At 57.3% G+C, this 115,343-nt stretch carries 101 protein-coding genes, 1 other RNA gene and 2 pseudogenes; 39 read left to right on the forward strand and 65 right to left on the reverse strand.

Annotation, left to right across the window (positions count from 1 at the left end; genetic code table 11):
- Positions 1–350: 350 nt before the first annotated feature.
- Complete coding sequence (locus tag MHM85_RS14680; RefSeq protein ID WP_269202179.1) at positions 351–1,169, reverse strand: MFS transporter; 819 nt, start codon at positions 1,167–1,169, stop codon at positions 351–353.
- 159 nt (positions 1,170–1,328) lie between these two features.
- On the opposite strand from MHM85_RS14680, the gene cls reads away from it, so the two are divergent.
- The gene (gene cls, locus MHM85_RS14685) at positions 1,329–2,807 is read left to right on the forward strand and encodes a cardiolipin synthase (RefSeq protein ID WP_050980320.1); all 1,479 of its coding nucleotides are present in this window, start codon (positions 1,329–1,331) and stop codon (positions 2,805–2,807) included.
- A gap of 550 nt (positions 2,808–3,357) precedes the next feature.
- Here cls and nadS read toward each other — a convergent pair.
- The 3 genes from nadS to MHM85_RS14700 all read right to left on the reverse strand — a co-directional run bounded on the left by nadS (position 3,358) and on the right by MHM85_RS14700 (position 6,902).
- On the reverse strand, positions 3,358–3,642 hold the full coding sequence (gene nadS, locus MHM85_RS14690) for a NadS family protein (protein ID WP_039181156.1): 285 nt from the start codon (positions 3,640–3,642) through the stop codon (positions 3,358–3,360).
- Positions 3,643–5,072: 1,430 nt separating this feature from the next.
- Positions 5,073–5,273 (reverse strand): AlpA family transcriptional regulator, encoded by a 201-nt coding sequence (locus MHM85_RS14695; protein WP_153843651.1) that lies wholly within the window; start codon positions 5,271–5,273, stop codon positions 5,073–5,075.
- A 78-nt stretch (positions 5,274–5,351) separates the two neighbouring features.
- Entirely contained in the window at positions 5,352–6,902 is a 1,551-nt protein-coding gene (locus MHM85_RS14700) for a helix-turn-helix domain-containing protein (RefSeq protein WP_219862300.1), read from the reverse strand.
- Between the two features lie 320 nt (positions 6,903–7,222).
- Here MHM85_RS14700 and MHM85_RS14705 point away from each other — a divergent pair, with 320 nt between their 5' ends.
- The 3 genes and pseudogenes from MHM85_RS14705 to MHM85_RS14715 form a co-directional block, all read left to right on the forward strand.
- Positions 7,223–7,918: a hypothetical protein gene (locus tag MHM85_RS14705; RefSeq protein ID WP_153843649.1), complete on the forward strand. Its 696-nt coding sequence runs from the start codon at positions 7,223–7,225 to the stop codon at positions 7,916–7,918.
- A gap of 1,190 nt (positions 7,919–9,108) precedes the next feature.
- Positions 9,109–9,166: pseudogene (locus MHM85_RS18515) on the forward strand (hypothetical protein); the annotation flags it as partial.
- Positions 9,161–9,250 (forward strand): annotated as a pseudogene (locus MHM85_RS14715) (integrase core domain-containing protein); the annotation flags it as partial. The pseudogenes MHM85_RS18515 and MHM85_RS14715, both read left to right, overlap by 6 nt.
- Here MHM85_RS14715 and MHM85_RS14720 read toward each other — a convergent pair.
- Positions 9,214–10,482, reverse strand: coding sequence for a site-specific integrase (locus MHM85_RS14720; protein WP_153843648.1), 1,269 nt, complete (start codon positions 10,480–10,482; stop codon positions 9,214–9,216). The pseudogene MHM85_RS14715 and the gene MHM85_RS14720 overlap by 37 nt on opposite strands.
- 249 nt (positions 10,483–10,731) lie before the next feature.
- A complete protein-coding gene (locus tag MHM85_RS14725) occupies positions 10,732–11,610 on the reverse strand; it encodes a YicC/YloC family endoribonuclease (RefSeq protein ID WP_139526140.1) in 879 nt (292 codons plus the stop codon).
- 116 nt (positions 11,611–11,726) lie between these two features.
- Here MHM85_RS14725 and rph point away from each other — a divergent pair, with 116 nt between their 5' ends.
- A complete protein-coding gene (gene rph, locus MHM85_RS14730) occupies positions 11,727–12,464 on the forward strand; it encodes a ribonuclease PH (RefSeq protein WP_139526141.1) in 738 nt (245 codons plus the stop codon).
- Between the two features lie 69 nt (positions 12,465–12,533).
- Here rph and MHM85_RS14735 read toward each other — a convergent pair whose 3' ends face one another.
- Positions 12,534–13,301: an exodeoxyribonuclease III gene (locus MHM85_RS14735; RefSeq protein WP_139526142.1), complete on the reverse strand. Its 768-nt coding sequence runs from the start codon at positions 13,299–13,301 to the stop codon at positions 12,534–12,536.
- A 151-nt stretch (positions 13,302–13,452) separates the two neighbouring features.
- Here MHM85_RS14735 and pyrE point away from each other — a divergent pair, with 151 nt between their 5' ends.
- A complete protein-coding gene (pyrE, locus tag MHM85_RS14740; protein WP_139526257.1) occupies positions 13,453–14,118 on the forward strand; it encodes an orotate phosphoribosyltransferase in 666 nt (221 codons plus the stop codon).
- Here pyrE and MHM85_RS14745 read toward each other — a convergent pair.
- Positions 14,115–14,597: a tRNA (cytidine(34)-2'-O)-methyltransferase gene (locus MHM85_RS14745; RefSeq protein ID WP_139526143.1), complete on the reverse strand. Its 483-nt coding sequence runs from the start codon at positions 14,595–14,597 to the stop codon at positions 14,115–14,117. The genes pyrE and MHM85_RS14745 overlap by 4 nt on opposite strands.
- Before the next feature lie 108 nt (positions 14,598–14,705).
- Here MHM85_RS14745 and rep point away from each other — a divergent pair, with 108 nt between their 5' ends.
- A complete protein-coding gene (gene rep, locus MHM85_RS14750) occupies positions 14,706–16,775 on the forward strand; it encodes a DNA helicase Rep (protein WP_139526144.1) in 2,070 nt (689 codons plus the stop codon).
- 113 nt (positions 16,776–16,888) lie between these two features.
- On the opposite strand, the gene MHM85_RS14755 is transcribed toward rep, so the two are convergent.
- Together MHM85_RS14755 and MHM85_RS14760 are read right to left on the reverse strand one after the other, a co-directional pair.
- Positions 16,889–17,716, reverse strand: coding sequence for a c-type cytochrome (locus tag MHM85_RS14755; RefSeq protein WP_139526145.1), 828 nt, complete (start codon positions 17,714–17,716; stop codon positions 16,889–16,891).
- Positions 17,717–17,993: 277 nt separating this feature from the next.
- Entirely contained in the window at positions 17,994–18,881 is an 888-nt protein-coding gene (locus MHM85_RS14760; protein ID WP_219862302.1) for a GNAT family N-acetyltransferase, read from the reverse strand.
- A 59-nt stretch (positions 18,882–18,940) separates the two neighbouring features.
- Here MHM85_RS14760 and MHM85_RS14765 point away from each other — a divergent pair, with 59 nt between their 5' ends.
- The 3 genes from MHM85_RS14765 to MHM85_RS14775 all read left to right on the forward strand — a co-directional run bounded on the left by MHM85_RS14765 (position 18,941) and on the right by MHM85_RS14775 (position 21,750).
- The gene (locus MHM85_RS14765; protein ID WP_172515142.1) at positions 18,941–19,615 is read left to right on the forward strand and encodes a response regulator transcription factor; all 675 of its coding nucleotides are present in this window, start codon (positions 18,941–18,943) and stop codon (positions 19,613–19,615) included.
- Entirely contained in the window at positions 19,612–21,012 is a 1,401-nt protein-coding gene (locus tag MHM85_RS14770; protein WP_219862304.1) for an ATP-binding protein, read from the forward strand. The genes MHM85_RS14765 and MHM85_RS14770 overlap by 4 nt, the downstream gene beginning before the upstream one ends.
- A gap of 132 nt (positions 21,013–21,144) precedes the next feature.
- Complete coding sequence (locus tag MHM85_RS14775) at positions 21,145–21,750, forward strand: CBS domain-containing protein (protein ID WP_231125631.1); 606 nt, start codon at positions 21,145–21,147, stop codon at positions 21,748–21,750.
- A gap of 137 nt (positions 21,751–21,887) precedes the next feature.
- Here the strand turns inward: MHM85_RS14775 and nhaD are convergent, their stop codons facing one another.
- The 5 genes from nhaD to MHM85_RS14800 form a co-directional block, all read right to left on the reverse strand.
- Positions 21,888–23,354 carry a sodium:proton antiporter NhaD gene (gene nhaD / locus MHM85_RS14780; protein ID WP_058577343.1) on the reverse strand — a complete coding sequence of 489 codons (1,467 nt, stop codon included), beginning with the start codon at positions 23,352–23,354 and terminating at the stop codon, positions 21,888–21,890.
- Between the two features lie 155 nt (positions 23,355–23,509).
- On the reverse strand, positions 23,510–25,336 hold the full coding sequence (gene glmS / locus MHM85_RS14785) for a glutamine--fructose-6-phosphate transaminase (isomerizing) (RefSeq protein WP_219862307.1): 1,827 nt from the start codon (positions 25,334–25,336) through the stop codon (positions 23,510–23,512).
- Positions 25,337–25,389: 53 nt separating this feature from the next.
- Positions 25,390–26,757: a bifunctional UDP-N-acetylglucosamine diphosphorylase/glucosamine-1-phosphate N-acetyltransferase GlmU gene (gene glmU, locus MHM85_RS14790; RefSeq protein ID WP_219862309.1), complete on the reverse strand. Its 1,368-nt coding sequence runs from the start codon at positions 26,755–26,757 to the stop codon at positions 25,390–25,392.
- A gap of 1 nt (position 26,758) precedes the next feature.
- Entirely contained in the window at positions 26,759–27,877 is a 1,119-nt protein-coding gene (locus tag MHM85_RS14795; protein ID WP_139526151.1) for an FAD:protein FMN transferase, read from the reverse strand.
- 26 nt (positions 27,878–27,903) lie between these two features.
- Positions 27,904–28,704, reverse strand: a complete 801-nt coding sequence (locus MHM85_RS14800; protein ID WP_058577339.1) for an undecaprenyl-diphosphate phosphatase — start codon at positions 28,702–28,704, stop codon at positions 27,904–27,906.
- 193 nt (positions 28,705–28,897) lie between these two features.
- Here MHM85_RS14800 and MHM85_RS14805 point away from each other — a divergent pair, with 193 nt between their 5' ends.
- Positions 28,898–30,091, forward strand: a complete 1,194-nt coding sequence (locus MHM85_RS14805; RefSeq protein ID WP_058577338.1) for a cation diffusion facilitator family transporter — start codon at positions 28,898–28,900, stop codon at positions 30,089–30,091.
- A 16-nt stretch (positions 30,092–30,107) separates the two neighbouring features.
- Here the strand turns inward: MHM85_RS14805 and mgtE are convergent, their stop codons facing one another.
- The 19 genes from mgtE to argC all read right to left on the reverse strand — a co-directional run bounded on the left by mgtE (position 30,108) and on the right by argC (position 47,830).
- Positions 30,108–31,490 (reverse strand): magnesium transporter, encoded by a 1,383-nt coding sequence (mgtE, locus tag MHM85_RS14810; protein ID WP_239286358.1) that lies wholly within the window; start codon positions 31,488–31,490, stop codon positions 30,108–30,110.
- A 118-nt stretch (positions 31,491–31,608) separates the two neighbouring features.
- Positions 31,609–32,037 (reverse strand): F0F1 ATP synthase subunit epsilon, encoded by a 429-nt coding sequence (locus tag MHM85_RS14815; RefSeq protein ID WP_044628606.1) that lies wholly within the window; start codon positions 32,035–32,037, stop codon positions 31,609–31,611.
- 24 nt (positions 32,038–32,061) lie between these two features.
- The gene (gene atpD, locus MHM85_RS14820) at positions 32,062–33,441 is read right to left on the reverse strand and encodes a F0F1 ATP synthase subunit beta (RefSeq protein WP_058577336.1); all 1,380 of its coding nucleotides are present in this window, start codon (positions 33,439–33,441) and stop codon (positions 32,062–32,064) included.
- Positions 33,442–33,517: 76 nt separating this feature from the next.
- On the reverse strand, positions 33,518–34,405 hold the full coding sequence (atpG, locus tag MHM85_RS14825) for a F0F1 ATP synthase subunit gamma (protein WP_058577335.1): 888 nt from the start codon (positions 34,403–34,405) through the stop codon (positions 33,518–33,520).
- Between the two features lie 65 nt (positions 34,406–34,470).
- Positions 34,471–36,015 carry a F0F1 ATP synthase subunit alpha gene (gene atpA / locus MHM85_RS14830; protein WP_058577334.1) on the reverse strand — a complete coding sequence of 515 codons (1,545 nt, stop codon included), beginning with the start codon at positions 36,013–36,015 and terminating at the stop codon, positions 34,471–34,473.
- A 16-nt stretch (positions 36,016–36,031) separates the two neighbouring features.
- Positions 36,032–36,565 carry a F0F1 ATP synthase subunit delta gene (locus tag MHM85_RS14835; protein WP_153843636.1) on the reverse strand — a complete coding sequence of 178 codons (534 nt, stop codon included), beginning with the start codon at positions 36,563–36,565 and terminating at the stop codon, positions 36,032–36,034.
- A gap of 11 nt (positions 36,566–36,576) precedes the next feature.
- Entirely contained in the window at positions 36,577–37,047 is a 471-nt protein-coding gene (locus tag MHM85_RS14840) for a F0F1 ATP synthase subunit B (RefSeq protein ID WP_044628601.1), read from the reverse strand.
- Positions 37,048–37,123: 76 nt separating this feature from the next.
- On the reverse strand, positions 37,124–37,351 hold the full coding sequence (atpE, locus tag MHM85_RS14845; protein ID WP_007112217.1) for a F0F1 ATP synthase subunit C: 228 nt from the start codon (positions 37,349–37,351) through the stop codon (positions 37,124–37,126).
- 65 nt (positions 37,352–37,416) lie between these two features.
- Positions 37,417–38,244 (reverse strand): F0F1 ATP synthase subunit A, encoded by an 828-nt coding sequence (atpB, locus tag MHM85_RS14850; protein ID WP_058577370.1) that lies wholly within the window; start codon positions 38,242–38,244, stop codon positions 37,417–37,419.
- A 16-nt stretch (positions 38,245–38,260) separates the two neighbouring features.
- On the reverse strand, positions 38,261–38,653 hold the full coding sequence (locus MHM85_RS14855; RefSeq protein ID WP_153843635.1) for an ATP synthase subunit I: 393 nt from the start codon (positions 38,651–38,653) through the stop codon (positions 38,261–38,263).
- Positions 38,654–38,871: 218 nt separating this feature from the next.
- Positions 38,872–39,798 (reverse strand): ParB/RepB/Spo0J family partition protein, encoded by a 927-nt coding sequence (locus tag MHM85_RS14860; RefSeq protein ID WP_153843634.1) that lies wholly within the window; start codon positions 39,796–39,798, stop codon positions 38,872–38,874.
- A gap of 55 nt (positions 39,799–39,853) precedes the next feature.
- Positions 39,854–40,621: a ParA family protein gene (locus MHM85_RS14865; protein WP_058577330.1), complete on the reverse strand. Its 768-nt coding sequence runs from the start codon at positions 40,619–40,621 to the stop codon at positions 39,854–39,856.
- Positions 40,621–41,286: a 16S rRNA (guanine(527)-N(7))-methyltransferase RsmG gene (rsmG, locus tag MHM85_RS14870; protein ID WP_058577329.1), complete on the reverse strand. Its 666-nt coding sequence runs from the start codon at positions 41,284–41,286 to the stop codon at positions 40,621–40,623. Before rsmG ends, MHM85_RS14865 begins: the two co-directional genes overlap by 1 nt.
- On the reverse strand, positions 41,283–43,187 hold the full coding sequence (gene mnmG / locus MHM85_RS14875; RefSeq protein ID WP_219862314.1) for a tRNA uridine-5-carboxymethylaminomethyl(34) synthesis enzyme MnmG: 1,905 nt from the start codon (positions 43,185–43,187) through the stop codon (positions 41,283–41,285). The genes rsmG and mnmG overlap by 4 nt, the downstream gene beginning before the upstream one ends.
- Positions 43,188–43,763: 576 nt before the next feature.
- Complete coding sequence (locus MHM85_RS14880; RefSeq protein ID WP_058577327.1) at positions 43,764–44,522, reverse strand: amino acid ABC transporter ATP-binding protein; 759 nt, start codon at positions 44,520–44,522, stop codon at positions 43,764–43,766.
- 10 nt (positions 44,523–44,532) lie between these two features.
- Positions 44,533–45,204 (reverse strand): amino acid ABC transporter permease, encoded by a 672-nt coding sequence (locus tag MHM85_RS14885; RefSeq protein WP_058577326.1) that lies wholly within the window; start codon positions 45,202–45,204, stop codon positions 44,533–44,535.
- A 106-nt stretch (positions 45,205–45,310) separates the two neighbouring features.
- A complete protein-coding gene (locus MHM85_RS14890) occupies positions 45,311–46,078 on the reverse strand; it encodes a transporter substrate-binding domain-containing protein (protein ID WP_239286357.1) in 768 nt (255 codons plus the stop codon).
- A 148-nt stretch (positions 46,079–46,226) separates the two neighbouring features.
- Positions 46,227–46,580, reverse strand: coding sequence for an iron-sulfur cluster insertion protein ErpA (erpA, locus tag MHM85_RS14895; RefSeq protein WP_058577324.1), 354 nt, complete (start codon positions 46,578–46,580; stop codon positions 46,227–46,229).
- Positions 46,581–46,795: 215 nt separating this feature from the next.
- Positions 46,796–47,830 (reverse strand): N-acetyl-gamma-glutamyl-phosphate reductase, encoded by a 1,035-nt coding sequence (gene argC, locus MHM85_RS14900; RefSeq protein ID WP_219862316.1) that lies wholly within the window; start codon positions 47,828–47,830, stop codon positions 46,796–46,798.
- 170 nt (positions 47,831–48,000) lie between these two features.
- Between argC and MHM85_RS14905 the strand changes: the two genes are divergently transcribed.
- The 5 genes from MHM85_RS14905 (at position 48,001) to MHM85_RS14925 (ending at position 52,850) form a co-directional block, all read left to right on the forward strand.
- Positions 48,001–49,800, forward strand: a complete 1,800-nt coding sequence (locus tag MHM85_RS14905; protein WP_139526156.1) for a chloride channel protein — start codon at positions 48,001–48,003, stop codon at positions 49,798–49,800.
- Positions 49,801–49,828: 28 nt separating this feature from the next.
- The gene (gene hemJ / locus MHM85_RS14910; protein ID WP_058577321.1) at positions 49,829–50,260 is read left to right on the forward strand and encodes a protoporphyrinogen oxidase HemJ; all 432 of its coding nucleotides are present in this window, start codon (positions 49,829–49,831) and stop codon (positions 50,258–50,260) included.
- Positions 50,260–51,069, forward strand: coding sequence for a hydroxymethylpyrimidine/phosphomethylpyrimidine kinase (locus tag MHM85_RS14915; protein WP_139526157.1), 810 nt, complete (start codon positions 50,260–50,262; stop codon positions 51,067–51,069). Before hemJ ends, MHM85_RS14915 begins: the two co-directional genes overlap by 1 nt.
- Before the next feature lie 36 nt (positions 51,070–51,105).
- Positions 51,106–52,386 carry a glutamate-1-semialdehyde 2,1-aminomutase gene (gene hemL / locus MHM85_RS14920; protein WP_058577319.1) on the forward strand — a complete coding sequence of 427 codons (1,281 nt, stop codon included), beginning with the start codon at positions 51,106–51,108 and terminating at the stop codon, positions 52,384–52,386.
- Positions 52,387–52,580: 194 nt separating this feature from the next.
- Positions 52,581–52,850 (forward strand): hypothetical protein, encoded by a 270-nt coding sequence (locus MHM85_RS14925; protein WP_231125630.1) that lies wholly within the window; start codon positions 52,581–52,583, stop codon positions 52,848–52,850.
- A 57-nt stretch (positions 52,851–52,907) separates the two neighbouring features.
- Here the strand turns inward: MHM85_RS14925 and MHM85_RS14930 are convergent, their stop codons facing one another.
- The 6 genes from MHM85_RS14930 to MHM85_RS14955 form a co-directional block, all read right to left on the reverse strand.
- Positions 52,908–53,690 carry a curlin subunit CsgB gene (locus MHM85_RS14930; protein ID WP_139526159.1) on the reverse strand — a complete coding sequence of 261 codons (783 nt, stop codon included), beginning with the start codon at positions 53,688–53,690 and terminating at the stop codon, positions 52,908–52,910.
- Between the two features lie 58 nt (positions 53,691–53,748).
- Positions 53,749–54,270, reverse strand: a complete 522-nt coding sequence (locus tag MHM85_RS14935; RefSeq protein WP_139526160.1) for a hypothetical protein — start codon at positions 54,268–54,270, stop codon at positions 53,749–53,751.
- 237 nt (positions 54,271–54,507) lie between these two features.
- Positions 54,508–55,338 (reverse strand): CsgG/HfaB family protein, encoded by an 831-nt coding sequence (locus tag MHM85_RS14940; protein WP_139526161.1) that lies wholly within the window; start codon positions 55,336–55,338, stop codon positions 54,508–54,510.
- Positions 55,339–55,417: 79 nt separating this feature from the next.
- Entirely contained in the window at positions 55,418–55,846 is a 429-nt protein-coding gene (locus MHM85_RS14945) for a curli assembly protein CsgF (protein ID WP_139526162.1), read from the reverse strand.
- The gene (locus MHM85_RS14950) at positions 55,846–56,355 is read right to left on the reverse strand and encodes a CsgE family curli-type amyloid fiber assembly protein (RefSeq protein WP_139526163.1); all 510 of its coding nucleotides are present in this window, start codon (positions 56,353–56,355) and stop codon (positions 55,846–55,848) included. Before MHM85_RS14950 ends, MHM85_RS14945 begins: the two co-directional genes overlap by 1 nt.
- Positions 56,356–56,374: 19 nt before the next feature.
- Complete coding sequence (locus MHM85_RS14955; RefSeq protein WP_139526164.1) at positions 56,375–57,067, reverse strand: LuxR C-terminal-related transcriptional regulator; 693 nt, start codon at positions 57,065–57,067, stop codon at positions 56,375–56,377.
- Positions 57,068–57,352: 285 nt separating this feature from the next.
- Between MHM85_RS14955 and rdgB the strand changes: the two genes are divergently transcribed.
- From rdgB to rlmJ, 4 genes are all read left to right on the forward strand, one after another.
- Positions 57,353–57,961: an RdgB/HAM1 family non-canonical purine NTP pyrophosphatase gene (gene rdgB / locus MHM85_RS14960; RefSeq protein WP_139526165.1), complete on the forward strand. Its 609-nt coding sequence runs from the start codon at positions 57,353–57,355 to the stop codon at positions 57,959–57,961.
- Positions 57,954–59,129, forward strand: coding sequence for a radical SAM family heme chaperone HemW (hemW, locus tag MHM85_RS14965; RefSeq protein ID WP_139526166.1), 1,176 nt, complete (start codon positions 57,954–57,956; stop codon positions 59,127–59,129). The genes rdgB and hemW overlap by 8 nt, the downstream gene beginning before the upstream one ends.
- Before the next feature lie 46 nt (positions 59,130–59,175).
- On the forward strand, positions 59,176–59,847 hold the full coding sequence (locus MHM85_RS14970; RefSeq protein WP_139526167.1) for an OmpA family protein: 672 nt from the start codon (positions 59,176–59,178) through the stop codon (positions 59,845–59,847).
- 83 nt (positions 59,848–59,930) lie between these two features.
- Positions 59,931–60,776, forward strand: coding sequence for a 23S rRNA (adenine(2030)-N(6))-methyltransferase RlmJ (rlmJ, locus tag MHM85_RS14975; protein ID WP_139526168.1), 846 nt, complete (start codon positions 59,931–59,933; stop codon positions 60,774–60,776).
- Between the two features lie 20 nt (positions 60,777–60,796).
- Here rlmJ and mnmE read toward each other — a convergent pair whose 3' ends face one another.
- The 4 genes from mnmE to rpmH form a co-directional block, all read right to left on the reverse strand.
- Positions 60,797–62,167, reverse strand: a complete 1,371-nt coding sequence (gene mnmE, locus MHM85_RS14980) for a tRNA uridine-5-carboxymethylaminomethyl(34) synthesis GTPase MnmE (RefSeq protein WP_139526258.1) — start codon at positions 62,165–62,167, stop codon at positions 60,797–60,799.
- A gap of 123 nt (positions 62,168–62,290) precedes the next feature.
- Positions 62,291–63,973 (reverse strand): membrane protein insertase YidC, encoded by a 1,683-nt coding sequence (yidC, locus tag MHM85_RS14985; protein ID WP_139526169.1) that lies wholly within the window; start codon positions 63,971–63,973, stop codon positions 62,291–62,293.
- A gap of 115 nt (positions 63,974–64,088) precedes the next feature.
- A complete protein-coding gene (rnpA, locus tag MHM85_RS14990) occupies positions 64,089–64,490 on the reverse strand; it encodes a ribonuclease P protein component (protein ID WP_176558221.1) in 402 nt (133 codons plus the stop codon).
- A gap of 13 nt (positions 64,491–64,503) precedes the next feature.
- Positions 64,504–64,638, reverse strand: a complete 135-nt coding sequence (gene rpmH / locus MHM85_RS14995) for a 50S ribosomal protein L34 (RefSeq protein ID WP_009723348.1) — start codon at positions 64,636–64,638, stop codon at positions 64,504–64,506.
- 534 nt (positions 64,639–65,172) lie between these two features.
- Here rpmH and dnaA point away from each other — a divergent pair.
- The 4 genes from dnaA to gyrB all read left to right on the forward strand — a co-directional run bounded on the left by dnaA (position 65,173) and on the right by gyrB (position 71,472).
- Positions 65,173–66,642 (forward strand): chromosomal replication initiator protein DnaA, encoded by a 1,470-nt coding sequence (dnaA, locus tag MHM85_RS15000; RefSeq protein ID WP_139526171.1) that lies wholly within the window; start codon positions 65,173–65,175, stop codon positions 66,640–66,642.
- 60 nt (positions 66,643–66,702) lie between these two features.
- Entirely contained in the window at positions 66,703–67,806 is a 1,104-nt protein-coding gene (gene dnaN / locus MHM85_RS15005; protein ID WP_139526172.1) for a DNA polymerase III subunit beta, read from the forward strand.
- A 102-nt stretch (positions 67,807–67,908) separates the two neighbouring features.
- Complete coding sequence (gene recF, locus MHM85_RS15010) at positions 67,909–69,012, forward strand: DNA replication/repair protein RecF (RefSeq protein ID WP_139526173.1); 1,104 nt, start codon at positions 67,909–67,911, stop codon at positions 69,010–69,012.
- A gap of 39 nt (positions 69,013–69,051) precedes the next feature.
- Positions 69,052–71,472, forward strand: coding sequence for a DNA topoisomerase (ATP-hydrolyzing) subunit B (gyrB, locus tag MHM85_RS15015; protein ID WP_239286356.1), 2,421 nt, complete (start codon positions 69,052–69,054; stop codon positions 71,470–71,472).
- A 114-nt stretch (positions 71,473–71,586) separates the two neighbouring features.
- Here gyrB and gmhB read toward each other — a convergent pair whose 3' ends face one another.
- The 3 genes from gmhB to glyQ all read right to left on the reverse strand — a co-directional run bounded on the left by gmhB (position 71,587) and on the right by glyQ (position 75,351).
- Entirely contained in the window at positions 71,587–72,147 is a 561-nt protein-coding gene (gene gmhB / locus MHM85_RS15020) for a D-glycero-beta-D-manno-heptose 1,7-bisphosphate 7-phosphatase (protein ID WP_139526175.1), read from the reverse strand.
- A gap of 166 nt (positions 72,148–72,313) precedes the next feature.
- Positions 72,314–74,380, reverse strand: coding sequence for a glycine--tRNA ligase subunit beta (gene glyS / locus MHM85_RS15025; protein ID WP_139526176.1), 2,067 nt, complete (start codon positions 74,378–74,380; stop codon positions 72,314–72,316).
- Positions 74,380–75,351, reverse strand: a complete 972-nt coding sequence (glyQ, locus tag MHM85_RS15030) for a glycine--tRNA ligase subunit alpha (RefSeq protein WP_139526177.1) — start codon at positions 75,349–75,351, stop codon at positions 74,380–74,382. The genes glyS and glyQ overlap by 1 nt, the downstream gene beginning before the upstream one ends.
- Before the next feature lie 109 nt (positions 75,352–75,460).
- On the opposite strand from glyQ, the gene rfaD reads away from it, so the two are divergent.
- Positions 75,461–76,417: an ADP-glyceromanno-heptose 6-epimerase gene (gene rfaD / locus MHM85_RS15035; protein WP_239286355.1), complete on the forward strand. Its 957-nt coding sequence runs from the start codon at positions 75,461–75,463 to the stop codon at positions 76,415–76,417.
- Positions 76,410–77,420, forward strand: a complete 1,011-nt coding sequence (waaF, locus tag MHM85_RS15040) for a lipopolysaccharide heptosyltransferase II (protein WP_139526179.1) — start codon at positions 76,410–76,412, stop codon at positions 77,418–77,420. The genes rfaD and waaF overlap by 8 nt, the downstream gene beginning before the upstream one ends.
- Here waaF and MHM85_RS15045 read toward each other — a convergent pair.
- A complete protein-coding gene (locus tag MHM85_RS15045; RefSeq protein WP_139526180.1) occupies positions 77,417–79,069 on the reverse strand; it encodes a sulfatase-like hydrolase/transferase in 1,653 nt (550 codons plus the stop codon). The two genes, waaF and MHM85_RS15045, sit on opposite strands and share 4 nt — an antisense overlap.
- 142 nt (positions 79,070–79,211) lie before the next feature.
- Here MHM85_RS15045 and MHM85_RS15050 point away from each other — a divergent pair, with 142 nt between their 5' ends.
- Positions 79,212–79,973: a glycosyltransferase family 2 protein gene (locus MHM85_RS15050; protein ID WP_139526181.1), complete on the forward strand. Its 762-nt coding sequence runs from the start codon at positions 79,212–79,214 to the stop codon at positions 79,971–79,973.
- Here the strand turns inward: MHM85_RS15050 and MHM85_RS15055 are convergent.
- The gene (locus MHM85_RS15055; RefSeq protein ID WP_139526182.1) at positions 79,884–80,978 is read right to left on the reverse strand and encodes a glycosyltransferase family 9 protein; all 1,095 of its coding nucleotides are present in this window, start codon (positions 80,976–80,978) and stop codon (positions 79,884–79,886) included. The two genes, MHM85_RS15050 and MHM85_RS15055, sit on opposite strands and share 90 nt — an antisense overlap.
- A gap of 84 nt (positions 80,979–81,062) precedes the next feature.
- Between MHM85_RS15055 and MHM85_RS15060 the strand changes: the two genes are divergently transcribed.
- Positions 81,063–82,181 carry a glycosyltransferase family 4 protein gene (locus MHM85_RS15060; protein WP_239286354.1) on the forward strand — a complete coding sequence of 373 codons (1,119 nt, stop codon included), beginning with the start codon at positions 81,063–81,065 and terminating at the stop codon, positions 82,179–82,181.
- Here the strand turns inward: MHM85_RS15060 and MHM85_RS15065 are convergent.
- Positions 82,163–82,906: a 3-deoxy-D-manno-octulosonic acid kinase gene (locus MHM85_RS15065; protein WP_139526184.1), complete on the reverse strand. Its 744-nt coding sequence runs from the start codon at positions 82,904–82,906 to the stop codon at positions 82,163–82,165. The two genes, MHM85_RS15060 and MHM85_RS15065, sit on opposite strands and share 19 nt — an antisense overlap.
- On the opposite strand from MHM85_RS15065, the gene MHM85_RS15070 reads away from it, so the two are divergent.
- The 3 genes from MHM85_RS15070 to waaA are packed head-to-tail and all read left to right on the forward strand — an operon-like array spanning position 82,905 to position 86,714.
- Entirely contained in the window at positions 82,905–84,002 is a 1,098-nt protein-coding gene (locus MHM85_RS15070; RefSeq protein ID WP_219862319.1) for a glycosyltransferase family 9 protein, read from the forward strand. The genes MHM85_RS15065 and MHM85_RS15070 overlap by 2 nt on opposite strands.
- A complete protein-coding gene (gene hldE, locus MHM85_RS15075; RefSeq protein ID WP_139526186.1) occupies positions 83,992–85,422 on the forward strand; it encodes a bifunctional D-glycero-beta-D-manno-heptose-7-phosphate kinase/D-glycero-beta-D-manno-heptose 1-phosphate adenylyltransferase HldE in 1,431 nt (476 codons plus the stop codon). Before MHM85_RS15070 ends, hldE begins: the two co-directional genes overlap by 11 nt.
- Entirely contained in the window at positions 85,422–86,714 is a 1,293-nt protein-coding gene (gene waaA / locus MHM85_RS15080) for a lipid IV(A) 3-deoxy-D-manno-octulosonic acid transferase (RefSeq protein WP_139526187.1), read from the forward strand. The genes hldE and waaA overlap by 1 nt, the downstream gene beginning before the upstream one ends.
- A gap of 34 nt (positions 86,715–86,748) precedes the next feature.
- On the opposite strand, the gene pelG is transcribed toward waaA, so the two are convergent.
- From pelG to rpiA, 9 genes are all read right to left on the reverse strand, one after another.
- Entirely contained in the window at positions 86,749–88,131 is a 1,383-nt protein-coding gene (pelG, locus tag MHM85_RS15085) for an exopolysaccharide Pel transporter PelG (RefSeq protein WP_239286353.1), read from the reverse strand.
- 21 nt (positions 88,132–88,152) lie between these two features.
- Positions 88,153–89,727 (reverse strand): GT4 family glycosyltransferase PelF, encoded by a 1,575-nt coding sequence (gene pelF / locus MHM85_RS15090; protein ID WP_139526189.1) that lies wholly within the window; start codon positions 89,725–89,727, stop codon positions 88,153–88,155.
- Positions 89,724–90,779: a HEAT repeat domain-containing protein gene (locus MHM85_RS15095; protein WP_139526190.1), complete on the reverse strand. Its 1,056-nt coding sequence runs from the start codon at positions 90,777–90,779 to the stop codon at positions 89,724–89,726. Before MHM85_RS15095 ends, pelF begins: the two co-directional genes overlap by 4 nt.
- Entirely contained in the window at positions 90,766–92,127 is a 1,362-nt protein-coding gene (locus MHM85_RS15100; protein WP_139526191.1) for a PelD GGDEF domain-containing protein, read from the reverse strand. The genes MHM85_RS15095 and MHM85_RS15100 overlap by 14 nt, the downstream gene beginning before the upstream one ends.
- 11 nt (positions 92,128–92,138) lie before the next feature.
- A complete protein-coding gene (locus MHM85_RS15105) occupies positions 92,139–92,750 on the reverse strand; it encodes a hypothetical protein (RefSeq protein WP_231125629.1) in 612 nt (203 codons plus the stop codon).
- 2 nt (positions 92,751–92,752) lie between these two features.
- The gene (locus tag MHM85_RS15110) at positions 92,753–96,442 is read right to left on the reverse strand and encodes a tetratricopeptide repeat protein (protein WP_176558222.1); all 3,690 of its coding nucleotides are present in this window, start codon (positions 96,440–96,442) and stop codon (positions 92,753–92,755) included.
- The gene (locus tag MHM85_RS15115) at positions 96,429–99,239 is read right to left on the reverse strand and encodes a bifunctional glycoside hydrolase 114/ polysaccharide deacetylase family protein (protein ID WP_239286352.1); all 2,811 of its coding nucleotides are present in this window, start codon (positions 99,237–99,239) and stop codon (positions 96,429–96,431) included. The genes MHM85_RS15110 and MHM85_RS15115 overlap by 14 nt, the downstream gene beginning before the upstream one ends.
- Before the next feature lie 39 nt (positions 99,240–99,278).
- A complete protein-coding gene (locus MHM85_RS15120; RefSeq protein ID WP_139526193.1) occupies positions 99,279–100,250 on the reverse strand; it encodes an NAD-dependent epimerase/dehydratase family protein in 972 nt (323 codons plus the stop codon).
- Positions 100,251–100,489: 239 nt separating this feature from the next.
- Positions 100,490–101,164 carry a ribose-5-phosphate isomerase RpiA gene (gene rpiA / locus MHM85_RS15125; protein WP_139526194.1) on the reverse strand — a complete coding sequence of 225 codons (675 nt, stop codon included), beginning with the start codon at positions 101,162–101,164 and terminating at the stop codon, positions 100,490–100,492.
- Between the two features lie 158 nt (positions 101,165–101,322).
- On the opposite strand from rpiA, the gene ilvA reads away from it, so the two are divergent.
- Positions 101,323–102,837 carry a threonine ammonia-lyase, biosynthetic gene (gene ilvA, locus MHM85_RS15130; RefSeq protein ID WP_139526195.1) on the forward strand — a complete coding sequence of 505 codons (1,515 nt, stop codon included), beginning with the start codon at positions 101,323–101,325 and terminating at the stop codon, positions 102,835–102,837.
- Between the two features lie 410 nt (positions 102,838–103,247).
- Here ilvA and MHM85_RS15135 read toward each other — a convergent pair whose 3' ends face one another.
- The 3 genes from MHM85_RS15135 to MHM85_RS15145 all read right to left on the reverse strand — a co-directional run bounded on the left by MHM85_RS15135 (position 103,248) and on the right by MHM85_RS15145 (position 104,436).
- Positions 103,248–103,883, reverse strand: a complete 636-nt coding sequence (locus MHM85_RS15135) for a 5-formyltetrahydrofolate cyclo-ligase (protein ID WP_231125627.1) — start codon at positions 103,881–103,883, stop codon at positions 103,248–103,250.
- A gap of 6 nt (positions 103,884–103,889) precedes the next feature.
- Positions 103,890–104,072, reverse strand: a non-coding RNA gene (gene ssrS, locus MHM85_RS15140) — 6S RNA.
- 58 nt (positions 104,073–104,130) lie between these two features.
- Positions 104,131–104,436: a cell division protein ZapA gene (locus MHM85_RS15145; protein WP_139526197.1), complete on the reverse strand. Its 306-nt coding sequence runs from the start codon at positions 104,434–104,436 to the stop codon at positions 104,131–104,133.
- A 167-nt stretch (positions 104,437–104,603) separates the two neighbouring features.
- Between MHM85_RS15145 and MHM85_RS15150 the strand changes: the two genes are divergently transcribed.
- From MHM85_RS15150 to MHM85_RS15165, 4 genes are all read left to right on the forward strand, one after another.
- Complete coding sequence (locus MHM85_RS15150) at positions 104,604–105,182, forward strand: YecA family protein (RefSeq protein ID WP_139526198.1); 579 nt, start codon at positions 104,604–104,606, stop codon at positions 105,180–105,182.
- A gap of 23 nt (positions 105,183–105,205) precedes the next feature.
- On the forward strand, positions 105,206–106,543 hold the full coding sequence (pepP, locus tag MHM85_RS15155) for a Xaa-Pro aminopeptidase (RefSeq protein ID WP_139526199.1): 1,338 nt from the start codon (positions 105,206–105,208) through the stop codon (positions 106,541–106,543).
- A gap of 90 nt (positions 106,544–106,633) precedes the next feature.
- A complete protein-coding gene (gene ubiH, locus MHM85_RS15160) occupies positions 106,634–107,872 on the forward strand; it encodes a 2-octaprenyl-6-methoxyphenyl hydroxylase (RefSeq protein ID WP_139526200.1) in 1,239 nt (412 codons plus the stop codon).
- Between the two features lie 63 nt (positions 107,873–107,935).
- Positions 107,936–109,192, forward strand: a complete 1,257-nt coding sequence (locus MHM85_RS15165) for a UbiH/UbiF/VisC/COQ6 family ubiquinone biosynthesis hydroxylase (RefSeq protein ID WP_139526201.1) — start codon at positions 107,936–107,938, stop codon at positions 109,190–109,192.
- On the opposite strand, the gene MHM85_RS15170 is transcribed toward MHM85_RS15165, so the two are convergent.
- From MHM85_RS15170 to gpmI, 3 genes are all read right to left on the reverse strand, one after another.
- The gene (locus MHM85_RS15170; protein WP_139526202.1) at positions 109,189–110,490 is read right to left on the reverse strand and encodes a S41 family peptidase; all 1,302 of its coding nucleotides are present in this window, start codon (positions 110,488–110,490) and stop codon (positions 109,189–109,191) included. The genes MHM85_RS15165 and MHM85_RS15170 overlap by 4 nt on opposite strands.
- Positions 110,491–110,607: 117 nt before the next feature.
- Entirely contained in the window at positions 110,608–111,750 is a 1,143-nt protein-coding gene (locus tag MHM85_RS15175) for a peptidoglycan DD-metalloendopeptidase family protein (RefSeq protein WP_139526203.1), read from the reverse strand.
- Entirely contained in the window at positions 111,750–113,312 is a 1,563-nt protein-coding gene (gene gpmI, locus MHM85_RS15180) for a 2,3-bisphosphoglycerate-independent phosphoglycerate mutase (RefSeq protein WP_139526204.1), read from the reverse strand. The genes MHM85_RS15175 and gpmI overlap by 1 nt, the downstream gene beginning before the upstream one ends.
- Positions 113,313–113,566: 254 nt before the next feature.
- Between gpmI and MHM85_RS15185 the strand changes: the two genes are divergently transcribed.
- From MHM85_RS15185 to MHM85_RS15195, 3 genes are all read left to right on the forward strand, one after another.
- Positions 113,567–113,989, forward strand: coding sequence for a rhodanese-like domain-containing protein (locus MHM85_RS15185; protein ID WP_139526205.1), 423 nt, complete (start codon positions 113,567–113,569; stop codon positions 113,987–113,989).
- A gap of 63 nt (positions 113,990–114,052) precedes the next feature.
- Positions 114,053–114,562, forward strand: a complete 510-nt coding sequence (gene secB, locus MHM85_RS15190; RefSeq protein ID WP_139526206.1) for a protein-export chaperone SecB — start codon at positions 114,053–114,055, stop codon at positions 114,560–114,562.
- A gap of 3 nt (positions 114,563–114,565) precedes the next feature.
- Complete coding sequence (locus MHM85_RS15195) at positions 114,566–115,333, forward strand: 16S rRNA (uracil(1498)-N(3))-methyltransferase (RefSeq protein WP_139526207.1); 768 nt, start codon at positions 114,566–114,568, stop codon at positions 115,331–115,333.
- Positions 115,334–115,343: the final 10 nt, after the last annotated feature.

Raw genomic sequence — 115,343 nt, forward strand, 5'->3', positions numbered from 1 at the left:
GCGAGAAGGTCAGCTTTTCAGGTACCATTTTGGAAGCGGCTGTTGGTGCTTGATGGATTGGTTAGGTTCTTGAAATCATAGCACTTTCAGCCGCTTTCTTTTATACCCTGTGAGAAATCCGGGCTAGTGCGTTACGGGTCGATTCGTTACGGTAAGCTAAAAATAAGATTGCGTCGTTTTCTTTACACCTACACATTGCCACACTAGCAAGCCTGTTAAAGCTTACTTTGCGCAAAAACCTCCTATTAATATTACGCCTTAATAAAAGGTGAGCATGTTGTATACCCGCGTTAGTAAGATTGGCAGTTCGCATCCCACGTTTATTTCCCAAGCCCGCGTCCTTACTCGTTTTACGATGGCCAATGGGAATGGTGGTCATCGATAACAAAGACGTGCCCATGTGAGCCTGGGGAATGATGGTGGGAATGGCGATGAGGTTCCGGCCCCTCCCATCCCTCATGTTCGTGCTGATGATGTTCATCGTGGTAGTGCAGGTGGGTGTGACTTTGGGCAGCGTGCTCGTGCTCAAGAGCCATCGGGTCATGTGCGTGCCAGATAAGGGCCGCGAGCCCCGTTGCCGCCAGGGCCACCGTTCCCAGCAAAGCGAACGTACCCGTCAGTCCCAGGTTCACTCCCAGCCAGCCTGCCAACGGATAGGTGACTAGCCAACAGCTGTGTGACAACGAGAACTGGGCAGCAAACAGCGCTGGACGCTCCTCCGGCTGGCATGAACGTTTGAGCAGGCGCCCGGTGGGGGTCATGACCAACGAGGCCCCAGCGCCCAGCAGTAACCATAGCCCGACAAGCCCCGCAAACGATGGGCCCAGCCAGCCCAGGTAGAGGCTGAGTGCCATCATAACGCCACCCAGCAGCATGACTGGCCGCTCGGACACCCGTTCCAGCACCTTGGGCAGCAGTAAGGCTATTAGCATGGAGCCCCCGCCTGCGGCGGCAAAGGCCAGTGCGACTTCTTTCTCGCCCAAATTCAACACCGAGCGTACGAGTACCACCGTGTTGACGATCTGCATGGTCCCGGCGGCTGAAACAGCCAGGTTCAACGCCAGTAGCCCGCGCAACCGGGGCGTCTTCAGGTAAATCCGCATACCATGAGTAACGCGACGCCAGACGCCGGGGGCTTCCTCTAGGGGGTGAGACGCAGGCAGGATCACCGATATAACCAGGGCGGCAGAGATTTTCCAGAGTGGGGTGTCTGGGCCCAATTGGTTTCGGTTCTGGTTTGTAGGGCTCGTGAGTATTGTCTTTACCGTTCAGGTTGCGGCAATGATAAAACTGATTTTACAGCGAAGAAAAGGTGGTTTAGGGGGAGCATGAGCGATGAAAGGGAAAAGCCGGGGGCAGTAACGCTGCCCTCCAGGCGACGTCGATTCTGGCGTCGTTTACTGCTCGTGGTGGGAGTTGCTCATCTGGTTGGGTTTGTGTCGTCACTGGATGCGATGATGTCGAGCCGTACCTCTCAGGGAGCTGTGGCCTGGATCGTTTCACTAAACACATTGCCCTATGTGGCGGTGCCAGCCTACTGGGTGTTCGGCCGCACGAAATTCCAGGGCTATGTCTCTGCACGACGCGACGAGAACTCGGTGTTGGGGCAGGCGCTTGCTGAAAAACTGGCCGAGCTGCGGGCTCATGGGGTTTCGGATGAACACGCTGACAAGCATCTGGTGGGTGTCGAACAGCTGGCCAAGCTGCCGTTTCTAGGTGGCAACCGGGTGGAACTGCTGATCGACGGTGAGCAGACCTTCGAGAGCTTGTTTGCCGGTATTGATGCTGCTGAGCGCTATCTGCTTGTGCAGTTTTATATCGTTCGGGCTGATGCAGTGGGATTGGCGCTGCAGGCACGGCTGATTGAGAAGGCTAGGCAGGGCGTGGAGGTCTTCTTTCTATACGATGAAATTGGAAGTTATGCGTTGCCGAGCCACTATCTCCAGACGCTGGAAGAGGCGGGTGTTCGAGTACATCGCTTTCATTCTACGCGGGGGACAGGTAATCGCTTCCAGCTCAACTTTCGCAACCATCGCAAGATAATGGTGGCCGATGGGGAAAGAGCTTGGGTCGGTGGATTCAATGTTGGCGATGAATACTTGGAAGGCCACCCACGAATTGGCCCGTGGCGTGATACCCACCTAATGATTGAGGGGCCTGCGGCCTTGGCGCTGCAGCTGGTGTTTCTTGAAGATTGGCACTGGGCGACTGAGGAAATCCCCGAGCTTCCCTGGTCACCGCTAATTCCAAGCGGCCATGGTACACCGGTGCTCATTCTTCCGAGTGGGCCCGCAGACCGATTTGAGACGGCTAGTCTGATGATTCAACAGGCAATTCACGCCGCGCAAGAGCGTATCTGGATATCCAGTCCCTACTTTGTGCCAGATGAGGGGGTGCTGGCGATGCTTAAACTAGCCTCGTTAAGCGGAGTAGAGGTGAAAATCCTGATTCCCGAACGTCCAGATAACCTTCTAACCTACTTTGCGGCCTATGCCTTTCTCGATTCGCTTCTCGAGGCGGGGGTCGAGGTCTATCGCTACGAGGGGGGCTTCTTACATGGCAAAGCCTTTTTGGTTGACGAAATCGGTGCGGCAGTGGGTACCGTTAACCTCGACAACCGCTCCTTTCGACTCAACTTCGAGGTGACGGCGATGGTGATGGACGCCGACTTTGCCGCCGAGGTTGATGCGATGTTCAAGGCGGATTTCGCGCGGGCACGGCAGATGCAGCCAGAAGAGATCAGCGATAAGCCGCTTTGGCATCGGGTGGCGGCTCGAGCGGCCTATTTGTTTGCGCCGGTCTTATGAGTGTGCTTGATCACTCTATTGCCCGCTGGCCTGTGATTTTGCATTCAAGTCTTCGCTTTGGAGTTTCAGGCCATGATGAAAGCCCCTCGTGCAATACTCAATCCAGATAGTAAACTTCAGGCAACCTCTCGGTTTTAAGCTGAAATAAAATGAACAGTTGAAGAAAAGGTAATGCGATTCACCGAGTTGGCTCGGGCTGGTGTGGTAACTGTACGCCATTAAACTCGTTAGGGTCTGGTACAACCGTAACGAGATCTGTGCAACGGCTGTTGACTCTGTGACGAGCAGGCTATTGGACGCCTCCGATTCGTTGACTGCGCAGATTCCCTAGGAGAGGGTCTTAGTTAATGAAGAAGATATTGTTGCGCAGACCAAGACAACCTTACGGTGGTTGACAGTAGTATGTAGCTGGCTGAACAAGGCCATTGTATTCGCATGCGGATTCAAGGGCTTCAGGTGATGGCGCAATTTTTCCGGGAGTGCGCGTCTAAGAATGCGCTTTTCACACTCACGTCAAATTACCATTATTCTTATGTCAGGAAAGTAGGTGTTAGTGTGAAGCAATTTCATTGAAAAAGTCTGGGTTATTCCGAATCGTCGCCAGTACCTTAGCGGCTAGCCCCGTAGGATTATTACGTTTGCCTTCCCAGCTTTTGATCGTATCCACGCTGGTTCCCATTGCGCTGGCAAATTCCGCCTGAGAAACATTGAGCTTGGTACGAATGGCTTTTACATCGGCTACTTCATGGCGTGCTGTGCGGCTAGCCTCAGTGTTGCCCTGATTAATCTCAACGGCTTCCTGCAGCGATGTTTGGAGTTCGTCAAAAATGCTCATCCAGAAACTTCCTCCTTTAATTGGTGGGTCAGTGTTTTCAATGCGGCCTTTTCAGCAAGTGTTATGTTGTCCTTCATGTTCTTAGGGTAGGCCAATATCACAGATATATGGTCGCCGCCTGGTTGTCATCTGGCTGCTAACAGGATGAAAGACATGTGAGTAATGTAATCCCTGGAAAAGATAACGTATTGATAATTCTTGGTTTCCGCATTGCAGGCGCGATCCCAAAGTTTGTTTGGTTGCACTCATAATCCCTTGCTCACAGGTTAAAGTCCTACTGGGGTTTCCAGCTGTTGCAGCGTAACGGTGTGGCTCATTGATGATTCCATGTATGGCAGTAACCGTGGGCATGGCTGATACATCGCCCCAACAAAATAGTGAACCGAGTTTAGCGGTGTGGGGGCATGGGGGCAAAGCGCTGCTTAGCAGCCTTGCTCAATGATCGTAACGAGGCTTTCAGTGGCGACTGGTGCCAAACGCTCGTACACCTAGCCCATACTGCTTTGTATTCGCTTTGCAGAGATACGAAGCGCGTGTGAAAGCCTGCTCAAAGCTAGTCAGGTCACCTCGGTCGATCCAGTAGTACGGGTTATCAGGTATGTGTACCCATGGCTCTTGAGGGTTCCAAGTGATTCCCAGCGCGCTGTACCAAGCACGTGACACACGGCTGATAAGGTTCTCGTTTTGAGAGCCTGCCTTACCTGGCATGTGATACGCGTCACGATTCAGTAGGAAGAAGAAGTGATAGTGCGGCTTGCCGTTAAGGCCAATCTCCCGACACCACACGTAGCGCACCTTAGTGTCAGGCACCCAGCCAGCTTGGCGTTTACTCTCACGATCATGTTTGATAATCGCTTTAAAGGAAGCGATGAACCTTGCGATAAGGCCTTTGTGATCCTCCGGCCTCATCCGGTCACTTATCGTTGTAGGAATGACAGGATCGACTCTGAAGGCTAGCACGCGAGGGTAGTCAGCGAGAGCCTTGTGCATTGTATTGTAAAGGGCCTGAAGGTATTCATCGGCCATTGGGAGGTGTTTCACTTGGAGAGCAAGCCCGTTGAAGGTAGGAGCAGCGTTCAAGCACAAATTAGCGTTTGATGGGTGTCGTTGAAGCATTTTAATTACCTCGATAGTGAGATCGACCCATGCCTTCGGAGGCATGAGCATGTATGTCAGGCACGACGAAGCCTCCAGCGGAGGCTGGATTCATTGAGACGGATACGTGTGGATGGCTACCTTTACGCTCGCTACTCAGGTACGGGGCTTGATGCCCCTTCCATTACCCTTTGATTTAACTAATTGATTTAAATAATAATAATTAAACAAGGTTCTTGGGAATGGGTAGTGACCGATAGGTACTGATGGTTGCTGGTGGGAGTGAGTCGCCGTTAGCGAATAATCACTCTTCAATTAAATGAGGAAAGGTTGAGTTACTTCAGCACTACTTGATCTCTGCGCTCGATGCTTTCGCAGATCCAGGCTTCCACCTCGCGCTCGACCCAGGCAACAGCCCGAGTGCCCAGCTTGATGGGCTGAGGGAACTGCCCAAGGTTGATGTACTTGTAGACCGTCGATCTAGCCAGCCCGGTGCGATCCATGACGTCTTTGATGCGGATGAGTCGGTTGCTCATGACGAACTCCTGTTATTCGTTCATGAGATGAGGCTGGTGAGTATTTTTTAATTGGAGAGTGACTTTGGCTACTGGTGGTCATGCGTCGCTCGGCTCTTGAGCGTCAGACTCTGTGCCATCATCTGGCTCATCATTGATAGCTGAAAGGCAATCCTGATGATGTGTTTGCCAATAGGTTTTTAGATCCTCGCTGACAGGGCTGCGGGATATAGTGGTCGTTGGCTCTTTACCGGCATCTTCGGAACGCAGGCCATAGCTACGTAGTTGAAACGCGGGTAAGGTCGAGCCGTTAGGTGAATTGGGAAAAACAGGCACAAGCATGTAGGTCATTGCTTCGTCGTCTCCGTGTCCATTACGGATGATGTCACGCTGAAGCTGTTTGGCTAGGTGATGTGACAGGGCATAAAACAGTAGCGCCAAGGGGTGATAAGAGAATTGTTCTGTTATTGGTTCTACTGTGGGAGGCTTATCGTCCAAGGCCTTTGTATAGTTGTCTGCTTTTTCAGACGCCCATTCTGACTCCTGCTCAGGTTTCGTTTCGATCACATATTCAGGCGTTATGCCTAAACGACGAGCAGTCGCCACTATAACGTCATGTTGTGGCTGTTCAGGCCCGGAACAACCTTCTTTCAATTCATTCCAGGAGGAAGTTAGCAGACGACAAGTATCGATATGAACACTGGTAAGTAACCAGTTTGCATCCTCCACATCGTAGCGCTTAAGAAGTTCTTCAACGCCACCTTCTAGATAACGTGTGCTTGGCAGCATTGATAGCGCCAGGTCAAAAACCATTTTGATTTCGTTGTATCTCTCTTGGTATTTTTTAGCCTCGCGATAAGGATCATGCTCTCGTTTTGATTCATCCTTAGTATCGTCTGACACGGTACTATCAGAACCCTTGTTGGCATTGTACTCCTTCAACAATGCTTCGATTTGCAAGCTGCATACCCCTGCAGTCATCACTGCATCCACTATTCCACCGACTAACTCCGTTCTTTTTATTTCACCTTTTGTTGATTCCGTTACCTCGGGTTTGGTGCTTGAAGGCGGCGACACAATTGTAATGGGCGTTCTTGTGTGTTTTCCAAATGAGGGGTGGGCTAAATCAAGCAGATAAATAGAGGTTTTGCGTTTTTTAGCTTGGTGTGAGTATCGCCCTGGCTCATGGTGAGCAACGATACCTAAATCGACCAATTTCTTCAGTTGCCTATCTATGCGGGAGCGTGACATCCCAGTGAGGTGACGTATTGTTGATATTCCAAGGCTGGTTATTACACCTGGCGTATCAGCATGAGCTAGCAACACCATTAATAGCCACCGGTTAGGCAAGGTCAACCTTGAACGGCGGCGACGTCCATCTCTTACCAGATCCTTATTTTTATTTTCAGCAGATAGTAGGGTCGTTTTGGTAAGTGTGGCTATTTCTTCTACGTGGTGCGTAGAAGACAACGGATACTTCTGTAGTTCTTTCACAAACTTTGCTGATAAACGATAACGTGCCGCTGGCCGTCCTGGTCCTTTAATAGGTAGGCGCTCAATCTCAATAAACTGGTTTTGCCTTTCTCCGTGTTTTTTTATGAGACAACCCCAGGCTCGACGGCCTTGCGCATACGTCATGCCTAGGCTCATGAAGAGATCCTTCAAAGTGCCATCAAAGCTCTGGTCAGCGCCTATCACAGACGCCCACTGCATCAGTAGCCATCGTTCTTCGGGCGTTAGGCGAGCGTTCTTGTAGGTCAGAATGGATGTGTGCATAGCATGCAGCTTACGGCATTCTACAAAAAATAAAAATCCGATTTCACGGACTTTTATCGATTCATTTTTTTACGTTGTTCTATTACATTGTAATTAACCGTTGAAACCGTACATTGCATGTGTACAATGTATTTGACATGTGACAGCCGACTCAAAAAAATTAGATATATCTAATTCACTAGTGGAAATTGTTCATGACTCAACCTTTCGATTGGATCGTAACTCGTGATCCTGCTCAGCTGGAGTGGATAGCTAGTTACTTGGCGCGTAAGATTTTCAAAGGTTCTACGGCGTTCATTTCGGTAAAACCGCCTGCTGAGTACGGTTATGTTGAGATGGCTAAAAGCTTGAAGAAGCTTCCTGATGAAGCTGAATATCGAGAAGCCAGCAGGCAAATGAAAGGAGCCTGGAATACGTACCAATACCGTAAGAAGAATGGCAACCCAGTCTCTCTTCAAATCCCAGAGAAAAAAATAAAGCAACTAAAGCTTTTAGCGAAAAAGCGTAAACAGTCTCAAGCACAAACACTCAGCGATCTTATTAACGAGGCGCTGGGAAAAAAGAATTTTATAGCTAAAGAAACCAGCAATTTAAGCGATTCGTTTTTAGATATAGCACAACAATATATACATCAAAGTGACGTGGATAGTTTGATCGATGAATTGATGAACGAAATCAACCACCGCTGTAGCCTTGAAGTACTGAAGAACGGAGGAGATCCATCTAAAGACTTTAACCTACGCACCATTTATTTTAAATTAGTCAGAGAACGCGTTACAGAGCTAGCAACTACAATCTCTATCATGCAGTCTCCTGACGGCTCTATAAACCCTGAAACACTTGAAAAAGCCTTAGAAAAAGGTTGTAAATATGGCTTTTACTACTACTAAAAAACGCCAATCATTAAAACTTTAAGATGGCAACCTGAAATTCAGCAATATCGTCACACTTAACACTTACATCAACCTAAACATAAAGACTGCCTATTTCGTGAAATTCCACAGAGCAAACACAGTTCGGCTTATTACAACTTGATTAACGGAGGGCTCTTATTAACGTGATGAGCACGTACCAGACAAGGCAAAATTAACAAAAATCGCAGTTCAAGAAGTGTAAATAAAAGTTTTAATTCTATTTTAACGAATCATGGTCAAACTCAATATTTAGCTAGAGGTTTCAGAGAAAAAACCAAGCTCTTTAACCTCTATGGAGAATACAAAAGCCCTTACTAAGACCACCTTATCGCTCACTTTAAAAATGCAAACACACGCTCCTGGTGGTATCAAAAATAACACTAAAGTCCGCACGATGGCCTAGAACGTCATTGGCGATTCACAATTAATTCGATTTCCTATTTAGCGTTGGTTGAGGCTATTGGCTGGGTTAGTGATAATCCACTGCTGAGTCCCATGAAAACCATAGCAATCAAAGCAATAACATCAATACTGTGAAAAAGGTGAAGCCATTAAATTCCAAAAGTATTTTAGATTACCCTTGAACTATTGAAGTGCCCCTTCGTAGCTGCACAGGTTATAGTGCAGCCATCAGGAGGACGTTATAAACCAACCCAGCTTGATCAATACTGAGCTGGTCAGCCAAGTAAAACTAGCCTTGGAGCACTCTCCTACATACGGCTATCGCCGTCTGGAGTGTGAACCGCAAGCCTATACAGCACATCTTTCGACTGAAGGTTTGGCAGGTACGCAAGCGGCCTCAAGACTTTCGGTCTTGAGCCAGGAGCCTACCGTCAGCTTCCTCAAGGACGGATGAGCGTTGGGCAACCGACTTGTCACACTATGGTGTAGTAAGGATAGGTAGCCTAACGGTCATCATTGACTGCTGTACACGTGAGATCCTCGGCTGGCGGTTATCGGTCAACGGCAGTAGCAAGACGGCTGAGGCGGCGTTGGAAGAAGCGCTGATCTATCGTCTGGGAGCGCTGGGGCGTGTTCACTCATCTCTGGCACTGCGCTCTGACAACGGTCTGGTGTTCAGCAATCGGCACTACACGAGCACCGTCAGGGCCTATGGACTGAATCAGGAGTATACAACGCCCTACACACCAGAGCAGAACGGCCTAGTGGAAGGCTTCTTTCGCTCCTTGAAAGAGGAGTGTATTTGGGTACACCGATTTGAATCGCTGGGTCCAGTATTACAACGAAGAACGGCCACATCAGTCATTAGGCTATGTGGCACCCAGAGCACACCCAGCATTAGCAGCGTAGGGTGTGCAGGAACTTGGTAGCATTACAGAATTAACTAAATTTGCTACTTTTATCAAAGCACGCTTTCGTTCCTCATAATAATCATACCGATCATAGACGCCTTCAACACCTTTCAGCTTATGATTCAAACAGCGCTCAGCCACATGGCTAGGTACGCCGGTCTCAGCCAACAGACTGCGGCAAGTGCGCCTAAGGTCATGCACCGTAAACTCGGGTAAATCACCCATTCTATTTTCAGGTTGCTGCTTCTTGCCTGGTTCTTTACCAAATAGCTTAGCAATGGCGCGATTGAGTGTATCCCTGCCCATATGGGGCTGCTTACTGCTACGACGGCTAGGAAATACGTAAGGTGAACCACAAGCACGGATGTGAAGCTCCTCTAACCACTCGACTGCTTGTGGTGGCAAAGGAATCGCCATTCCCACACCCGATTTGCTGCGCTCTCCGGGTAAGTTCCATTTCGCATTGTTCAAGTCAAATTCTGACCACGTGGCTTCAGTGAGCTCTGTTTTACGCACTCCAAGCACAACAAGCAGTGCGCATGCGAGATAGTTGTCACGCGTAAAGCTAGTGCGATTTTCTCTGAAAACCTCAAAGGCAAACCTGAGCTCTTCAACACTAAGTGCTCTATCACGGCTTTTCTCGACCCCGCCCGCATCGTTGACGTTGAAAGCAGACGCAGGGTTATAGGTCAAAAACCCTAGCTTGATGCCATGGTTAAATAGCTGTTTTAAGTACATCAAGGCGTCATTTGCAACGGTTGGGCGACCGCTGTTAGTTACCCTTCTGATAATGGTACGCACATCCATAGGGGTAACGCTAGCCAGCGTTAGCGAACCGATGGCAGGAGCAATATCCTTTTCAAAGACGCGTTTAGGGATGTTGGGATGCTTGAGTCGCTTCTCGAGCTCCTGATACCAATCGTCAAACAGATCCTGCACCGTGCTAATGGTTATTTTTTCTTCACGTACGCGCTCTACAAGAGGGTCTGTACCGCTACGAATGGCTTTCTGAGTCTCAACCACTTGCTCACGAGCTTCGAGCAAGGAGAGTTCAGAGCATTTACCCAGTGTCATACCGCGACGCTTACCCGCGAAGGTGTAGCGGCACATCCAATAGGCCGCTCCTGACTTCGGAATCATCAAGTACAAACCGTTGCCATCACCGTAGCGCCCAGGCTTGGCTTCTCTGATCAATGATTGAATTTTCTTGGCAGTAAAACTCCCCATCGCTCTTCTCCCCCCCTCCGCCAACGTCTAAAACCATATATTTATTTATATTTCAAATACTTATATTAATATTGGGTAGCAAAACCTCAGAAATACGCCCATCTGGTGGATAGCATGGCATTTTACTACCCACTTTACTACCCACTTGGCGGTGGATTAAGCGGGATTTCGGTGGACGAGCATAGACACTAATTTTATTAAAAATATATAAAACAGTATTTTATAGAATTAAAAAAACGACCATAGGCATCACTCAATATTCTGGATCTGCTCCCGCATCTGCTCGATCAACACCTTCAGCTCCACCGCGCAGCGGGTGGTCTCTGCCACCACGGATTTCGATGAGAGCGTATTCGCTTCGCGGTTGAGCTCCTGCATCAGGAAGTCCAAGCGGCGGCCTTTGGGGCCTTTTTGGGCGAGCTGGTGGCGCACTTCGTCGATGTGCGCGGTGAGGCGGTCCAGCTCTTCGTCCACGTCGGCTTTTTGGGCCACCAGTACCAGCTCGGCTTCCAGACGCTGGGGGTCGAGTTCGGTTTTGGCGATGTCTAAACGCTCTAGCAGTTGGGCGCGTTGGCGCTCCAGAATCTGCGGCAGCAGGCTGCGTACGGTGGCCACTTGCTCGCTGACCGCCTCCAGGCGGGTGGTGATCATCTCGGCGAGCTTGTCGCCTTCGCGGGCGCGGGCGTCGATCAGCTCGTCCAGGGCTTGGTCAAACAGCGCGTTGGCGGCGGCTTTGATGGCGTCTTGGTCGAGGTGTTGGGTTTCCATCACGCCGGGCTGGTTGAGCAGTGCTAGCGTGGTGGGCGGCACGGCGCCGGGCACCTGCTGCTGAATGGCGACCAGGGCATCGGCTATCTCTTTTAGTCGCTGGGCGTTCACGGCCGGTGCTTGGGCGGTATCAGCGCTCTCAAAGCGTACGCTGCACTCCACCTTGCCACGCGCCAGGCGCGTGCGCAGCGCTTCGCGCAGCACCGGCTCTAGATCCCGCAGGCTTTCGTGTAGGCGAAAGTGCGGCTCTAGGTAGCGCTGGTTCACCGAGCGAATCTCGACCTGCAGGGTGCCAAACGGGGCGGCCTGCTCGGTGCGGGCGAAAGCGGTCATGCTATGTACGTGGCGGGAAGCGGCCATAAGTGAGCATCCTATCCATCAATGTGATTCCGGACAGTCTAACCGATAGGCCCATCCACGCACGCTCAGACGTGTACAATAGAGGGCTTTCCACTTTTAACATGATGTGAGGTGCTATGCGTCCTGATGTTGTTCGCCCCAGCGGTCGCGAGGCCGACCAGCTCCGTGAGATTCGCTTGACCCGTGACTACACCCGCCATGCGGAAGGCTCCGTGCTGGTGGAGTTTGGCGATACCAAGGTGCTGTGCAACGCGAGCGTGGAAGCGGGCGTGCCGCGCTGGCTGCGCGGTAAGAATCAGGGCTGGATTACCGCCGAGTACGGCATGCTACCCCGCGCCACCCACTCCCGCAGCGGCCGCGAAGCGACCCGCGGCAAACAGGGTGGCCGCACGCTGGAGATTCAACGGCTGATTGGCCGCAGCCTGCGCGCGGCGGTGAATTTGAAGAAACTGGGCGAATTCACCATTACCGTGGATTGCGATGTCATCCAAGCCGATGGTGGCACGCGTACAGCGGCGATTACCGGTGGCTGCGTGGCGCTGGTGGACGCGATTCGCTATCTGCAGCGGGAGAAGAAGATCAAAGGCGACCCCTTCAAGCAGCTGGTCAGCGCGATCTCGGTGGGTATTTACAAGGGCGTGCCGGTGCTGGACCTGGACTATCCCGAAGACAGCAAGGCCGACACCGACCTGAACGTGGTGATGACTGAAGACGCTGAGCTGATCGAAGTGCAAGGCACGGCGGAAGCGGGCGCGTTCAGCCGTAAAGAGCTGAATGCCATGCTGGACCTAGCCGAAAAAGCCGGTAATGAGCTGCGCGAGAAGCAGCGTGAAGCACTGGGCATTCGACCTTGAGCGAGCCAAACGCAACAGGCCAGCGGTAAGCTGGCCTGTTGGCGGTGCGACGCGGGAAGTAGCTAACGCTTAAAGCGCTAGATCGTACTCGACGATCAGCGGTGCGAACTCGGAGAAGGTCGCATCGTAATCGATCCACGCGTCGACCACGTGACGACGGAAGTTGGGGCCGACCAGCTGATAGTCGATCCGCCAGCCCTCTTGGCGATCACGGGGCACGTCTTGGTCAAGCTTTGGCCACCAGGTGTATTCGCCAGCGTCGCGATTGATTTCGCGGAAGGTGTCGATAAAGCCGGTGGGGCCAAGCACCTGGTCCATCCAGGCACGCTCTTCCGGGCGGAAGCCGGAGGTGAGCTGATTGTCCGACCAGTTGGCCAGGTCGACGGTCTTGTGGGCAATGTGCCAGGTACCGCAGATGATGTATTCGCGGCGCTTGCGCGACATCTTCGTCAGGTACTCCTGGTACTGCTCCATGAACGCCTGCTTGGCTTTCTGGTCACTTCCGTCGGGCATCAGGAAAGTGGCAATGCTGAAACGGTCATAGTCCGCCTGCAGAAAGCGCCCTTCGTGATCGCACTGAGGAAACCCCAGGCCGTACATGATGGCCTTGGGGATTTTGCGGCAATAGAGCGCCACACCGGCGAAACCATCCTCCTCGGCATCCAGGAAATAGCCTTCGTAGCCTTCCGGATAGAGAATATGGTCACCCAGTTCAAAACTTTTTGCCTTGATGTTCTGCACGCAGACCACGTCGGCATCCTGCTGAGCCAGCCAGTCCAGGAAGCCACGGTCGACGGCATCACGAATACCATTGACATTGATGCTGGCAATTTTCATAAATCGTCCCTTTTGCGTCGCTGCTGTATGATACCCGACGTTTAGACGTTTGGGTAAATAGACAAACCAATTCTTGCTATTTAGCCCCGTTTTATTGTTGCGTTTGACTTACATTCCTATCGACCACACCTACCGACAAGAGAACACCGCCGTGGCCACCACTCTACAACCCTACCAACGCGATTTCATTGCCTTCGCTATTGAGCAGGGCGTGCTCAAGTTTGGCGAGTTCACGCTGAAGTCGGGGCGAGTAAGCCCTTACTTTTTCAACGCGGGCCTGTTCCAGACGGGCCGAGCGCTGGCCAAGCTGGGGCGTTTCTATGCCCAGGCGATTGTCGATAGCGGCCTGCAGGCCGATGTGCTGTTCGGCCCTGCCTACAAGGGCATTCCCCTGGCGGCGGTCACCGCGGCGGCCCTGGCCGACCACCACGACCGCGACATGCCCTACGCCTTCAATCGCAAGGAAGCCAAGACCCATGGTGAAGGCGGTAACATCGTGGGGGCTGAGCTGGCGGGTGATATCTTGATCATCGATGATGTGATCACGGCGGGCACGGCCATCCGCGAAGTCATGACCCTGATCGAGCAGAGCGGCGCTCGGGCGGGCGGCGTGATCATTGCTCTGGACCGCCAGGAGCGTGGCCAGGGCGAGCAGAGCGCCATCCAGGAAGTGCAGTCCCAGTATGGCATGCCGGTGGTCAGCATCGTGTCGCTTGAGCAAGTGCTCACCTACCTGGAAGAGCAGTCAGGTAGCGACCTCAGCAGCTATGCCGAGGCCGTGCGTGCGTACCGCGACCACTACGGTATCGCCGGTTAGGTTGCGTCACCCATGGGCAGTGCGCCAGCGTAGTCTTGTTGGCGCCACGCTTCGTAACTGACCACCGCCACGGCGTTGGAGAGGTTCAGACTGCGGTTGTTGGGCTGCATGGGAATGCGCAGTTTTTGCTCTGCGGGCAGCATGGCGTGCACCTCGGGGGAGAGCCCGGCGGTTTCCGAGCCGAACAGCAGCACATCCCCCGGCTTGAAGGCGGCATCGCTGTGGGCGCGGGTGCCTTTGGTGGTAATCGCCCAGATGGTGCGCCCCTGCATGGCGGTGTAAAACGCCGTAAAATCCGCGTGTCGGGTCACGTTGGCGAGGTCGCGGTAGTCTAATCCCGCGCGGCGCAGCTTTTTCTCTTCGAGATCGAAGCCTAGCGGCTCGATCAAATGGAGTCGGCAGCCGTTGTTCGCCACCAGGCGCATAATGTTGCCCGTATTGGGAGCCATCCGCGGCTCGAATAGCGCTACTTCAAACATCACCACCTGCCTATGAGTTACCTGCTGTATTTGCCCGCTGCGCCTTCGTCAGCGCCGCTGATTGTAATGGAAATCGCTCCGAAACACTTGTAGAGGTCACCCTTCGCCATGACGCCCCAACCGCCAAAGAGCATTCTTAGCCGTATCAAAGGGCTCAACCCACGCCAGCAAGAGGCGGTGCGCTACATCGATGGCCCCTGCCTGGTGTTGGCGGGCGCGGGGTCGGGCAAAACCAGCGTGATCACCACCAAGATTGCCTACCTCGTGCAAGAGTGCGGCATGAGCGCCCGCCGGATCGCCGCGGTGACCTTTACCAACAAGGCCGCCCGAGAGATGAAAGAGCGGGTGGGCCAGATGCTGAAGGGCAAGGAGGGCCACGGGCTGACGGTTTCGACCTTCCACAACCTGGGGCTCAACATCATTCGCGGCGAGCTGAAGACCTTGGGCTACAAGCCGGGGTTTTCGCTGTTCGACCCGGAAGACGCCAAGGCGCTGCTGCGGGACTTGATGAACAAGGACGCTCAGGTGGATGCCGAGCAGATCAACGCCGTTCAGGCGAAGATTTCCCAGTGGAAGAACGACCTGGTGCTGCCCGGGGATGCGCTTTCGTTTGCTGCCGATGACGACGAGCATTTCGCGGCACGGGTGTACGAAGCCTACGTTCGCCACCTGAAAGCCTATAACGCGGTGGATTTCGACGACCTGATTCTGCTGCCCGTGGTGCTCTTGCAGCGTGACCCGGAAGCACTGGCCCGCTGGCGGCGCAAAATCCACTACATGCTGGTGGATGAGTACCAGGACACCAACGTTTCCCAGTACCTGCTGGTGAAGCTGCTGATGGCCGAACGCGCCACCTTTACCGTGGTCGGCGACGACGACCAGTCGATTTACGCCTGGCGGGGCGCTCGGCCGGAAAACCTGGTCACCCTGGGGGAGGATTTCCCGCGATTGAAGGTCATCAAGCTGGAGCAGAACTACCGCTCTACCGGCACGATACTGCGCGCCGCCAACACGCTGATTGCCAATAACCCCCACGTCTACGACAAAACCCTGTGGTCGGAGATGGGCGACGGCGCGCCGATTCGCGTGGTGGTGAACCGCCATGAGGAGGCCGAAGCCGAGCGAGTGGCCAGCGAGATGCTCACTCGGCGCATCAAGGAAAAAGCCGAGTGGCGCGATTTCGCGGTGCTTTACCGAGGCAACTTTCAGGCGCGGCTGCTGGAGCTGAAGCTGCAGCACTACCAGATTCCGTACAAGCTCTCCGGCGGCACGTCGTTTTTCTCGCGTAACGAGATCAAGGACGCCATGGCGTACCTGCGGCTTTTGATCAACCCCGCCGATGACAACGCCTTTTTGCGCATCGTCAACGTGCCCCGGCGTGAAATTGGCCCCGGTACGCTGGAAAAGCTTGCCAACTACGCCACCGAGCGCTCCATTTCGCTGTTTTCCGCCTGCCACGAGCTGGGCCTGGAACAAACGCTGCCCACCCGCGCCGTGGAGCGGCTGTCGCGCTTTACGCACTTCATCGATGGCGTGCGCAAGCGGATGGACCAGGGCGATGCCATTGCCGCGATACGCGACATGCTGCGGGATATGGATTACGAGGCGTGGCTGTACCAGAACGCCAGCGCCCCGACCATTGCCGAGCGCCGCATGGCCAACGTGTGGATCCTGATCGACCAGCTGGAAAAGTCGCTGAACCGCGACCCGGAAGAGAGTACCGCCAGCACCGAGACGGAAACCGACAGCGTCGAGGCCGCTATCTCGCGGCTGGTGTTGCGCGACATTCTGGAGCAGCAGGCCGAAGAGGACGATTCGGATCGCGTGCAGCTTCTCACCATGCACGCTTCCAAGGGGCTGGAGTTTCCCCACGTTTACCTGATGGGCTGGGAAGAGGATCTGCTGCCCCACCGTAACGCCATCGAGATGGGCACCGTGGAGGAGGAGCGCCGCCTGGCCTACGTGGGCATTACCCGCGCACGGCGCACGCTCACGCTGACGCTGGCCCGTCAGCGCAAGGCCTACGGCGAGCTGATGGACTGCCAGCCCAGCCGCTTTTTGGATGAGCTGCCCGCGGATGATTTGGAGTGGGAGGGCCGCGCCGATAAAGAGGACCCGGAGAAGAAGCAGGCGCGCGGCAAAGACGCCATTGCCGGGCTGCGTTCGCTGCTGGGATGAGCGTACGAAGCAAAGGGCGCACATAAAAATATCCACAGGGGGTTTGGTACACCCGCCTGTGGATATTTTATAGGACTGACGGCCTCACCCTACGGTTAGGGTGAGGTATCCACTTACTGTACTTGCGAGACCATGTAGTCGACGACGGCCATGATCTCTTCATCGGACGCGCTGCTGCCACCGCGCGGCGGCATCACGCCTTTACCGTTGAAGACGCTTTGGTAGAGTGCGTCGGTACCCTGCTCAATGCGCGGGCCCCAGGCTTCCGCATCACCGATGGCGGGGGCACCCGCCACACCAGCGGCGTGACACGCTGCGCAGCCAATGCTAGCGTAGAGGGCTTCACCGTCTAAGCCGCTATCACCACCGGCTGCCTCGGCATCACTGGCGGCAGTGGCTTCCTCAGCGGGCGCTTCAGTGGCTGCTTCGTTAGCCGCCATGTCGTCGCTCGCGCCTTCGTCGGCGGCTTCTGCTGTTGCTTCTTCACCGCCACCCAGTTCAGGTACTTCCATCACGGGAGAGACCAAGTGAGCAACAGCGGCTTCCATCTCTTCATCAGAGAGGTTGGGGTTACCGCCACGAGCAGGCATTGCGCCAATACCATTAATGGCGTGGTCTAGCAGGGTGTCAAAGCCTTGCTCGGTGCGCTCGGCCCAGGCCGCTTCGTCACCGCGCACCGGTGCTCCAGCGGCACCCGTTTCGTGGCACGCCATACAGACATTGTTGTAAATACCGGCACCGTCAATTTCACCACCACCGCCACTGCTGGCCGCGGCCGGAGCTGCCGCCGTGCCGCAATCTTGGCCTTGAAGGCAGAGTTGTCCTACCGGCGCTAGGCGCTCAGCGATTGCGTCACGCGCTGCATCTTGGGCATAAGCACCGGATGTGCCTGCCATGACGCCGAGGGCCGCCAGCCCGCTCATGATCAGCTTAGATTTCACTCTCACCACCTCTTGAGTTTTATGTAATAAACGCGTTGCGTTTCAAAACGAGTGCGTCCGTTTTTGCTTATGCTGACTACCTAGCGCTTGGAGACACCGCTCTTGCCGAAGTGCGGCCATGCCACTATCGATGAACGCTGCCACCGGGGCACCGAAACGCCAAGACATACGTATAGAGTTAGTATACCGAGAACATAAAGGGTAAGAAAATGCTACTAAGCGCGGCAATTCAACCCACGGTAATGGTACTCATTCGTTGCGACCGCTGAAGACGACTTCAATACCACCCTAACAGGCGCTCGCGCCCCCGTAGTTCGAAGCCTGTGTGGTCATATACACGCCGTGCGGGTGTGTTTTGCGCATCGACCGTTAAGCTCAGGCTCTGCGCCCCAGCCTGGGCGGCCAACGTTTGCGCATGGCCGATGATGGCTCTCCCCAACCCCTGGCCCCGCCATTCGGGCACCAGCCCCATCAGTTGCAGGCTCCAGTGCGAAGAAGAGGTGCCCAGTAACAATACCCCCACCTCTCGCTGCTGGTACGTCAATCCAAACCAATGCGATGGTTGAGACGCCCCCGCCTGAGCCTGGAACCCCGCCAGCAAAGTCGTCACGGGCAGTGCATCGCGCAGCGCTGGGCAATCCAACGACGCTTCCCCCACCCGCGCCAACAGCGCATGCTGTTCAGCCAGAGGAAACATCGTGAACGGACGTAACCCCAGCGATGGCTGGGGAGCAACGGAAGTTTGGCATGTCCATACCCGATGCTCCAGCGTGGCCATGGCCCGCATTCCGCCATGAACCAGCGTTCTTTCCCATGCGTCCCACGGCGCGGGTAGTACCACGTGGCACAACGCGATGGGCTCGCGCCTTATCCACTCTCGTAGGGCGTTTAACAAGGGCAGCGCGGCATCGACGTGCCTGGGCAACCATAGCTGCGCCGTTTGGCTCAACAGCGGCTGCACCCAAGCAGCCGCGAGAATATGCTCGCCCGCCATGGCCACCCATAGGCCTCGCCAATCGGCCGAGCTGGCCGTGGTCAGGGCGTGCTGCAAATCCGCCTGCTGGGTAGCGTCTTGAACGGCTGCCAAATGCAGCAGCGCCTCGCGCCGACGGTGGTCGGAGCAGGGTCGAACAACAAGGTGGCTGAGTGGCGAACGACGTGTCATGTTAGATAACCGGGTAATATGAAATAGCCCCTATGAGTCAAGGAGGGTCCCCCTACGTTATGCGCCTGTTATTAGTAGAAGACGACCCCAGCTTAGCATCGGGAATTCGCATCGCCCTAAAACCCGAACACTATACGGTGGATCATCTTACCGATGGAGAGAGTGCGCTCAACGCACTCCAAAGCGAACCCTTTGATGCCGTCATACTGGATCTCGGTTTACCCAACGTGGATGGTATAGAGGTATTACGGACGATTAGACGTCACGGCAATCACGTGCCCATTTTAGTACTCACTGCCCGTGATGCCGTGGATCATCGCATTGAAGGACTCGATTCAGGCGCCGATGACTATCTCACCAAGCCATTTGAGGTGGATGAACTCAAGGCACGTTTACGCGCCCTGCTACGTCGTAGCCAAGGCCACACGAATGACGTGTTGAGATTTCGCGGCATTAGCTTGGATCCTCAATCGTTGATCGTGACCTATCAACATCAGACGGTTCCCCTGTCACGTCGTGAACTCGCGTTGCTTCAAGAGTTTATGAGTCATCCAGGACGTGTTTTCACCCGCGATACGCTCACTCGATTGATTTATGGGTGGGAAGAGGAGGTAGAGAGCAACGCCATTGAAGTTCATATCCATCATTTAAGGCGCAAGCTATTTCCCGATGTGGTGCGAACGGTACGAGGGATTGGTTATGTCATGGATAAACCCGAGCAGGTAGCTCCATGACCTCCATCCGCCGTCGCACGTTAGGCCTCGTCCTACTCGTCTTTGGCATTAGCATGCTGATCATTGGCTATATCAGCTATCGCTATGCCGCTCGCGAAATTGAGGCGTTGCACGATAGGAGCTTGGCGCAAAATGCCGTGTTGCTAGAAGGACTACTTCAAGCCCCTTTGCCCGAATACGAACAGTCATTGCTGATTAGTAGCCTAGAAAAAGCCCTATCGGCCCCCCACCAACGTGTTACCTCTGCGACAGCTGACACCCTGCGTGAACTCGCCTTTCAATTGTGGGAAGAGGACCGTCTGCTTCTACGCTCTGCCAGCGGACCGAGCACGCCGCTGGTTCAGCAACCGGCTGGCTACTCGACGATCACGGTGGACGAGTACGAGTGGCGCGTGTACGTCCTGGATGTTCCTAACAGCCCCAAACGCGTGGTGGTCAGCGAGCGCGAGGACGTGCGCGGCGAGCTAATCAGCGCCGTGGCGCTTCGCACGCTGCTGCCCGACCTCATCGGGCTGCCCTTCCTGACGCTGCTGCTATGGTGGTCCATTGGCTGGGGATTGGCACCTTTGTCTCGCCTGGCAGAGCAGATTCGTAGTCGAGATCCGCACAATCTCAAACCATTACCGCTCTATCCGATGCCACAGGAGTTGGGCACCATCGCTGGCGCACTGAACAGGCTGTTAGAGCGGCTGCGTCAACTGCGAATACGCGAAAAACGGTTTATTGCCGACGCCGCCCACGAACTGCGCACCCCTTTGGCCGTGCTGGATCTTCACGCCCAGAATGCGCTAGCGGCCGATAACGCCGAAGATCGTGAAGCGTCGCTGCACTACTTGCGTAGCGGTGTCGCTCGCTCGACGCGTCTAGTGTCCCAGTTACTCACCCTGGCGCGCCTCGACCCCGAAGAGGAGCCGCTGCCAGAAATACGCTTCGCCAACGTGCTGCAGGAAACTCAGGAAACCCTGGCAAAGCTCTCGCCACTGGCCGCCGAACGCCAACAGCAGCTGCTGCTCAATGCCGATCAGCATGCCGACTGGCAGATGGAAGAGGAGCCTGGCGCCATCGAAACACTCATACAGAATTTGGTCGGCAATGCCATGCAACACTCCCCGGCTCAGAGCATCGTGACGGTGACGCTCGAAGCCGCTTCCCAGGGCATCACGATCATGGTCGATGACCAAGGTCCCGGCATCCCTGTCCAAGCACGCAGTCGGGTCATCGAACGCTTCCAGCGTGCAGGCCCGGGAGCAGGCGTGGGACTTGGGCTTTCCATCGTCGAGCGTGTGGTCAAACGCCACGAAGGCTTGTTGCGGTTGGAGGATGCCCCAAACGGCGGCCTAAGGGTGAGAGCGGTCGTGGCAAGAGATGCGCTGACGCAGCGCCAGACAAAAGAATGAGAAAAAATGTAACACGGGGGATGTCTTAAGATTGTGATAAGAATTCCGTGCAAATGTGAAGGTACAAAGCAGGCGCGTGGTGAATGACCTGCTTCTTCACAACCACGGAGGTACCCCTCGATGAACCAACTCATGCACTCACATAAGCCGCTCGTTCAGTTTGGTGCGACTCCGTTGCTCACGACGCCGACGCCCAAGCAGTTGACGCCCGATAGCCCGGCCATGTCGGTACTCACCGACTTTACTCATGTCATGCCGCAATCGATCGCAGGCGACACGCCCATCGATGACGCTCATCTGAAAATGCGCCATGGCGGTATTCGTTTACTATTCGTGATGGACAAACAGTCCCACTGCGTGGGCGTGCTCACCGCCAAAGAGGTCATCGGTACCCGGCGCATCAATCTGGCCATGCAGCAGCGTAACCTAGAGCGCTCCGAAGTGACCGCCGCCATGATCATGACACCCTGGGAGAAACTCAGCGCCATGCCGCTGGAGCAGCTCGCGTCGCTCACCATCGAAGACCTCGTCCTCTCCATGGAAAGCTTTACCGAGCAGCATCTGTTGATTACCGAGCGCAAGCCAAACCAGGAGCTCAGCGTAAGAGGCATCATTTCTGCCACTGATATCCAGTCGGCCATGGGCAGCCGTTTGAATACCCAACCACCCACGACGGTGGTTCCCATGGCGCGCAGCTTCGCCGATATCTGCCAAGTCATTACCGGCCACGACTTATAAGCCACCAAGGCGCGTGGTCTTAAGTGCCACGCCGCCTGTCGACATATAGGCTTCTAACGAAACGCCCCTTATCCAACGATAAGGGGCGTTTTTATTGGCCTGCCTAACCAAGCGGCTAGGCAGGATAGCTAACCGCCTTAGAAAAGACTGGCGTTGATCAGCAGGTGTGCCACGATACTGGCTACGTAACCTAACAAAATAGCGGGCACCCAGCGCAAATGCACCGCAAACGTGTAGATACCACGGGCTTGCCCCATCAGCGCTACCCCGGCAGCCGATCCCATGGAGAGCAGGCTGCCCCCCACACCGGCCGTCAGAGTGATCAGCAGCCAGTTGCCTTCCGACATATCCGGCGCCATGGAGAGCACGGCGAACATCACTGGAATGTTATCCACCACCGCTGAGATCAGCCCCAGCACGACGTTGGCCCACACCGGGTCCCAGCCGCCGTAAAGCGTTTCCGAAAGCAGGCTGAGATAGCCCATGAACCCCAGGCCACCCACACACATCACCACCCCGTAGAAGAACAGCAGCGTGTCCCACTCGGAACGGGCAATACGGCTGAAGATATCGAACGGCACCACGCTGCCTAGCTGCTCCAGCTTTTTCCAATCTCCGCGGCGGGAGTAACGCTCACGTTTGCGCTCCAGCGAACGGGGCAAACTGCGACGCAGGTAATAGCCAAAGAATTGCAGCAGGCCTAGACCAAACATCATGCCCATAGCGGGCGGCAGGTACAGAATCGAGTGGCACAGCACCGAGATCGCCACGGTGATCAAGAACAGTACGATGATGCGCCGGGCGCCCCGCTTCAACCACACGTTTTCGGTGAGCGCAGCGGGCTGACGATTGACGATGAAAAAGTTCATGATCACCGCAGGCACCATGAAATTCACGATGGCAGGTACCAACAGTGCAAAGAAGCCTTCGAAAGGCACCTGACCGGCTTGCCACACCATCAGTGTGGTGATATCGCCAAACGGGCTGAACGCTCCACCGGCGTTGGAGGCCACCACCACGTTGACACAGCAGAGGCTGATAAACTTGTTATCCCCCTCGGCGACCTTTAGCACCACCGCACACATCAGCATGGCAGTCGTCATGTTGTTGGCGATGGACGAAATACCGAACGCCAAACAGCCGGTAATCCAGAATAGGCTCCGGTAGCTAAACCCCTTGCGCACCAGCCACGCACGCAGTGCATCGAACACACGACGCTCTTCCATGGCGTTGATGTACGTCATCGCCACCAGGAGGAACAGCAGCAGCTCGGTATACTCGAGCAGCGTCTCTTTGAAGGCGCTCTCTGCCTCATGGGGCATACCCGCTTGTACGTAGACCCACGCGACCATGGCCCAGATCAGGCCAGCGGCCACCAGAACCGGTTTGGATTTACGCATGTGGATGATTTCTTCACTCATGACCAGGGCATAGGCCAGAATGAAAATGGTCACGGAGGCAATACCGGCAAGCGAGGTGGTGAGATCGAGGGGGCCAGCAGCAGCAAAAGCAAGAGAGGGAAAAGCGAAGAGGCAGAGTGCGGTCAACAACCAAGCAACGCGGCAAGCGGGATGCCGAGTTGCAAGGACGTTAGGTGGTTTCATAGCAGCGTGATCCTGGCAGGGTTAGAGAGTACCGCCACGATCATAAGCACACTAACTATGTGCTGCAACGCAGCGATGGCGCATAAGATGCGGCCATTTGCCGCATCTTGTAAAGCGCTTTATTCATTCGATTGCAATTAATTGTGACGCTTCGATCATTCAACGGTCACGCTCTTGGCAAGGTTACGCGGTTGATCCACATCGGTGCCTTTCAGGACCGCCACATGATAGCTCAGAAGTTGCAGTGGCAAGGTATAGAGTAGCGGTGCCAGCGCTTCGTGAACATTCGGTAGCTCCAAAACGTGAATATCGTCTTGGGAGTTAATCCCTACCTTTTGATCGGCAAATACGAATAGCTTTCCCCCACGGGCGCGTACTTCTTGGAGATTGGATTTTAGCTTTTCCAGCAGGTCATCGTTGGGGGCTACCGAGATGACCGGCATCTCGCTATCCACCAGCGCCAGCGGGCCGTGTTTGAGCTCGCCGGCCGGATAGGCTTCCGCGTGGATATAGGAAATCTCCTTGAGCTTCAGCGCGCCTTCTAAAGCAATGGGGTAGTGCGCCCCACGACCCAGGAAGAGCGCGTGATGCTTCTCTGCAAATGCCTGAGAAAGCACTTCGATCTGCCGATCGAGACCCAACACCTGCTGACAGAGCGCGGGCAGTGCCTGCAGGGCGCCAATGATCTCTGGCTGCGCTGGCTGGCCCTTTGCTTTACTGACCGATAGCGTCAGCAGCATCAGCGCAATCAACTGAGTGGTAAACGCTTTGGTCGAGGCGACGCCAATTTCTGGGCCCGCGCGGGTCATCAGAGACATGTCGGACTCCCGCACCAGGGAGCTTCCGGGCACGTTGCAGATCGCCAGCGAGCCGACATAGCTCAGCGTCTTGGCAAAGCGCAGCGCCGCCAGCGTATCGGCGGTTTCTCCAGATTGGGAGAGCGTGACGAACAGTGTCCCTTCCGGCACGACTGGGTGACGGTAGCGATACTCGGAGGCCACTTCGACCTGTACCGGCACCCCGGCGTAGCGCTCCAACCAGTAACGCGCCACCAAGCCTGCATGATAGCTGGTGCCGCAGGCAATGATATGCACCTGCCGGGCTTTCTGGAACAACGCCTGGGCCTCTGGCCCAAAACTTTCGACCAGTACGCTGCTGGCGCTCAGCCGACCTTCCAGAGCGGCTTCGATAACCTTGGGCTGCTCGAAAATTTCCTTGAGCATGTAGTGACGATACTCGCCCTTGCTGGCCGCGCCGTCGCCATGCTCGAAGGTATGCACCGGGCGCTCGGCCGTATCGCCTTGCCGATCGACGATGCGAAGGGCACCGCCCTCACGCAGCTCGACTACATCGCCCTCTTCCAGATAGATAAAGCGATCGGTCACCTGTAAAAGCGCCAGCGGGTCAGAGGCTAAAAAGGCTTCGTCGATCCCGACACCCACGACTAGCGGGCTTCCTTGGCGCGCGCCCACCACCACATTGGGTTCGGTCACGCTCATCACGCCCAGTGCGTAAGCACCGCCAAGACCATGCACGATCTCCTGCGTCGCCTCGAACAGCGTTTTGCCCGCAGCGAGTGTTTCCGCCAGCAGGTGGGCGATCACTTCGGTATCGGTTTCCGAAGTGAACGTGTAACCGCTGCCTTGCAGCGTCTCTTTAATCTGCTCGTAGTTTTCGATGATGCCGTTATGAACCACGGCAACGGTATCGCTGCTGTGATGCGGATGCGCATTGGCCTCGGAGGGTTTACCGTGCGTGGCCCAGCGAGTGTGCGCAATACCGCTACTGCCCGGTAACGCCGCAATATCCAATCGTTCGGCCAGTGCCGAGACCTTACCCAAGGCACGGTGCCGCGTTAAGGCACCGTCGTTCAGCACCGTCATGCCAGAGGAGTCATAACCGCGATACTCCAGACGTTTGAGTCCTTCCAGCAAAATTCCCTGCACATTGCGCTGTGCAACCGCTGCGACGATGCCACACATAACTCTTTCTCCTAGGGCGTTTGCACGCCGTATTATTCAACGTGTCGATGCACTTATTTAGTCGTTTTCACCGGGCGCGGCCAGTCGGGCTTCTCTAGCTGTCGGCTGCGGGTCACGGCCAGGGCGTGCTCGGCGACGTCTTTGGCAATCGTGGATCCCGCGCCGACGGTGGCCCCTTTGCCCACCGTGACGGGTGCCACCAGCGCGGTATTGGAACCGATGAAGGCATTATCGCCAATCTCGGTGCGGTGCTTGTTTACGCCGTCGTAATTGCAGGTGATGGTGCCCGCGCCCACGTTCACATCGCGCCCCAGACGAGCATCCCCCACATAACTCAAATGATTGATTTTGCTTCCTTCACCCACGTCAGCGTTTTTGGTTTCGACAAAATTACCGACCTTGGCTTTGACCGCCAAGCGGGTTCCGGGGCGCAGCCGCGCGTAGGGTCCCACCTGATTAAGGCCCGCCGCCACGGTCGTATCGACCACGCTGTGGCTGTGAATCTCGCTTTCCGCGCCGATGGTGCTGTTCTTGATGACGCAGTAGGGCCCAACCCGCACGCCTTCGCCAAGTTCGACGTTCCCTTCGAACACGCAGCCTACGTCGATGAAGACATCGTGGCCGCAGGTGAGCTTACCGCGCACGTCGATGCGTGCGGGGTCGGCCAAGGCAACGCCTTGAGCCATCAGCGTCTCCGCCGTTTGCTGCTGGTAGGCACGCTCTAGACGGGCCATTTGCACGCGATTATTGACCCCTTCCACCTCTGTGGCAGCGTGTGGCTGTGCGGTGGCGACCTTGATGCCCTCACTGGCCGCCATGGCGATCACGTCGGTCAGGTAGTACTCTCCCTGGGCATTCTCTGCCGAGAGTTGGGGCAGCCAACGCTTCAGTTGAGCGCTGGTCATGGCCATGATGCCGGTGTTGCACTCGTTAATCGCCAGCTGCTCCTCATTGGCATCTTTCTGCTCGACGATCGCCACGGCGTGGCCCTCGACATCGCGCACGATACGCCCATAGCCACTGGGGTCTTCCAGCGTGACGGTGAGCAGGCCCATGTGCTGCTCATCCACCTTAGCCAGCAGGTCGGCCAACGTATCGCGACGAATCAGCGGTACGTCGCCATACAGTACCAACACGATACCGCTGCCCAACTGAGGCTGCGCCTGAGCCACCGCATGTCCGGTGCCTTTTTGCTCTTCCTGCAGTGCAAACGAGACATCATACTCCGCCAACGCGTCGCGAAGTTGGTCAGCACCATGGCCAATCACCACGTGGGTACGACTCGGATTCAGGCCACTGGCCGTTGCCAGTACGTGCTCTACCATGGGCTTACCCGCTAGCGTGTGCAGTACTTTGGGCAACTGAGAGCGCATCCGTGTGCCTTTACCTGCGGCTAAGATGACGATATCGAGGTCGTGCATGTCATTCACCTGTTTGCATTTGGCGATTCGCTGAGGAGGCCGTCCAGGGCTCGATGCCCAGTTCATCGATCAGCGCATCACCGAAATAGTTGACGAAGGCGGGGCTCGCCAAGCTACGCCAACGCTCCCCCTCACGTACTAACATCAAAATATTGAGGTTGTTTTCGACGGCCAGCTGCATACCCTGCTCGCTCCCCACGACGGTGAGCGCCGTGGCCCAAGCATCGGCCCAGGCATTGGAGGGGTGGAACACCGATACCGACGCTAGCTGATGCTTGATGGGCTGACCGGTTCGCGGATCCAGAAGATGAGAGAAGCGCTCGCCATCGACTTCAAAGTAGTTGCGATAATCGCCCGACGTGGCCACTGACATCCCCTCCAGCGCCAACACGTGCTGCGCTTCCGGCACGCCGCTTTGCGGCACTTCAATGCCGACACGCCAAGGCGTTTGATCTTCGATGTCCCGGTAACCGCGGGCAATCAGCCCGCCACCGATATTGACCAGGTAATTATCGATGCCCTGCTGATCCAGATACGCCGCCACGCGGTCGGTGGCGTGGCCTTTGGCGACGCCGGAGAGATCGGCAAAGACATCACGCAGGCGACGTGCTTGCATGCGCTGGGTATCGACTTCCACCGCATCGAAACCAATGGTGGCCATACGCTCGCTGAGTTCGGCATCGCTGGGCACCTCTTCGGGACGTGCCTCGGGCCCAAAGCTCCATAGATTCACCACATCGCCAATGGTGATATCGAAGGCCCCTTCGCTTGCTTCCGACACCGAACGGCTAATCGCCAGCACTTCGATCAGCTCGTTGGAGAGCGGCTGCCACTCCCCAAGCGGCGCTTCGTTAAAAGCGACCAGCTCGGAGTCGTCGCGGTAGGTCGACATGGCGTGGTCCACGTCTTCCATCTCGGCTAGGATGCCCTCTTCCAATGCGTTCGCGTCGCCCTGGGTGAGTGGGTCGACCAGAGTCATTTGATAATACGTACCAAAAATACCGCCCTCGAAGCGCACCGGAGACTCCAGTGGCCGATCACTTTCCGAACAGCCTGCCAATAGCGTGCCGAGCAGTGCCACGACGCCCAGTCGCCTACACGCGGTTTGATAGCCCTTCATCCGATGTCCTTCATTGAACGCGCGGGTTAGAAATGAAAAAACCAGAGTAGCCAGGCACCAAACAGCACGCGGTATACCACGAACGGCTGCATCCCCAGCTTTTTGATTACGACGAGAAAGTAGTGAATACACACGAAGGCGCTGATACCCGATAAAAGCGCCCCTATTAGCATAGCGGGTACGTCGATCGAGTGAGGCGCTTTGAAGAGATTCACCGCTTCGAGGCCACCGGCGAGCACGATGACGGGAATCGAGAGCAAGAACGAGAAGCGCGCGGCGCCTTCTCGATTCATGCCAACCATCAGCGCCGCGGTCATCGTGATCCCCGAGCGCGACGTACCGGGGATCAGCGCTAATACCTGAGCGCCGCCGATGATCAGCACGTCTTTTAGCGTCAACTGATACTCGCTGCGGATACCACGCTTTTTCCAGTCGGCGTAGCCTAGCAGTAAGCCAAAGCCGATCAGGCTAAGGCCGATGATCAGCGTCGAGCGCATGTAGCCTGCGATCAGGTCATGGAGAAGAAAGCCGACGATGCACACCGGCAAGGTGGCCACGACCACCCAAAACGCCAGACGCGCATCCTCATTGACGCCTTTGCCTCTTACCGCCGTGAGGCTGCTAGCGATCATTTGCCAAATTTCCTGGCGAAAATAGAGGACGACGGCGCTCAAGCTACCCAAGTGGAGTGCCACATCGAACGCGAGACCTTGGTCTTCCCAGGTGGTGAGCACCGGCACCAAAATCAGATGAGCGGAGCTGGAAATCGGAAGAAATTCAGTGAGCCCCTGCACCACCGCCAATACTACCACTTGGAGCCAATCCATAGGTCGTCCTGTCTATGTTCTGTGTTGCGTTATGAAATGAGGTCGTCTCACCTGCAGCGGCGCTTAGGATACACATCCCAACTTTCATTGTCCGCACCGGTAACGCCTGAGAATGCACAAGAGGGTATAGAGCTTGCCCGGCGGTAAGCTACAATGGGCATCTAATGGAAGTGTGCGTCCCTGCAGGTACCTCATGACTCAGACCGTAGAAACGCCAGTGGTTCCCAACCACGAGCTAGATAGCCAAGAAGCCAAGCGCGTGACCTATATCGGCGCTTGGCTAGACGGTTTCCTGAGCGTCATTAAAGTCGCTGTGGGCTTTTTGGTCGGTTCGGCAGCCCTCATTGCCGATGGTATCCATTCGCTCTCCGACCTCGTGACCGATGGGTTCGTGCTGGCAGCCATTCACTATGGCCGCCAAGAGCCCGATAACGACCACCACTACGGCCATGGCCGGATCGAAACCCTGACCACGCTGCTGCTCGGTAGCGTGCTGATTTTCGTGGCCGGGGGTATTGCCTGGTCGAGCCTGGATCGCCTGTTCAGCGGCACGGAGGTCAATGCCCCTGGCCTGATCGCCATTGCCATTACCGTTTTGGCCCTGCTTAGCAAAGAGTGGATCTTCCGCTACACCATGCGAGTAGCAAAGCGGGTGAAATCCAAATTGCTGGAAGCCAACGCTTGGCACTCGCGCAGCGATGCCCTGTCGACCGCCGTGGTACTGGTGGCACTGGTAGGCGCTCAGTTTGGTCTGGGTTGGCTAGACGCCATCGCCGCGATCATCGTCGGGCTGCTGGTGGGTAAGGTGGGCTGGGATTTATTGTGGGAGTCCGCACGCGAGCTGGTGGATACCGCGCTGCCCGAAGATATTCAGCAGCAGATGCACGACGTCGCCTGCAGCGTGCCGGGGGTGGATAGTGTTCACGACCTGCGCACTCGCCAGTCTGCCGGGTGGGTGATGGTGGATCTGCACGTGGTGGTCGGGCCGAAGATCACCGTGTCGGAAGCCCATGAAATCGGCAACGAAGTGAGCCGTCGCCTGCGCCATGAATTCCCACTGCTGACCGACGTCATCTTCCACGTCGACCCAGAAGATGACGCTGGTGAAGGCGACCCGAGCCGCCTACCCGGCCTGCCGCTGCGTCCAGAAGTGGAAGCGGCGCTGAACGAGCGATGGTACCGCCACCCGGTGTGGCGCACGCTGAATGACCTACAGCTTCACTACTTGGACGATAAGGTCTCGGTGTCGCTGATCATTGGCGACGCCGTTCACCAGCCGCCTCAGTGTTTGGCGAGCCAGCTCAAGGCGCTCGCCAGCGACATCGAGTGGCTGGGTCATGTGGAGGTCATGTTCATCACCCGGGCGGCCAGCAGCGCCATGCGCTAGGCTACCCTAACCCAGATCAGACGCCGGCAAGTATGGCCGTTGCAATACTGAAGTAAATCAGTACGCCGGTGGCGTCGATCAGCGTGGTCACCAGCGGAGCCGAGGCCGTCGCGGGGTCTACTTTGAAGCGCTCCAAAACGAACGGCAAGCACATGTCGATCAAGCTGCCAAACAGCACGATGGTCACCATGCTGAGCGCCACGATGATGGCCACCGCTTCCCCGCCACGAAAAATCCCAATGGGGGCGACGGCAATGGCCATGGTCAAACCCAATGAACCGGCCACCAACAGCTCACGCCCAAGCATCTTGCTCCAATCCTTCACACCTACGTCGCCGGTGGCCATGCCGCGCACCATCAGCGTGGCGGCCTGCGCACCGGCATTACCGCCGCTACCGATCAGCAGCGGTAAGAAAAATACCAGCGCCACCTGAGCAGCAATGGTCTCCTCGAAATAAGCGATGCCCGCCCCCGAAAAAAGGTTGGCAAAGACCAGCAAGACCAGCCAAAACACGCGTTTGCGGTAAAGACTCCACAGCGGTACCCGGCTCACGCCATCCTCTAGCTGACCGATGGACATCCCTTTGTGGATATCTTCGGTGGCTTCCGACTCAGCGACGTCCATGGCATCGTCGTGGGTGACGATCCCTACCATACGCCCATCGGCATCGATCACCGGCAGCGCCAGCAAATCGTAGCGGGCCACGATACGCGCCACCTCCTCCTGCGCTTTGTCCACGGGCGTGTTGATGACGTCTTTAATCATGATGTCGTCGACCACTGCCCCAGGACGCGCGACCATGAGTTGACGCAGCGACATGGTGCCGATCAGATGGCCGTCGCTGTCCAACACATAGAGCTGGTAGACCGTTTCCGCATCGGGCGCGGTTTGGCGCACGCGCATCATTGCTTGTGACACCGTCATGCCACTGGCTATGGCAACATAGTCAGAGGTCATGATGGCGCCGGCAGTGCCCTCTTCATAGCTCGCCAAGCGCTTGAGATCCTCGCGCTCCTGGTGCGCCATACGACGCAACAGCGCTTCGCGACGGTCTTCCCCAAGCCGGTTGAACAAATCCGCCCGCTCATCGGAGCCCATCTCTTCGAGCAGCTTGAGCACCTGGGTATCGGACAGTTCACCTACGACCTCGAGCTGGCTCTCTTTGGGTAGATAGCCCAACACATTGGCGGCTCGTTCGGTGGAGAGAATGTCCAACACCGTCAAAGCGGCGCTTAACTCTTCATCTTCTTCGATAAGCTCTTCGAGCACTTCGCCGATGTCAGCCGAGCGGATTTCGGCGAGGCGTTCCGCCAATTGCGACTTACTGGGATCTTCCTTGACCAGCTCATCGAGCAGCTCGGTCTTCAACGCCTGTAAGGCTTCTTCGTTTAGCGCCATCGCTCGCTCCTGAGACGTTCAACTCTGGGATGACTCACCCGCATATTAACAGACAAAAAAAACGCCCCTTAAACCCTGAATCGGGTTTAAGGGGCGTTTGATTACGCAGAGCGTCTAACTAGCCTTTACCCGCCTTTTTACGCAGCTGCTGAATCGTTCGCAGCTGAGCAACGGCTTCGGCAAGTTCAGCGGCAGCACGGGTATAATCCAGCTCCGCTGACTTCTCGTTAAAGGCTTTCAGCGCCTGCTGACGCGCTTCCTCGGCAGCGGCCTCGTCGAGGTCGCTGGCACGCGCCGCAGCGTCTGCCAGGATCGTCACGACATCTGGCTGGACTTCCATGAAGCCGCCAGAGACAAAGAAGTTTTCTTCCTTGCCATCATCGTGGATCACGCGGATCGGGCCCGGCTGAAGCTCGGTCAGCAGCGGGGCGTGCCCCGGCAAAATGCCGAGGTCACCCATAATCCCGGAAGCAATCACCTGCTCAACCTTACCTGAGAAGATGGATGCTTCTGCGCTGACGATATTGCAAGTGAAGCTATTCGCCATAGCGAATCCCCCTAATGGACGGGATTACTTCTTCATCTGGTTGGCTTTTTCGACAGCTTCGTCGATGGAGCCGACCATGTAGAAGGCCTGTTCCGGCAGATCGTCGTAGTCACCCGCGAGGATGCCCTGGAAGCCACGAATGGTGTCTTTCAGCGACACGTACTTACCGGGCGAGCCCGTGAAGACCTCGGCCACGAAGAACGGCTGCGACAGGAAGCGCTGGATCTTACGCGCACGGGCAACGGCCAGCTTGTCTTCGTCAGACAGCTCGTCCATACCCAGAATCGCGATGATGTCCTTCAGTTCCTTGTAACGCTGCAGAACGTTCTGAACGCCACGTGCTACGTCGTAGTGCTCTTCACCGACAACCAGCGGATCCAGCTGACGCGAGGTGGAGTCCAGCGGGTCGATCGCGGGGTAGATACCCAGCTCAGCGATGGAACGCGCCAGTACCACGGTCGCATCCAGGTGCGAGAAGGTGGTGGCTGGCGATGGGTCGGTCAAGTCATCCGCCGGGACGTAAACGGCCTGTACGGAAGTGATAGAGCCCGTTTTGGTCGAGGTGATACGTTCCTGCAGAACGCCCATCTCTTCGGCCAGCGTCGGCTGGTAACCTACCGCAGACGGCATACGACCCAGCAGGGCGGATACTTCGGTACCGGCCAGGGTGTAACGGTAGATGTTGTCGACGAACAGCAGAACGTCGCGGCCTTCATCACGGAATTTCTCCGCAATGGTCAAACCGGTCAGCGCCACGCGAAGACGGTTACCGGGCGGCTCGTTCATCTGACCGTAGACCAGCGCTACCTTGTCGATAACGTTGGATTCGGTCATTTCGTGATAGAAGTCGTTACCCTCACGCGTACGTTCACCGACACCAGCGAATACAGAGTAGCCGCTGTGCTCGGTGGCGATGTTGCGGATAAGCTCCATCATGTTAACGGTTTTACCAACACCCGCACCGCCGAACAGACCGACCTTACCGCCTTTCGCGAAGGGGCAGACCAGATCGATGACCTTGATACCGGTCTCGAGCAGCTCGTTAGACGCTGCCTGATCGGCATAGCTCGGCGCTTTTCGGTGGATCGGCATACGCTCTTGCTCACCGATCTCACCTGCTTCGTCGATCGGCTCGCCGAGTACGTTCATGATGCGACCCAGCGTTTCCTTACCGACCGGTACGGAAATCGCGGCACCTGTGTTGGTTACGTCCAAGCCACGTTTCAAGCCCTCGGTGGAGCCCATGGCAATGGCGCGTACTACGCCGTCGCCCAGCTGCTGCTGGACTTCGAGGATGGTCTCAACGTTGGAGACCTTCAGCGCGTCGTAGACCTTGGGCACAGAGTCCCGCGGAAACTCTACGTCAATCACCGCGCCGATGATTTGTACGATACGTCCGCTCATCTTGGTTCCTCTCAAAAACCTGCAAATGAAACCTGTTTGCCGGGAGCCACCTTAGCGATGGCAGGCTCCCTTGGCGTTATACGGCTGAAGCGCCGCCGACGATCTCGGAAATTTCCTGGGTGATGGCGGCCTGACGGGCCTTGTTGTACACCATCTCCAGATCGTCGATCAGGTTGCCCGCGTTATCAGTGGCACTCTTCATAGCGATCATTCGGGCGGCCTGTTCGCACGCACCGTTTTCGACTACCGCCTGATACACCTGCGATTCGATGAATCGAACCAACAGGCTGTCTAGCAACGCCTTGGCATCCGGTTCATACAGGTAGTCCCAGCTTCCGGGACGGGCGTTTTCTTCGTCATGCTTAGCGTCAGCGCCCATGTCAGGCGACAGCGGAAGAAGCTGACGCACGACGGGCCGCTGGGTCATGGTGTTGACGAACTCGTTATACACCACGTACAGACGATCCAGGCGTCCTTCGTCATACGCTTCGAGCATGACCTTGACACTACCGATCAGACCCTCGACGGTCGGTGCTTCCCCTAGTCCGCTCTTGGCCGCAATCAAGTTGCCACCGTAGTTGCGGAAGAAAGCACCGGCTTTCGAACCGAGGGCACAGAAGTCCAGCTCAGCGCCTTGCTGTTTCCAGGCAACGGCGTCTTTCACCACTGCCTTGAACAGGTTGACGTTCAAGCCGCCACACAGGCCACGATCGGTGGAGACCACAATGTAACCAACACGCTTTACCTCGTTACGCTCGACCATATAGTCGTGCTTGTACTCGGGGTTCGCGTCGGCAATGTGGCCTACCACGTTACGAATCTGCTTGGCGTACGGCTGGCCAGCCTTCATCAGATCTTGCGCTTTACGCATTTTCGATGCAGCCACCATTTCCATGGCGCTGGTAATCTTCTGCGTATTTTTAATGCTCCCGATCTGGGTGCGTATCTCTTTTGCAGCTGCCATAGCGATCTACCTTTCGTTCGTGGCTCTCAGAAAGCATGCAAGCCCGCCCGTAGGCGGGCCGGACATTACCAGCTCTGAGTCGCCTTGAACTTCTCGAGACCTGACTTCAAGCCGTCCTGAATCTCACCGTTGTAGTCGCCGGTCTGGTTGATCTTATCGAGCAGCTCGCTGTGCTCGGACTTCATGTAGTCGTGCAGGGCACGTTCGAAGTCCAGCACCTTGTCGACGCTCACATCGTCCAGGTGACCTTCGTTAGCGGCGTACAGAGACAGCGCCATTTCCGCCACTGACATCGGCGAGTACTGCTTCTGCTTCATCAGTTCGGTCACGCGTTGGCCGTGCTCGAGCTGCTTACGCGTGGCCTCGTCAAGGTCAGAGGCAAACTGCGAGAACGCCGCCAGTTCACGATACTGAGCCAGGGCCAGACGCACACCGCCACCCAGCTTCTTGATGATCTTGGTCTGCGCAGCACCACCGACACGAGAAACCGAGAGACCTGCGTTGATCGCCGGACGAATACCGGAGTTGAACAGGTTGGTTTCCAGGAAGATCTGACCATCGGTGATAGAGATAACGTTGGTCGGAACGAACGCCGATACGTCACCACCCTGTGTTTCGATGATCGGCAGTGCGGTCAAGGAACCGGTTTTGCCCTTCACTTCGCCGTTGGTGAACTTCTCGACGTAGTCGGCGTTGACGCGAGCGGCACGCTCCAACAGACGCGAGTGGAGATAGAACACGTCACCCGGGTAAGCTTCACGGCCCGGCGGACGACGCAGCAGCAGCGATACCTGGCGGTAGGCAACGGCCTGCTTGGAAAGATCGTCATACACGATCAGTGCGTCTTCACCGCGGTCACGGAAGTACTCGCCCATGGTGCAGCCAGAGTAAGCGGCCAAGAACTGCATCGGTGCCGGGTCGGCAGCGCCCGCGGCCACGACGATGGTGTGATCCATCGCGCCGTGCTCTTCTAACTTGCGCACCACGTTGGCAATGGTCGACTGCTTCTGACCGATGGCGACGTAGACACAGGTCACGCCTTTGCCTTTCTGGTTGATGATCGCATCGATGGCAATGGCGGATTTACCGATCTGACGGTCACCGATGATCAACTCACGCTGACCACGACCGATCGGTACCATGGCGTCGATGGATTTCAGACCGGTTTGGATCGGCTCGTCAACGGACTGACGGGTAATAACGCCAGGCGCCACTTTTTCGACCGCGTCAGTCTGTTTGGCGTTGATGTCGCCTTTGCCGTCGATGGGGTTACCCAGCGCATCGACCACACGACCCACCAGCTCGGGGCCTACCGGCACTTCCAGAATGCGACCGGTACACTGGGCGGTCATGCCTTCTTCGAGCTGCAGGTAGTCACCCAGGACAACGGCACCCACGGAGTCACGCTCCAGGTTGAGTACCATGCCGAAGATGCTGTTGGGGAATTCGATCATTTCACCGAACATCGCGTCTTCGAGGCCGTGAATTTTCACGATACCGTCGGAAACGCTGACGATGGTGCCCTGATTACGGGCTTCGGATGCGACGTCAAGCTTCTCGATTCGCTGCTTGATGATGTCGCTGATCTCGGAAGGATTCAGTTGCTGCATGCCATGTCCCTCAGACTCAAGCGGTCAGCGCTTCGGAAAGTCGGTTCAATCGACCACGCACCGAACCGTCAATGACGGTATCGCCGGCACGCAGGATGACACCGCCAATCAGCGCCTTGTCCACCTGAGTAGTAATGGAGATTTCGCGATTCAGACGTTTCTTGAGCGCGTTTGCTAGCTTGGTCTGCTGTTGGCTGTCCAGCTCGTAGGCGGACGTGACCAATACCTCGACTCGCTGCTCATGATCGGCACGCAGGTGCTCGAACTGTTCAGCGATGAAAGGCAGAGCCAACAGACGACCTTGGTCGGCCAGGGTATCCAGAAAGCGCGACACGTCGGTGCTCTGCTCCGGCAACATATCAGCGAGCAGAGCGACCTTTTTGTCGTTCTCGAGCTTTGGACTGCCCAGCAGGCGACGTACATCGCTGTTGGCAACCGCTGCGCTTAAAAAACCCAGCGCTTTGGACCAGCTATCAAGCGCCTCATGATCACGCGCGTATTCAAACGCCGCCTTAGCGTAAGGACGAGCGACGGTCAATAATTCCGCCATGGGTCACCTCCTTACAGTTCAGCAGCAAGCTCATCAAGTAACTTGCGATGTGCTTTCTCGTCGACCGAAGCTTCAAGGACACGCTCGGCACCTAGGATGGCGAGGTGAGAAACCTGGGCACGAAGCTCGTCTTTTGCACGATTCACTTCTTGCTCGATTTCGGAACGAGCGCTTGCCATCAGGCGTTCGCCTTCAGCGCGAGCCTGTTCGCGTGCTTCTTCGATCATTTGAGCAGAGCGCTTGTTGGCTTGCTCGAGAATTTGAGAAGCCTGCTCCTTGCTTTCACGCAGCGTTTGCTCAGCACGCTCTTGAGCAAGCTCAAGGTCGCGCGTCGCACGGCTGGCTGCGTCCAAGCCATCAGCAATTTTCTTCTGACGCTCGTGAAGCGCGTTGCTGATCGGAGGCCACACATACTTTATGCAAAACCAGACAAAGATCGCGAAGGCGATCGTCTGCCCGATAAGCGTCATGTTGATATTCACAGGGATGTACCTCTGACAAGTTCGTGGCGACCGGAGTGAAACAAAACCGAGCGGATGACCGCTCGGTCAAGCTGCATTAACCGGCGACTACGAAGATCAGGTACATCGCGATACCAACACCGATCATCGGAACGGCGTCCAGCAGACCAGCCATGATGAAGGTTTTGGTTTGCAGCTGGTCACCGAGTTCCGGCTGACGCGCAGTCGACTCGAGCAGTTTGCCGCCCAGAAGAGCGAAGCCAATGCCGGTAGCCAGTGCGCCCAGACCGATGATGATAGCAGCTGAGAGATAAACCATTTCCATGATGTTGCTCCTGAGTTTAAGTTTTGGTTAAGGGTTGAGGGTTAATGAAAACGTCGTTGCTTGGTTTAGTGGTGTTCGTGCGCCGCGCTGAGGTAAACCACCGACAGCGTGGTGAAAATAAAGGCCTGCAGCGTTACCACGAGGATGTGGAAGATGGCCCATGGCACGTCCAACAGCCAGATTGCCCAGAACGGTAGTAGCGCAATCAGGATAAAGATAACTTCACCGGCGAACATGTTACCGAACAGACGCAGGCCGAGACCCAGCGGCTTCACCAGCAGGCCGATCACTTCAAGTACCAGGTTGAAGGGGATTAGCGCCCAGTGATTGAACGGCGTTAGTGACAATTCTTTGGCGAAACCACCGGCACCTTTGACTTTGATGCTGTAGTAGATGATCAAACAGAACACGCCTAGCGCCATACCCAGCGTGGCATTGGGGTCCGTGGTCGGTACGATTTTCATGTACTCGACGCCCAGTCGCTTGAAGAGCTCGGGGCCATAGTCGACCGGGATGATCTTCAGCGTGTTCATGAGCAGAATCCACACGAACAGCGTGAGCGCTAGAGGCGCAATGATGGGGTTGCGGCCATGGAACGTGGCCCGCGTGAGGTTTTCGATGAACTCGACAACCATCTCAACGGCATTTTGCAGGCCGCTGGGAACGCCGGTGGTCGCCGCTTTACCGGCTTTACGGAAAATCCAGATGAACAGAAGGCCCATGGCGATGGACCAGCCCATGGTGTCCAAGTGAATGGCCCAAAAGCCCATTTCACGGGCTTCTTCGGCGGAGTGCGCCAGCGACCAGCCATTTTCTGGGTGTTTACCAAAGGTCAGGTTCTGCAAGTGGTGCTGGATATAGTAAGTCGATGAGACTTCGTTTCCTGCGGCCATAGACATGTCACCTCAATCAGTTGTGCGATTTCCCAGGCATTAGCCAAGGCGCAAGCCAATGCGTCAGAACAACCGCAACATAAGCACTAAAAAAGAAAGCGGGGTTTGAGGGGGGCACTACCACGAACACCAGCGCAAACAGCGCCACCGTCAAACCAAACTTGCCTGCCTCGGCACGAAACAGGTCCATTGCGCCCGATATTCGGCGCGTATTGCGAAAAATTCCTAACCGCTGTATGAAGAAAGCATGCGGTAGCAGTGCTACCAACGCTCCCGTTATGACCGACACGACCCCTGGCATCTGAGCAAAGGGGTAAACAAGCATTGCGCCGACTAGCATGACAACGAGCTGGGCGCAGATAAGTCGGACTACATAGGCTCGCCTGCGCTGGGTTTCAATTCGCTGCATATGCGTTCAACATCGTGCCTGTTAGCCAACGATTCCCCAGCGCGTTAAGCGGGTTGCTCACAGTGTCTTCTGGCATACCTATAAGCAACCTGCACAAATCTTGCGCGATTATAGGGAAGCGCTATCACACCTTCAACCGAAGTTGCACGGATTTCGCGCGTTTCAGCGCCGACTTGCGACCAAAGGGTGAAAAACTGGCCGCATCTTCCATTAGCCTGCTATTTAATATGCGACAGGATTCCGTCCAACTCTTCGAGGCTAGTGTAGCGAATGGTGACCTTCCCCTTGCCCTGTTGGCCATGGTCGATCGACACCGGGGCACCCAGCAGTTCGCCTAAATGCGTCTCGAGCCGAGCAACGTCCGGTGTTTTAGAGACCTGCTTGGGAGATGAGGTAGACGCCTGTTGAGTCTGAACTTTTTTTACCAATGCCTCGGTGTCGCGCACCGTAAGATCTTTATTGACCACTTCGTGGGCCACCTGACGCTGCTGGGCACTGGACAGCGATAGCAGCGCTCGGGCGTGGCCCATATCGAGATCTCCCCGCTCCAGCAGTGTCTGCACTTCCGGGTCGAGGGCGAGCAGGCGCAGAAGATTGGCCACTTGGGTCCGGGATTTTCCTACTGCATCGGCGATCTGCTGCTGCGTTAGCTCGAATTCGTCGCCCAGGCGCTTCAAGGCCAATGACTCTTCGATCGCGTTGAGATTTTCCCGCTGAATGTTTTCGATCAGCGCCAGCGCCAGCGCTACCTCATCGCTAACGTGGCGAATGACGGCGGGAATGACGTCTAGCTCGGCCAACTGCGCCGCTCGCCAGCGCCGCTCACCGGCAATGATTTCGTAACGCTCTTGGCCAATGGGACGAACGACAATGGGTTGCATGACCCCTTGGGCGCGAATGGAGTCGGCAAGCTCTTCCAGCGCTTCGGGCTGAATGTCGCGGCGAGGTTGATACTTGCCACGTGTCAATTGACCCAGCGGCAGGCGCTCCAAACGTTCGGGGGCGTCATCCGACATGCCCTCGGGTAGGGACGCCTCAGCGTTGTCCAGCGTTGTCTCGCCGGTGAGATCCAAACTGTCACGACGACGGGCGCCCGCACCAATCAGGGCATCCAGGCCACGTCCTAGCGCGCGTTTACGCGTCATTCGCTTTCCCTCGTACTTTTTATGTTACGTACTGTTAACGCTACGGTAGCCACCGTTACAACGATAGGCGCCGAATCATCTCTTTGGCCAGCACGCGATAGGCTTGGCTACCCCGCGAGAAACGCGCATATTGGGTCACAGGAACACCATGGCTCGGCGCTTCAGCGACTTTGACGTTGCGCGGAATGGTCGTTTTGAGCAGCGCATCACCGAAAAAGTCGCGCAGTTGCTTATCCACTTCCCGAGTGAGGCTGGTGCGCTTGTCGTACATGGTGCGCAAAATGCCCGACACGGCAAGCTCGGGGTTCACACTTTGCTTGATCTGCTCCACGGTATCCAGCAATGCCGAGAGGCCTTCCAGCGCATAAAACTCGCACTGCAGCGGGATCAGCACGCCGTGGGCTGCCGTCAGAGCATTCACGGTCAGCATGTTCAGCGACGGGGGGCAGTCGATCAGCACCACGTCATAGTCGTTTGCAACGCTGGCGAGCGCTAGTGACAAGCGACTTTGGCGTTGGTCGCTATCCAGTAGTTCCACTTCTGCTGCGGTCAGGTCGCCGTTACCAGGGAGCACATCGTAGCGCACCGTCTGCCCGCGCACGATGACGTCACCGGCGGAGGCCTCGCCAAGCAGCACGTCGAGCACGCTTTTTTCAAGATCGTATTTATCGATCCCGCTGCCCATGCTGGCGTGTCCCTGGGGATCGAGATCCACCAACAGTACGCGGCGATCCAGAGCCGCCAGGCTCGCGGCCAGGTTAACGGCTGAAGTGGTCTTGCCCACGCCGCCTTTTTGGTTGGTCAGGGCAATGATCTGGCTCACTACGCAACTCCTTTTGGGGTCAGGATCAACAGCTGCCGCTCGGCGGTTTCGAAGGGTACATTCAACAAGTGGCGTTCACTCAGTGCAATGCCGTCGGGCAATTCACGCAGCTCATCATCGGCACCGGGACCTTTCATCGCTAGCCACTGACCGTCGGCGGCAGGCAGTGAATGGGTCAACGTCACGAAGTCGACCAGACTGGCAAACGCCCGCGAAATCACTTGATCGAACGATTGCCCGGTAAACTGCTCGACGCGGGCTTGGGTCGGGGTCACGTTCGTCAGTGACAGCTCCATCACTGCTTGACGCTGGAAACGTACTTTTTTGCCATTGCTATCCAACAGCGTTACCCGAAGCTCCGGGTTCATGATGGCCAGTACCAAGCCCGGCAGGCCTGGCCCCGCCCCTACGTCGAGAAGCTCAGGACCATGAACGTAGGGCGCCACGGCGGCGCTATCCAGCACATGACGGGAGACCATCTCCTCGACATCGCGCACTGCAGTGAGGTTATAAGCCCGATTCCACTTGTGCAACAGCGCTAGTAATCCGAGCAGTTGCTCTCGTTGCGTCGTCGTCACGGATACGCCCAGGTCGGCCAGCCCCTGGTCCAACTTAGGCGCAACGCCGCTGGGCAGCAGATCGATCAATGGCTGCAGTGCGCTCATCCGTTGGCGACCTCGGTATGACTGACCAAACGGCGCTTTTTCAGGTGAATCAACAGAATCGATACCGCCGCTGGCGTCACACCGGAAATACGTGCGGCTTGCGCGAGGGTTTCCGGGCGCGCAGCGCTGAGCTTTTGGCGGATCTCATGGGAGAGCCCTTCCACCGTCTGATAATCCAGTTCGGCGGGTAACGGGGTCGCTTCGTGGCGCTTCAGCTTATCGATTTCATCCTGCTGACGGTCGATATAGCCCTGATACTTGGCCTGAATCTGCACCTGCTCGGCGACCGCGTCGTCGTCGATATCGCCGCTCTCCATGCCAGGTAGCTCGGCGATATCGGCATAGGTTAGCTCGGGCCGCTTCAGTAGATCACTCAGATTGTACTCACGCGGCAGCGGTTTACCGGTCTTTTCGGCAATTTTCGCAGCGGCCGGGCTGTTGGGCTGTACCCAAGCAGTGGCCAGACGCGCCGTTTCACGCTCGATGGCGTCACGCTTTTGACTAAAGGCTGCCCAACGAGCATCGTCGACCAAACCCAAACTGCGGCCTTTCTCGGTCAAGCGCAGATCGGCATTGTCTTCACGCAGCAGCAAACGGTACTCCGCACGGGACGTGAACATACGGTAGGGCTCTTTGGTGCCTATGGTGATCAAGTCGTCTACCAGTACGCCCAAGTAAGCTTCATCACGGCGCGGGTACCACGCCTCGAGCTGTTTGGCGCGGCGAGCGGCGTTCAAGCCCGCCAAAAGACCTTGCGCACCGGCTTCTTCGTAACCGGTGGTGCCGTTGATCTGTCCGGCAAAAAACAGGTTGTTGATAAATTTCGTTTCCAGAGAGTGTTTCAAATCCCGTGGATCGAAGAAATCGTACTCGATGGCGTAACCAGGACGCGTGATGTGCGCGTTTTCGAGCCCTTTGATCGAGCGCACCACCTGCAACTGCACGTCGAAAGGCAGCGAGGTCGAGATGCCGTTGGGATAGAGCTCGTGGGTATCCAGACCTTCCGGTTCGATGAACACCTGATGGCTCGATTTGTCGGCAAAGCGGTGCACTTTGTCTTCGATCGACGGACAGTAGCGAGGCCCGATGCCCTCGATCACGCCGGAGTACATCGGCGAGCGATCCAGGTTACCCAAGATGATCTCGTGGGTGCGCTCGTTGGTGTGTGCGATATGGCAGCTCATCTGCCGGGGATGCATGTCGCGGGAGCCAAGGTAGGACATCACCGGCGTTGGCGTATCGCCTGGCTGCTCTTCCAATTGGGAAAAATCGACGGTCTTGGCGTCGATACGCGGCGGCGTACCGGTTTTGAGCCGGTCAACGTGAAATGGCAGTGCCCGCAGTCGTTCAGCCAGTGCGTTGGAAGGCGGATCACCGGCGCGGCCGCCGCGGCTTTGATCGAGTCCAATGTGAATAACCCCACCCAGGAAGGTACCGGTCGAGAGCACGACGGATTCCGCGTGGAAGCGAATGCCCGTCTCGGTCACGACGCCACGCACGGTGTCGTTATCCACAATGAGATCGCCAGCCGCCTGCTGAAAAATCGTCAGGTTGGGTTGGTTTTCCAACATGCCGCGAATGGCGGCTTTGTAGCGGACGCGATCAGCCTGGGCACGAGTTGCGCGTACCGCGGGCCCTTTACGTGCATTGAGCACGCGAAACTGGATGCCGCCTAAATCCGTGGCTAGCCCCATTGCACCGCCGAGCGCATCAATTTCTTTGACCAAATGACTTTTGCCAATGCCACCGATGGCCGGGTTGCACGACATTTGGCCGAGCGTCTCGATGTTGTGGGTCAGCAATAGGGTTTGACAGCCCATACGAGCAGAGGCCAGTGCGGCTTCGGTTCCCGCATGGCCACCGCCGATGACAATCACGTCAAAGCGGTCGGGGTAATTCAAGAGACACCTCGTCTTGCGCCTATTGGCACGATGATGTGGTCAGCGATTCGCCGCTGATGAAATTAGCCCGCCAGTATAAACCTCCTGTGGGTAACCGTCAGGTTTTTCCACACCCCGTATGCAACGCAGTGTCTTTATTAATAACAAAATAAAAATATATAAGAGAAGTTCTGTTGATGTTGTAACTACTGGTGTGGACAAAATCTGTTGATAAGTCAATATTCTCTATATTTTTTATAATCTTATATTGTTGACCTTTACGTGATTAAAGGGCGGAGTGCCTGCGTAGAAGCGGTGGTGGAGCTGTGGATGAAACATCGACTTACCCACAGCGCTGCTTGACAACGGGTTATCCACCTATGGATACCGTGCTTGTTACCGTACCTGTGAACAAGCCGGTCGATACGGACGTATCGCTTGGAGAGCTGCTCATGCTGGGGGCCGTAGCGCTACGGCGGGACGCGTGTAAAAAATAGTATCCACAGGCAAAAAAATGGCCTGTCAGGAAGACAGGCCATCGGGTGAGTCGCTTTTTGTGCTTTGGTCGCCCTTAACAGAGCGGAGATCAAGTGCGTATCAATGCTTGAGTACGCGCGCCAAAAACGATTGGGTGCGCTCGTGTTGAGGCGCATCAAAGAGTTGCTCGGGTGGGCCTTGTTCGGCAATTTCGCCCTTATGGATAAAGATGATACGGTCGGCTACCTCACGGGCAAAGCCCATTTCGTGGGTCACGATCACCATGGTCATGCCCTCTTTGGCGAGCTCCCGCATGGCATCCAGCACTTCACCAATCATCTCGGGATCGAGCGCCGACGTTGGCTCGTCGAACAGCATGAGACGCGGCTCCATCGCCAACGCACGCGCCAGCGCCACACGCTGCTGCTGGCCGCCAGAGAGCTGGCTGGGATACTTGTTGGCCTGATCGGCAATGCCGACGCGCTCCAGCAGCCGCTTGGCGGTCTCTTCGGCGTCTTGGCGGCTCCAGCCGCGCACCTTCATCGGCGCCAGCGTGATGTTGTCGAGCACGCTCAGATGGGGAAAGAGGTTGAACTGTTGGAACACCATGCCCACTTCGGTACGGATGGTTTGCAGCGCCTGGCTGCTTTTACCGTTGGGCAACAGCGTGTTGCCGTCGACCTCTAAACTACCTGACTGAAACTCTTCCAAACCGTTGATACAGCGGATCAACGTGGACTTGCCGGAACCACTGGCTCCGATGACCACGACGACCTCACCCGGGACGATGTCCAGGTCGATCTCCTTGAGAACGTGCAGACTGCCAAAGTGCTTGTGGAGCTTTTGCATACGCACAATGGGCGTTTGAGTTGAAGTCATCGTGCGCTCCTTATTGTCCGGCGAGGCCACGGCGCTCTAGTTGACGCAGCACCAGGGAAAGGGTCCAGGTAATGGCGAGATACATCAGCGCCACCATGAAGTAGACCTCCAACGCGGTGAAGGTGGTCGCGATATAGATTTGCCCTTGGCGTACTAGCTCACTCACCCCGATGACGGAGAAGAGCGAGGTGTCTTTGATACTGATGATGCCCTGATTGCCGAGCGGCGGAATCATGCGGCGCAGTGCCTGAGGCCAGATGACATAGCGGAAGGCTTGTACCCTAGAGAGGCCAAGTGAAAGCGATGCTTCGCGCTGGCCGCGTTCGATGGATTGCACGCCGCCGCGAACGATCTCGGAGATATAAGCCCCAGAGTTGACGGCAATGGCGGCAATACCCGCGACCAGGGCATTGATGGGCCCACCCAGCAGTTGCGGCAAGCCGTAAAAGATGAAAAGCACCTGGACCAAGATGGGGGTGCCGCGGAATACCTCGACGTATACGATGGCAGGCCAGCGTAACCAGCGCACGGGACTAATGCGCAGCAGGCCGAAGAAAATACCGATGAAAAAGCCAATCGCTAGACCGCCAAAGGAGATCAGTAGCGTCCAGGGAATACCGGGTAATAAATAGGGGATCGAGCTAAACGCAGCCGACCAGTCGAACTGAAAGTTAACGTCCACGCGTTATCTCCAGGTAAAGAAAACAACGACACAGGGCCGGGGGAAATGGCCGCCCGGCCCTGTGGTGAGAATCGCTTCAAGCGTTGGCGATGAGCTATTGCGCGATTTAGTCAGCGCTAGGGGCTTCACCGAACCATTTGGTGTAGATCTCGTCGTAGGTGCCATCTTCACGCATAGCGGCTAGTGCCTCATTGGTCGGCTCTACCCACTCGCTGCCTTTGTGGAAGACGATGCCGTACTGCTGGCCTTCGTATAGCGGGCCGACGACCTTAGTACGTCCCTCACCACGGGTTTGTGAGAAGTAAGCTACGTTGGGCGCATCGTAAAGTACGGCATCGACGTTACGGCCCAGCAGTGCCATGTACATATCGGCGGTGCCGGGATAGGGCGTGATGTCGGCGTTCTCGCCTAACTCTTGTTGTAGGAAGTCGTAGCTGGTAGAGCCGATTTTGGTGGCCACTGACAGCCCTTCGAGGTCCTCGGTGGAGGAGACCTCTTCGTTGTCGGCGCGTACGATGATTTGCAGACCGGAGTCGTAGTAGGGATCGGAGAAGTCGACGACTTGAGCGCGCTCTTCAGTGATAGTGGTGCCCGCAATGGCGATTTCTTGACTGCCGGTTTGCACCGCAGGAATGATGCCCGAGAACTCCATGGTGGTGAGATTGACTTCGAAGCCAGCGCGCTCGGCCACTTCGTTGATGATGTCCATGTCGAAGCCGATCATTTCACCGGTATCGGGGTCGAGCATTTCGAAAGGCACAAAGCTTGGGTCAGTGGCCACGTTGACGGTAGGCGTTTGCGCAAACGCAGTGGTACTGCCCAAGCCCAGTGTAATGGCCGTGGCGATCGCAGAGGTAGTGAATAGGTGTTTCATTAGTTTCCCCATGTTTTATGTGGTTAGCCACGCAATTTATAGAATTTTTTTTCTTATAAATCGGCTAGGCAACCGTTATTGACCTTTCAACCTTGGCGAGAAACCGCCAAGGCGTCAAGTCATGGGGAGCGGTTGTCACCAACGCTGGTCACACCATAAACGAGGCGCCACACCCGCAAGTGGTGGTGGCATTGGGGTTTTGGACACGAAAACGCGCACCCGCCAGGCCCTCTTCATAATCGACCGTGGAGCCGACCAAGTACTGGTAGGAGAGCGGGTCGACCACCAGCGTGGCGTCGCCAAACTCGATCAGCGTGTCGTCGTCGGCAACGCTATCCGCGAAGTCGAAACCGTACTGAAAACCCGAGCAGCCGCCACCGGTGACGTAGACGCGCAGTTTCAGTGCCGGGTTACTCTCTTCGGCCATCAACGCTTTGATACGTTTGCGTGCGCTGTCCGACAGTAACAGGGGGGTTGGAACAAAAGCTTCTGCACCGCTCATGGGTACCTCCCGCGAGCTTTAAAAACGAATAATCCACAATGAGGGACGATTATGGGTAATTCCCAGCAAATTGGTCAACTATTGCATCGGCATATCAAGCAGAGGGCAGCTCGCCGAGGAGGCGCTGTGAATCCTTCCATGGAAGCTACATTTGCCCTCCTTGGCAAATGACCTCCTCTCTGAGCTGCCCTCTGCATGCTGGTTTTGCGAGTTGTTTAAGGCATCAGCGCAGGAGCGTTCAGGCCCATGTGTTCGTCGAAGCCAAACATCAGGTTGAGGTTTTGGATGGCTTGACCCGAGGCACCCTTCACGAGGTTATCGATGACCGACAGGACCACGACCGTATTGCCGTCATTCGGGCGGTGGATGGCGATCCGGCAGGTATTGTTGCCTTTGACACTGCGGGTTTCCGGATGGCTACCGGCAGGCATCACGTCGACGAACGGCTCATTGGCGTAGCGTTGCTCGAACAGTGCCTGTAGATCCTCTGGCTCGGCGGTGAGCGTGCCATAGAGCGTGGCGTGAATGCCGCGGATCATGGGCGTTAGATGAGGAACGAAGGTCAATCCCACCGGGTGGGACTGCATGTCGCTCAAGCCTTGACGGATTTCCGGCAGGTGCCGGTGGCCGCTCGCGCCGTAGGCTTTCATGGACTCACTGGCCTCGGCCAGTAGCGAGCCGACCTTGGCACCGCGACCAGCGCCGGTTACGCCGGATTTACAGTCGGCAATCAGCTGGCTCGGATCGATCAAGCCAGCCTCCAATAGCGGTAAGTAACCAAGCTGAACCGCCGTGGGATAGCAGCCGGGCACCGCGATCAGGCGCGCTGTCTTGATCTTTTCGCGATGCATTTCAGGGAGGCCGTAGACGGCTTCTTCGAGCAGTTCGGGCGCGCCGTGGGGTTGGTCGTACCAGCGGCTCCACTCGTCGGCATCGCGCAGCCGGAAGTCGGCGGAGAGATCGATCACTCGAGTGCCGTTGGCCAGCAGCTCGCCGGCAAGCGCGTGAGCAACGCCATGGGGCGTGGCGAAAAAGACCGCATCCATCGCGCCCAGCGCCTGAGCGTCGGGTTCGCTAAACGCCAAGGTGTCATAGTAGCCGCGCAAATTAGGGTACATGTCGCACACTTTTACGCCCGTCTCCGAGCGCGAGGTAATGGCCTTGACGTTTACCTGAGGGTGCTGAGCCAGCAGTCTGAGAAGTTCGACGCCGGTATAACCGGTGCCGCCCACGATGCCAACGTTTATCACAAACCACTCCTTGTGCGCTTCGCGCAATCGACGCTTGAATAATTAACAGCCTAATGAGTGTGACCAGGCTGTCGAAGTGTATCCAGCTATGATACACAAGAGAGGCAGCGCTTGAGAGCGCTGCACAGCACGAGACAGTGAAACGAACAACAAACGCAAGGACGGACGTTGTGGCACGTTTTTCTCGGTCAGACTTCACCCTAGAGAGCTTTCGCCGCCAATTGGCGAACGTGGATGCGTTGCCGCAGCTATGTGTGCTGGGGCTGGTGTCCGGGGTGATTACCGGGGCGGTGATGGTGGCGTTTCGCCTGCTGCTGGAAGCGGGGGCGGCGCTCTACATGCCGGACGGTGATCCGGAAGCCTTCGAAGGGTTGACGCCTTGGCTAAGAGCACTTCTGCCGATCATGGCCGTCACGTTGATTGGTCTGTTGCTCTATCGGCAGCGGTCTACCGCACGCAAACTCGGCGTCAGCCATGTGATCGAGCGACTGACCTATCATCAGGGTCGCTTCCCGCTGCGCAACTGGCTGAATCAATGGTGGGTGGGTGTGGTTTCGGTGCTTGGTGGTTTGTCCGCCGGGCGCGAAGGCCCGGCGATCCATTTGGGCGCGGCGGCGTCCAGCGGGTTAGGGCTTAAGCTGCGGCTGCCCAATAATAGCTTGCGGGTGTTGGTGGCTTGCGGCACGGCGGCGGGTATTTCCGCCTCGTTCAATACGCCCATTGCGGGGGTCATCTTTGCCATGGAAGTGGTGATGATGGAGTACACCCTGATGAGCTTCATGCCGGTGATTTTGGCCTCCACCATGGGCGCGCTGGTGGCGCAGGTGATGTATGGCAACGAGCCTGCGTTTCGTATTCCCGAGGTGGCGTTAGGCTCGCTGATGAATCTGCCCTGGATCGTGGTGATTGGCTTGGTCATAGGTTTGATGGCAGGGCTCTTCATCCATATTTCACGAAGTCAGCGCCTACAAACCCTGCCGCTGTGGTTGAGATTGGGCGTCGTGGGTGTCGGCACCGGGGTATTGGCGTGGTGGTTTCCGGAGATTCAAGGAATTGGCTATGACAGTGTCGCCGCGGCACTGAATAATCAGTTGGCTATCAACGTTCTGCTGGCGCTGATGGTGGCCAAACTGTTGATCACGGCGATAACCGTCGCAGGCGGTGTGCCGATTGGTATTATTGGCCCGGTACTGGTGGCGGGGGCAGCCACTGGGGCGCTCGGTGGCATGCTCGGCGGCTGGCTATGGCCCGAGAAAGCCGCTGACCCGGGCATTTACGCCATGCTCGGCATGGCAGCGATGATGGGGGCTGTTCTACAGGCGCCTCTCGCGGCGCTGATGGCGCTACTGGAGCTGACGCATACCCCCAATATCATGTTGCCGGGAATGCTGGTCGTGGTGGTGGCCTGCTTGACGTCGCGCCAGCTGACGGGCTGTGAAGGTTTCTTCATTAGCTCGGTACGCTACGGGTTACACCCCCTACAGCAGCCGCTGATGCAGGCGCTTTCCCGGGTCTCGGTCCCAGCGGTCATGGAGCGTCGCTTAGTGCGCACTGAACGAATGATCACACCTGACCAAGCCCGCCGCTTGCTGGAAACCAACCCCATGTGGCTGGTGATCGAGCGCTCCAGTGATGACAAGCCCGTGCTGGCGCTGAAGGCGGCAGAGCTTGCTCGCTGGCTCTTGGAGCATGACGAAGCGCTCAATGGCGAAGCACCGCCGGAAGATGAGTTGGTGGATCTCTTGGAGATTCCCGGCCAACGGTTGGAAATGGCCCCGATTGGGCTACAGGCCACACTATCCGAGGCGTTTTTGAAGCTTCAAGACAGCGCGCTTGGGGCACTGTACGTCGTACATGGCTATCGACCAAAGCAGCAGCGAATTTCAGGTATCATTACTCGTGGCGCGATCGAGCGTTATTACCACTACACTGACGCTCGACAGCCGGATGTCCGTGATACTGATCCCTAATAAAGAGCCCACCGCCTAAGGAGAGACCATGTACGAATGGGTAAAGGCCATTCATTTGATGGCCGTTGTGACCTGGTTTGCCGCACTGTTCTATTTGCCAAGACTGTACGTGTACCACGCCATGGCACGCGACAAAGGCGATGAGCAAGCGATCACTTACTTCAAGACCATGGAGCGCAAACTCTATCGTGGCATCATGACGCCATCGATGATCCTGGTGCTGATTTTTGGGGGCTGGATGCTCTATTTGGTGCCCGCATGGTTTAGCCAAGGCTGGATGCATGCCAAGCTCACGCTCGTGGCGCTGCTGATTGCCTATCACCACGTTTGCTTGATTTATTTAAAACAGTTCGATCAGTCGCGCTGCACCAAGAGCCATGTCTTCTTTCGCTGGTTCAATGAAGCCCCGGTGATTGCACTGGTCGCGATTATTTTACTGGCGGTAGTGAAGCCCTTTTGATGCGTCGTCCCCTTCCCCCTGTCGTCTTAGTGTTAGCAGGCCATGATCCAACGGGCGGTGCCGGGCTGATGGCCGATAGCGAAGCCGTCGCCGCCTGTGGCGGGTGGGCCGTCACCATCCCCACGGCGCTGACTGTACAAAATTGTCATAACGTGTCCCGCGTGATGCCCGCTGACCCTGGGTCCATGCGGCAAATGGCCGAAGCCGTCAGTGACATGCAGATTGCGGCGATCAAGCTGGGGCTGCTGGCAGACGAGGCCACGCTGCGCGCTGCCGAGCAGATCATTCGCCGTTTTCCTGGCGTGCCGGTGGTGGCCGATCCGGTGCTGAAAGCAGGAGGGGGCGCTGTGTTATCCACAGCCGCTTTACAGACGCTTTACCGAGACCGGCTGTTGCCGCTTGTGGATATCTTGACGCCGAACCGCTTTGAGTTGGCGGCGCTGACACCGGAAATTCTAGAGTCCCATGACGACACTGCCCGGGCGGTGTCACTGCTGTCACAAGGTTGCCAAGCGGTGCTGGTGACGGCAACGGATGACCCCTTACCCGGTTCAGCCGAGCAGGTGGTGCATACGCTGCACTCGCCCGATACCACTCGCCAGTGGCAATGGCCGCGCTTACCTGACGTCTTTCATGGTTCTGGCTGTACGCTCGCGTCTGCCCTAGCAGCCCGATTAGCGGTTGGTGAGCGCTTACCAACTGCCTGTGAACAGGCCCAGCACTTTACCTGGGAGAGCTTGTCTCACGGCTACCAGCCCCCGAGTGGCCAATGCTTGCCGAATCGCTTGCCACGTCCCGTGCGCTTTTGATCTCATTGGTAGTAAGTCATTTATACAGAGGATGCCATGACCACATCTGCTGAACTGTTCGACCTCGCGAGTCGCCATATCCCTGGGGGCGTGAACTCTCCCGTCCGTGCCTTCAAAGGGTTGCACCGCCCACCGGTCTTCATGGAACGTGCGCAGGGCGCTTACCTCTTCGATGTCGAGGGCAACCGCTACGTCGATTACATCGGCTCCTGGGGACCGATGATTACCGGTCACGCCGATCAAGACGTATTGGCGGCCGTACGTGCGCGGTTGGATAATGGGCTCTCGTTCGGTACCCCCACGGCCGTGGAAACCACCATGGCAGACCTGATCTGCGACATGATTCCCTCCATGGAAATGGTACGCATGACCAGTTCGGGCACGGAAGCCACCATGTCAGCGATTCGGCTGGCGCGGGGCACCACGGGACGGGATAAGATCGTCAAATTCGAGGGTAACTACCACGGCCACTCGGACTCCCTACTGGTGAAAGCGGGCTCCGGTGCATTGACCCACGGCGAGCCCAGCTCACCGGGCGTTCCGGCGTCGTTGGCCGAACACACCATTACACTCTCCTATAACGACCCGGAGGGGGTGGAAGCGTGCTTTGCCGAGATCGGTGAGCAAATTGCCTGCATCATCGTCGAGCCGGTGGCGGGCAATATGAACTGCATTCCCCCTCAGCCAGGTTTCTTGGAAACCTTGCGCCATGTCTGTAACGAGTACGGTAGTATTCTGATTTTCGATGAGGTGATGACGGGTTTCCGCGTAGCGTTGGGCGGAGCCCAGGCGTACTACGGTGTCACGCCGGATTTGACCTGCTTGGGTAAGATCGTCGGCGGTGGTATGCCGGTCGGTGCGTTTGGCGGCAAGCGCGACATCATGCAGAACATCTCGCCGCTGGGGCCGGTGTATCAAGCGGGCACGCTGTCGGGGAACCCGCTGGCCATGGCCGCCGGGGTGGCACTACTCACCAAGCTGCAGGTGCCGGGCTTCCACGATGCCTTGAGCCAGCGTGTACAAACGCTGTGTAACGGTCTACAAGAGCGCGCCAATGCAGCTCGCGTGCCGATGATGACGCAATCCGCAGGCGGCATGTTCGGTGTGTTCTTCACCTCACAATCCCGTGTGGATAACTTTGCTCAAGCCACGGCGTGTAACCCCGATGCTTTTCGTCGCTTCTTTGGCGCGATGCTGGATCATGGCGTGTACCTTGCGCCTTCTGCCTATGAAGCCGGCTTTATGTCTAGCGCACACACGCCCGAGGATATCCAGCTCACGCTGGATGCGGCCGAGAAAGCCTTTGCCGTTATGTAACGTTAAGTAACTATCTGGCCAAGTGCCTGCTACACTGCAAGAGCCGCTCTTATCGAGCGGCTCTTGTGGTTACCGAGGTAGCTAACATGAAACGATTATCGGCTTGGCACGCGTCACGACGATACGGTGCGTGGTTGACCACCGTTCTTACCCTTGGCTTGTCTTTCCCAGGGCTAGCCGCACAGGAGCAGGATATGACCCAAATCCACATCACCATGAGCGGCTCTCCCGGCGCTGAGTTTTCGGCCGAGTGGCGCATTACCCAGGACGGCGACACCATCGAACATCCTGAAACTCGAGGCACGGTGCCCGCAGAGTTCACCTTCGAAGGAGATACCCTAGAAGGTACCGTTAAACTCCTGAGCGACGATGAGCGGTTGGAAGTCGATATCGTCAAAGGCAGCAACCGTTCGCGCTCTTCTACCCAAGGCAAAGGCGGGACGCTGACGGTGGTGGTACGTTAGGTGACAGCACAAAAAAACCGCCCCCGGAAGGGGCGGTTTTGACGACAAGGCCAAATGTTAGTTGCCTTGACTGACCACGTTATAGTTGCCACTACCAGTGGTTAAGATTTGCGAGAAGTGCTGTCCAGCCCCCCCGAACGCACCACTTTGGTTTACAAAATGGGTGTTGCCATTGCCATTGGTACTGATGAAGGAGTCATGCCCGTAACCCGTTTGGGTCACCGCTGCATAGTTAAAGTCGCCGTCGAGGATGATGTCGCTGTCAAGCTCATCACCTGTTTGGGTGGTATATGTCCGGTTAAAGCTACCGTCAGCATTCACGTAGCTATCGTTTAGCTCGCCGTCCTGGACGACATTCGACTCGTTGAACCAACCTTCCTGTTGTACCCAAGAGTCGTTTAGTCGGCCCTCTTGCATTACATTAGCCATATTAAATCGACCTTCTTGAACAACAATGGAATCGTTGGTAATGCCCTCTTGAGTTACATAGGCGGTATTTTTAAAGCCGTCTTGATCAATGCTGGAGTAGTTATTGCCTGGTGAAGTAAGGGCCTGACCTACAACATCGTCTTGAGTGACGTTGGCTTTGTTTGAAGTACCCTCTTGCTTGATGCGAGAGTCTTGTGTACCCCATTGTGTTACGGATGTACTGTTAAAATTACCATTTTGCTCGATTTGTGAGTCACTACCCACGGCGCTACCGTTGTAGAGAGAACCACCCATGCTGTCGATATCGGCACGCGAGCCGTTGAACTGCCAGCTCGGTGCAGTTTGAGCCATTGCAGCAGCGCTCATGGTCAGAGCAACGGCAGCAGCGATAGTGGTCATTTGAGTTTTCATGGTTACATCCCCTTTATGATGCTCTTACTTTAGTTATTACTGAGGCCGTATCGACTGCTCAGTAGGTGTCGACGGTGACTGGGCGCGCATTGCCTGAGTAGGCGCGTTGTTCGACGCTAATGCTGCGATAGCCACTCCCCGATTGAGAGACTTGAACATCGCTACGTTGGCCCAACTGAGTCACGTAGGTTTCAAGCGGTTGATCGTTGCCTGTCTGGATGACATTAGCGGTGTGATAATTGCCCTTTTGCAAAATGACACCTGCATTATTGCCACCCACTTGTTCGATATTGGCGTTATTCCAATCTCCTCGCTGGCTAATGCGAGAGAAGTTACCTGTTTGATAACTCGCAGAATACGACTGGGTTACGTTCGTACGATTGTTGTTACCAATCTGTTGGATAATGCTGAAGTTACCTTGATAGCTCTGCGCATTGGTATCGTTGAAATACTGCTCAATGCGATGGCTAAAAGAGTCTGCAAAGGTAGGTAATGAAACTGCAGAAGCAATCAAGCAAGCAGCAATAGGTGTCGCTAAGCGAAATGTTGCAGTGCTTTGCTTCGAATCGTTAGGTTTCATTTTTATTCCCTCTGCAACAATTTGTATCTTTTTGTATTTCATGCGTTGAGTTTGGCTGATTTATATTTTGACGCCATAAGTAAAAAATGTATGTTGCAGGCGATTTTTTTAGTTAAATCGAGAAAGAATAGTATGAGAAAACTCATACTTTTATTGGCATATAAAAACGGCTTTGCGTGGTGGCAAAGCCGTCAATAGTTTTATATTGCGTTTCTTTGGTGATAAGTTCAGTAATTCTTATAAAAGCGGCGTGGGGGCATTTAAATAATCGGCCAATACTGAGTTTTGCAAGCTAGCCCCGTTCGATAAATTCCATAGGTTATTCTCTACGCCTCGAGCAATTAAGTGGATAACGGCAGATTCTATGGCTGACATGACGGCAAGCTGGACAGGTTCATTGGTCGTAATGCCGGCTTCCGCTTCCAGGAGCCGCCTAAAATCAATAAAGCGATACACTCCTGCCCGAAGCTCTTTAGAGTAAATGGTTTTGGTCGTCGTCACGTTAGCCAGTATTTCGCCTGTGGATATCTCGACGGCTCGTAAATTGACCGTTACCTGATCCACCTGATACTGCCCTGATGCTCCAATGCCGAAATATTCTGCACCCGCACCACCGGTTCTGACGTTGGACTCATAAGCAATGATGCCTCCTTCAAGCATGACCGATGCTGCTCTTAACGAGGGCAAAGTATCGGGTTGATTAAAGCGCTCAAATTCAGCACGAATGATACGTCGCTCGGTCAGCAGATTTTGCAGCCCCACGCGCTCCAAAGGGATAAACCAACCAGAGTCAGCTAATGCGCCTGTCAACATCGCTGCGGCACCTTGTGTCACGGCGGTGGAAAAAGTACTGGCTGGAGCAGGGCGGTACTGACCCGTTTGGTCTCGAAAATCATACACAGAGACGAAGATTTTCCCTGCCGGTGGAGGTAACGAGACTAAATCTTGATAGGTCGCTCCACGGGGCGTCAGGGTTGCCTGTGCACCCTCTAGATTTTCGGACGTAGCCACCATCCCCGCGCACCCACTTAGGAGACTGACCATTATAATTGAAGCGATGATTTTCATGTTGATCCCCTGGCGACACTTATAGCGTCAGTGTTCGGTTGTTAAACCGTTTTGATTTTCTTAAGTGCCTGTTTTGTTGTTAAGGATTAAATAATCCACCCACGCTAATGTTGGTGACATCCCCTGTTACTTTATCAACTACTCTTACAATAAGCTGTCCACCTTCATCGCGTACAACGACACTGAATTCTCCACTATCGAAAGAGCCTTCACCAATTTCGCCAGCGCCTACATCGCTAATGAGCTGCGAGATGAGTCTGCTTTCAAGACTTTGAATAAGCCGCTCAGTAGAGGATAGAGGTTCGATGCTTCTTGCATTAGGGTCGCTATTGGTGTCCTGTGATTGTGCCTTTCCTAGCAAATAGCTACCCATGAAGGGGTCACCGCCAAAAGATGGGTTGAGAGGCTCGTAAATAAGTTCTCCAGCGGTGCTTTTAAGAGAGAGCGACGCTGCCAAACCAGATATTATCAAGGCACTCAATGTGCTTTTTTTAAGGTTAGCACTCATTAGTTTAACTCCTCTTTTCCTAGGTCTTTGTCTGAGGTAAGCGCTGCCGTGAGCTGCTGTTGCAGAAGCGCTTCTTGGACAACTTGTACAGCTTCTCCTGCGACGCGATCAGCCTCGCTAATACGAGGAGAGAGCTGGGTTCTGAAGTACATTTTATTGCCTTCCATTATCCATAGTTGGCTACCCCAGCGTGCATCGGGGCGTTCCTGTATGGTGAGTGTTGCGTTCCCTATAATGCGGTTGTCCATGGCAAGTTGACTAAATGCACGATAAAAGGTCTTACCTGCCATTGTGATCGTGCGATCCACCATGATGCCGGTCAGCTCACTGCTGCCATGCAGACGGTTCTGTATTTCTGGGCCATCAGGGCTTGATAGCTGGTTAATGTCATCAACAGCTTGGGTATCGCTAACAGACTCTTCCTCGCTAGCGTTAGCACTACCCATTAGGAGTACAAAAAAAAGTAATCCTAATACGTTGGCTGAATGACTTAGGAGGGTTTTTAACATGTCATCAACCTTCATTTAGCTAACGATGGCGCTGCAAACTGCGCGCTGTTTCGATATTGGGTAAAATGGGGCCTAAGTTTTGGTGAATCCAGTTCAGCGCTTGTATACGGTTATGCACATTGATTTTTCTAAAAATATTGTAAAGGTGTGATTTAACCGTGTGCTCACTCACAAAGAGTTTGTCGGCAATCTGTTGATTGGAGGAGCCAGCACTAAGTAGCGAAATGATCTCCATTTCTCGATTGGTTAAGCCGCAGGCAGGTCGAAACGCGTTGCTTTGATATTTGCGGTAAAAAAGGATCAAACGGGCCATCAAATCGCGTGACATCCAAAGCTCACCTTCGAGTAACGCGTGAATCCCTTTACAGATCACTTCAAGACTCTCGTCACGGTAAAAGACGCCTTTGAGCTGGGCGCATGACAGCGCTTCCAGTGCATGGTCCATATCGCGAATATTGAAGGCGGCCAGCGAGGTTTTGGCCAAGTTATCAGGAAGATTTTCCTGCCACTCGGGTAGCTCTTCTACGCCGATATGGTCACTATCGATGAGTATTAACAGCTTGTTTGGAATGATCGTGGGTAGTGAACTTTTAGGTGAGTGAATGCTTACCGTACACCCTGTGTGTTCGTGTAAGTAATCGGCAAAAAGCTGCGCCTGTGGGCTTTTTTCGGTGATGATGTACACCAAGCCGTGCGTTTTTTCTTGGGACATTGGGGAGGCCTCATGAGCGTAAAGCGTGAGCAGGTGACTAAATGAGTGTTGCCTATAAGCTACATTTCGTAAAGATTTGTTATCAAAATAATTATAAAAGTAATTTGCACTTTGTTATTACTTTTTGGAATATATAGTTCAAGCTATTGTTTTTATATACATTTACTAGTGGATAATGGTCAATGATTGCGCTGAGTGACAAGATACACTGAGTAACATTGTGTTGCCTTTAGCTGTGTTCTCGATAGGCGTAAACTGGCCCCATCATGTGAAGAGGTCGCCCCTATGAATGCAGCCAATACGCTCGTTTTAGCCAGTGGAAATTCTGGAAAATTAAAAGAATTCAATCAGTTGCTATCGCCCCTTGGACTGGATGTACGCCCCCAGGCTGAGTTTGGTGTGCACGATGTCGAAGAGACAGGACTGACGTTCGTTGAAAATGCGCTGTTAAAGGCCCGTGAAGCGAGTCGCGTAAGCGGGTTACCGGCGCTCGCCGACGACTCAGGTCTGGAGGTCGATGCGTTGCATGGAGCGCCTGGCATTTACTCTGCTCGCTATGCCGGTGAGCCGAAAAGTGACGAGCGTAACAACGAGAAACTGCTGGCAGCACTCAGTGAGTGCGCGGAAGGCCAGCGCACGGGCCGTTATTGGTGTGTCTTGGTCTATTTACGCCATGCAGCAGACCCGGTACCTGTGATCGTTCAACGAAGTTGGGAAGGAGAAGTATTGGCTCATCCCCGGGGAGAGGGCGGTTTTGGCTACGATCCGCTGTTCTGGCTACCCGATCAGGGGATGAGCGTGGCAGAACTGCCCAGTGAAACGAAGAACCGCTTGAGCCATCGCGGACGTGCGTTACACGCGTTGGTGGACATTCTGAAGGTGGCGCATGGCTAATCGATTGCCGCCGCTCTCGCTTTATATTCATACACCTTGGTGTGTACGCAAGTGCCCTTACTGCGATTTCAATTCTCACGAACCTGAATCTGGCGCCAATGACCTACCCGAAGCGGCCTATTTGGCCGCCTTGCTGAGTGATTTGGACGGCGATTTGGCGCTGGCGTCTGGCCGTACTCTTCAAACCATTTTTATTGGCGGCGGCACGCCTAGCTTGCTATCGCCGACGTTTTATCGACAGTTATTCGATGGCATTCGTGAGCGGCTCGCCTTTTCGCCTAGCATTGAAATTACCCTGGAAGCCAATCCAGGCACGACCGAGCAGCAGCGGTTCATTGGTTATCGGGAAGCCGGTATCAATCGATTGTCTTTGGGGGTGCAGAGTTTCCGCCACACTCAACTGAGTGCGTTGGGGCGAATTCATACCGGCAACGAAGCGGTGACTGCCATCGGTGAAGCCAGAGCGGCGGGATTCGATAACCTCAACATCGATCTCATGCACGGATTGCCCCAACAAACACCTGAGCAAGCCATGGAAGATATCGATCAGGCGCTTGCCCTCGATCCTGAGCATCTTTCGTGGTACCAGCTCACCCTGGAGCCCAATACGGCGTTTTTTTCTCACCCTCCTCCTTTGCCAGAGGAGGAGGCGTTGTGGGACATTCAGGAGGCGGGGCACCAGCGCCTGGAGCGAGCCGGGCTGCGTCGATACGAGATATCGGCCTACGCCCGTCCGGGATGTCAGAGTCGCCATAACCTAAATTACTGGCGATTTGGCGATTACCTAGGAATTGGGGCAGGCGCTCATGCAAAGCTCTCCTCCATAGATTCCCAAGGGAAGTGGCAGATCGAACGGCGTTGGAAGACGCGCCAACCTAATGCGTACTTGCGCCGTGCCAATGACCCGCGTGGCTTCCTGGCAGGCCAGCAACTCATCGAGCCCCGCGAACTACCACTGGAGTTTGCCATGAACGCGCTCCGACTGACCGAAGGGGTACCATTGGCGGATTGGGCGGCTCACACTGGCCAGCCAGAGGCACTGTTACTTGCGCGTTTACACAGTGCTCAAGAAAAAGGACTTTTAATGGAAATGCCTGAAAAGCTGCGTGCATCGCCCCAAGGTCTATTATTCTTGAACGAGTTGCTGGCCTTGATCAGCGAAGAGTGACCAGCGATCGATTCGGTACACCTCAATCATAAACAAGGAGTGAGTGATGCGTATTTCTCGACTACTGACCCCACTGGCAGCGGCGATATTACTGGCTGGCTGCGCGACGTCCGATCCTTACGGCGGTCAAACGCAGCGCTCGAGCACCGCCATGGGCACCGGCATTGGTGCAGCGATTGGTGCAGCGGCGGGCGCTTTATCCGGTGATGGCAGTACGAGCCGTCGTGACCGTGCGCTAATTGGTGCCGCTGTGGGTGCGGCCGCCGGTGCAGGCGTGGGTGCCTATATGGACCGTCAAGAGCAGCAGCTTCGCAATAACCTGCAAGGATCGCGTATCGAGATCGATCGGCGCGGTGACGATATCGTGCTCAACATGCCCAGCAGCGTTACGTTCGGATTCGATTCTGCCGAGCTCACCTCGGATGCGCGCAGCGCTCTAAACGAAGTGGCGAATGTCCTCACTCAGTACACCGATACCCGCGTAAACATTGCTGGCCATACGGATAGCACCGGGGATGCCAGCTACAACCAGCGCCTCTCAGAGCGTCGTGCCCAATCGGTCGGCAGCTACCTGAGCCAAAATGGCGTCTCTTCCATGCGGTTGAATACCATGGGCTACGGTGCTAATCAGCCGGTGGCTAGCAATGCTACCGAGCAGGGGCGCGCGCAGAACCGTCGCGTAGAAATCACCCTGACGCCTACCGGCAACGGCCAGTAATATGCGTTAATCCCGGCATTGCCGTCCAACGCCCGCTATGCTCACATAGCGGGCTTTTTTTGTTCAATTGCTAGCGAGCTGCCATGCTGTCGTATCAACACGCCTACCACGCCGGTAACTTTGCCGATGTTCATAAGCATTTAACGCTTTACGCGGTGACAGATTATTTATTACGTAAAAAAACATCAATTACATATATTGATACCCATGCAGGCAGAGGGCTCTACCCGCTCGCCACGAAAGAGACTCAGCGGCTTCAAGAGTATCGAGAGGGCGTCGCACCGCTCTGGCAGGTTCGGCAGCAGTTGAGTGATCCGTTACTTGGTAAATGGATGGCGTCGTTGGAAAGCGCGCAGCCCCAATCGACTGTGCTTTCGTACTACCCTGGCTCACCCTGGTGGCTGGCTCAGGGGCTGCGTGAGCAGGACTCACTGCGCCTATTTGAGCTGCACCCTGGTGAGCACGAGCATTTGAGCGGGCAAGCGTTGCCCAAACAGGCCCGACGCGTTTATGGGGATGGGTTGCTGGGCCTGAAGCAGCTGTTGCCGGTGGCAACGCCACGGCTGTGCGTGTTGATAGATCCGAGTTACGAGCGCAAAGTGGAGTATCAAGAGGTCGTCGACGCGGTGGCCTATAACCTCGAAAAAGCACGCCACGCCGTGGTGATGATCTGGTACCCGCTACTGCCCGCCGGGCATCATGACACGTTGCTCAGCGGCCTTGAAGCGAGCGGAATTCGCAAGATTTGGCACAGTGAGCTGCTGTTACGCGCCTCGGCGGAGGGCACGCATGGCATGTATGGAAGCGGCATGGTGGTGATCAATCCACCCTGGGGACTGGATGAGCAATTGTCAGCAGCGATGGCTCAGGTGGCACCGCTGCTGGGGAGTGACAGCCACTACCGCGCTAAATGGCTCGTAGGTGAGTAGTGGCGGTGAGTGGTGGGGGACTATTTACCGATACAGAAGCTGCCAAAGATTTCACCCAGCAGGTCATCGGCACTGAACTCACCAGTGATCTCTCCTAGTGCTTGCTGCGCATCTCGTAAATCTTCGGCAAGAAGCTCGCCAGCACCGTAGCCATCCAGTTGGGCTCGCCCGGTGTCTAGCGCCGCCATGGCGCGGTCAAGCGCATCCAGGTGACGTCGGCGGGCAGAGAAGCGGCCTTCGGTCGTGGCAGAGAAGCCCATCACCTCCTTTAGGTGCGTTCTCAAACTATCCACACCCTCTCCGGTTTTCGCCGATAGGCGGATGATCGGTGTGGCTGTGGATAAGTCAATGCCTGGCGTTTCTGCACTCGCGTCGATCTTGTTGCGCACCAGAGTTAGCCGCCGTTGATCCGGAAGGCGCTCCACGAACTCTGGCCAGATACTCATTGGGTTGGTGGCATCCGTGGTGGAAGCATCCACCATGAGCAGTACCCGGTCGGCCTTTTCAATCTCTTCCCACGCCCGGGCAACGCCGATTTTCTCTACCGCATCGGGCGTATCGCGCAGGCCAGCGGTATCGATGATGTGCAGCGGCATACCGTCTAGGTGGATGTACTCCCGAAGGACGTCCCGTGTCGTACCCGCGATATCCGTGACGATGGCGGTGTCTTGCTCGGTCAGCGCGTTCAGAAGGCTCGATTTACCGGCATTGGGACGCCCTGCAATCACTACACTCATGCCCTCGCGTAGCAGCGCGCCCTGCCCAGCGGCTTTGCGAACGGCGACGAGTGCTTGCTGAACGCTCTCCAAATGCGTAGCGACATGGCCATCGGCGAGAAAGTCTATCTCTTCCTCTGGGAAATCGATGGCGGCTTCCACGTAAACGCGCAGTTCGATCAGCCGTTCTACCAGAGCCGATACGCGCTGGGAGAATTCGCCCTGTAACGAGCGCACGGCGTTTTCAGCAGCGGATCGGGAAGTGGCATCGATCAAATCGGCAATCGCTTCTGCCTGGGCCAAATCCAGCTTGTCGTTGAGGAACGCCCGTTCGGAGAACTCCCCCGGCCGGGCCAGGCGAGCACCGAGCTGCAGGCAGCGCTCTAGCAGCATATCCATGATGATGGGACCGCCGTGGCCCTGCAACTCCAGCACGTCCTCACCGGTGAAGGAGTGAGGACTATTGAACAGTAGCGCGATGCCCTCGTCGATAGTGCCCTCAGCGCCGTGAAACGGCCCGTAGTGGGCGTAGCGAGGAGCAGGGCAGGTCCCGAGTATCTCGGCGGCTATCGTACGGCAGGCGGGGCCTGATACGCGAATGATGCCCACGCCGCCACGGCCAGGGGGGGTTGCCAAGGCGGTAATGGTGTCTTGGGTATAGAGTCGGTCGGCCATGACGCTTCCTAAAGACGAAAGAGGGAGAGAGTGTTTCGCGATGGTGCTCATGATGAGTACCTTCGCCCTATAACGCCAGACCCCCGCAAAGGCGGGGGTCTGGGAGTAGCAGAGGGGGGGCTATTACTTGGTTCGCATCCCTTTGCCGACGCTTGGATCCTTCTCGATGCTGCGCGTAATGAAATACTGCTGCGCCACCGAGATGATGTTGTTGACCACCCAGTAGATGACCAGGCCGGCCGGGAACCACAGGAAGAAGAAGGTGAAGATGATCGGTAGCATCTTCATGATCTTCGCCTGCATGGGGTCTGGCGGTGTCGGGTTCAGCATCTGCTGAACGAACATCGAGATACCCATCAGAATCGGCAGGATGAAATAGGGATCTTTCACCGAGAGATCCTGGATCCAGAACATGAACGGCGCGTGGCGCAGCTCGACGGATTCCAGCAACATCCAGTACAGGGCGATGAATACCGGCATCTGTACCAGAATCGGCAAACAGCCGCCCAGCGGATTGATCTTCTCTTTCTGATAGAACTTCATCATCTCTTGAGACATTTTCTGGCGGTCGTCGCCATACATCTCTTTGAGACGCTGCATCTCTGGGCCCAGTTTGCGCATACGCGCCATGGACTTGTAGGCCTTGGCAGAGAGCGGGAAGAGCACCAGCTTCACCAATACGGTGAGCAGTACGATGGACCAGCCCCAGTTGCCCACGATGTCGTGGATCTTATCCAGCAGCCAGAACAGCGGGTTGGCAATGAACCACAACCAACCGTAATCCACGGTGAGCTTGAGGTTCGGTGCGACTTGCTCGAGGTAGTCTTGCACCTTCGGGCCCATGTAAAGCGTTGCGCTCAGCGTGGCTTCACCCTCGGCAGCCACGCTGCTGGTGGGGCCAGCGAAGGCCACTACGTTACGATCTCGAGAATCGGTCGTTACGTAGTAGAGATTCTGCTGATTTTGAGGCGGTGCCCAGGCGGACACAAAGTAGTGCTGGATGATCGCTATCCACCCGCCTTGGGCCTCGCGATTCTCGAAGTTACGTTTTTGGATCGTATCGAAATCGATCTTCTCGTAGCGCGCTTCAGGCGTGGAATAAGCAGCCCCTAGGTAAGAATTCATCCCCATGGCCACCCCGCTAGAGGGGTCAGGGCTATTGTCACGGGCTAGCTGACCAATGAATCGAGCGGAAACCGGTGCTTCGGTATTGTTGGCCAGGTAGTAACTCACATTGACCGCATAGCTACCGCGATCGAATGTTAGACGTTTGATGACGTCGACACCATTCACGTCAGCCGTCAAATCGACGCTGATCTGCTCTTCGTCATCGCCCAAGCGGTACTCGTTACGCTCGGGAGTAAAAGCAATGCGGCTTGCCTGACCATCCAGTTGAAGGCCGGAGCGAGCAACATAGCTGCGCGTGGCGTTATCTGACAGCAGCACGTAATTACGGTCGGAATCCAGCGTCAGTTTGTGCTGCGGCAAGGCTGCGTAGACGATATCGCCACCGAAGGGGTCGATGCGTACGTCCAGAACATCCGTGGTGACCGCAATGAAATCACGGCTGGCGGTGTCGCTTTGCTCATCGCCAACGCCTTCGCTAATAGCGTTGTTAGGCGCCGAAGTACTGGGCACGGAGAGATCGTCGCTACCGCTTTCGTTCGCAGGAGCCCCATTGCTGCTTTGGGTGATCTCTGGCGTCGAATCGTAGGTGGTCTGCCCGTAATCCTGATTCCACTGTACAACCAGAAGGTAGGCTAGTACGGCCAGTGGAATCAGTAATAAAAGTCGTTTTACGTCCATGAGGGTTCTGCCCGATGGGTGGTGAACATGCTAATGGCGCAGTGTCATTTACTCGACCCATGACACACGAAAGCCTGCCAAGCGGCAGGCCGAGGTCGAGCGGCGAGGTGTGTCGTCAAGCGTCACGTGTTACGCCATGAGGCGGGAGAGGTGTTGATGCCGCCTGTGCGTCGCGCTGAAGCCGTTTCCACATGCCGTATAGTTGACGGCTGAGCGTTTCGTTATCGACATCCTGCACGCCTCGCTTTGCCAATATCACGATATCCACAGAGGGTAAGTGATCTTGACGCAGACGAACGGATTCGCGAACGAGTCGCTTGAAGCGGTTACGATCGACAGCAAGCTTTACATTTTTTTTGCTAACGACCAGTCCGATGCGGGGGTATCCCCGGGTAGTCATGCGCGCTAGCGCCATCATACCTTTGCCATGGACTTTGAGGTCAGCCTGCTCAAACACGTGACTGAAATCCCCGGCAGTTAGCAACCGCAAGCACCGGGGAAACCCTTGAGGCGACACACGCAATCCGAGATCAGGCGCTCAGACGCTTGCGGCCTTTGGCACGGCGGCGTGCGATCACGGCACGGCCGTTTTTGGTTGCCATACGAGCACGGAAGCCATGCGCGCGCTTGCGCTTGAGAACGCTGGGTTGAAAAGTGCGTTTCATAACTCGTTATTCCCACGTGGTTTAGGACGGAAAGTGAATTCCAAAAGACCCGGTCCAGTGAGGAACTAGCCGGGGAGTTTCAATTCAAGACCGGAAATTGTAGAGACTTCCCGCGCTGGGTGCAATTTTTCCTTGCATAAAAAGCTCGAAAAAGGCAATGGCGGCGCGGCTTGGCGCCCACCACTCGTTTTCTTGCATCGCACTACTATTACTAATGAAGTTATTTAAAACCTACTGTTATTAATAGTGGGGATACTATTTGTGGATAAGTCATTTTAATACATTTTTATCAACAACTTGAAGTAATAAAAAATCTGTGAATAAGCATCGAATAACGCGCGAATAAACTGTGAATTTGGTGTGGTCAGGCGGTGACAACTTGCTCGAAAGGAGGGTTGTACCCATGGCGTCACCGGGTTTTCCTAAGCCCTTACGGAAAGTTGTCCACAGGCGAAAAAGAGCCGTTAGCTCGTGTGGATAACCGTGTCGTTGGGCGCTACAATGGTCGGCCGTTTTCAACCGATGGTGAGATGAGTGTCACTCGCGCTTTGGCAACAGTGCCTGGACTACCTGCAGGACGAACTGAATTCACAGCAGTTCAATACCTGGATACGTCCGCTGCAGGCAGAAGAAGGAGACACCAATGAGCTGCGTTTGTTGGCGCCGAATCGCTTTGTGCGCGACTGGGTGAGTGATAAGTACGCCAAGCGTATTAGTGAATTAATGCGCGAGCTTGCACCCTCCAAGCCCCCTAAGGTCAGTTTGACGGTAGGTAGCCGCCGGGCCGCTGCTCCAGCTCCCCAGCCTCGCGATCTGGGTAATCCGGTGTCAGCCGCCCCGGCTCAGCCGACGTCGCCCGCCGTACATACCCCGCCCCGGGGTGATATTGCCGACGAGCGTGAAATCGATCAGCTGCGTGAAGAGAATGCCTCTCCTCGTCGTGGCAACGAGCGTCAGGTGCAGGTAGAAGGCAGCTTGAAACACAATAGCGGCCTAAACCCCAATTTCACGTTCGATACCTTTGTGGAAGGTAAATCTAACCAGTTGGCACGTGCGGCGTCTCGCCAAGTGTCTGAAAATCCTGGCGGTGCCTATAATCCACTGTTCTTATACGGTGGCGTGGGCTTGGGTAAAACCCACTTGATGCATGCCGTAGGCAATGCGTTGGCAGGTCGTCGGGAAAATGCCCGCGTGGTTTATCTTCACTCTGAGCGCTTCGTGGCTGACATGGTGAAGGCGCTGCAGCTCAATGCGATCAACGATTTCAAACGTTTCTACCGCAGTGTCGATGCCCTCCTGATCGATGACATTCAGTTCTTTGCCGGTAAAGAGCGCTCCCAAGAAGAGTTCTTCCATACGTTCAATGCCTTGCTAGAGGGCGGTCAGCAGATGATCTTGACCTCTGATCGCTATCCAAAAGAGATCAGTGGTGTCGAAGAGCGGCTGAAGTCGCGCTTTGGCTGGGGTCTCACCGTCGCCATCGAACCGCCAGAGCTCGAGACGCGCGTGGCGATTCTGATGAAGAAAGCCGATCAGGCCAAGGTGGACCTGCCCCACGATGCGGCTTTCTTTATCGCCCAAAAGATTCGTTCTAATGTGCGTGAATTGGAAGGTGCGCTGAAGAAAGTCATTGCTGATTCACATTTCATGGGCAAGACCATCACCCAAGAGTTCATCCGTGAATCGTTGAAAGATCTTTTGGCGCTACAGGACAAGCAGGTCGGGGTGGATAATATTCAGCGCACGGTGGCTGAATATTACAAAATCAAAGTGGCGGATCTGCTCTCCAAGCGACGCTCGCGCTCGGTGGCGCGCCCCCGGCAGGTGGCGATGGCACTGGCAAAAGAGCTCACCAATCATAGCTTGCCGGAAATTGGCGATGCGTTTGGTGGCCGTGATCACACCACCGTGCTGCATGCCTGCCGAAAAGTAAAAGCGCTGCAAGAAGAGAATGCGGATATTCGCGAGGATTACAAAAATCTTCTTCGCCTGCTAACAAGTTAACCTTTTTTCGTTTACGCCTGCCAAGCGGCAGGCCTTTCAGGATAGAAAACCGGAGTTTCGATGAAATTTACCATTTCCCGAGAGGCGCTGCTTCGCCCGCTGACTCTGGTGGCGGGCGTAGTGGAACGGCGCCAAACGCTGCCTGTGCTCTCTAACGTCTTGATTCAAGTGGAAGGTGACCAGGTCGCGCTGACCGGCACCGACTTGGAAGTCGAGCTGGTAGGCCGCACGGTGGCCAGCCAAGTGGACCAAGCAGGGGCGGCAACCGTACCGGCTAGAAAGCTGATGGATATTTGTAAGTCGCTGCCCGATCAGTCCGACATTCAATTAGCCGTCGAAGAGGGACGCGCCGTATTACGTAGTGGTCGTTCGCGCTTTACACTTTCTACACTTCCTGTGGCAGAGTTTCCTAATATCGAAGATGCCGATGGAAGTCAGGAGCTTAGCGTTCCCCGTGGCACGCTCAAGCATCTGATCGAATCCACTTCCTTCGCCATGGCTCAGCAGGACGTACGCTATTACCTCAACGGTATGCTGTTAGAGATTCAGAGCAACCTGCTACGCACGGTCGCTACTGACGGACACCGATTGGCGATGTGCTCGCGTCCTATCGAGGTCGCGGTGAGCCAAGCCCAAAAACTCATCGTGCCTCGCAAAGGTATCTTGGAGCTGTCCCGTCTTCTGGATGACAGCGACGAGCCGGTTAGCCTGACGCTTGGTTCGACCCATGTGCGTGCCCACACGGGTGACTTCACGTTTACGTCGAAGCTGATCGACGGCAAGTTTCCGGACTACGAACGCGTGGTGCCGCGTAACGGCGATAAAGTGCTCATCGCCGAGCGTGCCGAGCTTCGTCAAGTGCTGTCACGTACCGCCATTCTCTCCAACGAAAAGTATCGCGGGGTGCGCCTCTATCTGGAGGAGGGCAACCTCAAGGTCATGGCGAACAACCCTGAACAGGAAGAGGCCGAGGAGAATGTCGCCGTCGAATACAATGGCAGCGCCATGGAGGTCGGTTTCAACGTGGGTTATCTGGTAGACGTGCTTTCCGTATTGGATGAAGACCGCGTACAGATGACGTTAGCCGACCCCAATAGCAGCGCACTGCTGGAAGAGCCGGGCGGCGGCGATGCGCTTTACGTCGTGATGCCGATGCGCTTATAACGCAAGGAATGGGATGAAGAACGGCGCTTCTGGTTGCAGAAGCGCCGTTTTCGCATAGGGCACGTCTGGCGATTGGAACGGTCTTACAAGGTGCATTGACGGATGAGCGTGACACAACTCACTTTTCAGGGACTGCGCAATTTAGCGCCAGTCACGCTTCATCCCTCATCGCGTATCAACGTGATCCATGGCGTGAACGGTAGCGGAAAGACTAGCTTGCTAGAGGGGATTCACATCCTCGGCATGGGACGCTCTTTTCGCACGCGTCAGCTCAAGAATGCTATTCAAATGGACGCCCCTTATATGACGCTATATGGACGTTTAGCGGGGGATCCTGAGGTGACGCTTGGTGTCAGGCGTATGCGTGCTCAGCGTGAGCTGGAGCTACGTCTGAGGGGAGAGAAAGGCGTAAGGTTAGCCGAGCTCGTCGAAGCCATGCCGCTACAGCTCATCAACCCGGATGCGTTTCGTTTGCTGGAAGGTTCACCCGCCGGCCGTCGCGAGTTTTTGGATTGGGGAGTGTTTCACGTGAAACACCACTTTCTGGATGCTTGGCGTCGGACCCGGCGTGCGGTGAAACATCGGAATGCGCTTCTCAGGCGTGGTAGAATAGTGCCCAATGAAATAGCGGTTTGGGAGCAAGAGTTAGCACTCTGGGGCGAACAAATGGATGCGCTCCGCCAAGCATGGTTTAACGAATTTCTTCCCGTGTTCAACGAGACCCTGAAGACACTATTGCCGCTACCGGGATTAACGTTGCGCTATGCGCGTGGTTGGGATAGACAGCGCTCGTTGGCAGAAGTGCTGCACGATAGCCGTAACACGGACCAGCAGATGGGCTTTACCCAGCAAGGCCCTCAGCGTGCGGATTTGCGCATCCGGCTGAATAAACAGCCTGCCATTGAGGTGCTTTCCAGAGGCCAGCAGAAGCTCGTGGTGAGTGCATTGAAGCTTGCTCAAGGTAGGCTTCTGGAAAGTACCGCACAGCGGCACTGTATTTATTTGATTGACGATTTACCGGCAGAGCTAGATGAGCATCACCGCCGCCAGTTCTGTACGTTACTCGAAGAGATGCAGTGCCAAGCATTTATTACCAGCGTCGAACCCACCGCGCTGAGCGACGTCTGGCAGCCTTCTACAGCCGTGGAGTTGTTTCACGTGAAACACTCCACGCAAGGGCTTAGCCAATGTCAGCCAGATGGGTAGACGACACGGAACGAGACAGACTTCACGACGGAGTGGTCAATGAGCGAGCAGGCTTACGATTCATCAAGCATCAAGGTGCTCAAAGGGCTAGACGCAGTACGTAAGCGTCCAGGCATGTATATCGGTGACACCGACGACGGCACCGGGCTGCACCACATGGTTTTCGAGCTGGTGGATAACTCCATCGATGAAGCCCTGGCCGGCCACTGTAGCGAAATTCGTGTGGTGATCCACCCGGATGAATCGGTAACCGTAAGCGATAATGGTCGAGGGATTCCGACCGAGCTACACGAGGGCGAGGGTGTCTCTGCGGCGGAAGTCATCATGACGGTGCTCCACGCGGGTGGCAAGTTCGACGATAACTCTTATAAAGTATCGGGCGGCTTGCACGGTGTGGGTGTATCGGTGGTGAACGCACTCTCCGAAGAGCTGCGCCTGACGATTTGGCGCCAAGGGGAGGTGTTTGAGCAAATTTATCACCATGGCGTGCCGCAAGCGCCGCTAGGCGTCGTAGGCAAAACGGAAAAAAGCGGTACCCGCGTGCATTTTCGCCCGTCTCCGGCGACGTTTGCCAACATCGAATTCCACTACGATATTCTGGCGAAACGCCTGCGTGAGCTCTCCTTCCTCAACTCGGGTGTAGCCATTCGCCTGATGGATGAGCGTAGCGGCAAAGAGGAGCTGTTCCATTACGAAGGTGGTCTGAAAGCCTTCGTTGACCACTTGAACAAAAACAAAACCGTTCTGAACCCGGTATTCCACTTCAACGCTGGGCGTGATGATGGCGTGGAAGTCGAAGTGGCCATGCAGTGGAGCGATGCCTTCACAGAGAACATCTTCTGTTACACCAACAACATTCCTCAGCGGGATGGCGGTACCCACTTGGCAGGGTTCCGCGCTGCGCTAACGCGTACGCTAAACCATTATATCGAAGCGGAAGGCCTGCTGAAAAAAGCCAAAGTGAACACGTCGGGCGACGACGCCCGTGAAGGCCTGACGGCGATCATCTCCGTCAAAGTGCCCGATCCGAAGTTCTCATCGCAAACCAAGGACAAGCTCGTCTCGTCCGAGGTGAAGACGGCGGTGGAGCAGGAGATGGGTCGCTTGTTTGCCGACTACCTGATCGAAAAACCTAACGAAGCCAAAGCCATCGTCAACAAGATGCTGGACGCGGCACGTGCCCGCGAGGCGGCGCGAAAAGCTAGAGACATGACCCGCCGCAAGGGCGCTCTGGATATCGCGGGTTTGCCGGGCAAACTAGCCGATTGCCAGGAGAAAGACCCCAGCCAGTCGGAGCTTTACCTGGTGGAGGGTGACTCGGCGGGGGGGAGTGCCAAGCAGGGGCGTGATCGTCGTACCCAGGCCATTCTGCCGTTGAAAGGTAAAATCCTGAACGTCGAAAAAGCGCGGTTCGATAAGATGCTCTCGTCCGCTGAAGTAGGGACGCTGATTACGGCGCTGGGGTGTGGCATTGGGCGCGAAGAGTTCAACCCTGACAAGCTGCGCTATCACTCGGTCATCATCATGACCGACGCCGATGTCGATGGATCCCACATTCGCACGCTGCTGCTGACGTTCTTCTTCCGTCAGATGCCCGAGCTTATCGAACGTGGCCACATTTTTATCGCGCAGCCGCCGCTTTACAAAATCAAGCGCGGTAAGCAAGAGCTCTATCTGAAAGATGAGCAGGCGATGATCGATTACCTGACCACCACCGCACTGGATGGAGCAGGGCTGCACGTCAATGCAGACGCGCCTGGCATTACCGGGTCGCAGTTGGAAGCACTGGTCAATCAGTACCGTAACGTGATGAAACGTATCGATCGCTTGGCACGGGTGTATCCCATCGAAGTGCTCAAGCAAGCCGTCAATGCGACAGCGTTGCAGGGTGAGACCAGCTTGAAAGATCGCGTCACCATGGAGAACTGGATCGCCGAGCTGCAAAAAGCCATGGACGACAGGGTGGCTTACGAGGGCGGCCCACGCTATCAGTTCTACCTGCAAGAAGACACCGAGCGTGGCCTGCATTTACCGGCGGTATCGCTGATTGCCCACGGCGTCACCACGGAATACGTGTGGGGCCTGGACTTCTTCGAAAGCGCCGATTACCACGCCATGGCAGGGTTAGGGGACACCCTCAACGGCTTGCTGGACGAAGGCGCCTACATCGCCCGTGGTGAGCGTCAGAAGCCCGTTGGACACTTCTCTGAAGTGCTGACGTGGCTGATGCAGGAAGGCCAGCGTGGCCTCTCTGTACAGCGCTATAAAGGGCTAGGTGAGATGAACCCGGACCAGCTGTGGGAAACCACTATGGACCCGGATAGCCGTCGTATGCTGCGGGTTACCATCGAAGATGCGGTAGCAGCAGATATGATGTTCAACACCCTGATGGGTGACGAAGTGGAGCCGCGTCGCGACTTTATCGAGACCAACGCGCTCGTTGCTAACCTCGACATCTAAGTGGCTTCTTTACTGTGTTTCACGTGAAACATTGAAAAGCAAAAACCGCAGGCAAAGCGCCTGCGGTTTTTTATGGTTAGTGTTCAAGGCCAGCGTGAAAACCGTATCGAAAGATTAATCCAAGGCCTCTGCTAATAAGTCGTCAACAAATGCAGCCAAGTCAGCGTAGACCAAGGCGTGCTCCAGCCCGTTCCCGTTTGCGAGGGTCTTTTCGCCTTTACCTGTCTTCACGAGAACGCTACGGCAGCCCATCACTTCACCCGCTTGCAGGTCGCGAAGGCTGTCACCCACCATCCAGCTGCCTGTCAGGCTGGGAAGCGTCAGTTTGTCACGTATGTCGGTCAACAGCCCGGGCAGTGGTTTACGGCAGCCGCACTGATCATCTGGCCCGTGAGGGCAGTAAGCGATATGCGCTATATGACCACCTTCCGCCTGCACCAGAGTATGCAAACGCTCGTGCATGGCACTGAGCGTGGCGTCATCGTAGTAGCCACGAGCGATGCCGGATTGATTGGTGGCCACTGCCACGGTAAAGCCTGCCTGGGTTAACCGCGCAATCGCGCGAATGGCAGACGGGTAGGGGATCCACTCGTCCAAGGATTTGATATAGGCATCCGAGTCGTGATTAATCACGCCATCGCGGTCCAGTATCACGAGTTGCTGAGCGGTGATCATAAGGCTCCCTTCAAGAAAACGTCTCTGCTTAGCGTAAGCGCTGACGAGGCAATGAACGAGTGTTTCACGTGAAACACTCCATTACTCAATAGAAAGCCCGGCTTGTCAAAAGCCGGGCTGTCGGTTGTGCCTCTAGAGCAGTCGATGCGCTCAATCCTTCACCGTCTTACTGGGGGAGCTGAGAGATATCGGCTACTTCCAGGAACAGCGCTTGCAGGCTGGCCAGCAGGGCAAGGCGGTTACGGCGAATGGCATCGTCGTCCGCCATGACCATGACCTGATCGAAGAAAGCATCGACAGGCTCGCGGAGGGTGGCCAGCGCGTCTAGCGCCTGCTGGTAATTGCCTGCAGCAAACAGCGGCGCCACCTGCTGTTGGCTAGCCGTAACCGCTTCGAACAGGTCTTTTTCCGCCGCTTCTTGAAGAATCGAGGCGTCTACCTGAGTGCTGCCGTCGTGCTCCTGCTTGCTCAAGATATTGGAAACACGCTTGTTGGCAGCGGCCAATGCCGCGGCTTCTTCACGCTGGGCGAAGGCTTTCACGGCACGTAAGCGGCGCGCAAAATCCAGCGGTTTGGTCACCGGGCGAGCACGAACGGCGAGATACATCTCAGCAGAGATACCCTCCTCCTGGCCCCAGGCGCGGAAGCGGTCGAGCATGTAGGTCAACACGTCTTCTACGAGGCCCTCGGCTTTCGGGAGATTCTGGTGCTGGTCAGCAGTGACCTGCAGCAGCTCGCGTAGGTCGAGGTTCAACTCGCCTTTGACCAGGATGTTCAATACGCCAATGGACGCGCGGCGCAGGGCGAAGGGGTCCTTGGCGCCGGTGGGGCGTTGACCAATACCGAAAATGCCTACCAGCGTATCCAGGCGGTCGGCCAGAGCCAGCGCTTGGCCGGTCAAACTGTGCGGAATCGCGTCGCTGGCAAAGCGAGGTAGATACTGCTCCTCCAGCGCCTGGGCAACCTCCGCCGGTTCGCCATCCTGCTCGGCGTAGTAGCGGCCCATAATGCCCTGCAGCTCGGGGAATTCGAGCACCATTTCGGTAACGAGATCACATTTGGCCAGGGCCACAGCGCGTTGCGCATGAGCCACGTCACCCTGGATGCGCTCAGCGATGAAAGTGGCGATGGCCGTGCTGCGGCGGGCCTTGTCCGCCAACGTGCCCAACTGCTGCTGGAAGACTACGCTTTCCAGTTGCGGTATGCGTGAGCCCAGCGTTTGCTTCCGGTCGGTATCGTAGAAGAAGGCGGCATCCGCCAAGCGCGGACGAATAACCTTTTCATTACCGGAGATCACCTGGTCGGGATCCTGGCTCTCGATGTTCGAGATGGTGATGAACAGCGGCTTCAACTTGCCCTGATCATCCAGCAGGTGGAAGTATTTTTGATTGGCCTTCATCGAGGAAATCAGGCACTCGGCAGGTACTTCCAGGAAGCGCTCGTCGAAGCTGCCGGTGAGCGCCACGGGCCACTCCACCAAACCGCTCACCTCGACCAGCAGGTCTTCATCGATGACGGCGTTGGCTTCCTGAACCTCGGCCTCGGCGAGCACCTGCTCACGAATACGCTCGCGGCGCTGCTGGCGGTCGGCCAGAACGTAGGCATTCTCGAGTGCCGCTAGATAGTCATCGGCGTGCTCGAGCTGGATGGCATCCGGCGCGTGGAAACGGTGGCCGTAGGTGGTACGGCTGGCTTCCAGCCCCAGCGCTTCTGCTGCAATGACGTCTTTGCCATACAGGGCCACGAGCCAGTGCACGGGGCGCGAGAACTCGACGCGGGACGCGCCCCAGCGCATATTCTTGGGCACTGGAAGCGAGTGTAGCGTCTTGCGCACCATCTCCGGTAGCAGCGCTTGAACGCTGTCACCTTGCTGCTGCTCGCGGTAGCCAAGCCAGGTGCCTTTATCGGTTTCCAGATGGATCAGATTCTCCACGCTGACACCGCAGGAGCGAGCAAAGCCTTCCGCCGCCTTGGTGGGGACGCCGTCTTTGAAAGCGGCGGCCAGCGCGGGTCCGCGACGCTCTACTTCGCGATCCGGCTGTTTGTCGGCGAGTCCGGTAACTTTCACGGCTAGGCGCCGAGGGGTGGCGTAGGCGGTCACCGCCTCGAAGGGAATCTCGGCGTCCTGCAGACCTTTTTCGATGCCATCGGCAAAGGCGTCTGAGAGCGCGTCCAGCGCGGTCGGCGGAAGCTCTTCTGCGCCCAGTTCTAATAAAAGCGTATCAACGGCCATTATGCGTCTCCCTGCTCGGCGAGCTCATCTTGTAACAGTTCACGGCGCAATTCCTCCGATGCCATGGGGAATCCTGCTGCTTTACGAGACTCGAAGTAGGCAGTGGCAACATCACGCGCCATGGTGCGCACGCGCAAAATGAAGCGCTGACGCTCGGTCACAGAAATGGCGTGGCGCGCATCCAGCAGGTTGAAGGTATGCGACGCTTTGAGCACCTGCTCGTAGGCGGGCAGCGGGAGGCTCGCGGCCAGCAGCTTGCTGCACTCTTTTTCCTGATGGTCGAAGGCAGCAAAGAGCTGCTCGACGTCGGCGTGCTCGAAGTTATACGCCGACTGCTCGCGCTCGTTTTGCAGGTAGACATCGCCGTAGCTGACTTTGCTGCCGTCCGGCGCGATGGCCCATACCAGGTCGTAAACGCTCTCCACGTTTTGCAGGTACATGGCGATACGCTCGAGTCCGTAGGTCAACTCGCCGGTGACGGGGTAGCACTCGATACCGCCCGCCTGCTGGAAGTAGGTGAACTGGGTTACTTCCATGCCGTTGAGCCATACTTCCCAGCCCAATCCCCAAGCGCCGAGCGTCGGGGATTCCCAGTTATCTTCTACGAAGCGCACGTCGTGAATCAGCGGGTCAAGTCCTAAACGCTTCAGCGAACCCAGATACAGATCCTGCAAGTTGCTGGGCGAAGGCTTCATTACCACCTGAAACTGGTAATAGTGCTGCAGGCGATTGGGGTTCTCGCCATAGCGGCCGTCGGTTGGGCGGCGGGAAGGCTGAACGTAGGCAGCATTCCAGGTTTCTGGACCAATCGCCCGCAGGAACGTGGCGGGGTGGAAGGTGCCCGCGCCGACTTCCATATCGAGGGGCTGAAGGATGACGCAGCCCTGTTCTGCCCAATACTGTTGCAGAGCAAGGATCAAGCCTTGAAAGGTCGACACATCGGGTGTCGATTGGTTTGTCGAAACACTCATCGCGGAAAGCACCGTTGGCCATGAATTCATAAGCCGTCAAGTATACAATCACAGGCAGATGGGTTATAGGCACGTTAGCCAAAGAGCCGCTTTTGGTAAGGAGAACGAGATGATCGTGGTAACAGGCGGGGCCGGGTTCATCGGCGCCAATATTGTCAAAGCGCTAAATGCTCGCGGCCGTGACGATGTGATGGTGGTCGACGACCTGCGCGATGGCACCAAATTCGTCAATTTGGCGGACTGCACGCTGGCTGACTACTTGGATAAAGACGATTTCATCGCCCGCGTGAAAGCCGCGCTACGTGGTGAAACAGTGGACTTGCCCACCATCGATGCGATTTTCCATGAAGGGGCCTGTTCGGACACCACCGAGTGGGACGGGCACTATATGATGGAGAATAACTTCGAGTACTCCAAAGTGCTGCTCAACTACTGTGAAAAACTGGGCATCCCTTTTCTGTACGCATCGTCGGCGGCGACCTACGGTGGCAGCGAGGTGTTCAAGGAAGCGCCGGAGCATGAGAAGCCGCTCAACGTCTACGGCTACTCCAAGCTACTGTTCGATCAGCACGTTCGCTCGCGCTGGAACGAGCTGACGACTCAAGTGGTAGGTTTCCGCTACTTCAACGTTTACGGGCCGCGAGAGCAGCACAAAGGCAAGATGGCCAGCGTTGCCTATCACAACCATCTGCAGATCCGTAACGGCGAAACGCTGAAGCTGTTCGGTGCTTACAGTGGCTATGAGGCGGGCATGCAGAGCCGCGACTTCGTCTACGTGGGCGATGTGGTCGATGTGAATCTCTGGTTTTTGGATAACCCTCACGCATCAGGCATCTTCAATTTGGGCACCGGGCGTGCCGAGCCGTTCAAGGCGATTGGCGAAGCGGTCATCGATTTTTACGGTCAGGGCGAGATCGATTACATTCCCTTCCCCCAAGAGTTGAAAGGGCGCTACCAAAGCTACACGCGTGCCGATATTAGCCAACTGCGTGCGGCAGGTTGTGACGTGGAATTCAAAACCGTCGCCCAGGGCGTCAAGGCGTACTTGGAGTGGTTGAATGGCTAACTCGGCCAAGCGGCTGCTGGTCGTCGGTCCTTCCTGGGTCGGCGATATGGTCATGGCGCAGAGTCTGTTCATGACGTTGAAGGCGCGCTATCCAGGCGCCACGCTAGGTGTGGTCGCTCCGGGATGGTCCCAGCCGATCTTAGAGCGCATGCCTCAAGTGGACGAAGTGCTACCGCTGGCGGTAGGCCACGGAGAGTTTGGCCTTGCCAGCCGTCGCGAGCTGGCGGCACGGCTACGCGGTCGCTTCGATCGCGCCATCGTTCTGCCGCGCTCTTGGAAGGCCGCCTTGGTGCCCTTCATGGCCCGCATTCCTGAGCGCGTGGGTTTTTTGGGAGAGCACCGCTACGGCTTGCTAAAAGAGCGTCGCAAGCTCGACAAGCAGGTGCTGGATCAAACCGTCAAACGGTTCGTCTCGCTGGGGCTGCCATTGGAAGAGGCACAAAGCGGGCAGTTCTCGATTCCCAAGCCACGGCTCACCATTGACCGTGATAACTTGGTGAATTTGCGCCTGAGCCATACGCTGTCCTCTCGTCCCGCCATCGGCATGATGCCCGGCGCGGAGTATGGTCCTGCCAAGCAGTGGCCGTTGGCGTATTTTCATCAATTGGCTGCGAGACTGATCGACGATGGTTTCGAGATTCGCGTGCTAGGCGGAGCGAAAGATCACCCTGCAGGGCAGAGCATCGTGAATGGCTTGCCGCATGCGCATAATTTATGCGGAAAAACACAGCTGGCCGATGCCGTGGACCTTTTGGCCGACTGTCGCCAGGTCGTTACCAACGATTCAGGGCTCATGCATGTCGCGGCGGCGGTAGGGGTGCGCATCCAAGCGCTATATGGCTCGTCATCGCCCGCCTATACGCCACCGCTAACGGATAACGCGGACATCCACTACCTCGGGCTCTCCTGTTCGCCGTGCTTTCAGCGTACCTGCCCGTTAGGCCATACGAACTGCTTGAACGAGCTAGGCGTAGAACGGGTGTATCAGGCCATGCGCACCTAGCGCATGATCTCCATTTCGTCAGCTTGATCGGCGGGTGTTTCGATGATCTGATCGGTGGCGCTCTCTTCAGGCGCACGCCGCTGAGGGGTTAGCCCGTCCCAAAGGCGATGCTGCAGCGCGGTCTCCTCCCGTAGACGTTCATTCAGCGCCTCCAGCCCATGAATCTCGACCAGCGTGGGTTGGCTGCCAAGTAGTGAAGCGCCAAGGCCCGCGCGGTGATCGTTCAATGTGAGGCCCATAGCGTCGAGGATCGTGGGGAAAACGTCTAGCATGGTGGCGCCTCGCCTTACTCGCTGCGGACGGATATCCTCGCCCAGCATGATGAGCGTATTGTCGCGATCCAAGGTGGTGAGCTGATCCCACACCGACACGCGCATGGTGAGATGATCACTGAGTACCACCACTAGCGTGTTTTCCAGCAGTCCTTCTTGCTCTAACCGTTCAACGAGGTCTCGGGCTTGGCGCGCAGAGCACTCTACCGAGTAGAGAATATCCTGACCATCGAATTCGCCCTGGCGGTCCAGACAGGTTTGCGAGGGAAAACCGCTGGGCGCATGGCCCGCAATGCTCAGGTTCACCACGGCCCAAGGACCGTCATCCTCCTCGCTCAGTCGACGTATTTCGTCGACGGTCACATCGTATAGTGTATCGTCATAAAGACCCCAACTGTTCACATACTCAGGATCCTCGAGATCCGGTAGCAGTTCTTCTTTACCTTTGACGGTATCGAACTGGTGACCACGATAGAAAAGCCCTTTACCAGCAAACTGCGTGCTGGCGCCTCCCAAAAAACTGAGCCGGTAGCCCTGACCGGCCAGCACGTCTCCCAGACACTCAACGCCGGGTACGACTTGGCTGAGCGGTTCGAACTGACTATCGTGCAGCAGGCCGGCGGGCATGAGGGGGACGCCGCACTGGCTGGCGATCATCCCAGCCATGGTCCAGCCCGTATTCTCCATCTGCTGAATGCCCTCGAACACCAATCCGCGCTCGCCCAGTGCCGCTAAATCTGCGTAGGCGTCGCCAAATAGCTCGTTGCTATAGGTGCGCTCCATGCTCTCCAGGTACATCAGCAGTAGGTTGGGTGCATTGGGTTGGTCGCCGGTGGGTGGCGCAACATAGCGTCGATCTAGCCAAGCGCCATCGTCCGTCACTATCGCGGCGCTGCGTTGACCAATGCCGTAGAGCAGTGGGTTGGCCGCCAATAGCGCGATGGCAAAGAAGCGCTCGGTCAAACGCCAGCGCTGATCGTGGCGCGACAACCACGTCACCGATACCAGCACCGCCAACACGGTGAGCGTGTAGGTCAGTGCCAGCAGCATTTTACCTGCCCCGCCATGCTCCGCCATGCCCGCCTGTAAATGAAAAAACACCGCCCCGAGGTCGACGTTTCCGAAGCTGTCGGCCAAATAAACATAGACGCTGAATAGGCTAAGTGGCAGCAGCGACCATGGCCACATTGGACGGTAGCGTGCGTTGATCGGCGCGCCCCAGCGCAGCTTGAGCCCCACCCCAATCCATGCCGCTGCTATCAAAAAGAGCGTCCACCAGGGCAGACGCGTGAGTACGGTGACGGCATAGCCAAGGCTAAGACCCATGACGACGAGCGGTAGCCAAGGGGTGAGTTTGAGTGACCGTGAAGCGAACATCCTGTATCCCTTTTCAGAACGTGCTAAATGAAGCGTCAGCTTATCAAAAGTCGCGCCCCGTGGCCGTGTTAGCATGTCACTAAAATGGGCAGGATCACGGACGAGCCGTGTATGCCTCAAACTGAGTGGGTAAAGGTGAGACGTGTCTATTTCCGCTGTGTTGATTGTCAAAAACGAAGCGCACCACTTACGTGAGTGTCTGGAAACGCTGACGTGGGCTGATGAAATCGTCGTGCTGGATGCGGGCAGCCAGGATGCCACGTGCGAGATTGCGCGAGAGTTCACCCAGAATGTGAACGTCAACGCCGACTGGCAGGGGTTTGGCATTCAGCGCCAGCGGGCAGAAGCCCTGGCAAACGGTGAGTGGATTTTGATGGTCGATGCCGACGAGCGCGTGACGCCTGAATTGCGTGACAGCATTGAGGCGGCCATTCAGCAGCCTCCCGCTGCCTATAGCGTGAGCCGCCTATCGTGGTGCTTCGGCCGCTTCATCCGCCACTCGGGCTGGTACCCAGACCGCGTGCTGCGTCTCTACCCAAGAGGTCAGGCGGGCTATAACGCCGCGCTGGTGCATGAAAAGCTAGTACTCAACGAAGGCTTGGCCGAAAAGCCGCTATCCGGTGACCTGCTGCACTACACCTATCGCGACCTGCGCCACTATCTGGAGAAATCCGCCCACTATGCCCAGGCTTGGGCAGAGCAGCGCGCCGCCCAGGGGAAAACGGCCACGCTAGGGCAGGGCATGGGTCACGGGTTGGCTTGCTTCCTCAAGATGTACGTGCTGAAAGCAGGCTTTAAAGATGGCAAGCAGGGGCTATTGCTGGCGCTGCTCTCCGCACATTCCACTTTCGCCAAGTACGCCGATCTCTGGGTGCGTACCCGCACTGCCGACAAGCAGCGCTGAAATCCGTTCGGCGGCGTTGCCGAGGTCGATCGTGGTCATATCCTGTTGGTCGGCATCAGCAGGGGGGCTAAACGCCAGACGCTTTTCCGCTCGGTTGCAGGTTTGCCAGCGCAGCGGCGTAGCGGAGCGTTTGGCGGGATAAAAACCCGCCGTGGCGATATCGAGACAGCCTGCAATATGCAGCGGCCCGGTCGAGCCGGCAATCAGCATATCCGCTCCGCCAAGCTGCAGTGCAAAGGCATCCACGCTGGGAGTTGCTGGAAAGTGGTCTGCCTCGACGCCTTTTTCGGCTAGTTGTTTCCTCAAGTCTTGTGCCTGTGGCTGTTCACTGGGGCCAGCGCTGATGAGCCAGCGTAGTGGCAGAGGCTGGCACTGTCGGTGAACGTGAGCGATCAGCTCGGCGTACTGCGCAACCGATAGATTGACCGCCGAGCCGCCGCTGCCAGGATGAACCACCACCACGCGTTCTGAGGTGTCGTTGGCCAACGTTTGGCGTTGGACAAGACGCTGCGCGCCATCCATCGGCCAGAACGGGGGCGAAGGCAGGGTGGTCAGCGTTAACGACAGTCGAGCCAACAGTTTACAGGCCAAGTCGACGTTGTACTGGTACTCGGGTTTGGCGGAATGGGAGCGGCGTTGGCGTATTCGCACGTTATAAAACACCTGTGCCCACTTGGTTGCAGGGGCAACGCGCAGCGGAATGCCTGCTTTCATGCCTAGCCAACCGATACGCGGTGTCGAAAACAGCGTTAGCAGTGCATCGAATTTCGATTGTTTCACGTGAAACAATAGCGCCTGCTGCGTCGCTTTATCAGCCTGGCTACCGGGGTCGATGATGACGTCATCGACCCATGGGCACGCCTTGGCTAAGGGGGCTGTATAGGCAGGCACCAGCACGGTCACGTGGGGCATAGGCGAGGCCTGTTTCAAGCACGCTAGCGCTGGCCACGCCAGCATAAAATCGCCGATTTTGTCGTTACGGACGACAAGCAGTTTCTGCGCCATGATTTAGGCCCCGTTAAAAGCAGCCTGTATACTACAAGAGATTGTAAGGATTGTTTAACGGTGCGCGGCTAGGTAGGGCATGCGATGGCGAAGAAGGTACTGCAACTGTGTCTTTCTGATGGCAAAGGCGGAATGGAGCTGTATGTCGATCGGGTGATTGAAGACCTAGTGTCTGAAGGCTGGGAGGTCAGGGGCATCTGCCTGAAAGATACCAAGGTAGAGAGCTATATGCAGCGTAAGGAAGTGCCCTATAAAGCCTTTTCGAGCAACGGCCAGGCGCTGTCCCAGCTATTCTCGATCCGCCGCTGGCTCATCAAGGAGGGCATTTCCGTCATTCACTGCCATAAATCGAGTGATCTGCGCCTCACCACCTTGTTGAAAGCACTGCTGCCGACACTAAGGATCATCTACACGGACCACGTGGGCGGGCAGCGGCCGAAAAAAAGCCCCTATCATCGCATGGCTTATGGCTGCGTGGACCGCGTGCTGTCTATCAGCCAGGCAACATACCAGCGCAATATCCGTAATTTGCCGCTTCCCCAGGAGCGGGTGGTGTGTTTGCCCCACGGCGTCGATATCGATAAGTACCAGCCCAATCGTGACCCCGCAGCCATCACGGCTAAGCGCGAAGCACTGAATGTTCCGGCCGATGCTGTATTGATCGGTCTGCCTGGCCGCGTGACGCCGGGTAAAGGCCAAGACATATGGGTAAAAGCGCTGCTGGAATTAGACCCCTCGCTCCATTTCTATGCGCTCTCGATCGGAGGCACGGACTATGCCTCGGGGGGTGTGGAGACATTTTATGCCGAGTTGCAGCGCACCATCGCGGGCACGCCGCTGGCGGATAAGATCGCCTTTCTAGGGCATCGCAGTGACCTGACGGAGATTCTACCCGTGCTGGACGTGGTGTGTATTCCTTCGGAAAACGAAGCGTTCGGTCTGACGATCATCGAGTCCATGGCCTGCGGTATGCCGATCATAGGCTCGAATACCGGGTCGTTGCCGGAGCTAGTAGATGCTGATTCCGGGGTGTTGGTAGGCCCGTTTGACGTGCCCGCCTGGCGCGATGCCATGACCACGTTGATTCGCGAAGCCGACACACGCAAGGCCATGGGACTGGCCGCTCGGCGACGAGTCGAAGAGCGCTTCAGCAACAAGCAGCACGTAAAGCGCTTGATCGAGATCTACTCGGCGTCGGCATAGCCTGAGTAAAGCGGCGCCATCAGACGCTTCTCTTGGCCAGGGGCAAACTTCGCCACCGAGCGCTCCAGCCGCTGCAGGTTACGTGCCTGCCACTTGCCAGGCGGGCGCAGTCGGCAGCGGTCGAGATCGATCAGCCAGGGCTTGCCAGCCTCATCCACCAGAATGTTGCGGGCGTTGAGGTCGACATGGTCCAAGCCCGCTTGATGAAATCGCTTGATCATTGCGCCAACGCGCTTTAATAGCGCCTCGTCAGCCTCTTCATTGGTGAGGAGTGAGGCGAGCGCCCGAGCGCTGGGGATGCGCACGGTCAGCAGTGCCGCCTCATAAGTCAGCCCAAACCGGGTGACACAGCAGGCCACCGGACGCGGGACGGGCAGGCCTTGCTCATACAGTGCGGCGGTCAAACGCATTTCACGAAACGCCCGGGTTCGCTCGGCCCCCAGCCACACATAGCGCTGCTGGCTGAGCTTGGCGATAAGCCCGCCGCGCTGGTAAGGGCGCAGCACCCACTGCTCGTCGTCGCGCGCCTTCAGGAACAGGCTGCTACCTCGGCCCGGCGCTTCGCCGACCACCAGACCTCGCGTTCGCCAGTACGCTGCCTCGAACAGCGCCGCGCTTAGGGGGTGAACCGGGGAGGAGAGTTGGTGTGTTGCGCAGGCGTCACTTAAACTGTCTGCATCGTGTAGAATCAGCCCATTTTTCTGCCGGAGTGCCGCTAAGCGCATGAAGCCCTCTCTGCCTGTTCAACCAAACCATATTGCCATTTTGCGCCTCTCCGCGTTGGGAGACGTGTGCAATCTCGTGCCAACGGTGCGAGCGTTGCAGCGCCAGTGGCCGCATGCGCGCATTACCTGGATTATCGGCAAGGGGGAGCACAGTTTACTGGCCGGGCTTTCCGGGGTCGAGTTCGTCGTGTACGACAAAGCGACCGGGCTTACCGGCATGCGGGCCATCTGGCGTGAGCTGGCCGATACCCGCTTCGACGTACTGCTGCATATGCAACAGGCCATTCGCGCCAGCGTGCTCTCGCTTGGTCTCAAAGCCAACGTCCGGGTAGGGTATGACAAGGCCCGTGCCAAGGACGCTCAGCACTGGTTCACCCAGCACCAGTTGGCTCCCCATGCGAATGCCCATGTGCTGGAGTCGTTCATGGATTTTGCCCGTCTGCTGGGCGTCGAAGACGACCGCTTGGAGTGGAATCTTGCGGTGCCTACCATCGCCTACGAAGAAGCCAGAGGGATCAGTGGTGACACGCCTTACTTGGTGATCAACCCCTGTAGTAATGCGCGGCTACGTAATTTTCGCAACTGGTCGGTGGAAGGGTATGCGAGCGTGATTGAACACGCCTGGGTACAGCACGGTCTGAAGAGCGTACTCACGGGGGGCGGCAGCCCCTTGGAGCGCGAAATGGGCGACCAGATCGAAGCGCTCTGCCAGTCGGGTAGCGTCATCAACGCCATCGGCGGCACCTCATTGAAAGGTGTCCTGGCGCTGATCGATAACGCCCGCGCAGTGATTGCTCCGGATACCGGCCCAGCCCATATGGGTAATGCCATGGGCACGCCGACGCTTGGCCTCTATGCCACCACTAACCCTCAACGGGCTGCGCCCTATCTGTGGCGCGATTTTGCCGTCGATGCCTACCCCGATGCGGTACGCACTTATCTGCATAAATCGGTGGACGAAGTGAGCTGGGGGCAGCGGGTGCGCCATGCCGATGCGATGGACTTGATCAAAGCGGACGACGTCATTGCCAAGTTAGACGCGCTGCTGGCGCACAGCGCAGCACACACCACAACAGGACTCTCGGATGAAAGTTGATCTAACCGCCCTGGAACATGCCCGCGTACTGGTGGTCGGGGATGTCATGCTCGACCGCTACTGGCACGGCGGCACCTCGCGGATCTCCCCGGAAGCGCCGGTGCCCGTGGTACGCGTGGAAGATGCCGATGACCGGCCCGGCGGCGCCGCCAACGTGGCGCTCAACGTGGCGTCCTTGGGCGGGCACGCCGCGCTGGCGGGTCTGGTGGGCGAGGATGACAATGCCGAGCTGCTCTCAAAGCGCTTGGCGGCAGCCAATGTAAGCACTTACTTCCAACGCAGCCCTGATATACCCACGATTACCAAGCTACGCGTGATGAGCCGTAACCAGCAGCTGCTGCGCCTGGATTTCGAGCAGCGTCTCGACAGCGTGGATACCAGCGCCCTGCTGGCACAAGTGGAACAGGCACTGCCCGAATGCGACGTGGTGATCCTGTCCGATTACGGTAAGGGCACGCTCAATCAAGTGGAGCATTTAATCGACATGGCGCGTCAGCACGGCAAGCGGGTGCTGATCGATCCCAAGGGGCAGGATTTCACCAAGTACCGAGGGGCTAGCCTGATTACCCCCAACCTCACCGAATTCGAGGCCGTGGTGGGGCCTTGCGCCACGGACGCCATTCTTGCCGAGCGTGGCGAAGCGCTGCGTGCCGAACTCGAACTCGAAGCGCTGTTGATTACCCGCAGCGAAAAAGGGATGACGCTGATCCGTGAAGGCCATGCGCCGCTGCATCTGCCCACCCGTGCCCAGGAAGTGTTCGATGTGACCGGTGCCGGTGACACCGTGATTGGCCTGATGGGGTTAGCGCTAGCCGCTGGCCACTCGCTGCCGGAAGCAATGATGCTGGCGAACCTCGGCGCGGGCTTAGTGGTGGCCAAGCCGGGCACCGCCACGCTCTCCATTGCTGAGCTCTACACCGCGCTGCACGGCGATAAGCTGGCCGAATTTGGCGTGATTACGCAGGCAGCATTGGTGGAGGCCGTGCGCGCCGCGCAGCGTCGCGGCGAGCGCGTGGTGATGACCAACGGCTGCTTCGATATTCTGCATGCGGGCCATGTGGGGTATTTAGAGCAGGCCAAGCGCCTAGGCGACCGCCTGATTGTGGCGGTGAACGACGACGCCTCCATTGGCCGCTTAAAAGGGCCAAAGCGCCCCATCAACCCGCTGAACCGGCGGATGCAAGTACTGGCCGGGCTTGGCGCGGTGGATTGGGTGGTGCCGTTCAGTGACGACACGCCTGCCGCCCTGATCGAGCAGGTACTGCCGGATATCCTGGTCAAAGGCGGTGACTACCGCCCCGAGGATATTGCTGGCGGCAGCGCCGTGATCGCCAACGGTGGCGAGGTCAAGGTGCTGGGCTTCGAAGATGGCGTGTCCACCACGGCAATGATCAGCTCGATCCTGGATCGCGAAAGCTAATGGCCCGCTGGCCACGGCTGGCCTACTCAGCGGCGCTGTATGGCTTAGCGCCGCTGATTGGCTGGCGCATCTGGCGTGAGCAAGTGCCCACTTACTCACGGCTCCAGCGGTTGGGGCTGCGCCTTGAACCACTGCCACCCGAACCGCGCCTTTGGCTGCACTGTGCCTCGGTAGGCGAGGTACGCGCTGCCCGCCCGCTGATCGAAGGGCTACTGGCGCGCTTTACTCACCACAGCCTGCTGCTGACCACCATGACGGCTACCGGCGCCAGACAGGCACAGGCGTTGATAGCAGAGCAGGGTACTGCCGACCAGACGCGTCTTGCCCACCGTTTTCTGCCGTTGGATTTTCCCGGCGCGGCCAGGCGTTTTGTGGCTTGCGTACAGCCGGACCTTGCCATCCTGTTTGAAACCGAGCTGTGGCCGAACCTGCTTCACGCTTGCCATCGGCAGGCGGTGCCCGTTGTCGTAGTGAACGGCCGACTATCACCCCGCGCGTTTGGCCGCTACCAGCGTTTGCGCCCGCTGATGCAGGGGGCCTTGGCCAACGTGACGTGGCTGGCCGCTAAATCACCAGAAGACGCCGAGCGTTTTCAAGCGCTGGGCTGTGCCGCTGAATCGATCTCCGTGGTGGGATCGCTGAAATTCGAGCAAGCCTTACCTGAAAGGGCGCTGGAAGAGAGTGAGCGCTTACTTCATGCGTGGGGTCAGCGTCCCGTCTGGGTCGCGGGCTCAACACGCGATGGTGAAGAAGCGCTGCTGCTCACGGCCCACCGCCAACTGCTTGAACGCTTTCCAGACGCACTGCTGGTGCTGGTGCCTCGCCACCCTCAGCGCTTTGACGAGGTGGCGGCACTGTGCGAACGCGAGGGCTGGGCAATGAGCCGCCGTAGCCAGCAGCAGCCTGTCACGTCCGCCACCCAGGTCTACCTGGGCGATACGCTGGGCGAGCTGGCGATGCTGTACGGCGCGGGGAGCGTGGCTTACGTAGGCGGAAGCTTGGTGCCACTGGGCGGGCATAACGTATTGGAGCCTGCCGCACTGGGTAAGCCCGTACTGTGCGGGCCGTCGCTGGAGAACTTCAGTGATGTTGCCGAGCCGCTGTTGGTGGCCAAGACACTGACGGTGGTAGCTTCCCACGATGCACTCGCCAGTGCGCTGGTAGATGCCTTTACCCACCCGGCCCGCGCCCTGCAGGCGGGCCAAGCGGGTAAGGCGGTCATTAAAGCCCAACGCGGGGCGCTCGCGCGTACCTTAACGGGTATTGAGCAGATGATCTCGATGCCGTCTTGATAGTAAGCATTCACTCCCTTCTTGCCCTGGCGGCCTACTTATGGGGCTGCAGCATGAACGTTTGGAACGTGAGCTGCTCAAACTCATGATCGAGTACCGCAAGCCCCACCAGCGACGTAAACAGCAGTGACAGCGCATAGCCATAGCCGTAAAACACTGGCCCTAGCATCTGGCTGAGCAGGGTGAGAAGCACATTGGCGATGAAAAATAGCAGGCATAGCCACAGCGCGGGTTTTAGGCGGTCGAGATAAAATAGCACGTTGAGGATTGCCATAAACAGTACTTGTATGGCGACTGCCACGATGTCGATATTAAATAGCGGCAGATACCAGTGGGAAAAACCGAGCCAGGAAAAAAGCATCGGTCCGCTGAGCAGTAAGGCCACGACCGTTATGCCCTGCACTTTAAAGATGTCATAAATGCCGTGCCGTACGCTGGCCATCATCTCACCGCGCAGGTCCTCAATATGCAGCAGCGTATCGCCTTGGCGTATGGCGTCGTAATACGCTTGGCAGCGCTCTGCGAAATCCGTCTCCATACGCATGATGAATACGGCCATGCCCGGTACGATGGAGAGGTACGCCAAGAAGATCGGCAGGTCGTAAATGGGTGAGGCGCGCAGCGGGCCAATAATGGTCTCCGAGGTGCCAGAGTGAAACCAAAAGACGAGCTTGTCTGCCCAGATACCGAGCTGATAAAACAAGCCAATGGCCATCAGCGCCCGCTGACACTGCCCTGCGCGGTGCAGGTCAAAGGCCCATAGCCGATCGCTTGGGTAGTGGCGAATCACCATCGCCAGCAGCGTAAAGAGCAGCAGGCTCTGGCCCAGCACAAAGCTCCCCAGTAACCCTATCAATCCGTAGCTGCTCAGCAGCATGCCACCCACGAAGGTGGCGCCATAGCCAAACGCAAAGGCCCACAGGACTTGGCGATAGGCCTTAACACCGGCAACGAACACCGTGACGCACCAGATCATGCTCAGCACGATAAAGCTCATCAGCATTTCAAGCTGATAAAGCCATGGCGTGCCTTGAAAGGTGAACCATAGAAGGCTTGTCCCGACGCTGGCCGCGACGAGTACCACCAGCGTGAGCAGACCAAACAGGTTCGGCAGAATCGCGCTGTCGCGCTTTTCAAACAGGCGGTCGGCCACAAAGCGGGTAAACAGCAGCTGCACCAGTGACGTTAGCAGCAGTGAACTAGCCACCAGCCAAGTCACCGAGACCAAAAACTCCGTTACATGGGCACTGCCACTGGGACTGGTCGCTGCGGACAACACCCCAAGCGCCATGACTGCCAGTATCGACAGCACCCAGGGCCCGGAACTGATCAAGCCTGCGTAGCCATAGGCACGCAGCAGGCTGACGTAGCTGTCCTGGCGCAGTAATCGCCGAAGCTCAAAACCAATGCCTGCCATAACCCCCTCCTCAACTAGGTATTAGCGCCTGCCAAGCGCGGTGAACAGGCGAGCTGCTGCCGTCATCGGGAGGGCGTCGGGGTACATGACCTCGTCATACAGCTGCAGATAGCGCGCCATCATTAAGGCCTCGGTATAGTCGGCCTCTACGCGGGCGATGCCTGCTGCGCGAGCGTCCAGCCATCTAGCGGGCTGCGTTAGCAGCTGCTCCATGGCATGGGCAGTGGCCATGGGGTTGGCGATGGGCACAATATGGCCCGCTGCCTGCTGTTGAGCAGGGTCGCCGATGACCAGCTCCCGGCAGGCGCCCACATCGCTGCACACCACCGGTATACCCGCCGCCATGGCTTCCAGTACTACCAGCGGCTGAGCCTCGCTAATAGAGGTCAGTACCACTAAGCGCACCTGGGCCAGTATCTCCTCGGTACGTTGGAAGCCAAGAAACCGCACCTGCTTTTCAACGCCTAGCTGCTGGACTAAATCGCGGCACTCTTGGGCGTAAGCTGGGTCTTCACTGTCGGGTCCAACAATCCAGCCCTGGGCTTCAGGGACTTGGCTGATAAGCTGGCGCATCGCGCGAATGAAGGTCTTGATATCTTTGATGGGGGTCACGCGGCCCAGCAGCGCCACGATCGGTTGCTGGTTGTGGGCGGTCGCGCTGCGCAACGGGGCGAAGCGCTCGATCTGAATCCCGTTGGGAATAATCCGCGTGCGCGCCTTCTCGGCACCGTCTTGTATCTGCCGTAGGCGGTTGCCTTCGTGTAGCGTGGTAATGTGCGAAGCGCTGGCATAGGTCATTCGGCCAAGGCCCTGGAAAAAGCGAATCCACATCTGGCGCAGGTAGCCCGTATGGATCTGAAAACCGTGGGATAGCGCATCGGTGGAGGTTTTGATCCACTTTGCCTCTAACAGGTCAATCTGCCGCTCCTTGGTATAAATGCCATGTTCGGTAATCGCGAAGGGGAGGTGGTGAATATGGTGCGCCAGCGCGCCGAGAAATCCCGCGTAACCGGTGGAAATGGCATGTAGGCAGCGCCCTTTAGGCAGTTTTTGCGCAATGCTGGCCAGCAAAAAGAGCGGCGCATGAATATTGCGCACCGACCAAAAGTAGTCGATGAACGAGGGCTCGGTGACGTGGGTCAGGTAGTGGTCAACGATTTGCTGCCAAGCCGCCTGGCTATGTAGAAAATCCTCGCGGCTCAAGCCGCCCCGTTGGCCAATCATTCGCGCCACATCACACAGGGCGCGTAGCGGGTCCTGCTGCTCAGGGTTGCGCAGGTTTTCGTGCAGCTCCTGCACGGTGTCGAACGTACTGAGATTGCCTCGACGCGCTTTGATGGCCGATAACGAGGGCAGGTCGTCCATTAGATAGTGGCACTCCAGATGCACCACGTTCGCGGGCCGCTCGAACAAAATACCCTGGTAGTGATCCGGTCGACCGCCCAAGAAAACCAATGCAAAGCGCAGTTGGGGCAGCCCTCGAATGAGCTGATCCACCCAAGCGCTCACGCCGCCTCGTACCATGGGGTAGGTGCCCTCGAGCAGTAAAATGACATCTGCCGGTGTATCGCGTTTACCCAGGGTGGGCCATGTCATCGCCAATACTCCATCAAGGGGTGTAGTACAGGGTGCTGCGCGGCGCTGGGGCTCAGCCGGGCAAGCTGCTCTTGCATGGCGTGGTAACGCCGGGTTTGGAAGGCCAGCTCCGCGCGGTAAGCGGCTAGGTCATCGTCCTCCATGCCTAGCAATGCGCACTGTGTAAACGCGGCGTCTGCGTCATCGAACGCTTTCAGTGCCAAGCACAAGCGACCGCGTAACAGCTGGCGATGGGCGGAGTTGGCAAGCCGAATGGCGGTATCGATCTCACTCAGTGCTTGGGTCAAATAAAAGTGTGCGGTGCTGCCTTGGGCGAGATGCAGATAGTCGTACTCCCAGTTCAGCATGGCGAGCGCTTCGGCATGATGGCCGTGAGGGTCACCATGTTGGTCACGGGTGGCCGTCAGCCGCTGAATACGCTCGTCTAAATCGCGCTCAATGTTGCTTAGCATGGAGTAAGCCAGCAAACGCACATCATCGGTTGGGTCTGCCAGCCCTAAGCGCAGTAGGCCAATGGCCTGCCTGGGTGGTAAATGGCGGCAAGCTAGAATGGCTTCTTGGCGTGCCACCGGGCTATCGGAGACGTTCAGGACGCTAGTGAGCCCTTCGCGCATAGCCATCGAATCAGCATTCGGGGGTGTCAGCGGCCGATAGGGAAGGGAGGGTAAATCTAGCGGTTGCCAAGCGCTAGGGCGTGCCGGGGCGGATAAATAGAGCGCGGGCACGACGGCTAGCAGTAAGCCGATAAAGGCAATGCCAGGCAGCAGAAACAGCAGCAAGAACAGCACCACTAGAGCGCCCAGTACGGGTTGCTGATAGTTGAGGGGGAGCGCCCGCCGAAGGCCTTCGGCCAGTAACACGCTTCCCGCCGCGTGCCCGGCCAGATGCGTTAGCGAGGGTGCCCCAACGCTTGCGCCCCAGCTATCCACTATCCCGTTATCCATTACCCAGCGATTGACTACCCACCCTTCTACCCCCAAGCCCGCTAACAGCCAGCACAGGCTTGTCAGCACGCGCCAACCGATATGGGGGCGCGCATTAGGACGGTACATGGGACACCTCGGCGTGATCGTGACGCGAGAGAAGCTTTTTGGCCGATAGTCGTCCGTCAATCACTTGGTAGCTGAGGCGAATGGCCTGACAGGCTTCGCCAAGACCAGGTTCAGAGGCCAAGCGTTCCTGCAGGCGCTCTGCGTATATGGTAAATGCGCGTGGCTGGGTTAAGGGGAGCAGCACATACAGGCGCCTTGGGAGACCTGCCTGACACACCATCCAGCTGCGATCCAGACCGCGCTGCTGCTGAGCGACGTTATCAACGGCCTGGTGCAGCTGGGCGTCGCTTAATGACTCCGCAAAATCGATGGCTACGAGCAGTGAGGTGAGCTGATGCTCTCGGGCATGCCGCACCCACTGCGCCACCAGCGAGCGCTGATGGCCCCCGCTGCCTTGGCTAGAGCACTGGGTGTGTCGAAGCATGTCACCTAGCTGGGCACCTAATACCGCCAGGAGGTGTAAATGACCGCGATGAAAATCAATGAACGGCATCGCCGTCACCGCCACCACGGCGTAAATTTGCTCTTCAACGTCCATGAGCGGTACGACGGCAAGCAGGGGAGCGTTATCAATATTGATGCCCTGGGCCATGGCGCTTTTCAGGCAGATCATACGGCGCTGTTCAAGGCAGGCCATTAGCATGGGGTCATGCCAATCCAGGGCTGTTTCCCCTCCAAACCACATTGCGGCCTGAGGCATAAGCCGTTGCTGCTGATCCACGGGCAACAGCACGGCTTGCTGAATGCGCGCGTGAAGCGCTAAAAAACCCAGCAGTTCATCACCATGCTGAGCCAGTGGATCCTGGTGTGAGGCAAGTGATAGGAACTTCTCTTCCAGTGCTCGCAGCGCATCACGCAAGGTAAACGGGTTGGCAGCCAGTCGCTCTGCCAGCTGATCGTGGGAGACACGCAGCAGCTGATAGTGGCGCACGAACTCCTCCAGGCGTGTTGATTGCGCACGGTGCAGAATGGCCATTTGCTGAAGACGCCGCCGCCACACATCCGCCATTTCACCTGCCACCATGCCCACCAAAATGAGCGCGATGGCAATCGGCAGCCGCTGGGCACGCTCGACGAACAAGTCGCCGTGATACCAAACACCTTCCAACCCCATGATGGTGACGCTGAGCAAGGCACTGACAAAGCCCAGGGCGAAACCGTAGCGCATCCCGACGAGCAGGGGGGCAATGGCCAGCAGCCACGTCAGGCCACTACCCAAAAGCAGCGGATCGTTTGGATTAATGATCCAGCCAATCACTGGCAGCGCTAGGGTGATGATGAGGGTTTCCAGATAGCGCAGCCAGCGGGGGGCAAGCGCGGGTTGCAGTTCGTCTATATGGGTGGCCATGGCAGACCCCTCTATTGCAAAGGCAGCGTGTCTAAGAGATCCGCCATGAGTTTCTGCGCGACGCCGCTAGTGGTACTAAACCCCCAGCCAGTGCGCGCGCCGCTGGCGCTCCACACGATGTCGCCGCTATTCACATCCACCACTCGCAGGCTCATACCAATCGCCGGTTCGCCATCTAATCCTGCTTTGTATTGCCACTCATCCACCGAGCCGGTGACGCCGTAGCGCACGCCTTGCTGCTGCGCCCAGGCAAGCGCTGCCTGGTAATCCTGGTCGCTGGGCAGGCTGAGTAAGTCCATGGCGTCTGGCCGTGGCGCTTGGCGGAGCGAGTGAATGCCGCGTTGCTGTAACAGGGTCATCAGGCTAGCTTCCGCTTTGTGTCCCGCAAGCGGTGTTTCAGAGTGATTGGCGAGGGGTAGCAGGGCCCAGCTGGCTTGTCGGCTGACGGGGTCAGAGCGATGCACATCGGTAACAGCGCAGCCGCTCAACCACAGGCTCAGCAGCACAAGCCACAAAAGAGGCTTTGATAGGTAGGTATGCATAGCGGTATCTCCGAGGGCGCTCGAGCGGCGCTGCAAGCAGTGGGTGGAGTAACGGCATGGCCGCTGGTTTACCTGTGACATGGCTAGTGCCCCAGAAAGTAGTGATAGGTCAGTGACACGCCCAGGCTAGTGTCACCCTCGCTGCCAGACCCTTGATCCGCTTCTAACTGCAGGCTGAGCGCATCGTTGCCAAATAGGCGACTACCGACAGCCAGGCGAGCGTTTAGCCCAATATCGTTATCGGGCAGCCGGTAGCCGGCCTCTAACCCGACTTCCAGCATGGGGGAGGCCAGCGTTGGCGATGTGGCGTACGGGTTGCCGCGGCGCAGTGTGACGCCCACCCCCATAAAGCTGCTGGTGTCGGTGAGTAAATCGGTGGCTTGGGTGTCTGCTGCGAGCCGCCGCTGAATATCGTCAGGCAGAGCGTCGTTGACACGGTAGTCGGCGTGGTTAGCGAGCAGGCTTATCTCTAGCTGCCGCGTTGCCCCTTTGATCAGCGCATGTCGCCAGGCGGCATCGACGCGGTAACCCTCTCCCAGGCTTGCGCGGGTTTCCCGGCTACGCAGGTCGATATGACTGGCGTTGAGGGTCAGGGTATCGCGGGCGGTGGGTGTCCACTCCAGCTGGGCTCCCACGCGATCCTCAATGGCCAGCAACCGTAGGCGCTCATTGATCTCTGAGGTTTGGCTAATCTCGCCATAGAGCGTACCGGCAAGGCGTGACGTAGCTTGCCAGCGCTGCGTCGCGCTGCCATAGGTGCGATTGACCCGGTCCGTTTGTAGTTGGCCAACGTTGAGCTGGGTATCGAGCCTGGGGCCATTCCAGCCCAGGGTTAATTCGCCTCCGCGCTCATCGGTGATACCGCTGCTATCAACGTCATTAGAAGGAGCATCCAACTGGCGTTGTACCAGCGTTAGCTGGCCCCAGAAGCGTTCGCCGCTGAGTTGGTAAACGGCTTCTTGTTCGGCAATCTCCAGCTCTCCCAGGCGTTGATAGGAAGCGCTGCTGGATAGCCGATGGGGCATGTCCTGGGCGAGCTCCACAAGGTCTTGGCGATGGTCTTCCCCTGCCTGGGTCAGCGTTTCTGCCAGTGCACGGGCATCCTGGCGGCGGTCAAGCTGGCGCATGATGGCCAGCCGGTCGGTGGCAGAAAGCGTGCGGCCTAGATCACTCTCCAGCAGCTGTTTTAGCGTATCGCGATCATTTTTTTCCATCGCCACGGCGAGCACTTGCCATGGCGGGCTGGGGAAGCCCAGAGCCTGGGCGCGCAGCAGCACATAGCGGGCATGGAGTGGACGCTGTAGGGCGATGTTGGCGTCGAATAACCACTCGCTCTCACGGGCTTGGGCGGGGGTGGTCGCAAACGCGTCGGCCACGATATGGCGATACCAGCCGTGTACGCTGTCTGGCCCCTGGCGCTGGGCAACCAGTGCCATCACTTGTATCTGTTCACGGCGTTGCTCACTGCTCAGCGGTGCGTCGAGATCTTTCAGCAGCCCAGGGGAGAGTTGGTTAAGGGCGGCGATACGGCGGGTAAAGGCAACGTTATGCTGGCCGCTTTGGTCTAGCGCGTCGGCGTAATAAAGCTGCTGCCAGTCATCCAGCACGCGGGCATCGCTGGCCATGGCGTACCACGTCAATGCGTGGTCCAAATTGCCTAAATAGCGATGGCCCTCTGCCATGGCGCTCATCATGGCGGGCGTATTGGCAGCGGTGGGCTGCCACTCTACGAGGCGTTGGCGCAGCACGTCCGACTCGCCTGCTGCGGCCAGGGCGTAAAGCATGCCCGCTTGTAGGCTTGGGTTATCGGTTGAGAGCTCCAAGGCGCGCTGATAAGCCGCCATGGCCTCGCCTGGAGCTCGCTGCAACAAGGCTTGCTGCGCGACGGCTCCCCAGTAATCGGGCGACTGCGCAAACTGTTCTGGGGCTTGATCGGCCATGGCCAATAGCGTTTGTGTCAGCGCAGGCTGGCGCTCACGCTGGGCGAGGTACAGCATTTGGATTAAGGCATCGCCATCTTTCGCTTGTGTCCAGCGCTGTTCCGATACGCGCATGGCGAGGTCTAACTGTTGCTGATCGGCGGCGGTCTGGATAAGGCGTGAGGTGCCGTCTGCATCAAGGGCACCTTGCTCAAACAGGGCGGTATAGGCTTCTAAGCTGGCCGCACTGTCACCTAACTGCCATGCCAAGGCGGCCCGCTGTTGCCAATAGCCGGTGGCGGCGTCTTGGGGAGTGGATGGCGCGTTGGCAAGCACGTCGAATGCGCTATCCAGCCGCCAGTTTTGTGCCAATACGTTGCTCTGTGCTTGAACAAACGCAGGCTGAGCGCCGTATTGCGCAGTGATGGCGGTCCAGGCCTCGTCTGCTTCGTCCAAGCGTCCAGTTTGCTCTAGCCAGGTAGCGGCGCGGATGGCCAGCGCCTGGTCGCGAATGCCGGCGGCTTGCCAGGATTGAATGCGGGCGATGGCGGTATCTGGATCGCCCAGCTGTTCCAGCAGGTCTGCCCAGAGACGGCGATCCTCTAGCGTGATGGTGCCATTGCTCTCCAGGCGGGTGAGCGCCTGCAGGGCGGCGTTGCGATCACGCACGCTAAGAGCCAGCGCCACGACCCACCGATCATGCCGCTCTTCACCTGTCAGTCTCGCTAATGTTTGGGCACTCTGCATGGCCCCCGCCGCATCGCCCGCCCACTGCTGCGTTTGCGCAAACTGCTCTAAATAGCGCGGCTGCTCTGGGTGACGTTGGCGGAGAAGGGTCAGCGCTTCAAGCGCAGCGGCGAGCTCGTTAAGCCCCAGCGCGATGGTGACATGACGCTCCAGCGTTGCAGTGTCGGGCCGTACGTCGATGAGCCGCTGCGACCACGCTAGCGCCTGTTGGGGCTGGCCGTGGGCAAGCGCCAAACGAATACCCAGGTCCAGCAGCTCAGGATCGTTGGGAAACACACTAAGGTATTCGCGGGCGTAACCAACGCCGTCGTCGTCCTGGCTTTGCTGTGCTGAGCGCAGCGCTTCAAGCGCCGCGGCCCGTCTCAGTGACTCGGGCGATGCTTCGCCAGCTTGAGCGTAGGCAGGGCTCACCAGCCAGCCTAGCCAGCCGAGTGTCATCACGGATGTTTCCGCCACTTGGTAAGCGCGGTGCCAAGCCGCAGCGGAACGATCAGGGTGTCCCGCACGCAGCCACCAGTGGCCTGCCAGTGAAAGCCAGTGGTATTGACGTTCCCGGTCCTGTTCTCCTAGCCGCTCATACAGGGCCGCTGCATGGGCTGGATGCTCCGTGGCCAACCAGTACGTAGCCATGGTTTCCAAATAATCCGAGGACAGAACCGCATGACGTTGAAAGGCCAGCAGCAAGTGCTGAAAGTGCTGAACTGCGTTCAACCGGTCTGAATGGTCGGGAGCAATAGCCGCCAACAACTGCCACTCGATGCTGAGTCGCAACCACTGCACTGCTGTATCAGGACTGTTATGCAGCGGTTCTAAGGTTGCGTTTGCGAGCGCAAACTCGCCCACCTGAAACAGTTTGTTGGCGAGGCTGATACGCAGCTCGCTATTGCCAGGGTTAGCGTTGAGCAGCGCCTGGGCGTAAAGGATTGATATCCGGCTTGGCATACTGTCGTTATTTTCCAGCGTGAGCAGATGATGCGCCGGAAAAAGCAGTACCAGTATCAAGGCCACGACGGCAGCAATGAGCCGTAGCGTGAGCGGTCGAATGAGCCGCCGCGAGGGTAGCGCCGCCCCCTTACGCGCGGTAATGGCAGGCTTATCGGACAGCACAGCGCACCTCGATACGCTCACCGCGAGCGCTGCCATAGTGTAGGAAGGTACTGGTGCCGCGCTGCTCTAGGCGCGCAGTCGGTGCTGAGACTTGGCAGCCCTGGGTGGCAGCAAGCTCCACCTGCAGAGGCACTTGCTCAGCTGCCAAGGAGAGGGTGATGTTGCCTGGAGAGAGGTGCTGCCATGTATCAATACGTCCGTTGGCATAGCGCAAGTGCGGTGTTTGCGGGGCATGAGGGGTGAGATACAGCTGGGCGTCGTTTGTACCTGAGAGTGCCACATAGCGACCTGACTCAATCTCGCGAACACCCGCCACATTCGTTGAGCGCTGCAGATCGGGCCAGCCAAGCGATGTCGGCAGGCGCAGGGTACGCATGTGTTGGGTACCCTGAATCACCCAGCCGCCGTCCAGGTGGCGTGCAACACCCGTGTGGTACCACTGGGTGGCCACATCGCTCCAGGTGCTGGTGTAGACCGGCAGTGTCTCTTGGGTGAGCACGTACTCGTACACTTGGTGCAGTGCCCGTAGCGCGCCGGGACTGGCGGCCGAATAAAAGTGGTAATAGATATCGATGGGCTTTAAGCGGCGAGGCTGATCGGTGATCTGGTAGGTTTCAATGGCGCGCCGATAGCCCCAGAGCGGGCCAAGCATATTGTTGGTGTAGACGTTTTCATTGATTTGCGGCGCGTAGACCTGCAGGTAGTGGCCCACGGGGCGCAGCATCGGAGACACCCGGGTCATGGTGGGGTTGCTATGGGTAACACTGGTGTTGCCGCCATTGATATTGCGAAGCCCCAGCTCATCGGCAATGGCCAAGGCTTCTTCCGGCGGCAGCGCGTTGCCTGTCCAGAGCACGACGCTGACCGGCTTGTCAGTGGGGGCTAGCGCGCGGTTGATGTAGCGGGCAGAACCTTCAATTTCTCGACGTAATGAAAACCGGTAGTTGGGTATCGGCAGGTTGTAGTTGAAGCCTGCGGTGGTGGTTCCCTGACCCGCTAAATCATTTTCTTTGAGGCTTTCCCATTCGAAGGGGTGGCTGAAGGTATGGGTCGCCACCTCTACCCAAGGCAGCGCGAAGATACGACGTGCCAAGGGCTCGAGTACCGAGCGGTACTGCGGGTACAGGCCGTCTGGGCCTATTTCACCCTCGATGATCGATACCGTCGTAGGGACTTGATAGCGCATCAGAATATCGGACAGCATCAATTCGCCGGTAAAGGGCGTGCCCGGCAGATCGGCTCGGCTGACAAAGGCGTCGCCATCGATCTGGGTCATCCAATAACGTGCGCCGTTCTCTGTGGTGGCGTCGGGCACTGGCATATCGGGAAGTGCCAGGGCGCGCTGCAAAAAGACAAACGGGTCGATGTTCCAGCGTTTTTGATACTCGTTCGCCTCTTCAACCACCCATGGGTGGCTGGCCAAGCCTCCCCAGGCGCCGGTCACAATGGGCGAAAATTGGCGGCCCGTGCTGTCGCGAATGGTGAGGTGGGCGGTGAGCCCACTGCCCACAATTTCGTAGCTGGTTTGTGGCACGGGCGGCGGGGTTGGCATGCCCTCGAAATTGGCGACGTCATCATGACTGGCCAGGGTGAGGCCTTGAGGGTTGATGCCGTAGACCTCACGCAGCCCCATCAAGCGGCCTAGCGTGCCGGAAATCGGGATCCCCGGTATACCCACTATCGCGGCTCGCAAGCCGTGCTCCATCTGGTGCTGTAACCAGGCGCTATAGCGGGGAGCGTTCGCAATAGGTTCGTTGAACCAGGTCACGACACCGGCGTAACGGCCATGTAGCAGATCGCTGGGTAGTGGCCCATTGACGTCCAGATATTCTGCTCCATAACCCAGGTATTCCAGTGGCATCGCCAGGTAGCGATGCGCGTTGGTGTAGGCCAGCTCCCCAGCTTCCGTTTTAGCCTTATCGAAAAAGATCAGCACTCTGCGTGGGATGGGCTCAATGAGTCCCACGCCCATTTGATTGAGCTGCGGCACGCTAACCCAGGGAATAAACCCTTCACCATGAATCCGTTGGGCGGTTTCTCTGGCAAGCGTACGGTTATTGGCGGGTACATAATCAATGGCAATGGCCGGTAAGCGATAGTGGTCGCGCACGCGGGCGAGCTGCGTATACAGCCAGGCTCGATCGTTGTCGGGGACGGCACCATACACTTGGGTGGCCGGGTTCCAGCCGCGATAAAGCGACTCCGCCGCGACGCCAACGATCTGCCCTTGCACCTGGTTCAGCACTTCAAACCCACGGTTGAGGAGCAGCTGCATGTCGGGAAACTGCTGCTTGATGGAATGAATGATGTCCACCAGTGCGGCCTGCTGACGTTCGGCGGCCGGACCATCGGGTGCAAATAAGCGATAGCTGTCTAAGGTATCTAGAAACAGGCCGCGATATCCTGTCTCCCAGAGCGGGCGAATGTGCTCCTCAATTAGGTAAGTACGCCACGCCGAGTGGGTGAGATCGGCCACCTGGCTATTCCAGGCGGTGTTAGAGGTGACGAGTGCATCAGCGGGCAGCGAGGTGGCAGCCCCCCGCCATGCGTCGAGCTCACCGATGCTGACATAGGCAAACGGCTGGCCTCCATGCTGCGCCAGCAGGCGCTGCTCGGCGCTGTCGACATTGGCGGCCTCCACCACGATCCAGTCAAACTGAGAGAGCAGTTCAACCGGGGGCTCGTTACCGTAGTAAAACGCAACGCTAGGCTGTTGGACGGGGGAGTTTGCGTAAACAGCGGAGCCGATAAGCCCGAGAAGCAGCCATGTCAGCGTGCGCATAAAAAGCTTCGCCATCGGTGCCACCTGTCGTGTCAAGAGTCGGTGAAGAAGGGGCTAAGCGTTTATGCGCGAGGGCTCATCAAGATAGCCGTGCGCAGGGCTTACATAACTAATCAGCTCGCTTAAGCCTTCTGTCAAGGTCCACGTTGGCTCGATCATTAACCACTCGGATAAACGTCGGTTGTTGCCGCACGAGTCCCGAATATCCTCGGCTTTGGCGGGCAGGTGCTGTGGGGTCAAATGGCAGTGGGTCAGTTGTCCCAACAGATCAATTAACGTGAGCAAATCAATCTGCTGACCAGTGGCTACGTTGCAGATGCCGCACTGGGGGCTAAATAAGGCGGCCACGTTTGCCCGGGCAATATCGCCCACATAAATAAAATCCCGCGATTGCAAGCCATCCCCGAACACTAGGGGGGGCTGATGGCTGAGAAGACGGTCGAGGAAGCGTGCAATGACGCCCGCATACGGGGAGTTAGGGTCTTGGCGGGGACCATACACATTGAAATAGCGAAGCCCTAGGCTGGGTAGGCCATGCAGACTACCTAATAGGGCCGCATAGCGCTCATCGATCCACTTCTCTAGTCCATACGGTGATAAAGGCTGCAGTTCGGCCTCTTCTGGCAATGGCAGTTGTGCAGGAATACCGTACACCGCAGCCGAGGAGGCGTAGACGAGTTTACTCACATGGGCCATAGACGCCGCATGCATGACGTTGAGGGCACCTAAAATATTATGGGTGGCAGAGCCCACAGGATCGGCAACGGAGCTTGCCACGGAGACTTGGGCAGCTAGATGCAAACAATGTGTCACCCCCTTCATGGCGGTTTGAACATCCTCTACGCTGCGAATATCGCCGACGACGACGTCTAGTAAAGGGTGTGTAGGGAGGTTGCTTAAACGCCCTGTGGAGAAGTTATCTAATACCCTGACGCGATGGTTGTCTTGCAACAGTCGCTCGACGGTATGGGAGCCGATGAATCCTGCGCCGCCAGTCACCAATACATGATGTGGGTACGTTAGCATGGTCTTTCTCCCGTGAGGCCCAAAACACCCGATAGTGTGACACTAAGGATTCGTGCTTTGAAACAGAATGTATCTTAATGTTTAATTGATTTACATTGAGATACAAGGAGAGAAAGGCTGATATTTCTCCTCAGTAAAAGAGGCTTCTTCTAAGTCTCATTGAATGAGTGGCAAGCCCCTTTGAATAAAAGAAAGGGCCAGCACTGGGCTGGCCCCTTAATGAGATGGGTGACTCAAGGTTAGCGTAACGCCTTGCGCTCTACGCCATCCGTCTTACCCAGTAGCAGCACATCGGCGCCACGCGCGGCAAATAGACCGTTGGTCACGACACCGACGATAGCGTTGATACGCGCTTCCATTGCCACCGGGTCCTCAATCATAAAGTTGAAGCAGTCAATAATATGGTTACCGTTATCCGTCACCACGCCTTGGCGATACACCGGCTCTGCCCCTAGCTTGACCAGCTCACGGGCGACGTAGGAGCGCGCCATGGGAATGACTTCCACGGGTAGCGGAAACTGGCCTAGCTGTGCCACGTATTTCGAACCATCGGCAATACAGATGAAACGCTTGGCGCAGGCAGCGACGATTTTTTCTCTCGTGAGCGCTGCACCACCGCCTTTGATCATATGTAAGTGTGCATTTACTTCGTCTGCGCCATCGATATAAAAAGGCACGTCGCCCACATGATTGAGCTCGAACACCTCTATGCCGAGACCTTTTAGTCGTTCGGCGCTGGCTTCTGAGCTGGCCACGGCGCCTTTGAAACGGTCGCGTAAGGGGCCTAGGCGGTCGATAAACAGGTTGGCCGTCGAGCCGGTACCAATACCCAGTACGGTCTCTTTTTCCAAGTGAGGCGTAATCTCGTCGATAGCAGCGTCGGCTACCGCCGCTTTCAATTCATCTTGTGTCATGATGGGTCCAATAGTCGGAGAGGCAGTCGCCCTTAGTATAACGGGCCAAGCGTCCAGTGCCGATGGAAACGCCGCTGGACGTTGCCCATTGTCATCTGCTACCAATAAAGGCTTTTCTCGCGCCCGCCAGGGTCACGTCATTTTTCTGGGATGTCAGCATGCTCGAAGCCACCGTCAAAAAGATCCTCCAAGCCCGCGTTTATGAAGCCGCTTGTGAGACGCCCATTTCGCCCGCTCCCTTTTTGTCGCGTCGCTTCAATAACCAGATTTTGATCAAACGTGAGGATTTACAGCCGGTCTTTTCGTTCAAAATTCGTGGTGCCTACAACAAAATGGCCCAGTTGACCGATGAGCAGAAGGCCAAAGGGGTCATCGCGGCGTCGGCGGGCAACCACGCTCAGGGGTTGGCTATGGCCGCCAAGCTGATGGGCGTGAAAGCGGTCATCGTCATGCCGCGCATCACTCCGGATATCAAGGTTCAAGCGGTGCGCGCTCGTGGCGCTAAGGTAGTCCTCAAAGGCGATGCCTTCGCGGCGGCTGCCGAGCATGCTCAGGAACTGATCAACGAGCACGGTTACACCTATATTCCACCGTTTGACGACATCGACGTGGTGGCCGGGCAAGGCACCATTGGTGTCGAAATTCTGCGCCAGCACGGAGGGCGTTTGGACGCGATTTTCATCCCCGTCGGCGGCGGTGGCCTGATTGCCGGCGTGGCAGCCTACGTAAAGTACCTGCGTCCAGACATCAAAATCATCGGCGTGGAAGCCGAGGATAGCGCCTGTCTCAAAGCCGCTATGGAGGCCGGCGAGCGCGTGGTGTTGGATCAGGTCGGTGTCTTTGCCGAAGGCGTTGCGGTAGCGCAAATTGGTGAAGTGCCGTTCTCGCTGGTGCGCGACCTCGTCGACGACGTGATTACCGTGAATACCGATGAGATGTGTGCCGCGGTAAAGGATATTTTCGAAGATACTCGCGCCGTTGCTGAAACCTCTGGCGCACTCTCGTTGGCAGGTCTCAAAAAGTACGTTCAGCAGACGGGGGCTGAAGGCGAGACGCTGCTGTGTATCAATTCGGGGGCCAATACCAACTTCGACCGCCTGCAGCACATTGCCGAACGTACCGAGCTAGGCGAGCAGCGCGAAGCCATCTTGGCCGTTACCATCGCCGAAAAACCCGGCAGCTTCAAGAAGTTCTGCCGCACGCTGGGGAAACGGATGGTGACCGAATTTAGCTACCGCTACGCCGATGATAGCGACGCGCATATCTTCGTGGGCGTTCAAATCAAGCCGGGCGGTGAGGATCGACAGGCGGTGATCGATAAATTGCGCGAAGGTGGTTATCAGGTGGAAGATTTAACCGATAATGAATTAGCAAAGCTGCATATTCGCCATTTAAGTGGCGGACGCCCCAGCGAGCGTTTTGAAGAGGAGCTTTATCGCTTTGAGTTTCCAGAGCGTCCTGGTGCACTGATGAATTTTTTAACTCAACTGCCACACGATTGGAATATCTCTCTATTTCACTATCGTAATCACGGTGCTGCTTATGGGCGTGTATTAGTGGGTATGCAAGTGCCGAGCGAGGATCGCACGCACGTCACCGAGTACTTGGATGCCATTGGCTACCGCTATTGGCAAGAGAGCGATAACCCCGCCTATCGACTCTTTATGGCGTAACCTAATGTAAGTAAGCGCTAACAGTATGGGCTAGAGCTGCTAGGCAGGTGAGAGTGACTGAAACGTTTAATTGAGGGCTTAAAATAGTGCTTTTAGCAGTTGTCATCGAGCCCCTTATGGCCCTATAGTCGTGAACGAAATTAATGAGGTGTGTCATCTTCTCGACATGAAAAGTTTGGTGGCGCACTTAAGGGTATTTGGCAACTGCGAAAGACGTTGGAGAAGAGGCATGCGGCGTAGAAAGCCTGATATGGTGATGGCGTTAACAGTGGTGTTTTTACTCGGCGTATTAGCCACTGGATATGCACAGGCGCTATCAGGAAGTTAACCAACGGTTAATGTGAGCGTCCTTGGCAACCATGCTGCACCTACTGGGTGAATAGACAATAAAAACGGGCTGATCCTTGTGATCAGCCCGTTTTTATTGGGCGTACCACGCCGGTATCGCTGGCGACCGCAGTGAGAGGAATATCCCAAGGTTCAACGGGCAGCGATGCTACTTGCTGACAGGCATGAGCCACGCCAATCAGCGCAGGGGCTGGCCCGGGATGACGCATGAACGACAAGCTGCGGTCGTAAAATCCACCGCCCATGCCCATTCGATTCGCCTGACGATCGAAACCCACTAGCGGCACGATGAGCGTGTCCAGTGCCCAGGCGGGCAGTCGATGGCGGCGCTGAACGGCAAATCGCGGACAAGGTTCGGCAATACCGAAGCGATTGTGGATCATGGGGGTGTTGGCGTCGTACGCCACGAACCAAAGGCTGTTGGCGCTAAACGGGCGAAGCACGGGCAAGTAGATGGCCACACGCCGTTTGCGTAGCCAAGGAATGAGTGGCGTAGGGTCAATCTCGCTATTGACCGGCAGGTAGAGGCTGATGCGCTTGGCGCGACGGATTTCAGGGAGCTGCTTCAAGCGCTGGCATAGCGCCAAGGCGGCTTGCCGCTGCTGTTCGGCGGAGAGCGCGCGACGACGACGTTTCAGCTCGCGCCGGAGGGCTGGCTTGTCATTAGGTGAGGTAAGGCTCATCTCATAAGACGTCATGGCAAAGTGTTCCCCAGAATGCCGCTGTCGTTCTGGCCCTGAACCTACTGGTTCAGGTGGGTGGCCGCAGCCAAACCGTCAGGCTTTCCGACGCACGGACATGCACACGGGTCTGGCTAGCATTTGGCCCCCTGGGTACTGCGCATAGGCTCGAGGGACTATAACGACTGGCGTACATCCCAGAGAACACCGCTATCCTAACAGAGCCGCAGCTAATGCCAAAGTCTCGGTTGCAAGAAGGCGTGGTTCAAGGCGCATTGCGCCGAGTGCCCGCTAGAGCACGCTCGAGCCGCTCGCTCAAACGGTTCAGATTGGCTTCACCGGCCCGGTGCTCATCCAGCGCTTCTAGCAATTCATGGGTAATATTGAGCGCGGCCATGATGGCGATGCGCTCACTTCCCAGGACGCTGCTTTGGGCGTGTATGCCGTGCATCGCGCGGTCCAAATAGCGAGCAGCGCGTTCGAGCTGGGCTTCTTCGCCGGTGTCGCAAGCAATCATATAGCTGCGACCCAGTAGGGTAATCTCTTTCGTTGGCCGCTTTGCGTGACTCATCAAAGACTCCAGCACGGGCCAGCAAGGGTCCCGATGCGTTAACATCACTACATAGGAAGGATAGACGGCGTTCACTATAAGAGAGCCGCTTGTGCGGGGTCAACGCGAAGGCTTCCCGCCCTATCCCTTTGGTCATACCCTTATCTTTGGTAAAGCGAGCAAGAATCATGTCATTGATTGACGAACGGCAGGATTTTTCTGACGTAGCGGATGTATTTTTACTCCACGGCAGTATGCAGTCTCCTGCCTTTCTGGACGGACGGCTGTGCGGCTTGTTGGCACTGCGGGATGTCACTGCCGACGCATGGCTGGAAGAAGTGTGTCTAAGCCTGGGGGTCGAGCAACCCCGTGATCAGGCTAGCGCCGAGCGCCTGTTGGGCTGGCGCCGCCAGACGTTGGAAGCGCTGAGCGCGAGCGACATGAATTACGCACCGCTGCTGCCCGACGAGCTGTTCTCTCTTGCCGAGCAGGCGCAAGGGCTGAAAGAGTGGACGTTGGGCTTCATGGAAGTCATCGAGGACGTCGTCGACGACGCGCTTCGGGAGCGCTGGTCGCAGACCTTGAAAGAAGCGATCGATGATCTGGAAGGCCTCGGCCAGATCGAGACCGACATCGACGATAGCCCGGAGAACGAGAACGACCTGTTTGCGCTGACGGAACACGCGCGAATGGCGGCCATGTTGCTCTACACCGAACAGCATCCCGGTCAGCCCCAAGTAGAGCAAACCGACGCCCCCGTTCATTGAGCCACCACGCGATAGGAGCCGTTATGCCCAAGCCATTGCCTCGCCCTGCTGCCATTTCGCCTGAAGAGTACCGTCAGCGCCGAGCGTCGCTGCTGGCCAAGCTGCCAAGCCATGCGGCGCTGCTGGTGCCTGGGGCGTCCTTGGTGACTCGCTCCCACGACAGCGAGTACCCGTTCCGCCAGCAGAGCGACTTTTACTATTTGACCGGCTTTCAGGAGCCGGACGCGCTACTGGTGCTGTTGCCGGGCCGTGGCGAAGGGCAAAGCGTGGTGTTCTGCCAAGATCGCGACCCCCATCTGGAAGCTTGGACCGGCCGTCGGCTAGGGGCTCAGGGCGTTGTCAGCCAGCATGGTCTCGACCAGGCATTCGAAAATGCCGAGCGCGACGCACGGCTACCCTCGCTGCTCGAAGGTCTTGAGCTGCTCTATGCGCCGCTGGATAACCCCGACGCGCTGGGCATTGCCAAAGAAGCGCTGGCTCAGGCTCAGTCGGGTATGCGTCGGGGCAAACCGCCGTTGAAGGGTTGGTTGGATAGCCGCCCGCTGATTCACGAAATGCGCCTGATCAAAAGCCCCGCCGAAATTGCGCTTTTGCGCCATGCGGCGGCGATTTCCGCTCAGGCCCATGTTCGCGCCATGCGCACCTGCCAGGCAGGAGTGTATGAGTATCAGCTCCAGGCCGAGCTGGAACACACCTTTGTTTGGCACGGGGCTAGCGGGCCAGCCTACAGCACTATCGTGGGCGGCGGGGCCAATGCCTGCGTGCTGCACTATATTGAAAACAGCGATGTGCTGGAAGAGAACACGCTCGTACTGATCGATGCTGGGGCGGAATTCGATCTCTACGCAGGCGACATCACACGCACCTTTCCGGTCGGTGGGCGCTTCAACGACGCCCAGCGGGAACTCTACCACGTGGTGTTAGGCGCACAGGAGCGGGCGGTGAAAGCCATTGCTCCAGGCGCTACGCTAGCAGATATCCACCAAGGCGTTGTGGAGGACCTTACCGCTGGCCTCATCGAGGTAGGCCTGCTGACGGGCGACGTGCAAGCGCGTATCGATGACGAGAGCTACCGGCGCTTCTACCTTCACTCCACGTCTCACTGGTTAGGACTGGATGTGCACGACGTAGGTACCTATCGCCTCGATGAGGCCACACCACGGCCACTGATGCCAGGCATGGTGCTGACCGTCGAACCCGGTCTTTACATTCCCTGCGACGACGATATTCCAGAAGCTTATCGCGGTATCGGCATTCGTATCGAGGATAACGTAGTGGTCACCGAACAGGGCCATGACATTTTGACCGCCGACGTACCGAAGCAGGTGGAAGATATCGAGAAACTAATGGCTAATAAATAATCAGCTTCGTTAGACGCCTGGAAGTTTATGTAATCTACATTACGGAATTACGAATCGCTGTGGTCGCGCTGTATGAAGGAGGAGAGGCCAATGTATAGGGCTGAGCAGGAATCACGTCCACAAGCGCCGTCGCCCACCCATGACGTCGTGATCGTGGGCGGTGGGTTGGTGGGGGCCAGTTTGGGCTGTGCATTGGCACCGCTCATCGAGCGCTATGGCTGGCGGGTCGCCATCATCGAAGCCAATGCGCTATCGCAAAGTACGGAAGGCGCGACGTGGCAACCGAGCTTCGATGCCCGGGCGAGTGCCATCGCCGAAGGCTCGGCCCAGCGCTTTCGTCAGCTAGGGGTGTGGGAAGCGATGCAGGCCGAGGCCACGCCGATTCAGCGTATCCATATCAGCGAGCGGGGCCGGTTGGGCGCGACGCGCCTCAATGCGCAAGAGCTAGGCGTTGCTGCCTTGGGGCACGTGATTCCCAATGCCTGGATGGGGCGAGTGCTGCATCAGAAGCTGCAGCAACTGCCTATCGAGTGGCACTGTCCGGCCACGGTGGCACGGTTAACGCCCACGGCCAGCGGCCACCATTTACGGCTTTCCGATGGCAGTGAGCTGACGGCGGCGTTGACCATTTTGGCCGATGGCGGCCGCTCTGGGTTGAAAGAGCAGCTCGGTATCGCCAGTCGCCGCCACTCTTATGAACAAACCGCCGTGATTGCCCATGTGGGCATCAGTCAGCCCCACCAGGGCATTGCCTACGAGCGCTTTACCTCGGAAGGACCCATTGCACTACTGCCGTTGCCAGGTCAAGCCATGGAGCTGGTCTGGACGCACGCCAGCGGTAGCGAAACCGCTCGAATGGCGCTGTCTGACGCGGCGTTCTTGAGAGCGCTTCAGCGGGCGTTCGGCGACCGGGTCGGCCGATTTACCAAGGTGGGCCAGCGGTTTAGCTATCCGCTCTCGCTAGTGACCGCGGAGGAGCCCGTGCGGCCCGGCTTGGCTGTGTTAGGCAATGCCGCCCATGCGCTGCATCCTGTGGCAGGCCAAGGCTTCAACCTGGCGCTGCGCTCGGTGATGGATTTGGTCGAAGCCCTTGCCCAAGGTGCCGAGCAGCAGCGCGCCCTGGGAGATATGGCGACGCTGCAGGCGTTCGAGCGACGCCGAGCTCAAGACCGCGCCAACGTGATTCGTTTTAGCGATGGCTTGGTGCGCCTGTTTGGCTACTCGCTGCCGCTGCTACCGCACGCGCGGGGAGCAGGGCTGATAGGCCTCAATTTGATCGGCCCGCTGCGCCGCCGTTTGGCACGCCGAGCTATGGGGCTAGAACGCTGATGCGCGGCGACAGCGCACGAATCCCTCAACGATGGCTCTCATCTACCCAAGCCAAGGAGTGTTATGACTACGTCAGCAGACGCGGCTAAGCCTTCCATCATCCCTTTCGATGCCGTGATCGTAGGAGCGGGCATGGTGGGCACGGCGCTGGCCGGGCTATTGGCCGAGGCGGGTATGCAGGTGGCGCTAGTAGAAGCCAAGCCGTCACCGCTGCGCTTGCAGGATGTGGCCGACGGAGTTCCCGCCCCACGCGTTAGCGCACTGACGCCGGTGTCACAGCGGCTGCTCACCCATTTGGGGGCTTGGCCCGCCATGGAGGCGGCGCGCGTCACACCTTACCGGTACATGGAGGTGTGGGATGCCGAGGGCAGCGGTCGTATTCGTTTTTCGGCCGACGAGGCAGGCACCGCCACGCTGGGGCACATCGTCGAGAACGAGGTGACGCTGGCGGCGCTTAACGAGCAAGTGGCCAAGCAGCCGACGTTGACGCGGTTGGATGGTGTGCGGGTGGAGGCGCTGCAAACCACGGCGCGTGGCCGCTGGCTGGTGCTCGACGATGGCAGGCAGCTACAGACGCCGCTGCTCGTCGCCGCCGATGGCGCGCGCTCTGCGCTACGAGCGCTAGCGGGCATCCCGGTGGCCGAGGAGTCGATGGCGCAAGAGGCGGTGGTCACCACGGTGCGCTGTACTCATCCCCACGGCGGTACCGCACGACAAGCTTTCCTGGGCGGCCGTCCGCTGGCGTTCTTACCGCTCACCGTGAACGGAGACGACCGCTACTGTTCCATTGTCTGGTCCACCACGCCCGAGCATGCCCAAGGGCTGACCGAGCACTCGCCAGAAGCGCTGGGGAAGGCGCTCGGCGAGGCGTTCGAGCATCGTTTGGGGGAGGTCGTGCCTGTGGATCGTGCCTACCGTTTCCCGCTGGTCCAGCGCCACGCCCAGCATTATGTGCAGCCCAACTTCGCGTTGGTAGGTGATGCCGCCCACAGTCTGCATCCGCTGGCCGGGCAGGGCGTTAATTTGGGCTTGATGGACGCTGCGGTATTGGCGGAAGAAGTCGTTGGGGCGTGGCGGCGCGGCGCGCCCTGGGGCAACGTAACGACACTCAGCCGTTTCGAGCGTCGAAGGCGTTTGGATAACGCCACCATGCTGGGGCTGATGAAAGGCTTCAAGCAGCTGTTTGGTAGCCAGCAGCCGGTGCTGACGCTGGCGCGCAACGTCGGGATGAGCGGCATGAACAAGTTCGTACCGCTTAAGCGCTTGGTGATGCGGCAGGCGACCGGAGAGCGGGGTCGCCTGCCGATCTCCTGCCGTTAGCCGCGGCGGCGATCCACGACGTTCAGCGCTTTCAGCAAATTAAGCGCCTCGCTAAGCTGGTAGTCGTCGCGTAACCGCTGAGACATGGCGGCACGCTCGGGAGGCATGTCGCTTTGGCTACCGAGGTGTCCGTCCAAGTCCGCCTCACGAATGGCGCGTCGCGCCTCCGCCACTTCCAGGCGGCCACGCACCACTTCTACGTCGGGTTCGATACCTTGCGCCTGGATCGAGCGGCCATTGGGGGTGTAGTACAGCGCGGTTGTCAGCTTTAAGCCTTCGCCATTGCCCAGCGGCATGATCTGCTGCACGGAGCCTTTACCGAAGCTTTCTGTTCCCATGATGACACCCCGGCGCTGGTCTTGCAGGGCGCCCGCGACGATTTCCGCAGCCGACGCGCTACCGCTATTGATGAGGACCACGAGCGGCACGTCACCGGCGGGGGTGTCGGGAGACGCCGAAAACGACATCTCGGTGTCCGAAAGACGTCCTTCGGTATAGACGATGAGCCCGTCATCGAGGAACAGATCGGCCACGCCGACCGCTGCCTGCAAGACGCCGCCAGGATTATTGCGCAAATCGAGAATCAACCCTTCCAGAGGCTGCTCTCGCGCCATGCGCTCCAAGGCTCGGCGAGCCTGCTCGGGCGTGCGGGACTGGAATTGGCTAATGCGTAAATAGCCGTAGCCGGGTTCCAGCGTCTCCTGTTTGACGCTCTCACTGCGGATCACTTCACGGGTGAGGGTAAACTCCCGTGGTGCCTCTTCGCCAGAACGCAAAATCGTCAGGCGCAGCGTGGTGCCTGGCTCACCGCGCATCAGATTGACGGCTTCCTGCAGTGAGAGGCTATCGGTGGGGGTGCCATCGATGGCCACAATGATGTCCTGAGACAGCAGGCCTGCCCGGGAGGCGGGCGTGTCATCGATGGGCGTGACGACCATCAGTTGGCCATTTTGGGTGCCGACTTCGATACCGATGCCGCCAAACTCGCCTTGGGTAGACTCCCGCAGGCTTTGGTACTCCTCTTCATCCAAGTAGGCCGAATGAGGGTCGAGCTCGCTGAGCATGCCCCGCATGGCGTTACGCAGCAGCGTACGGTCGTCGACCTCTTCGACGTAGCCGCGCTTGATACGCTCGAAGACCTCGGCGAACGTTTGAATCTCTTCCAACGGCAGATCATCAGCGGCGCTGTTCGACGGCTGGGCTGCCAGAGGGAGCGGGGCCGCCAGCAGCGCGAGCGGTAGCAGGGTGGCCAATAAGCGCTTGGCAGGGGCCGATACCTCGGTAACAGATAGCGTCATGCGGACTCCGCTAGGCGAAAGGCAGTGCCAGTGGCACTGCACGGGTTGTGAGGTTCATGGTAAAGAGAGCGACAATAAAGAACGTGACTATAAAGAGAGTAGCACCAGCTTATCCCGTCAACGGCGCGCAATCCAACGTTGCGGATTAATAGGTTCTCCGCCTCGTCGCACTTCGAAATAGAGGGCGGGTCGGGATTGTCCTCCACTATTGCCCACTCGGCCTATGGCATCGCCACGACTCACCTGTTGACCGGGACGGGCGCTGAACTGTTGCAGGTGCGCATACAGCGTCATGATCTGATCGCCGTGGTCGATGATCAATAAGTTACCGAACCCTCGCATCCAGTCGGCAAACACCACACGGCCCGAATGAACCGCCGTGACCGCCGTGCCTTCGCTGGCCTGAATCACGATGCCGTTGTAGTGAACCCCGTTCCGCCGCTGAAAGCTGGCGGTGATGCTGCCTTGCACGGGCCAAGGCAAATCCCCTTGCGTGCGGGTGATGTGCGTGGTGGGCGTGGGCTCTGCCATGCGGGCCAGTTCGGCCTGAATCGCGCGGAGCTGTTGCTCGGCCTGTTCGCGACTCTGGTTCAGGTCGGCCAGTCGGTCCGCCTCGCTCCCGTAGCGGTCATCCAGCGTCTCCACCACGCCACGGCGCGCTTCGGTGCGCTCGGCGAGCAGAGCGCTTTGGGTTTCCAGCTCGTTCGCCAACGTATCCAAACGCGCTTGGCGCTCCGCCAGTGCCCGTTCGGTATCGGCAAGCGCCGTGTCCAGCCGCGCAATATCGGTGAGACGCTGCTGGCGCGCCTGCGTCAGCCGATTCAAGTAGGCCTGCATGCGGTCCAGTTCGGCAGGGTCGCTTTGATTGAGCAGCAGCTTGAGTTGGGGCGTCGGCCCTAACCGGTAGAGCGCGGCGAGCTGCTGACCGAGCGCCTGATACTGAGACTCCCGTTCGCTCTGCAAGCGTTCGCGATGTTGGCGTAATTGAGTAGTTTCATCGTTGAGTTGACGCCGCTCGGCCTGAAGTTGATCCAGCCGCTGGTGCGTCTCGGCGAGCTCGGTTTCCACGGCCTGCAGCTCGCGTTGAGCGCTATCGCGGGCTTGACCGGTCGCGCTGAGCCGCTCGGCCATGGCGTCGATCTCCTGCCCGAGCGCGTCGAGTTGCTCCCGGGCGGCGCGTTCGTTCTGCTGCGCCAAGGCGGGCTGCTGGCTCAAGGCCAGCAGCAGAGCGGCGAGGGCGAGTGGTCGCCACATGGGCATTAGGTAAAACGCAGCAGCGGCTTGCCCGTCATCGCCTCAGGCTGCGGCTGGTCCATCATGGTCAGCAGCGTGGGGGCCAGGTCGCACAGGCGGCCGTCGTCGAGCTCTGCCGCCCGCTCACCCACGTATACCAGAGGCACCACGAAGGTGGTGTGTGCGGTTTGTGGGGCGCCGGTGTCCGGGTGGACCATCTGTTCGGCATTGCCGTGATCGGCGGTAATCAGGCAGGCACCGCCTGCGCGCTCGATGGCCTCCACCACGCGACCAACGCAAATGTCGACGGTCTCGATCGCTTTCACGGCGGCATCGAAATCCCCGGTGTGGCCGACCATGTCGCCGTTGGCGTAGTTACACACCATGAGATCGAAACGGCCGCTATCGATCGCTTCAACGAGCTTGTCGGTGATCTCGAACGCACTCATTTCGGGCTTTTCGTCGTAGGTTTTGACGTCGCGAGGGGAGGGCACCAAAATGCGCTCTTCCCCTTCGTACTCGGCCTCGTTACCGCCAGAGAAGAAGAACGTTACGTGGGGGTACTTCTCCGTTTCCGCAATGCGTAACTGAGTGAGGCCGCGCTTGGCCACTACCTCACCCAGCGTATCGGTGAGATCGGTGGGCGGAAACGCGGCAGGCGCATCGATGTCGGCGGCATACTGGGTCATCATCACCAAACCATCGCCTGCCAGCGTTGGGCGTGCCTGACGTTCGAAGCCGGTAAACCCCGATTCGGTAAAGGCGCGCGTGAGTTCGCGGGCGCGGTCGGAGCGAAAATTCATAAAGATCGCCGCGTCGCCATCGTGTAACGTCACGGCATGACCGTTGACCGGCACGCTGGTTGCGGCCACGAATTCGTCGGTTTCACCGCGCTCGTAAGCATCACGCAAGCCGCTTTCCGCGCTGGTGGCCGTGTACTCCGCGTGGCCGCCGGTGAGCAACCGGTAGGCTTGCTCGACGCGCTCCCAGCGGTTGTCGCGGTCCATGGCGAAGAAGCGTCCAATGATGGAGGCGACAAAACCGTTATCGGCGCCGACGAGTTCGGATAACCGTGCGTTGGCGCGCTCGATGGACGCCAACGCGCTCTGTGGGGGCATGTCGCGACCGTCTAGAAAGGCGTGCACGTAGATGCGCTGGGCACCGCGCCGCGCTGCCAGCTCGGCCAGGGCGATGAAGTGATCTTCGTGGCTGTGCACGCCGCCTGGTGAGAGCAAGCCGAGCAGATGCACGGCGCGGCCATTGGCAACGGCGTCGTCGATCGGCTTGGTGAGCACCTCGTTGGTGTCCAGGTCGCCCTCTTCGATGGCTTTGGTGATGCGGGTGAAGTCCTGGTAAACGATGCGTCCGGCCCCCAAGTTCATATGGCCGACTTCGGAATTACCCATCTGCCCGTCGGGGAGCCCGACATGGCGGCCATCGGTATGCACGAAGGCGTGGGGACGGTTGGCCCACAGTGCGTCCATCACCGGTGTGTTGGCCGCTGCCACGGCGTTATGAGCGCTATCGGGGTTGTGGCCGTAGCCGTCTAGGATGATCAGCGCCACGGGGCGCGGTGCAGATGATGCCATGAAAGAATCCCTCTTTTGTGGGTCAGCCAAGCGACGTGAGGTACGGTTTGAAAGCCTGGCGAGGGCGGCTCTACCAGTTTTCAGACAGCACCTGATAATCGGGGTCGCGACAGGCGCGCGCTTGGGGCATCATAACGCAGGCAGCCGTCGGGCGTCATGGCCTGCGCGGTATGCCCTGTGACGTGTATACTCGTCGTGTTTCTGAGGGCGGCTAGGCCGCTTTTTTCTGCATAGACCAAGAGATTGTGTTCGCGATGATCGATCAGCTGTTCGAATTCGTAATGAACCACCCCCTCCTCGTGGGGGCATTTTTGCTGGTGCTCATAGCGTGGATCGTTTATGAAACGCGCAGCGCCGCTTCGAATGCGGTGTCCTCCACGCAGGCCACTCAGCTCATCAACCGTGAAGATGCGGTAGTGCTGGACATTCGTGAGAGCAAAGACTTCAAAGCCGGGCATATCGCTGGCGCTCGCAATATTCCCCAAAGCAGCCTCGACAGCCGCATGAGCGAGCTGGATAAAGTGAAAAGCCAGCCAATCATCGTGGTGTGCAAGCATGGCCAAAGCTCTGGCGCTGCCCAAGCGAAGCTCGCCAAAGCCGGATTCGAGCGGGCGATGAAGCTGCGTGGTGGCATGGCGCAGTGGCAGGCGGATGGCCTCCCGGTGGTCAAGAAGTAAACGAGAGCATACGTCGCGGTAACGCCGCACCTTTTTTAATGGAAGAACGATTAGGAGTATCCCATGGCGGAAGATAACAACACCCCGCAGGCAGGCGCCGCAGAAGGCGAAAAACCTCAGCTGAAATTCTCGTTACAGCGTATCTACGTGAAAGACATCTCTTTCGAAGCGCCGAACTCTCCCTCCGTGTTCAAGCAAGCGTTCAAGCCCAAGGTCAACCTGGACCTCAACACCACCAGCCAGAAAGTGGCCGACGACCAGTACGAAGTCGTGGTGAAAGTGACCGCGCAGGTCAACGACAGCGAAACCGGCACGACCTCGTTCTTGGCGGAAGTCGAGCAGGCGGGCCTGTTCCGTATTGCGGGTATCGAAGGCGCGCAGCTCGATCAGACATTGGGTGCGTTCTGCCCCAATCTGCTGTTCCCGTATGCCCGTGAGTGCGTCGATAACCTGGTCAACCGTGGCGGTTTCCCGCCGCTGATGCTGGCACCGGTCAACTTCGAAGCCATGTATGCCCAGCGCAAGCAGCGCGAAGCGCAGCAGGCTAGCCAAGCGGCTGAGAACACGCACTAAGCCATGTCGGACACGCTGACCGCCGCCGATTGGCAGGCCCGACACGGTAAAATGCCCCGTCTCTATGTGCCTGCCGAGCTGTTGGCGGGCACGACGCTAGCGCTGCCCGACGGCCCGGCCAAGCACGTGACTCGCGTGCTGCGTATGGGCGAAGGCGCGCCGCTGATCGTATTCGACGGCCGTGGCCAAGAAGCAGGCGTGCGGTTAGCCGAGGTGAGCCGCAAGCAGACGACCGTGACCGTGGAAGCGGTATGGGCGGGTAGCGGCGAGTCACCGCTGGCGGTGCATCTTGGGCAAGCGATTTCCAAGGGCGATCGCATGGATTACGCCATTCAAAAAGCCGTCGAACTCGGCGTGGCGGCGATTACCCCGCTCTATACCGAGCGGGGCGATGTACGTTTGAAAGGCGACCGTGAAGAAAAGAAGCTGGCGCATTGGCAGGCCGTGGCGGCCAGCGCCTGCGAGCAGAGCGGCCGGGCGGTAGTGCCACCCGTGCACCCCCCGCAGACGTTAGGCGAGTGGCTGGCCGAGCGCCAGGAGCCCCTGCGCTTGATGCTGCACCTAGCGACGGGTAATGGCTTTGCTCAGTCAGAGTGCCCGGCGTCTGCCGCGCTGCTGATCGGCCCGGAGGGCGGCTTGAGCGAGGCAGATATTCAGGCCGCGACCGCCAGCCACTTTATGCCTCTGACGCTGGGCCCGCGTGTGCTGCGTACGGAAACGGCCCCTGTCGTTGCGCTAACGCTTCTACAGCATCACTTCGGCGATATGTAAGCGCTTACTA

Origin of the sequence: Halomonas sp. McD50-4, from assembly GCF_022348135.1 — a bacterium.
Lineage (GTDB): Bacteria > Pseudomonadota > Gammaproteobacteria > Pseudomonadales > Halomonadaceae > Vreelandella > Vreelandella piezotolerans.

Coding starts and splice junctions, on each gene's coding strand:
- cls (WP_050980320.1), top strand. CDS start 1,329: ATGAGCGATGAAAGGGAAAAGCCGGGGGCAGTAACGCTGCCCTCCAGG.
- nadS (WP_039181156.1), bottom strand. CDS start 3,642: ATGAGCATTTTTGACGAACTCCAAACATCGCTGCAGGAAGCCGTTGAG.
- MHM85_RS14695 (WP_153843651.1), bottom strand. CDS start 5,273: ATGAGCAACCGACTCATCCGCATCAAAGACGTCATGGATCGCACCGGG.
- MHM85_RS14700 (WP_219862300.1), bottom strand. CDS start 6,902: ATGAGCCTAGGCATGACGTATGCGCAAGGCCGTCGAGCCTGGGGTTGT.
- MHM85_RS14705 (WP_153843649.1), top strand. CDS start 7,223: ATGACTCAACCTTTCGATTGGATCGTAACTCGTGATCCTGCTCAGCTG.
- MHM85_RS14720 (WP_153843648.1), bottom strand. CDS start 10,482: ATGGGGAGTTTTACTGCCAAGAAAATTCAATCATTGATCAGAGAAGCC.
- MHM85_RS14725 (WP_139526140.1), bottom strand. CDS start 11,610: ATGGCCGCTTCCCGCCACGTACATAGCATGACCGCTTTCGCCCGCACC.
- rph (WP_139526141.1), top strand. CDS start 11,727: ATGCGTCCTGATGTTGTTCGCCCCAGCGGTCGCGAGGCCGACCAGCTC.
- MHM85_RS14735 (WP_139526142.1), bottom strand. CDS start 13,301: ATGAAAATTGCCAGCATCAATGTCAATGGTATTCGTGATGCCGTCGAC.
- MHM85_RS14745 (WP_139526143.1), bottom strand. CDS start 14,597: ATGTTTGAAGTAGCGCTATTCGAGCCGCGGATGGCTCCCAATACGGGC.
- rep (WP_139526144.1), top strand. CDS start 14,706: ATGACGCCCCAACCGCCAAAGAGCATTCTTAGCCGTATCAAAGGGCTC.
- MHM85_RS14760 (WP_219862302.1), bottom strand. CDS start 18,881: ATGACACGTCGTTCGCCACTCAGCCACCTTGTTGTTCGACCCTGCTCC.
- MHM85_RS14765 (WP_172515142.1), top strand. CDS start 18,941: ATGCGCCTGTTATTAGTAGAAGACGACCCCAGCTTAGCATCGGGAATT.
- MHM85_RS14770 (WP_219862304.1), top strand. CDS start 19,612: ATGACCTCCATCCGCCGTCGCACGTTAGGCCTCGTCCTACTCGTCTTT.
- MHM85_RS14775 (WP_231125631.1), top strand. CDS start 21,145: ATGCACTCACATAAGCCGCTCGTTCAGTTTGGTGCGACTCCGTTGCTC.
- nhaD (WP_058577343.1), bottom strand. CDS start 23,354: ATGAAACCACCTAACGTCCTTGCAACTCGGCATCCCGCTTGCCGCGTT.
- glmS (WP_219862307.1), bottom strand. CDS start 25,336: ATGTGTGGCATCGTCGCAGCGGTTGCACAGCGCAATGTGCAGGGAATT.
- glmU (WP_219862309.1), bottom strand. CDS start 26,757: ATGCACGACCTCGATATCGTCATCTTAGCCGCAGGTAAAGGCACACGG.
- MHM85_RS14795 (WP_139526151.1), bottom strand. CDS start 27,877: ATGAAGGGCTATCAAACCGCGTGTAGGCGACTGGGCGTCGTGGCACTG.
- MHM85_RS14800 (WP_058577339.1), bottom strand. CDS start 28,704: ATGGATTGGCTCCAAGTGGTAGTATTGGCGGTGGTGCAGGGGCTCACT.
- MHM85_RS14805 (WP_058577338.1), top strand. CDS start 28,898: ATGACTCAGACCGTAGAAACGCCAGTGGTTCCCAACCACGAGCTAGAT.
- mgtE (WP_239286358.1), bottom strand. CDS start 31,490: ATGGCGCTAAACGAAGAAGCCTTACAGGCGTTGAAGACCGAGCTGCTC.
- MHM85_RS14815 (WP_044628606.1), bottom strand. CDS start 32,037: ATGGCGAATAGCTTCACTTGCAATATCGTCAGCGCAGAAGCATCCATC.
- atpD (WP_058577336.1), bottom strand. CDS start 33,441: ATGAGCGGACGTATCGTACAAATCATCGGCGCGGTGATTGACGTAGAG.
- atpG (WP_058577335.1), bottom strand. CDS start 34,405: ATGGCAGCTGCAAAAGAGATACGCACCCAGATCGGGAGCATTAAAAAT.
- atpA (WP_058577334.1), bottom strand. CDS start 36,015: ATGCAGCAACTGAATCCTTCCGAGATCAGCGACATCATCAAGCAGCGA.
- MHM85_RS14835 (WP_153843636.1), bottom strand. CDS start 36,565: ATGGCGGAATTATTGACCGTCGCTCGTCCTTACGCTAAGGCGGCGTTT.
- atpE (WP_007112217.1), bottom strand. CDS start 37,351: ATGGAAATGGTTTATCTCTCAGCTGCTATCATCATCGGTCTGGGCGCA.
- atpB (WP_058577370.1), bottom strand. CDS start 38,244: ATGGCCGCAGGAAACGAAGTCTCATCGACTTACTATATCCAGCACCAC.
- MHM85_RS14855 (WP_153843635.1), bottom strand. CDS start 38,653: ATGCAGCGAATTGAAACCCAGCGCAGGCGAGCCTATGTAGTCCGACTT.
- MHM85_RS14860 (WP_153843634.1), bottom strand. CDS start 39,798: ATGACGCGTAAACGCGCGCTAGGACGTGGCCTGGATGCCCTGATTGGT.
- rsmG (WP_058577329.1), bottom strand. CDS start 41,286: ATGAGCGCACTGCAGCCATTGATCGATCTGCTGCCCAGCGGCGTTGCG.
- MHM85_RS14880 (WP_058577327.1), bottom strand. CDS start 44,522: ATGACTTCAACTCAAACGCCCATTGTGCGTATGCAAAAGCTCCACAAG.
- MHM85_RS14890 (WP_239286357.1), bottom strand. CDS start 46,078: ATGAAACACCTATTCACTACCTCTGCGATCGCCACGGCCATTACACTG.
- erpA (WP_058577324.1), bottom strand. CDS start 46,580: ATGAGCGGTGCAGAAGCTTTTGTTCCAACCCCCCTGTTACTGTCGGAC.
- hemJ (WP_058577321.1), top strand. CDS start 49,829: ATGTACGAATGGGTAAAGGCCATTCATTTGATGGCCGTTGTGACCTGG.
- MHM85_RS14915 (WP_139526157.1), top strand. CDS start 50,260: ATGCGTCGTCCCCTTCCCCCTGTCGTCTTAGTGTTAGCAGGCCATGAT.
- hemL (WP_058577319.1), top strand. CDS start 51,106: ATGACCACATCTGCTGAACTGTTCGACCTCGCGAGTCGCCATATCCCT.
- MHM85_RS14925 (WP_231125630.1), top strand. CDS start 52,581: ATGACCCAAATCCACATCACCATGAGCGGCTCTCCCGGCGCTGAGTTT.
- MHM85_RS14930 (WP_139526159.1), bottom strand. CDS start 53,690: ATGAAAACTCAAATGACCACTATCGCTGCTGCCGTTGCTCTGACCATG.
- MHM85_RS14935 (WP_139526160.1), bottom strand. CDS start 54,270: ATGAAACCTAACGATTCGAAGCAAAGCACTGCAACATTTCGCTTAGCG.
- MHM85_RS14940 (WP_139526161.1), bottom strand. CDS start 55,338: ATGAAAATCATCGCTTCAATTATAATGGTCAGTCTCCTAAGTGGGTGC.
- MHM85_RS14945 (WP_139526162.1), bottom strand. CDS start 55,846: ATGAGTGCTAACCTTAAAAAAAGCACATTGAGTGCCTTGATAATATCT.
- MHM85_RS14950 (WP_139526163.1), bottom strand. CDS start 56,355: ATGTTAAAAACCCTCCTAAGTCATTCAGCCAACGTATTAGGATTACTT.
- MHM85_RS14955 (WP_139526164.1), bottom strand. CDS start 57,067: ATGTCCCAAGAAAAAACGCACGGCTTGGTGTACATCATCACCGAAAAA.
- rdgB (WP_139526165.1), top strand. CDS start 57,353: ATGAATGCAGCCAATACGCTCGTTTTAGCCAGTGGAAATTCTGGAAAA.
- hemW (WP_139526166.1), top strand. CDS start 57,954: ATGGCTAATCGATTGCCGCCGCTCTCGCTTTATATTCATACACCTTGG.
- MHM85_RS14970 (WP_139526167.1), top strand. CDS start 59,176: ATGCGTATTTCTCGACTACTGACCCCACTGGCAGCGGCGATATTACTG.
- rlmJ (WP_139526168.1), top strand. CDS start 59,931: ATGCTGTCGTATCAACACGCCTACCACGCCGGTAACTTTGCCGATGTT.
- mnmE (WP_139526258.1), bottom strand. CDS start 62,167: ATGGCCGACCGACTCTATACCCAAGACACCATTACCGCCTTGGCAACC.
- yidC (WP_139526169.1), bottom strand. CDS start 63,973: ATGGACGTAAAACGACTTTTATTACTGATTCCACTGGCCGTACTAGCC.
- rpmH (WP_009723348.1), bottom strand. CDS start 64,638: ATGAAACGCACTTTTCAACCCAGCGTTCTCAAGCGCAAGCGCGCGCAT.
- dnaN (WP_139526172.1), top strand. CDS start 66,703: ATGAAATTTACCATTTCCCGAGAGGCGCTGCTTCGCCCGCTGACTCTG.
- recF (WP_139526173.1), top strand. CDS start 67,909: ATGAGCGTGACACAACTCACTTTTCAGGGACTGCGCAATTTAGCGCCA.
- gyrB (WP_239286356.1), top strand. CDS start 69,052: ATGAGCGAGCAGGCTTACGATTCATCAAGCATCAAGGTGCTCAAAGGG.
- gmhB (WP_139526175.1), bottom strand. CDS start 72,147: ATGATCACCGCTCAGCAACTCGTGATACTGGACCGCGATGGCGTGATT.
- glyS (WP_139526176.1), bottom strand. CDS start 74,380: ATGGCCGTTGATACGCTTTTATTAGAACTGGGCGCAGAAGAGCTTCCG.
- glyQ (WP_139526177.1), bottom strand. CDS start 75,351: ATGAGTGTTTCGACAAACCAATCGACACCCGATGTGTCGACCTTTCAA.
- rfaD (WP_239286355.1), top strand. CDS start 75,461: ATGATCGTGGTAACAGGCGGGGCCGGGTTCATCGGCGCCAATATTGTC.
- waaF (WP_139526179.1), top strand. CDS start 76,410: ATGGCTAACTCGGCCAAGCGGCTGCTGGTCGTCGGTCCTTCCTGGGTC.
- MHM85_RS15045 (WP_139526180.1), bottom strand. CDS start 79,069: ATGTTCGCTTCACGGTCACTCAAACTCACCCCTTGGCTACCGCTCGTC.
- MHM85_RS15055 (WP_139526182.1), bottom strand. CDS start 80,978: ATGGCGCAGAAACTGCTTGTCGTCCGTAACGACAAAATCGGCGATTTT.
- MHM85_RS15060 (WP_239286354.1), top strand. CDS start 81,063: ATGGCGAAGAAGGTACTGCAACTGTGTCTTTCTGATGGCAAAGGCGGA.
- MHM85_RS15070 (WP_219862319.1), top strand. CDS start 82,905: ATGAAGCCCTCTCTGCCTGTTCAACCAAACCATATTGCCATTTTGCGC.
- MHM85_RS15065 (WP_139526184.1), bottom strand. CDS start 82,906: ATGCGCTTAGCGGCACTCCGGCAGAAAAATGGGCTGATTCTACACGAT.
- hldE (WP_139526186.1), top strand. CDS start 83,992: ATGAAAGTTGATCTAACCGCCCTGGAACATGCCCGCGTACTGGTGGTC.
- waaA (WP_139526187.1), top strand. CDS start 85,422: ATGGCCCGCTGGCCACGGCTGGCCTACTCAGCGGCGCTGTATGGCTTA.
- pelG (WP_239286353.1), bottom strand. CDS start 88,131: ATGGCAGGCATTGGTTTTGAGCTTCGGCGATTACTGCGCCAGGACAGC.
- pelF (WP_139526189.1), bottom strand. CDS start 89,727: ATGACATGGCCCACCCTGGGTAAACGCGATACACCGGCAGATGTCATT.
- MHM85_RS15095 (WP_139526190.1), bottom strand. CDS start 90,779: ATGTACCGTCCTAATGCGCGCCCCCATATCGGTTGGCGCGTGCTGACA.
- MHM85_RS15100 (WP_139526191.1), bottom strand. CDS start 92,127: ATGGCCACCCATATAGACGAACTGCAACCCGCGCTTGCCCCCCGCTGG.
- MHM85_RS15105 (WP_231125629.1), bottom strand. CDS start 92,750: ATGTCACAGGTAAACCAGCGGCCATGCCGTTACTCCACCCACTGCTTG.
- MHM85_RS15115 (WP_239286352.1), bottom strand. CDS start 99,239: ATGGCGAAGCTTTTTATGCGCACGCTGACATGGCTGCTTCTCGGGCTT.
- MHM85_RS15120 (WP_139526193.1), bottom strand. CDS start 100,250: ATGCTAACGTACCCACATCATGTATTGGTGACTGGCGGCGCAGGATTC.
- rpiA (WP_139526194.1), bottom strand. CDS start 101,164: ATGACACAAGATGAATTGAAAGCGGCGGTAGCCGACGCTGCTATCGAC.
- ilvA (WP_139526195.1), top strand. CDS start 101,323: ATGCTCGAAGCCACCGTCAAAAAGATCCTCCAAGCCCGCGTTTATGAA.
- MHM85_RS15135 (WP_231125627.1), bottom strand. CDS start 103,883: ATGACGTCTTATGAGATGAGCCTTACCTCACCTAATGACAAGCCAGCC.
- MHM85_RS15145 (WP_139526197.1), bottom strand. CDS start 104,436: ATGAGTCACGCAAAGCGGCCAACGAAAGAGATTACCCTACTGGGTCGC.
- MHM85_RS15150 (WP_139526198.1), top strand. CDS start 104,604: ATGTCATTGATTGACGAACGGCAGGATTTTTCTGACGTAGCGGATGTA.
- pepP (WP_139526199.1), top strand. CDS start 105,206: ATGCCCAAGCCATTGCCTCGCCCTGCTGCCATTTCGCCTGAAGAGTAC.
- ubiH (WP_139526200.1), top strand. CDS start 106,634: ATGTATAGGGCTGAGCAGGAATCACGTCCACAAGCGCCGTCGCCCACC.
- MHM85_RS15165 (WP_139526201.1), top strand. CDS start 107,936: ATGACTACGTCAGCAGACGCGGCTAAGCCTTCCATCATCCCTTTCGAT.
- MHM85_RS15170 (WP_139526202.1), bottom strand. CDS start 110,490: ATGACGCTATCTGTTACCGAGGTATCGGCCCCTGCCAAGCGCTTATTG.
- MHM85_RS15175 (WP_139526203.1), bottom strand. CDS start 111,750: ATGCCCATGTGGCGACCACTCGCCCTCGCCGCTCTGCTGCTGGCCTTG.
- gpmI (WP_139526204.1), bottom strand. CDS start 113,312: ATGGCATCATCTGCACCGCGCCCCGTGGCGCTGATCATCCTAGACGGC.
- MHM85_RS15185 (WP_139526205.1), top strand. CDS start 113,567: ATGATCGATCAGCTGTTCGAATTCGTAATGAACCACCCCCTCCTCGTG.
- secB (WP_139526206.1), top strand. CDS start 114,053: ATGGCGGAAGATAACAACACCCCGCAGGCAGGCGCCGCAGAAGGCGAA.
- MHM85_RS15195 (WP_139526207.1), top strand. CDS start 114,566: ATGTCGGACACGCTGACCGCCGCCGATTGGCAGGCCCGACACGGTAAA.